Origin of the sequence: Puniceibacterium confluentis (assembly GCF_007923445.1) — a bacterium.
GTDB lineage: Bacteria > Pseudomonadota > Alphaproteobacteria > Rhodobacterales > Rhodobacteraceae > Puniceibacterium > Puniceibacterium confluentis.
Genome location: NZ_VOJI01000014.1, coordinates 1 through 113,018 on the forward strand (window position 1 = coordinate 1; position 113,018 = coordinate 113,018).

109 protein-coding genes and 2 tRNA genes (1 of these 111 running past the window's edge) are annotated in these 113,018 nt (G+C 63.4%); 50 read left to right on the forward strand and 61 right to left on the reverse strand.

The window, feature by feature from the left end; all coding sequences use genetic code 11:
- Positions 1 to 287: 287 nt before the first annotated feature.
- From FOY53_RS15645 to FOY53_RS15685, 9 genes are all read left to right on the forward strand, one after another.
- The gene (locus tag FOY53_RS15645; RefSeq protein ID WP_146590540.1) at positions 288 to 1,685 is read left to right on the forward strand and encodes a hypothetical protein; all 1,398 of its coding nucleotides are present in this window, start codon (positions 288 to 290) and stop codon (positions 1,683 to 1,685) included.
- Positions 1,669 to 2,334 (forward strand): HAD family hydrolase, encoded by a 666-nt coding sequence (locus FOY53_RS15650; RefSeq protein WP_146590542.1) that lies wholly within the window; start codon positions 1,669 to 1,671, stop codon positions 2,332 to 2,334. The genes FOY53_RS15645 and FOY53_RS15650 overlap by 17 nt, the downstream gene beginning before the upstream one ends.
- A 15-nt stretch (positions 2,335 to 2,349) precedes the next feature.
- Positions 2,350 to 3,306 carry a sugar-binding transcriptional regulator gene (locus FOY53_RS15655; RefSeq protein ID WP_246107432.1) on the forward strand — a complete coding sequence of 319 codons (957 nt, stop codon included), beginning with the start codon at positions 2,350 to 2,352 and terminating at the stop codon, positions 3,304 to 3,306.
- Positions 3,307 to 3,463: 157 nt separating this feature from the next.
- On the forward strand, positions 3,464 to 4,768 hold the full coding sequence (locus tag FOY53_RS15660) for an ABC transporter substrate-binding protein (protein ID WP_372836332.1): 1,305 nt from the start codon (positions 3,464 to 3,466) through the stop codon (positions 4,766 to 4,768).
- A 132-nt stretch (positions 4,769 to 4,900) separates the two neighbouring features.
- Positions 4,901 to 5,773, forward strand: coding sequence for a carbohydrate ABC transporter permease (locus tag FOY53_RS15665; protein ID WP_146590546.1), 873 nt, complete (start codon positions 4,901 to 4,903; stop codon positions 5,771 to 5,773).
- 106 nt (positions 5,774 to 5,879) lie between these two features.
- Positions 5,880 to 6,710, forward strand: coding sequence for a carbohydrate ABC transporter permease (locus FOY53_RS15670; RefSeq protein ID WP_146590549.1), 831 nt, complete (start codon positions 5,880 to 5,882; stop codon positions 6,708 to 6,710).
- A 12-nt stretch (positions 6,711 to 6,722) separates the two neighbouring features.
- On the forward strand, positions 6,723 to 7,727 hold the full coding sequence (locus tag FOY53_RS15675) for an ABC transporter ATP-binding protein (RefSeq protein WP_146590551.1): 1,005 nt from the start codon (positions 6,723 to 6,725) through the stop codon (positions 7,725 to 7,727).
- Positions 7,724 to 8,497, forward strand: a complete 774-nt coding sequence (locus FOY53_RS15680) for an L-iditol 2-dehydrogenase (RefSeq protein ID WP_146590553.1) — start codon at positions 7,724 to 7,726, stop codon at positions 8,495 to 8,497. Before FOY53_RS15675 ends, FOY53_RS15680 begins: the two co-directional genes overlap by 4 nt.
- Positions 8,497 to 9,972 carry a mannitol dehydrogenase family protein gene (locus FOY53_RS15685; RefSeq protein WP_146590555.1) on the forward strand — a complete coding sequence of 492 codons (1,476 nt, stop codon included), beginning with the start codon at positions 8,497 to 8,499 and terminating at the stop codon, positions 9,970 to 9,972. Before FOY53_RS15680 ends, FOY53_RS15685 begins: the two co-directional genes overlap by 1 nt.
- Positions 9,973 to 10,011: 39 nt before the next feature.
- On the opposite strand, the gene xylB is transcribed toward FOY53_RS15685, so the two are convergent.
- The 12 genes from xylB to FOY53_RS15745 all read right to left on the reverse strand — a co-directional run bounded on the left by xylB (position 10,012) and on the right by FOY53_RS15745 (position 23,181).
- The gene (xylB, locus tag FOY53_RS15690) at positions 10,012 to 11,469 is read right to left on the reverse strand and encodes a xylulokinase (RefSeq protein ID WP_146590557.1); all 1,458 of its coding nucleotides are present in this window, start codon (positions 11,467 to 11,469) and stop codon (positions 10,012 to 10,014) included.
- A 105-nt stretch (positions 11,470 to 11,574) separates the two neighbouring features.
- The gene (locus FOY53_RS15695) at positions 11,575 to 12,645 is read right to left on the reverse strand and encodes a lipocalin-like domain-containing protein (RefSeq protein ID WP_146590559.1); all 1,071 of its coding nucleotides are present in this window, start codon (positions 12,643 to 12,645) and stop codon (positions 11,575 to 11,577) included.
- Positions 12,635 to 15,031, reverse strand: coding sequence for an FtsX-like permease family protein (locus tag FOY53_RS15700; RefSeq protein WP_146590561.1), 2,397 nt, complete (start codon positions 15,029 to 15,031; stop codon positions 12,635 to 12,637). The genes FOY53_RS15695 and FOY53_RS15700 overlap by 11 nt, the downstream gene beginning before the upstream one ends.
- Positions 15,019 to 15,672, reverse strand: a complete 654-nt coding sequence (locus tag FOY53_RS15705) for an ABC transporter ATP-binding protein (protein WP_246107433.1) — start codon at positions 15,670 to 15,672, stop codon at positions 15,019 to 15,021. The genes FOY53_RS15700 and FOY53_RS15705 overlap by 13 nt, the downstream gene beginning before the upstream one ends.
- Before the next feature lie 237 nt (positions 15,673 to 15,909).
- Positions 15,910 to 17,157 carry a flavin-dependent oxidoreductase gene (locus FOY53_RS15710; protein ID WP_146590563.1) on the reverse strand — a complete coding sequence of 416 codons (1,248 nt, stop codon included), beginning with the start codon at positions 17,155 to 17,157 and terminating at the stop codon, positions 15,910 to 15,912.
- 3 nt (positions 17,158 to 17,160) lie between these two features.
- Positions 17,161 to 17,616: a cupin domain-containing protein gene (locus FOY53_RS15715; protein ID WP_372836691.1), complete on the reverse strand. Its 456-nt coding sequence runs from the start codon at positions 17,614 to 17,616 to the stop codon at positions 17,161 to 17,163.
- Between the two features lie 22 nt (positions 17,617 to 17,638).
- Positions 17,639 to 18,325 (reverse strand): ABC transporter ATP-binding protein, encoded by a 687-nt coding sequence (locus FOY53_RS15720; protein WP_146590565.1) that lies wholly within the window; start codon positions 18,323 to 18,325, stop codon positions 17,639 to 17,641.
- A complete protein-coding gene (locus FOY53_RS15725) occupies positions 18,325 to 19,074 on the reverse strand; it encodes an ABC transporter ATP-binding protein (protein ID WP_146590567.1) in 750 nt (249 codons plus the stop codon). The genes FOY53_RS15720 and FOY53_RS15725 overlap by 1 nt, the downstream gene beginning before the upstream one ends.
- A complete protein-coding gene (locus FOY53_RS15730) occupies positions 19,071 to 20,054 on the reverse strand; it encodes a branched-chain amino acid ABC transporter permease (protein ID WP_146590569.1) in 984 nt (327 codons plus the stop codon). The genes FOY53_RS15725 and FOY53_RS15730 overlap by 4 nt, the downstream gene beginning before the upstream one ends.
- The gene (locus FOY53_RS15735) at positions 20,051 to 20,971 is read right to left on the reverse strand and encodes a branched-chain amino acid ABC transporter permease (RefSeq protein ID WP_146590571.1); all 921 of its coding nucleotides are present in this window, start codon (positions 20,969 to 20,971) and stop codon (positions 20,051 to 20,053) included. Before FOY53_RS15735 ends, FOY53_RS15730 begins: the two co-directional genes overlap by 4 nt.
- 29 nt (positions 20,972 to 21,000) lie before the next feature.
- Positions 21,001 to 22,185 carry an ABC transporter substrate-binding protein gene (locus FOY53_RS15740; RefSeq protein WP_146590573.1) on the reverse strand — a complete coding sequence of 395 codons (1,185 nt, stop codon included), beginning with the start codon at positions 22,183 to 22,185 and terminating at the stop codon, positions 21,001 to 21,003.
- A 165-nt stretch (positions 22,186 to 22,350) separates the two neighbouring features.
- Positions 22,351 to 23,181, reverse strand: coding sequence for a hormone-sensitive lipase (locus FOY53_RS15745; RefSeq protein WP_146590575.1), 831 nt, complete (start codon positions 23,179 to 23,181; stop codon positions 22,351 to 22,353).
- A 266-nt stretch (positions 23,182 to 23,447) separates the two neighbouring features.
- Here FOY53_RS15745 and FOY53_RS15750 point away from each other — a divergent pair, with 266 nt between their 5' ends.
- From FOY53_RS15750 to FOY53_RS15800, 11 genes are all read left to right on the forward strand, one after another.
- Positions 23,448 to 25,736: a bifunctional salicylyl-CoA 5-hydroxylase/oxidoreductase gene (locus FOY53_RS15750; RefSeq protein WP_146590577.1), complete on the forward strand. Its 2,289-nt coding sequence runs from the start codon at positions 23,448 to 23,450 to the stop codon at positions 25,734 to 25,736.
- Positions 25,733 to 26,476: an SDR family NAD(P)-dependent oxidoreductase gene (locus FOY53_RS15755; protein ID WP_146590579.1), complete on the forward strand. Its 744-nt coding sequence runs from the start codon at positions 25,733 to 25,735 to the stop codon at positions 26,474 to 26,476. The genes FOY53_RS15750 and FOY53_RS15755 overlap by 4 nt, the downstream gene beginning before the upstream one ends.
- Entirely contained in the window at positions 26,473 to 26,943 is a 471-nt protein-coding gene (locus FOY53_RS15760) for a MarR family winged helix-turn-helix transcriptional regulator (RefSeq protein WP_146590581.1), read from the forward strand. The genes FOY53_RS15755 and FOY53_RS15760 overlap by 4 nt, the downstream gene beginning before the upstream one ends.
- Entirely contained in the window at positions 26,940 to 27,740 is an 801-nt protein-coding gene (locus FOY53_RS15765) for an enoyl-CoA hydratase family protein (RefSeq protein WP_146590583.1), read from the forward strand. The genes FOY53_RS15760 and FOY53_RS15765 overlap by 4 nt, the downstream gene beginning before the upstream one ends.
- Before the next feature lie 54 nt (positions 27,741 to 27,794).
- Positions 27,795 to 28,955 carry an acyl-CoA dehydrogenase family protein gene (locus tag FOY53_RS15770; protein WP_146590585.1) on the forward strand — a complete coding sequence of 387 codons (1,161 nt, stop codon included), beginning with the start codon at positions 27,795 to 27,797 and terminating at the stop codon, positions 28,953 to 28,955.
- Positions 28,952 to 29,770: a tryptophan 2,3-dioxygenase gene (kynA, locus tag FOY53_RS15775; protein WP_146590588.1), complete on the forward strand. Its 819-nt coding sequence runs from the start codon at positions 28,952 to 28,954 to the stop codon at positions 29,768 to 29,770. Before FOY53_RS15770 ends, kynA begins: the two co-directional genes overlap by 4 nt.
- 87 nt (positions 29,771 to 29,857) lie before the next feature.
- Entirely contained in the window at positions 29,858 to 31,483 is a 1,626-nt protein-coding gene (locus tag FOY53_RS15780) for an AMP-binding protein (protein ID WP_146590590.1), read from the forward strand.
- A gap of 58 nt (positions 31,484 to 31,541) precedes the next feature.
- Positions 31,542 to 31,988 (forward strand): cupin domain-containing protein, encoded by a 447-nt coding sequence (locus FOY53_RS15785; protein WP_146590592.1) that lies wholly within the window; start codon positions 31,542 to 31,544, stop codon positions 31,986 to 31,988.
- A gap of 28 nt (positions 31,989 to 32,016) precedes the next feature.
- Positions 32,017 to 33,504 (forward strand): flavin-containing monooxygenase, encoded by a 1,488-nt coding sequence (locus FOY53_RS15790; protein ID WP_146590594.1) that lies wholly within the window; start codon positions 32,017 to 32,019, stop codon positions 33,502 to 33,504.
- Entirely contained in the window at positions 33,494 to 33,937 is a 444-nt protein-coding gene (locus FOY53_RS15795) for an acyl-CoA thioesterase (RefSeq protein WP_146590596.1), read from the forward strand. Before FOY53_RS15790 ends, FOY53_RS15795 begins: the two co-directional genes overlap by 11 nt.
- Positions 33,934 to 34,338: a RidA family protein gene (locus tag FOY53_RS15800; protein ID WP_146590598.1), complete on the forward strand. Its 405-nt coding sequence runs from the start codon at positions 33,934 to 33,936 to the stop codon at positions 34,336 to 34,338. Before FOY53_RS15795 ends, FOY53_RS15800 begins: the two co-directional genes overlap by 4 nt.
- A 14-nt stretch (positions 34,339 to 34,352) precedes the next feature.
- Here the strand turns inward: FOY53_RS15800 and FOY53_RS15805 are convergent, their stop codons facing one another.
- Positions 34,353 to 34,910: a hypothetical protein gene (locus tag FOY53_RS15805; RefSeq protein ID WP_246107434.1), complete on the reverse strand. Its 558-nt coding sequence runs from the start codon at positions 34,908 to 34,910 to the stop codon at positions 34,353 to 34,355.
- A gap of 520 nt (positions 34,911 to 35,430) precedes the next feature.
- Between FOY53_RS15805 and FOY53_RS15810 the strand changes: the two genes are divergently transcribed.
- Positions 35,431 to 37,389, forward strand: a complete 1,959-nt coding sequence (locus tag FOY53_RS15810; RefSeq protein WP_222435269.1) for a response regulator — start codon at positions 35,431 to 35,433, stop codon at positions 37,387 to 37,389.
- A 117-nt stretch (positions 37,390 to 37,506) separates the two neighbouring features.
- Here FOY53_RS15810 and FOY53_RS15815 read toward each other — a convergent pair.
- The 15 genes from FOY53_RS15815 to FOY53_RS15885 form a co-directional block, all read right to left on the reverse strand.
- Positions 37,507 to 37,583, reverse strand: a tRNA-Met gene (locus tag FOY53_RS15815).
- 88 nt (positions 37,584 to 37,671) lie between these two features.
- A complete protein-coding gene (locus tag FOY53_RS15820) occupies positions 37,672 to 38,979 on the reverse strand; it encodes a DUF8689 domain-containing protein (protein ID WP_146590604.1) in 1,308 nt (435 codons plus the stop codon).
- Positions 38,980 to 39,102: 123 nt separating this feature from the next.
- Positions 39,103 to 39,597 (reverse strand): prepilin peptidase, encoded by a 495-nt coding sequence (locus tag FOY53_RS15825; protein WP_146590606.1) that lies wholly within the window; start codon positions 39,595 to 39,597, stop codon positions 39,103 to 39,105.
- 10 nt (positions 39,598 to 39,607) lie between these two features.
- Complete coding sequence (locus FOY53_RS15830) at positions 39,608 to 40,471, reverse strand: tetratricopeptide repeat protein (protein ID WP_146590608.1); 864 nt, start codon at positions 40,469 to 40,471, stop codon at positions 39,608 to 39,610.
- Between the two features lie 29 nt (positions 40,472 to 40,500).
- A complete protein-coding gene (locus tag FOY53_RS15835; protein WP_146590610.1) occupies positions 40,501 to 41,061 on the reverse strand; it encodes a tetratricopeptide repeat protein in 561 nt (186 codons plus the stop codon).
- Between the two features lie 3 nt (positions 41,062 to 41,064).
- Entirely contained in the window at positions 41,065 to 42,042 is a 978-nt protein-coding gene (locus FOY53_RS15840) for a type II secretion system F family protein (protein WP_146590613.1), read from the reverse strand.
- A gap of 12 nt (positions 42,043 to 42,054) precedes the next feature.
- A complete protein-coding gene (locus FOY53_RS15845) occupies positions 42,055 to 43,020 on the reverse strand; it encodes a type II secretion system F family protein (RefSeq protein WP_146590615.1) in 966 nt (321 codons plus the stop codon).
- Positions 43,021 to 43,025: 5 nt separating this feature from the next.
- Positions 43,026 to 44,459 (reverse strand): TadA family conjugal transfer-associated ATPase, encoded by a 1,434-nt coding sequence (locus FOY53_RS15850; protein WP_146590617.1) that lies wholly within the window; start codon positions 44,457 to 44,459, stop codon positions 43,026 to 43,028.
- 12 nt (positions 44,460 to 44,471) lie between these two features.
- Positions 44,472 to 45,725 (reverse strand): CpaE/TadZ family protein, encoded by a 1,254-nt coding sequence (locus FOY53_RS15855; RefSeq protein ID WP_146590619.1) that lies wholly within the window; start codon positions 45,723 to 45,725, stop codon positions 44,472 to 44,474.
- 213 nt (positions 45,726 to 45,938) lie between these two features.
- Positions 45,939 to 46,574, reverse strand: a complete 636-nt coding sequence (locus FOY53_RS15860) for an OmpA family protein (protein WP_372835452.1) — start codon at positions 46,572 to 46,574, stop codon at positions 45,939 to 45,941.
- A gap of 49 nt (positions 46,575 to 46,623) precedes the next feature.
- A complete protein-coding gene (locus FOY53_RS15865) occupies positions 46,624 to 48,042 on the reverse strand; it encodes a type II and III secretion system protein family protein (RefSeq protein ID WP_146590763.1) in 1,419 nt (472 codons plus the stop codon).
- 203 nt (positions 48,043 to 48,245) lie between these two features.
- Positions 48,246 to 49,103 (reverse strand): Flp pilus assembly protein CpaB, encoded by an 858-nt coding sequence (cpaB, locus tag FOY53_RS15870; protein WP_146590623.1) that lies wholly within the window; start codon positions 49,101 to 49,103, stop codon positions 48,246 to 48,248.
- 266 nt (positions 49,104 to 49,369) lie between these two features.
- Positions 49,370 to 49,549, reverse strand: coding sequence for a hypothetical protein (locus tag FOY53_RS15875; protein ID WP_146590765.1), 180 nt, complete (start codon positions 49,547 to 49,549; stop codon positions 49,370 to 49,372).
- A gap of 97 nt (positions 49,550 to 49,646) precedes the next feature.
- Positions 49,647 to 49,826, reverse strand: a complete 180-nt coding sequence (locus tag FOY53_RS15880) for a Flp family type IVb pilin (protein WP_146590625.1) — start codon at positions 49,824 to 49,826, stop codon at positions 49,647 to 49,649.
- Positions 49,827 to 49,930: 104 nt separating this feature from the next.
- Entirely contained in the window at positions 49,931 to 50,110 is a 180-nt protein-coding gene (locus FOY53_RS15885) for a Flp family type IVb pilin (RefSeq protein ID WP_146590627.1), read from the reverse strand.
- Between the two features lie 353 nt (positions 50,111 to 50,463).
- On the opposite strand from FOY53_RS15885, the gene FOY53_RS15890 reads away from it, so the two are divergent.
- Positions 50,464 to 51,297 (forward strand): lytic transglycosylase domain-containing protein, encoded by an 834-nt coding sequence (locus FOY53_RS15890; RefSeq protein ID WP_146590629.1) that lies wholly within the window; start codon positions 50,464 to 50,466, stop codon positions 51,295 to 51,297.
- Here the strand turns inward: FOY53_RS15890 and FOY53_RS15895 are convergent.
- The 11 genes from FOY53_RS15895 to coxB all read right to left on the reverse strand — a co-directional run bounded on the left by FOY53_RS15895 (position 51,289) and on the right by coxB (position 61,421).
- The gene (locus FOY53_RS15895) at positions 51,289 to 52,710 is read right to left on the reverse strand and encodes an FAD-binding oxidoreductase (RefSeq protein ID WP_146590631.1); all 1,422 of its coding nucleotides are present in this window, start codon (positions 52,708 to 52,710) and stop codon (positions 51,289 to 51,291) included. The two genes, FOY53_RS15890 and FOY53_RS15895, sit on opposite strands and share 9 nt — an antisense overlap.
- 179 nt (positions 52,711 to 52,889) lie before the next feature.
- Complete coding sequence (locus FOY53_RS15900) at positions 52,890 to 53,717, reverse strand: MBL fold metallo-hydrolase (protein WP_146590633.1); 828 nt, start codon at positions 53,715 to 53,717, stop codon at positions 52,890 to 52,892.
- Positions 53,718 to 53,800: 83 nt separating this feature from the next.
- Positions 53,801 to 54,385, reverse strand: coding sequence for a GNAT family N-acetyltransferase (locus tag FOY53_RS15905; protein WP_146590635.1), 585 nt, complete (start codon positions 54,383 to 54,385; stop codon positions 53,801 to 53,803).
- On the reverse strand, positions 54,385 to 55,647 hold the full coding sequence (locus FOY53_RS15910; RefSeq protein ID WP_146590638.1) for a M16 family metallopeptidase: 1,263 nt from the start codon (positions 55,645 to 55,647) through the stop codon (positions 54,385 to 54,387). Before FOY53_RS15910 ends, FOY53_RS15905 begins: the two co-directional genes overlap by 1 nt.
- On the reverse strand, positions 55,644 to 57,032 hold the full coding sequence (gene thrC, locus FOY53_RS15915) for a threonine synthase (RefSeq protein WP_146590640.1): 1,389 nt from the start codon (positions 57,030 to 57,032) through the stop codon (positions 55,644 to 55,646). Before thrC ends, FOY53_RS15910 begins: the two co-directional genes overlap by 4 nt.
- Positions 57,029 to 57,709 (reverse strand): SURF1 family protein, encoded by a 681-nt coding sequence (locus FOY53_RS15920; protein ID WP_146590642.1) that lies wholly within the window; start codon positions 57,707 to 57,709, stop codon positions 57,029 to 57,031. The genes thrC and FOY53_RS15920 overlap by 4 nt, the downstream gene beginning before the upstream one ends.
- 199 nt (positions 57,710 to 57,908) lie before the next feature.
- A complete protein-coding gene (locus tag FOY53_RS15925; RefSeq protein WP_146590644.1) occupies positions 57,909 to 58,709 on the reverse strand; it encodes a cytochrome c oxidase subunit 3 in 801 nt (266 codons plus the stop codon).
- 25 nt (positions 58,710 to 58,734) lie between these two features.
- Entirely contained in the window at positions 58,735 to 59,319 is a 585-nt protein-coding gene (locus tag FOY53_RS15930; protein WP_146590646.1) for a cytochrome c oxidase assembly protein, read from the reverse strand.
- On the reverse strand, positions 59,319 to 59,492 hold the full coding sequence (locus tag FOY53_RS23155) for a cytochrome c oxidase system small membrane protein (protein WP_186766629.1): 174 nt from the start codon (positions 59,490 to 59,492) through the stop codon (positions 59,319 to 59,321). Before FOY53_RS23155 ends, FOY53_RS15930 begins: the two co-directional genes overlap by 1 nt.
- The gene (gene cyoE / locus FOY53_RS15935; protein ID WP_146590648.1) at positions 59,489 to 60,445 is read right to left on the reverse strand and encodes a heme o synthase; all 957 of its coding nucleotides are present in this window, start codon (positions 60,443 to 60,445) and stop codon (positions 59,489 to 59,491) included. The genes FOY53_RS23155 and cyoE overlap by 4 nt, the downstream gene beginning before the upstream one ends.
- Positions 60,446 to 60,530: 85 nt before the next feature.
- A complete protein-coding gene (gene coxB, locus FOY53_RS15940; protein WP_146590650.1) occupies positions 60,531 to 61,421 on the reverse strand; it encodes a cytochrome c oxidase subunit II in 891 nt (296 codons plus the stop codon).
- A 205-nt stretch (positions 61,422 to 61,626) separates the two neighbouring features.
- Between coxB and tldD the strand changes: the two genes are divergently transcribed.
- The 6 genes from tldD to FOY53_RS15970 all read left to right on the forward strand — a co-directional run bounded on the left by tldD (position 61,627) and on the right by FOY53_RS15970 (position 69,442).
- Entirely contained in the window at positions 61,627 to 63,048 is a 1,422-nt protein-coding gene (gene tldD / locus FOY53_RS15945) for a metalloprotease TldD (RefSeq protein ID WP_146590653.1), read from the forward strand.
- 128 nt (positions 63,049 to 63,176) lie between these two features.
- Positions 63,177 to 64,331 (forward strand): DNA-processing protein DprA, encoded by a 1,155-nt coding sequence (gene dprA / locus FOY53_RS15950; RefSeq protein WP_146590655.1) that lies wholly within the window; start codon positions 63,177 to 63,179, stop codon positions 64,329 to 64,331.
- 232 nt (positions 64,332 to 64,563) lie between these two features.
- Positions 64,564 to 67,299 carry a type I DNA topoisomerase gene (gene topA, locus FOY53_RS15955; RefSeq protein WP_146590657.1) on the forward strand — a complete coding sequence of 912 codons (2,736 nt, stop codon included), beginning with the start codon at positions 64,564 to 64,566 and terminating at the stop codon, positions 67,297 to 67,299.
- Between the two features lie 115 nt (positions 67,300 to 67,414).
- Positions 67,415 to 67,963: a L,D-transpeptidase gene (locus tag FOY53_RS15960; RefSeq protein ID WP_146590659.1), complete on the forward strand. Its 549-nt coding sequence runs from the start codon at positions 67,415 to 67,417 to the stop codon at positions 67,961 to 67,963.
- A 145-nt stretch (positions 67,964 to 68,108) separates the two neighbouring features.
- Positions 68,109 to 68,813 carry a CoA transferase subunit A gene (locus FOY53_RS15965; RefSeq protein ID WP_146590661.1) on the forward strand — a complete coding sequence of 235 codons (705 nt, stop codon included), beginning with the start codon at positions 68,109 to 68,111 and terminating at the stop codon, positions 68,811 to 68,813.
- Entirely contained in the window at positions 68,813 to 69,442 is a 630-nt protein-coding gene (locus tag FOY53_RS15970; RefSeq protein ID WP_146590663.1) for a CoA transferase subunit B, read from the forward strand. Before FOY53_RS15965 ends, FOY53_RS15970 begins: the two co-directional genes overlap by 1 nt.
- A gap of 403 nt (positions 69,443 to 69,845) precedes the next feature.
- Here FOY53_RS15970 and FOY53_RS15975 read toward each other — a convergent pair whose 3' ends face one another.
- A complete protein-coding gene (locus tag FOY53_RS15975) occupies positions 69,846 to 70,718 on the reverse strand; it encodes an S-methyl-5'-thioadenosine phosphorylase (protein ID WP_146590665.1) in 873 nt (290 codons plus the stop codon).
- Positions 70,719 to 70,980: 262 nt separating this feature from the next.
- Between FOY53_RS15975 and FOY53_RS15980 the strand changes: the two genes are divergently transcribed.
- Entirely contained in the window at positions 70,981 to 72,567 is a 1,587-nt protein-coding gene (locus FOY53_RS15980; RefSeq protein WP_372837334.1) for a SulP family inorganic anion transporter, read from the forward strand.
- A 62-nt stretch (positions 72,568 to 72,629) separates the two neighbouring features.
- On the opposite strand, the gene FOY53_RS15985 is transcribed toward FOY53_RS15980, so the two are convergent.
- Positions 72,630 to 73,238, reverse strand: coding sequence for a flavin reductase family protein (locus FOY53_RS15985; RefSeq protein WP_146590669.1), 609 nt, complete (start codon positions 73,236 to 73,238; stop codon positions 72,630 to 72,632).
- A 76-nt stretch (positions 73,239 to 73,314) separates the two neighbouring features.
- Here FOY53_RS15985 and FOY53_RS15990 point away from each other — a divergent pair, with 76 nt between their 5' ends.
- Positions 73,315 to 73,797: a GNAT family N-acetyltransferase gene (locus FOY53_RS15990; protein WP_146590671.1), complete on the forward strand. Its 483-nt coding sequence runs from the start codon at positions 73,315 to 73,317 to the stop codon at positions 73,795 to 73,797.
- 49 nt (positions 73,798 to 73,846) lie between these two features.
- A complete protein-coding gene (locus tag FOY53_RS15995) occupies positions 73,847 to 74,599 on the forward strand; it encodes an EcsC family protein (RefSeq protein ID WP_146590673.1) in 753 nt (250 codons plus the stop codon).
- Positions 74,600 to 74,854: 255 nt separating this feature from the next.
- On the opposite strand, the gene ptsP is transcribed toward FOY53_RS15995, so the two are convergent.
- From ptsP to FOY53_RS16035, 8 genes are all read right to left on the reverse strand, one after another.
- On the reverse strand, positions 74,855 to 77,092 hold the full coding sequence (gene ptsP, locus FOY53_RS16000) for a phosphoenolpyruvate--protein phosphotransferase (RefSeq protein WP_146590675.1): 2,238 nt from the start codon (positions 77,090 to 77,092) through the stop codon (positions 74,855 to 74,857).
- Between the two features lie 42 nt (positions 77,093 to 77,134).
- Positions 77,135 to 78,373, reverse strand: a complete 1,239-nt coding sequence (locus FOY53_RS16005) for an aspartate kinase (RefSeq protein ID WP_146590677.1) — start codon at positions 78,371 to 78,373, stop codon at positions 77,135 to 77,137.
- Between the two features lie 198 nt (positions 78,374 to 78,571).
- Positions 78,572 to 79,021 carry an SgcJ/EcaC family oxidoreductase gene (locus FOY53_RS16010; protein ID WP_146590679.1) on the reverse strand — a complete coding sequence of 150 codons (450 nt, stop codon included), beginning with the start codon at positions 79,019 to 79,021 and terminating at the stop codon, positions 78,572 to 78,574.
- Entirely contained in the window at positions 79,018 to 79,662 is a 645-nt protein-coding gene (locus FOY53_RS16015) for an SDR family NAD(P)-dependent oxidoreductase (RefSeq protein ID WP_146590681.1), read from the reverse strand. Before FOY53_RS16015 ends, FOY53_RS16010 begins: the two co-directional genes overlap by 4 nt.
- A 24-nt stretch (positions 79,663 to 79,686) precedes the next feature.
- Positions 79,687 to 80,109, reverse strand: coding sequence for a DUF1178 family protein (locus FOY53_RS16020; RefSeq protein ID WP_146590683.1), 423 nt, complete (start codon positions 80,107 to 80,109; stop codon positions 79,687 to 79,689).
- A gap of 186 nt (positions 80,110 to 80,295) precedes the next feature.
- Positions 80,296 to 81,519, reverse strand: coding sequence for a 3-deoxy-D-manno-octulosonic acid transferase (locus FOY53_RS16025; RefSeq protein ID WP_146590685.1), 1,224 nt, complete (start codon positions 81,517 to 81,519; stop codon positions 80,296 to 80,298).
- A gap of 4 nt (positions 81,520 to 81,523) precedes the next feature.
- Positions 81,524 to 82,657, reverse strand: a complete 1,134-nt coding sequence (locus tag FOY53_RS16030; protein WP_146590687.1) for a glycosyltransferase — start codon at positions 82,655 to 82,657, stop codon at positions 81,524 to 81,526.
- Between the two features lie 219 nt (positions 82,658 to 82,876).
- Positions 82,877 to 83,569, reverse strand: a complete 693-nt coding sequence (locus tag FOY53_RS16035) for a GntR family transcriptional regulator (protein ID WP_146590689.1) — start codon at positions 83,567 to 83,569, stop codon at positions 82,877 to 82,879.
- A gap of 184 nt (positions 83,570 to 83,753) precedes the next feature.
- On the opposite strand from FOY53_RS16035, the gene FOY53_RS16040 reads away from it, so the two are divergent.
- From FOY53_RS16040 to FOY53_RS16065, 6 genes are all read left to right on the forward strand, one after another.
- Positions 83,754 to 85,457, forward strand: a complete 1,704-nt coding sequence (locus FOY53_RS16040; protein WP_222435270.1) for a thiamine pyrophosphate-binding protein — start codon at positions 83,754 to 83,756, stop codon at positions 85,455 to 85,457.
- A 45-nt stretch (positions 85,458 to 85,502) separates the two neighbouring features.
- Positions 85,503 to 86,483, forward strand: coding sequence for a tripartite tricarboxylate transporter substrate binding protein (locus tag FOY53_RS16045; protein WP_146590691.1), 981 nt, complete (start codon positions 85,503 to 85,505; stop codon positions 86,481 to 86,483).
- Between the two features lie 109 nt (positions 86,484 to 86,592).
- On the forward strand, positions 86,593 to 87,093 hold the full coding sequence (locus tag FOY53_RS16050; RefSeq protein WP_146590693.1) for a tripartite tricarboxylate transporter TctB family protein: 501 nt from the start codon (positions 86,593 to 86,595) through the stop codon (positions 87,091 to 87,093).
- Between the two features lie 4 nt (positions 87,094 to 87,097).
- A complete protein-coding gene (locus FOY53_RS16055; protein WP_146590695.1) occupies positions 87,098 to 88,621 on the forward strand; it encodes a tripartite tricarboxylate transporter permease in 1,524 nt (507 codons plus the stop codon).
- Between the two features lie 8 nt (positions 88,622 to 88,629).
- Positions 88,630 to 89,478, forward strand: coding sequence for a VOC family protein (locus tag FOY53_RS16060; protein WP_186766631.1), 849 nt, complete (start codon positions 88,630 to 88,632; stop codon positions 89,476 to 89,478).
- 135 nt (positions 89,479 to 89,613) lie between these two features.
- Positions 89,614 to 90,210: an MOSC domain-containing protein gene (locus FOY53_RS16065; protein ID WP_146590699.1), complete on the forward strand. Its 597-nt coding sequence runs from the start codon at positions 89,614 to 89,616 to the stop codon at positions 90,208 to 90,210.
- Between the two features lie 39 nt (positions 90,211 to 90,249).
- Here FOY53_RS16065 and FOY53_RS16070 read toward each other — a convergent pair whose 3' ends face one another.
- From FOY53_RS16070 to FOY53_RS16100, 7 genes are all read right to left on the reverse strand, one after another.
- Positions 90,250 to 90,678: a PaaI family thioesterase gene (locus FOY53_RS16070; protein ID WP_146590701.1), complete on the reverse strand. Its 429-nt coding sequence runs from the start codon at positions 90,676 to 90,678 to the stop codon at positions 90,250 to 90,252.
- A 42-nt stretch (positions 90,679 to 90,720) separates the two neighbouring features.
- Entirely contained in the window at positions 90,721 to 91,380 is a 660-nt protein-coding gene (pdeM, locus tag FOY53_RS16075; protein WP_146590702.1) for a ligase-associated DNA damage response endonuclease PdeM, read from the reverse strand.
- Positions 91,381 to 91,448: 68 nt separating this feature from the next.
- Positions 91,449 to 93,875 (reverse strand): ligase-associated DNA damage response DEXH box helicase, encoded by a 2,427-nt coding sequence (locus FOY53_RS16080; protein WP_146590704.1) that lies wholly within the window; start codon positions 93,873 to 93,875, stop codon positions 91,449 to 91,451.
- 70 nt (positions 93,876 to 93,945) lie between these two features.
- A complete protein-coding gene (locus tag FOY53_RS16085) occupies positions 93,946 to 94,878 on the reverse strand; it encodes an aldo/keto reductase (protein ID WP_146590706.1) in 933 nt (310 codons plus the stop codon).
- Positions 94,879 to 95,074: 196 nt separating this feature from the next.
- Positions 95,075 to 95,160 (reverse strand) — tRNA-Leu (locus tag FOY53_RS16090).
- A gap of 130 nt (positions 95,161 to 95,290) precedes the next feature.
- A complete protein-coding gene (locus FOY53_RS16095; protein ID WP_146590708.1) occupies positions 95,291 to 95,836 on the reverse strand; it encodes a tetratricopeptide repeat protein in 546 nt (181 codons plus the stop codon).
- 82 nt (positions 95,837 to 95,918) lie between these two features.
- Positions 95,919 to 96,401, reverse strand: a complete 483-nt coding sequence (locus FOY53_RS16100) for an Lrp/AsnC family transcriptional regulator (protein WP_146590769.1) — start codon at positions 96,399 to 96,401, stop codon at positions 95,919 to 95,921.
- Between the two features lie 269 nt (positions 96,402 to 96,670).
- On the opposite strand from FOY53_RS16100, the gene FOY53_RS16105 reads away from it, so the two are divergent.
- Entirely contained in the window at positions 96,671 to 97,417 is a 747-nt protein-coding gene (locus FOY53_RS16105) for a rhomboid family intramembrane serine protease (RefSeq protein WP_146590710.1), read from the forward strand.
- On the forward strand, positions 97,414 to 97,782 hold the full coding sequence (locus FOY53_RS16110; protein ID WP_146590712.1) for a GFA family protein: 369 nt from the start codon (positions 97,414 to 97,416) through the stop codon (positions 97,780 to 97,782). Before FOY53_RS16105 ends, FOY53_RS16110 begins: the two co-directional genes overlap by 4 nt.
- Positions 97,783 to 97,847: 65 nt before the next feature.
- On the opposite strand, the gene FOY53_RS16115 is transcribed toward FOY53_RS16110, so the two are convergent.
- From FOY53_RS16115 to FOY53_RS16125, 3 genes are all read right to left on the reverse strand, one after another.
- Entirely contained in the window at positions 97,848 to 98,639 is a 792-nt protein-coding gene (locus FOY53_RS16115; RefSeq protein ID WP_146590714.1) for an inositol monophosphatase family protein, read from the reverse strand.
- A 175-nt stretch (positions 98,640 to 98,814) separates the two neighbouring features.
- Complete coding sequence (locus tag FOY53_RS16120) at positions 98,815 to 99,147, reverse strand: hypothetical protein (protein WP_146590717.1); 333 nt, start codon at positions 99,145 to 99,147, stop codon at positions 98,815 to 98,817.
- 496 nt (positions 99,148 to 99,643) lie between these two features.
- Positions 99,644 to 100,240, reverse strand: coding sequence for an outer membrane protein (locus tag FOY53_RS16125; protein ID WP_146590719.1), 597 nt, complete (start codon positions 100,238 to 100,240; stop codon positions 99,644 to 99,646).
- A 633-nt stretch (positions 100,241 to 100,873) separates the two neighbouring features.
- On the opposite strand from FOY53_RS16125, the gene FOY53_RS23160 reads away from it, so the two are divergent.
- The 3 genes from FOY53_RS23160 to FOY53_RS16135 all read left to right on the forward strand — a co-directional run bounded on the left by FOY53_RS23160 (position 100,874) and on the right by FOY53_RS16135 (position 102,907).
- Complete coding sequence (locus FOY53_RS23160; RefSeq protein WP_186766632.1) at positions 100,874 to 101,020, forward strand: hypothetical protein; 147 nt, start codon at positions 100,874 to 100,876, stop codon at positions 101,018 to 101,020.
- Positions 101,021 to 101,111: 91 nt separating this feature from the next.
- Positions 101,112 to 102,164: a GSCFA domain-containing protein gene (locus FOY53_RS16130; RefSeq protein WP_146590721.1), complete on the forward strand. Its 1,053-nt coding sequence runs from the start codon at positions 101,112 to 101,114 to the stop codon at positions 102,162 to 102,164.
- Positions 102,165 to 102,214: 50 nt separating this feature from the next.
- Positions 102,215 to 102,907, forward strand: a complete 693-nt coding sequence (locus FOY53_RS16135; protein WP_146590723.1) for a hypothetical protein — start codon at positions 102,215 to 102,217, stop codon at positions 102,905 to 102,907.
- A gap of 113 nt (positions 102,908 to 103,020) precedes the next feature.
- On the opposite strand, the gene FOY53_RS16140 is transcribed toward FOY53_RS16135, so the two are convergent.
- Both FOY53_RS16140 and FOY53_RS16145 read right to left on the reverse strand, forming a co-directional pair.
- Positions 103,021 to 103,605, reverse strand: coding sequence for a hypothetical protein (locus tag FOY53_RS16140; RefSeq protein WP_146590725.1), 585 nt, complete (start codon positions 103,603 to 103,605; stop codon positions 103,021 to 103,023).
- Positions 103,606 to 103,935: 330 nt separating this feature from the next.
- Positions 103,936 to 104,523, reverse strand: a complete 588-nt coding sequence (locus tag FOY53_RS16145) for a hypothetical protein (protein WP_146590727.1) — start codon at positions 104,521 to 104,523, stop codon at positions 103,936 to 103,938.
- Between the two features lie 262 nt (positions 104,524 to 104,785).
- Here FOY53_RS16145 and secE point away from each other — a divergent pair, with 262 nt between their 5' ends.
- The 8 genes from secE to rpoC all read left to right on the forward strand — a co-directional run.
- Complete coding sequence (secE, locus tag FOY53_RS16150) at positions 104,786 to 104,983, forward strand: preprotein translocase subunit SecE (protein WP_146590729.1); 198 nt, start codon at positions 104,786 to 104,788, stop codon at positions 104,981 to 104,983.
- A gap of 236 nt (positions 104,984 to 105,219) precedes the next feature.
- The gene (nusG, locus tag FOY53_RS16155; RefSeq protein WP_146590732.1) at positions 105,220 to 105,756 is read left to right on the forward strand and encodes a transcription termination/antitermination protein NusG; all 537 of its coding nucleotides are present in this window, start codon (positions 105,220 to 105,222) and stop codon (positions 105,754 to 105,756) included.
- Between the two features lie 126 nt (positions 105,757 to 105,882).
- Positions 105,883 to 106,332: a 50S ribosomal protein L11 gene (gene rplK, locus FOY53_RS16160; protein WP_146590734.1), complete on the forward strand. Its 450-nt coding sequence runs from the start codon at positions 105,883 to 105,885 to the stop codon at positions 106,330 to 106,332.
- A gap of 1 nt (position 106,333) precedes the next feature.
- Positions 106,334 to 107,032: a 50S ribosomal protein L1 gene (gene rplA, locus FOY53_RS16165; RefSeq protein ID WP_146590736.1), complete on the forward strand. Its 699-nt coding sequence runs from the start codon at positions 106,334 to 106,336 to the stop codon at positions 107,030 to 107,032.
- 258 nt (positions 107,033 to 107,290) lie between these two features.
- On the forward strand, positions 107,291 to 107,806 hold the full coding sequence (rplJ, locus tag FOY53_RS16170) for a 50S ribosomal protein L10 (protein WP_146590738.1): 516 nt from the start codon (positions 107,291 to 107,293) through the stop codon (positions 107,804 to 107,806).
- 71 nt (positions 107,807 to 107,877) lie between these two features.
- Positions 107,878 to 108,258: a 50S ribosomal protein L7/L12 gene (gene rplL, locus FOY53_RS16175; RefSeq protein WP_146590740.1), complete on the forward strand. Its 381-nt coding sequence runs from the start codon at positions 107,878 to 107,880 to the stop codon at positions 108,256 to 108,258.
- A 249-nt stretch (positions 108,259 to 108,507) separates the two neighbouring features.
- Positions 108,508 to 112,644: a DNA-directed RNA polymerase subunit beta gene (gene rpoB / locus FOY53_RS16180; protein ID WP_146590742.1), complete on the forward strand. Its 4,137-nt coding sequence runs from the start codon at positions 108,508 to 108,510 to the stop codon at positions 112,642 to 112,644.
- Between the two features lie 97 nt (positions 112,645 to 112,741).
- A protein-coding gene (gene rpoC, locus FOY53_RS16185; RefSeq protein WP_146590745.1) for a DNA-directed RNA polymerase subunit beta' crosses the window boundary here: on the forward strand, positions 112,742 to 113,018 show its 5' end (the start). 3,971 nt of this gene lie beyond the right edge of the window; only the first 277 of its 4,248 coding nucleotides appear in the window; the start codon lies at positions 112,742 to 112,744; the stop codon falls past the right edge of the window.

Genomic DNA, 113,018 nt, shown 5'->3' on the forward strand with positions numbered 1-113,018 from the left:
AAACGGTTTCAGGCGCTCGATTTGCGCCTCGGTCAGCCAGTAAGGATTGCTCATGGATCAAGTCTCCTTGCGGAGCCAGAATCACGACATCAGACTGAAATCAATGGGTCTGGAGCCTAACAGGTTCGCTGCTCATAAGCCGTCCAACAGAGGATGCTCATTCACGATGCAACCTGTCGTTAGGTGAATCCTGCCAAGCCGCAGAAATCCATAGGCCCTGATCCTAAGCCCTTGCATGTCTCGGGGCGGGCTTGCAGACATGGGCGACACTTCTGGGAAGACGGTTGATGCTCAAAGGACAATTGGCTGATCGCATTGTCGGGCTATTGCTCGTGGTGATCACGATCCTCGTTGTATGTCGTGAGTGGGGAATTGCGAGCTGGCCCGGGGCGCTCAAACCCTATCTCGTCCTTTTGGTGATCGGCTATTTCACGGTTCAGGTGCGCCCGTCACGCCAGGCCTTTGTCGCGGTGGCTGCGGCCCTGACGTTCGCATTGGCGGCGACGCAGGACAGCTGGCAGGCGACAACGTTGAAGGCGCTGGAATCCGCAGGCTTCATCGCAGCTTTCTTTGCGGCCCTGTCGACCCTGCGGAACGTGGCGCAGACCTCTTGGGGCATCCAGAAGGCGGGGCGATTTCTGTCAGAGCAACCGCCGGGTCGGCGCTATGCGGCGCTGACACTGGGCGGGCAGGGGTTTGCGCTCTTGCTGAATTACGGGGCGATCCAGCTGTTGGGGGCGCTGGCCATGGCCAATGCGAACGCCGAGCCAAACGCTGAAATCCGCGGCCATCGGGTGCGCCGGATGCTTCTGGCGATCCAGCGCGGGTTCGTCTCGACATTGCCCTGGTCGCCGTTGTCCTTTGCCGTCGCCATTTCCACCACGGTGGTGCCCGGCACGTCCTGGGCGCAGGCGGTGGTTCCCGGACTGATGACCTCGGTGCTGGTGGCCGGAATCGGCTGGGGGCTGGACAGCCTGTTCAAGCCCAGGCTGTCCGGACCACGTCCGCAGCGGGTGCAACCGACCGGCAGTTGGGCGTCGATGACGCCGCTGCTGGTTCTGCTCGCTTTGCTGGTGAGCAGCGTGACCACGCTGTATCTTTTGACAAATGTGCGGGTGATCGGGCTGGTCGCGGTGATCGTTCCGGTGATCGCTCTGGGGTGGCTGGTCATCCAGAATCGCGGCTCCGGCGGGGTCGGGGCGGTTGCGGCTCGGGTGCGAGGCTATGTCTTCACGGAACTGCCGGGTTACCGGTCGGAACTGACCCTGCTGATGATGGCCGGATACATCGGCACAGTCGGTTCGGCGCTTCTCGTGCCGCTGGTCGCGCGGGCGGGGCTGGATGTGGCGGTGCTGCCGACCTGGCTGATCCTGGTGTCGTTCGTCTGGATCATTCCCCTGGCAGGACAGTTCGGCATGAACCCCATTCTGGCCGTCACGCTGCTGGCGCCGCTGATACCCGAGGCGGCGACGCTGGGGGTCGAGCCGGTGGCGCTGGTGGTGGCCATCACTGCGGGGTGGGCGCTGAGCGGGGCCAGTTCGCCCTATACCGCGACGACGCTGCTGATCGGTTCGTTTGCCGGCATCAGCGCGCTGCGCGTCGGGCTGGTCTGGAACGGCGCTTACACGCTGATTTGCGCCACGGCGCTTTCCCTCTGGGTGGTGGTTTATGCTTATTTCTTCTGACATCGACCTGGTGATCTTTGACTGCGACGGGGTCCTGGTCGACAGCGAACTGCTCAGTGCCGAGGTGCTGATTGCGGAACTGGCACCGCTCGGAATCCACCTGGATCGCGCCTACATCCGCAAACATTTTCTCGGCCGCAGCTTTCCCACGGTTGCCCGCGCGCTGAGTGCGGAATACCACACCGAGTTGCCCGCAGGGTTCGAGGCGGGATACCGGGCGGCGCTTCTGGAACGGTTCGAAACCGAGCTGCATCCGACGCCGGGGGTGGAGTCCGTGCTGTCCCGTCTGCGGTGTCTTGCCTGCGTCGCGACAAGCTCGAGTCCGCCCAGAGCGCAGCGTTCACTGCAGGTCACCAACCTGGACAGACACTTTGGCGCGAATGTGTTCACCGCTTCGCAGGTCGCCAACGGAAAACCGGCCCCCGATCTTTTTCTCTTTGCGGCCAACAGGATGCAGGTATCGCCAGAGCGGGTTCTGGTGATCGAAGACAGCCGCCCGGGCATGGCCGCCGGGCTCGCGGCGGGGATGCAGGTGCTGCGCTACACCGGGGGTGCGCACCTTGCCGGACATGTCGCCGACCCACGCGAAACCGTCTCTTGTTTTGACAGTTGGACGAAATTCCCGCAAAACCTCCTTTCACCTGACTAGGAAGGAGAGGTCGAAGTGACCCTGGGACGCATCACGCCGGAAACCACTCGTCTGGACGAAGCGGCGCGGGCAGGGTGGCTCTACTACGTTGCGGGCAACACCCAGGACGAGATCGCGCGCAAGCTGGGCGTGTCGCGCCAGTCGGCGCAGCGACTTGTGTCCCTGGCGATGTCGGAACGGCTGGTCAAGGTGCGCATCGACCACCCGATCGCCGCCTGCATGGACCTGAGCCTGGCACTGACGGCACGCTACGGCCTGCGGTCCTGCGAGGTCGTGCCGTCGGACCCTGACGCGCCGGAACTGCTCACCGGGGTGGCGATTGCCGCCGCGACCGAAATCGAGCGGCGGCTCAAATTGCCGGATCCGCAGATCATCGCCCTGGGCACCGGGCGCGCGCTCAGAGCCTGCGTCGAGCAGATGCCGCGGATGTCCTGCCCGCAGCACCGGATCGTTTCGCTGCTGGGCAACATGATGGCCGACGGGTCGGCGACGCCCTACAATGCGACCATCGGGATGGCCGACCGGGTGGGCGCGCGGCATTACCCGTACCCTCTGCCGGTCCTGGCCCGCGACCCCGAAGAGTTGCGCCTGCTGCAGGGGCAAGAGGCGGTGCGGCACACACTCGAGCTGTGCAGCCGTGCGGACCTGACCCTTGTGGGCATCGGCAACATGGGACGTTCGGCGCCGCTTTATGTCGATGGGTTCATTTCAGAGACCGAGATGGAGATCCTGGAGGCGGCTGGCGCCACGGGCGAGATCACCAGCTGGATCTACGACGCCAACGGCGTGCCCATCGACACCGAGTTCAACAGCCGTGTCGCCAGCGCGCCGCTGCCCGAGGCCAGGGGCCGGGATGTCGTGGCAATCGCTGTGGGTCACGCCAAGGTGGCGGCGATCCGTGGGGCCATGGCCGGTGGCCTGATCAATGGTCTGATCACCAACGAGTCGACCGCCGCAGCCCTGCTGGACTGAAAATCCTAAAATTTAGTTTCGTTCTATCAGGCGTTTGCCTGAATCTTTCGCGTTGCGCGAACGTAACTCTTGACAGACTCACTCTGTTAAGCGAACATTTGCCCACGCGTTAAGCATTTGCCCAGAGGGGCAATAGGGAGGAAATATGACAATTCGAATGAGCACCCTTTTGGGTGCAACAGCTTTGTGCGCCGTTGCTGGTCTGGCCAGCGCCCAGGACACCACCATCACAATCGCCACCGTGAACAACGGCGACATGATCCGGATGCAGGGCCTGACGGATGATTTCAAATCCAAGAACCCCGGCATCGAGGTCGAGTGGGTGACGCTGGAAGAGAACGTGCTGCGCCAGCGTGTGACAACCGACGTTGCCACCAAGGGCGGTCAGTACGATGTCATGACCATCGGCACCTACGAAGTCCCGATCTGGGGCAAGCAGGGCTGGCTGGTGTCGCTCAACGATCTGCCTGCCGAGTGGGACGCCGACGACATCCTGCCCGCGATCCGTGGCGGTCTGACAGTTGACGACGAGCTTTATGCCGCGCCGTTCTACGGCGAATCCTCGATGGTGATGTATCGCACCGACCTGATGGAGAAGGCCGGTCTGGAAATGCCCGAGGCGCCCACCTGGGACTTCATCAAAGAAGCCGCGGCAGCAATGACCGACAAGGATGGCGAGATCTACGGCATCTGCCTGCGCGGCAAGGCCGGCTGGGGCGAGAACATGGCCTTCCTCACCGCGATGTCCAACTCTTACGGCGCCCGCTGGTTCGACGAAAACTGGCAGCCGCAGTTTGACAGCGACGCATGGAAGTCGACCCTGACCGACTATCTCGACCTGATGAACAACTACGGCCCTCCGGGCTCGTCCAGCAACGGTTTCAACGAAAACCTGTCGCTGTTCCAGACCGGCAAGTGCGGCATGTGGATCGACGCGACGGTTGCGGCCTCGTTTGTGACCAACCCGACGGATTCCTCCGTGGCGGACAAGGTCGGCTTTGCGCTGGCACCCGACAACGGACTGGGCAAGCGCGGCAACTGGCTCTGGGCATGGTCGCTGGGCATTCCGGCAGGCACCCAGAAAGAAGAGGCTGCCAAGAAGTTCGTCGCATGGGCAACTTCCAAGGACTATCTCGCTCTGGTCGCAGAGAACGAAGGCTGGGCCAACGTGCCTCCGGGCACCCGTACCTCGCTGTATGAGAACCCCGAGTATCAGAAGGTGCCCTTCGCGCAGATGACGCTCGAGTCGATCAATGCGGCCGATCCGACCAACCCGACCGTGGACCCCGTTCCCTATACCGGTGTCCAGTTCGTCGCGATCCCGGAATTCCAGGGGATTGCAACGGCCGTCGGTCAGCAGTTCTCGGCCGCTCTGGCCGGTCAGATGTCAGCCGAGGACGCGCTCGCTGCGGCCCAGACGCTGGCCACGCGTGAAATGTCCCGCGCCGGTTACATCAAATAAGAACCTCCCAGGGTGGGGCCGACTCCCTTCGGCCCTGCCCACTTTACGACCGCGTTTTGAGTCCCGATCGATCCTGCCGCAGCGGGAGCCGGTCTCCACTCCGCCCCCATTCCCCATTTCAGGAGCGCTCCGATGTCTACCCAGCATTCCCGATCCGCCGCGCGTATCATGATTTCGCCGTCGGTCCTTCTGCTTCTGGCGTGGATGATCATCCCGCTTTCCCTGACGCTGTATTTCTCGTTCCTGCGCTACAATCTGCTGATGCCAGGGGCCAACCCCTTTGTCGGCTTTGAGAACTACAGCTATTTCCTCACCGATCCGGCGTTCTTTTCCGCCCTGACCAACACTCTGCTGCTGGTCGGTGGCGTCCTGATCATCACCATCGTCGGCGGCGTGCTGCTGGCACTGTTGCTGGACCAGCCGATGTTCGGACAGGGCATCGTGCGCATTCTGGTGATCGCGCCGTTCTTTGTCATGCCCACGGTTTCGGCGCTGGTCTGGAAAAACATGTTCATGAACCCGGTCAACGGCCTGTTCGCCTTTGCCGCCAAGGCGGTGGGATTGCAGCCCTTTGACTTTCTCGCACATGCGCCGCTGGCCTCGATCATCCTGATCGTCAGCTGGCAGTGGTTGCCATTTGCGACGCTGATCCTGCTCACCGCGATGCAATCGCTGGACTCCGAACGGCTTGAGGCGGCGGAGATGGATGGCGCCGGACCCTTCGCACGGTTCTTTTACATGGTCGTGCCGCACCTTTCCCGCGCCATCACCGTGGTGATCCTGATCCAGACGATTTTCCTGCTGTCGGTCTTTGCCGAAATCCTCGTCACGACCAACGGCGGCCCGGGCACCTCGTCGACCAACCTCACCTACCTCGTCTATGCCCAGTCGCTGCTGAACTTTGATGTGGGTGGCGGGTCCGCCGGGGGTGTTGTCGCCATCATTCTCGCCAACATCGTTGCGATCTTCCTGATGCGGATGATCGGCAAGAACCTGGACGCGTGATCATGACCCTGACATTGGCCCTGATCCTGACCACGGCACTGAGTTTCGCCCTGGTCGGTACACGCCCCGCAATCTGCTCCGTTCGCTCCCATAAGGAGACTTTCTGATGGCCCGCGCAGTCACCACCAACCGCAAGATCACCATGACGGTGATCGCCTGGAGCATCGGCTTCCTGATCTTCTTCCCGATCCTCTGGACCATTCTCACCAGCTTCAAGACCGAGGCCGAGGCGATCGCATCGCCCCCCAGCTTCATGTTCTTCAACTGGACGACCGAGAACTACGGCGTCGTGATGGAGCGGTCGAACTACTTCCGCTTCTTCATGAACTCGGTGGTGATTTCGGTCGGCTCGACGGTGATTGGCCTGATCATCGCGGTCCCTGCCGCCTGGTCGATGGCCTTTGTGCCCGGCAAGCGCACCAAGGACGTGCTGATGTGGATGCTCTCCACCAAGATGCTGCCGCCCGTCGGCGTGCTGATCCCGATCTATCTGATCTTCAAGAATGTCGGACTGCTGGACACCCGCACCGGCCTCGTGATCGTGCTGACGCTGATCAACCTGCCGATCATCATCTGGATGCTGTACACCTACTTCAAGGAAATCCCGGTCGATATCCTTGAAGCGGCCCGGATGGACGGTGCTTCGCTGCGCAATGAAATCATCTATGTGCTGACCCCGATGGCGGTGCCGGGCATCGCGTCGACCATGCTTCTGAACATCATCCTCGCCTGGAACGAAGCGTTCTGGACGCTGAACCTCACAGCGGCAAACGCCGCGCCGCTCACCGCCTTCATCGCCAGCTATTCCAGCCCCGAAGGCCTGTTCTACGCCAAACTCAGCGCTGCCAGCACAATGGCCATCGCGCCGATCCTCATCATGGGCTGGTTCTCGCAGAAACAGCTTGTCCGTGGCCTCACCTTCGGCGCAGTCAAATAAGGAACCGATATTATGGGACGTATTACTCTCGAAAAGGTGGCCAAGCGCTTCGGCGAAGTTGAAGTCATCCCGCCGCTGGACCTGACCATCGAAGATGGCGAGTTCGTGGTCTTTGTCGGCCCCTCGGGCTGCGGAAAATCCACCCTGCTGCGCCTGATCGCCGGTCTGGAAGACGTGAGCGGTGGCCAGATCCGCATTGATGGGCAGGACGCAACCGCACTCAGCCCGGCCAAGCGCGGCCTCGCCATGGTGTTCCAGAGCTACGCACTGTATCCGCACATGTCGGTTCGCAAGAACATCGCCTTTCCGCTCAAGATGGCGGGAATGCCCGAGGACGAGCAGAAGCGGCGCATCGACAACGCCGCCAAGATCCTCAACCTCACCGACTACATCGACCGTCGCCCCGGGCAGCTCTCGGGTGGTCAGCGTCAGCGTGTCGCCATCGGCCGCGCCATTGTCCGTGAACCGGCGGCCTTCCTGTTTGACGAGCCGCTGTCCAACCTCGACGCGGCGCTGCGCGTCGGCATGCGGCTGGAAATCACCGAACTGCACTCGCGGCTCAAGACCACGATGATCTATGTCACGCACGACCAGGTCGAGGCGATGACCATGGCCGACAAGATCGTCGTGCTGCGCGCCGGTCACATCGAACAGGTCGGCAGCCCGCTCGAACTTTACCACAAGCCGCGCAACGCCTTTGTCGCCGGCTTTATCGGGTCGCCCAAAATGAACCTGATCTCGGGGGCCGAGGCATCCAAACATGGCTGCAAGACCATCGGTATCCGGCCCGAGCATATCGGTGTCTCCGCCACTGACGGTCTCTGGAAGGGCCGCGTCGGCGTCTCCGAGCATCTGGGATCGGACACCTTCTTTTATGTGCACGACACCGGTCTGGTCGACGACATCACCGTCCGCGTGTCGGGCGAAGTCGCCCTCAAGGCCGGCGATACGGTGTATCTCACTCCGGAAGCCGACAAGCTCCACCGTTTCGACGACGCCGGTCTGCGCCTCGCATGAAACGCCTTGCCGGAAAATCAGCCCTGATCACCGGTTCGGCCCGCGGCATCGGTCGCGGCTTTGCCGAAGCCTATATCCGCGAGGGCGCCACCGTCGCCATCGCGGATATCAACCTCGAGGCTGCCACAACCACCGCCGGGGAACTGGGTGATGCGGCCTATGCGGTGCAGCTGGATGTCAGCCGCCAGGACAGCATTGATGCCGCCATCAATACCGTGGTCGGTCAGGCGGGCAAGCTGGACATCCTGATCAACAATGCCGCGCTTTTCGATGCCTCCGAGACCGTGGACATCACCCGCGCCAGCTATGACAGGCTCTACGCGGTAAACGTCGCGGGCACGCTGTTCACCATGCAGGCCGCCGCGCGGCAGATGATCGCTCAGGGCCACGGCGGCAAGATCATCAACATGGCCTCGCAGGCCGGACGCCGCGGCGAAAGTCTGGTGCTGGTCTATTGCTCGACCAAGGCGGCGGTGATTTCGATGACACAATCCGCAGGGCTGAACCTGATCAAACATGGCATCAACGTCAATGCCATCGCGCCCGGCGTGGTCGACGGCGATCACTGGGTGCACGTGGATTCGCTGTTCGCGAAACTCGAAGGCAAGAAACCCGGCGAAAAACGCGCCGAAGTGGCGGCGGGTGTGCCCGCGGGCCGTTTTGCCACCCCGGATGACCTGACCGGCATGGCGGTTTTCCTCGCTTCAAAAGATTCCGATTACATCGTGTCGCAGACGTACAACGTCGACGGCGGACAATGGATGAGCTGATGGCCAAACACCTGAATTCCGCGCTTCTGAGCGCACTGCCAGAGGGCGTTGCCGCTCCGGCGTATGACCGTTCGGCACTGCGCCCCGGTATCCTGCACGTCGGGGTGGGAAACTTCCACCGCGCCCATATGGCGGTCTATCTCGACCGGCTGTTCGCCCTGGGGAAAAGCCATGACTGGGCGCTGGTCGGCGCCGGCGTGCGCCCGGGCGATGCGGCGATGCGCGACCGACTGGCGGCGCAGGACTGGCTGACGACCGTGATCGAACTGGACCCGAACGGACTTTCGGCTCAGGTCACCGGTGCCATGATCGACTTTGTCGAGGTCGACGCCGACAAGACCATCGCCCGCATGACCGATGAAGACATCCGCATCGTCTCGCTCACCATCACCGAGGGCGGGTATTACGTGAACGCCAGCACCGGCGGTTTTGACGCCGAGCACCCAGACATGGCGGCCGACGCCGCCAGCCCGGATGCGCCGAAAAGCGTGTTTGGCATGATCATCAAGGCACTGCGGCTGCGCCGCGATGCCGGGCGCGCACCGTTCACCGTGATGTCCTGCGACAACCTGCCGGAAAACGGCCATGTCGCCAAGCAGACCGTTACCGGCCTTGCCCGGCTGTCGGATCCGGCCCTTGCCGACTGGATCGCGTCCAGTGTCGCCTTTCCGAACTCGATGGTCGACTGCATCACGCCGGCCACGTCGGACCGCGAACGCGACATGGTCAGAGACACTTTCGGCATCATCGACACAGCCCCGGTGGTGTGCGAGCCGTTCCGGCAGTGGGTGCTGGAAGACACCTTTCCGCAGGGACGCCCGGAGCTGGAACAGGTCGGTGCCGAATTCGTGGCGAACGTCGCGCCTTACGAACTGATGAAACTGCGCATCCTCAACGGCGGCCATGCGGCCATCGCCTATCCCTCGGCACTGCTCGGACATCATTTCGTGCATGACGCCATGGCCGACCCCCGCATCCGGAACTGGCTCAGTGCCATCGAGACGCGGGAATTTGTCCCCTCGCTGGAACCGATCCCGGGGGTCAGCTTCAAGGCGTACTTCGACAAGATCCTCGAACGGTTCTCAAATCCCAGAATTGGCGATACGGTGCAGCGGCTGTGTTTTGACGGCACCAACCGCCAGCCAAAGTTTGTGCTGCCGATCCTGTCCGAAGCGCTGGAGCGCGACACCGCGTTTCAGGGCATTGCGCTCGAAGTGGCGCTCTGGTGCCGCTATTGCGCCGGGACCGACGACGCCGGGCAACCGATGCTGGTCAATGATGACAACGCAGAAACCCTGACGCGGTTGGCACTGGAGGCGAAAGAAACGCCGTCGGCCTTCCTCACCAACAAGGCGGTGTTCGGTGACCTGGCGGAGTCGGATGTGTTCCAGTCGGCGTTTGCCGCCTGGCTTGACCATCTGTGGACCGACGGCGTGGAAAGCACCCTGCAGGCCTATGTAAACCAGACGGGGTGAGAGCCCGGGCGCGGTGCTGCCCCGCCAGGGGCGCACTTCTCAGCGTGCCAGGTCGCGCATCGGTTGCAATGCGGTGTAAAGTGCACGGTAGGCCGTCAGGCGCGCGACATGTCTGCCGGCGTCCCGCGGTGCAAACTCTGCCGTGATCTCTGGTCGGCGGCCGATGTCGCTGACCCGCGCCGCCCCGGCCGCCACGGCGGCAAGCCGTGCTGCGCCCAGTGCCGGGCCGACGGCGGAATCCTCGCCCCGGTGCAGGGGGCGTTCGATCACATCCGCGATTGTCTGCAACAACAGGTCACTCTTGCTGCCGCCGCCAATGGCAAGAAGGGGCGCCGGAACCGTCGTAACCGCGGCAATGGCATCCCGGGCATCGGCAAAACTGTACGCGATGGCGTCGATGATCGCCCGCATCATGGCCCCGCGTCCGGTGTCGTTTTCCAGACCGTAAAACGCGCCGCGGATGCGGGAATCGCCGTGCGGCGTACGCTCGCCGGTCAGATAGGGCAGGAACAGCGGAATCCGGTCCGGATCGGCTTCCGCGGCCTCGGACAGCAGGCTGGCAACCGACAACCCGGTCATCTCGGAAAACCAGCCCATGGGCCGCGCCCCGTTCAGCATCGCAGCCATCTGGAACCATTGGCCCGGGATGCAATGGGCAAAGGAATGGATGCCCCTGTCGGGCGCTGCACGGTAGGTGCCGGTGGTGACAAACAGCTGCCCGGATGTGCCAAGCGAGACAAAACCGGCGCCGTCCGCCACCGCTCCGACGGCAATGGCACCGGCGGCGGCATCTCCGCCGCCCGCAGCGATGGGGATCCCCTCGGGCAGGCCCAGAAGCCGCGCCGCCTGACCGGTCAGATGGCCCGCGATCTCGGAGCCCTCGCAGACCCGTGGCAACCAGGCGGGGTCGGTGGCCGTTGCCGCGCAGAGTTCCGGTGACCAGCGGCGCGCGGCCTGATCAAACCACCAGGTGCCGGCCGCGTCGCAGGGATCGGTGACAAGGTCGCCATGCAGCTGCAGACCGATGTAATCCTTGGGCAGCAGGACGTGGCGGATTCGGGCGTAGGTCCCGGGTTCATTTGTCTTGAGCCACAGGATCTTGGGCGCGGTAAAGCCCACCATCGGGCGCACGCCGGCCCGCTCGGCAAGGCCGGTGGCGTCCTGCATCAGCGTGGCGCATTCGGCGTCGCTGCGTCCGTCGTTCCACAGGATCGCCGGGCGGATCACCTGACGGTCGGCGTCCAGCAGCACCGCCCCGTGCATTTGTCCCGACAGGCCAATACCCCGCAGCGCCCTGCGGGCGGCCGGGCGGATCTCGAGCACTTCCGCCACCGCCTGACGCACCGCAATCCACCAGTCTTCGGGGTTCTGTTCGCTGAACCCGGCACGCGGATGGGAGATCTCAAGCGGTGCCGAGGCCGAGGCCAGCGGCAGCAGGTCTTCATCCGTCAGGCTGACCTTGACGCCCGAGGTTCCGATATCAATGCCGATGAACATATGCTGCCCTCTTCTCGTTCGCGCCGCACTCTAGTCGCTGGCGGTGTGGGGGCAATCCACAAGTGGTCAGGGTTCGGGGCACCGCGCACGCAGCCATGACTGCGTTCACTGATACCCCGTCATCTCGAGGTATCCGCGGCCGCTGTGGCTGCCCTCAAAGCGGATCGGACCTTCCCAGTAGGCGAAGGCCGTGCCCATCCAGGCCTGCGGATTCAGCGGCGTGGTCTCGATCGTGACGCCGCGCGCAGGCAGCGCCACGCGCCATCGTACCGGCACCCGCCGTCCGGCGACCTCGGCCACCTCCAGCGGTTCGAGCGTCAATGCGCCGTCGCCATAGGCCGTCGCCGCGCCCTCGGCGGAAATCCAGGTGGCGGATGTGAAATGTGTCCCGGACCCGTCGCGCAGGCCGAATCCCATCAGCCGCGTGCCGTCGTCGAATTGCAGCGACAGCCAGTCCCATCCGTCCTGATCCGCCGCCAGTGGCTGCGACGACCATTCCCGGTCAAGCCAGGCCTGGCCGGTCACCGCAACCGCGCCTTCGGGCAGCGTCAGTGTTCCGCTGACCCGGTAGAAAGGTTGCGAATAGTAATGGCTTGCCTCTCCGGTCGGCGATTTCACCGAAAAGCCCTGCTCCCCCTGAAGCACCAGCGGGCCGTCCGCATTCAGACTCAGATCATAGTGAAAATCGGCGCCCCGCGCGTGCAGTTCGATGGCGTCCAGTGGATCACCCGCGTCCGCAACGCTGCGCAGCGCCCAGTCGTCGATCCACGCTTCGAACGGCGCAGCGCTGACACCCGCCTGACCGATGCCACCGCGTGCCAGCTTTTCCGCATAGCGGTGGCTTCGGGCCGAGGTCAGCGCCGCGTGGCCCATCCAGAGTTGCGGTGTCTGCCAGCCGGTGCCCGCCTCGGGCGACAGGGCCGAGCGGAACAGCGTCCATTGCACGCCGTATTCCTGTCCGTCCGCACCTGTCAACGTTGCGGTCACGTACCACCATTCGATGCGGAATTCGGGGTGAGGGCCATGATCCAGAGGAAAAGTGAAGGTCTTGTCCGGGTCCGGCAAGGCAAAGCCGTCGGACCCGGTGCCGAGCCCGGCAAAGCCCTGCGCGCTGACAATCGAGGCGATGCACAGCCAGGCAACCGAAAAGCTCAAGGTGCAGACCCTAGCGATCATTTGCAAACACCCGCAGCAGGTGACCGCCGGGCATCGCCAGCAGCCGCCAGACCGGCCAGACACTGGCCAGCAACGCCGCCGTCAGCGCCCAGAATCCCAGCCACAGCCAGCCACCGGGAAACACCATCATCGGCAGGCGCCAGCCAAAGGCCTGCACGTTCACCACCGCCAGCAGCACCCAGGCCAGCGCCAGGCCGACAGGCACGGCCAGGGCCCAGGTCAGGGCTGCCAAAAGCGCCGTCCGTGCCAGCTCTGTCAGAGCGATCCGTCGCGGCGCCACCCCCATCGCCCAGACCGGCGCCACCTGTGGCAGACGCAGCGCCGACAGTGTCAGCAGGCTGGTCAGCAGGGCAAAACCCGCAACCCCAAGGGTCAGCACGTTCAGCGCGCCGGTCACGACAAAGGTCTGGTCAAAGATCCGCAGGGACGCGGCCTTGACCGCGCCTTGGTCGCGCAGGGCGTCCGCGGGCAGGTCGAAGCGTTGCCTCAGCTCGGCGATCATCCCGGGCACCGCTGCCGGGGCAAGCCGCACCGCAAAGCGCAACTGTGGCTGGTCCGGGTAGCGCGCGGCCAGTGCATCCATGCCGACGATCAGCTGCGCCGACGGATTGCCGTAATCGGAATAGATGCCGACGACCGGAACGGTCCAGCCATCCCCCAGCGCGAGCGGATCGCCCAGCGCCAGCCTGTCCCGCCGTGCCATCTGTTCGTTGACCAACACGCCGTTGCCTGCCGCCAGACTGTCCCATGCATCCGTCCGCGACGACAGAAGCGGCCAGTTCTCGCGGTAGGTGGCATGGTCCACCACGCCGTAGATCTGCGCGGGGGCGCCCCGCAGCGTGACCGGAACCGACCAGTTCGGCAGCACCGCATCACTGCGGGACGCGAGGTAGCCGGTGACTGCGGCGGCCTCCTCCGCGGTGCGGGTGGTCAGGTAAAGCTCGGGCGCCAGTCGCTGGTCCAGCCAGCCTACAAAGGTGGTGCGAAAGGATCCGACCATCGTGCCGACGCCGACATTGGCCGCCAGGGCCAGCAGCAGGGCCATCAGGGCCAGGGACAGGGCCGGAACCTGTTGACGGGCATCGGCAAGCAGCCATTCTGCCATCGGGCCGCGCGCGAACCGCGCCGCGCCGCGCAACAGCGCCAGCAGCAGCATGGGCAGCGCCAGCGCCGAACCGACCAGCAGGGCGGCGAGGCAGGCAAATCCGGCCATCAGCGACCCCCCCCACAATGCCAGCCCCGCCGCAGCAAACAGCAGGCAGAGGGCGGCTGCGGTCTGCACCCGGATCGCCCGGGCCGAGGCCATGGCCCAGGCCCGTGGCTGCGCCGGGGCCAGCAGCGGCATCCGCGCCACCCGCCACAGCGCCTGCGCACCCGCTGCGGCCGCCCCGAGCAGCGTGATCACCAGCGCCGAGGCCGCCCAGAAGGGATCAAAGCTCAGCGTGCCGGACACCTGTGCGCCGTATAACCCGCGCAGGGTGCCGGCGACCCCTGGCAGCAGCGCCGCGGCGATGCCGTACCCCAGGGCCATCCCGACCACCGCCGCAACCAGCGCGATTGCAGCCAGTTCGGCCGCAAGCAGCAGCATCAGCCGGCGCAGACTGACCCCCAGTGCCCGCAGGGTCCGGACCGCGGCGCGCCGCTGTTCGAAGGCAAGCCCTATGGCCGACTGCACGATGAACAACCCGACCGCGAAGGACAGCAGGCCAAAGGCGGTGAGGTTGAGGTGAAAGCTGTCGGTCAGCTGGGCCAGCGACGACGTATCGTCAGGTGTGACACGGTCAAGGGCGGTGAGACTCTCCAGCGGTGCCAAGCCCGACGGCTGGCTCCGCGCAATCAGAAGGTGGCTGATCCGGTCGGTGCGCAACAGTCGCTGCGCGACGCCGATGTCGGTGATCGCTGTTCCCGGCGGCACATCAGCGGACAGGCGCAGCGGCGGCAGATCCGCCCCCTTGAGCTCGGCCGCCGTTTCCGGGGCAACCAGCAGGACGCCGTCTCGGACAAACGCGGCCAGTGCGTCCGCGTCGCCGGCAAGCGGGGCCAGCGCGGGCTGTGGCGGCGCGCTCAGCGGGTCGATGCCGACAATCCGCAACCCCGGCAGCAGCCGCCCCTCGACCACCGGGCTCAGATCCCAGCCAGCGCGCCGCAACGCCACGTATTGCTGCAGGGTGACGCCGCCGGGGGTCTGCAGGCGATCGAGCTGGTCCTGCCCCATCAGCGCCGCGGCACGTCCGTAGCTGGCCCGGGCCTCGGCGTTGATTGCCTGCACGCCGGACCACAATGCCGTCGCCAGAGCCAGCCCCAGCACCAGGGTCACCAGTTGCACCGGGTGGCGGCGCCAATGCGACCAGAGCGCCTGGAACACCGCCGCGTTCACCGCAGGCATCCTTCCTGCAGATGGACCACCCGGCTCAGACGGGCAGCAAGCCGGGGCGAGTGGGTGACCATCAGCAGGGCCGAGCGGCTGCGCGCCACACCGTCCAGCAGCAGCTCCAGTACCGCGTCCGCCGTCGCTTCGTCCAGGTTGCCGGTGGGTTCGTCCGCCAGCACCAGCTCGGGGCGGACTGCCAGCGCGCGACCGATGGCCACCCGCTGTTGCTGCCCGCCCGAAAGCTGTTCGGGGTAGCGGTCCAGCAGCGTCGACAGCCCCAGGCGCGCCGTGATTTCGCCCTGCCAGTCGGGATCGAGAACCCCGGCCAGCCGCGCCTGAAACTTGAGGTTCTGCACCACGGTCAGAGACGGGATCAGGTTGAGCTGCTGGAAGATCACGCTGACCTGGCGCCGCCGCACCCGGGCGCGGCCCGCTTCGTCCAGGTTGTGCAGGGGGGCGCCTTGCAGGGTGATGGTCCCGCTGTCCGGCACGTCAAGACACCCCAGCAGGTGCAGCAAGGTGCTTTTGCCGGAGCCGCTTTCCCCGGTCAGGGCGACACTTTCGCCGGCGGCCACATCGACCGACACCCCGCGCAGCACCTGAAGCGGGCCTTCGGAGGTGATGAAGCTTTTGGTCAGATCGCGGGCAGACAGCACCTGTGGTCCTTTCAGATGTCTTACCCCGATACCTAGCAGGCTTTGCACGGTCTTAAACCCCGGTGCCACACCCCCGGTGTCACGCCGGGTTTCGCGCAGATGTCGGCCATTGCAACTCCGCCGCCAGCCCGCGGGTGGTCGATTGCCGGATCTCCGGTCGCCGCAGTCCCGGGGTGCGGCGGGGCCGCCCCCGCAGGGGGCCGCCCGCGCGTGTGCCGGATCGGGTGCGCGCGCCGGTCAGCCGGACTTGCGCCGGCTTTCGACTTTGGAAAAACCCGCCATGCTGGCATAGCCGCCGACAATCCTCTGCCGCGCCTCGAGGCTCAGGACATCGTCGATCCGGTCGAACCCGGCGGGGGCCAGTTTCTCCACAGCGTCGATCACACGTTCCGGGCCGCCCAGCCGGTTGGTGCGCACCACCTCTGCCGTCTTGGGCAGCCGGTCCTTTTCATAGGCCCAAAGGGCGGCACGCGGGTGTTCGCCCCGTGCCAGAGCATCGGCGATGCAGCGCGCGTCCAGAATGGCCTGGCTCGCGCCGTTCGAGCCCACGGGATACATCGGATGCGCCGCATCCCCCAACAGGGTCACGCGGCCAAAGGTCCAGCGGGGCAGGGGGTCGCGGTCGGCCATCGGGTATTCAAAGATCGCCGGTGTGGCCCGCACCAGACCCTCGATGTCCATGCCGGGCACGCTGAAGCGTCTGGCATGCGGCAGCACCGTGGCGAGTGGCACCTGTCGCGACCAGTTGTCCGGCGGCGGTCCCGAGACGGCGGGATCCTTGATACGGATGTTCACCACCCAGTTGGTCAGCTGTTTGCCGTCCCTGGCGGGCGCAATGGGGTAGAGCACGAATTTGCCGCCGAGCCCGCCACCGATGGCCATGCTTTCGCCGTCAAGCCAGACCGGCCACTCCGCCGCGCCGCGCCACATGGCCACGCCCTGCCAGCTGGGCGCGCCTTCGTCCGGGTAGAATGTCTTGCGACCCTGGGAATGGATGCCGTCGGCACAGATCAGCACATCGCCGCGCGCGGTCAGCCCGGCGCCGCCTTCGACCGAGTCGGTGAAATGCGCGGTCACACCGCCTTCGTCCTGCACAAAGCCGGCCAGCCTGCGCCCGGTCAGCACCGCCTCGGGACCGATACGGTCTGTCACCGCGTCATAGATCAGCTTTTGCAGGCGCCCGCGATGAATCGAGAATTGCGGCACTTCATGCCCGGCATAGGTGCCGCGCAACTCGGACCAGACCTCTTGCCCCTGCCTGGTGAGGTACGACAGCTTGCGGGTCCGCACGCCGACGCGGTCCAGCGCGGGCAGCAGGCCCAGCGCCTCGAGTTCGCGGATGGCATGGGGCAGCACGTTGATGCCGACCCCGACCTCGCGCACGTCGCGCGCGGCCTCGAACAGTTGCACGGCAATGCCGCGCTGGTGCAGCATCAGTGCTGTCACCAGACCGCCGATACCGGCGCCTGCGATCAGGACCTTCATGGCTTACGCCTCCTCTGGCGGGGGCAGGAAATCGACCTCGTGCTGAGCCGAAATTGCGACGACATCCGCCGGGTTTGCCTTGGGGCCCAGATTGTGCAGCGCCCAGAACAGATCATACAGGCGCCGGGACGGAGCGACCCAGAACAGACACTTGATCGTCGTCTCGGTCTTGTTGAAGATCCCGTGCGGGATGCCCATCGGCAGGCGGATCAGATCGCCGGGTTCGGCGTAGGCCTCGACGCCATTGAGCAGCAGATCGAACCGGCCTTCGAGCACGTAGATGAATTCGTCCTGATGCGGGTGGATATGCGGCGGCACAAAGGTGCCTTGGGGCAGGGTCGCATGCCAGGACAAGGAGCTTTCGGAATGCTGCTTGGGCACATAGGTCTGCCCGAGGATGTTCCAGCTGATATCCTCCAATCCGGAACCGGCCTTGGTCACTCCTGGGATCATCTTCATCATCTTTGTCCTTTGCATTACGTCAGACGTGCAGAAAGCGGTCCTTGACCTCGGGCGTTGCCAGGATCTCGGGCGTGCTGCCCTGCCACACCACACGGCCCTTTTCGATCACCACATGGCGGTCGGCGAATCTGGTCAGTGCATCGACGTTCTTGTCGATCACCAATATCGCTTCGCCTTCGGACTTGAGTCGCGTGAGGCAGGCCCAGATATCGGCACGGATCAGCGGCGCCAGACCTTCGGTTGCCTCGTCCAGCACCACCAGTTGCGGGTTGGTCATCAGCGCGCGGCCGATGGCCAGCATCTGCTGCTCGCCGCCCGACAGCTGGTTGCCCATGTTGCGCCTGCGTTCTTTCAGCCGCGGGAACAGGTCATAGATCCGCTCGAGGGTCCATTTGCCCCTGGTCGCAGTGGCCTGCAGGTTCTCCTGCACGCTCAGTGTCGGAAAGATCTGCCGCCCCTCGGGCACCAGCCCCAGACCGGCCCCCGCCACCAGATGTGGCGCCGCGCCGGTCAGATCCCTGCCGTCGATCCTGACGGTGCCGCCGGTGGGCCGCAGCAGGCCAAATATCGAGCGGATCGTCGTCGTCTTGCCCATGCCGTTGCGGCCCAGCAGGGTCACGACTTCGCCGCGCGCGACAGTCAGGTCCACACCGAACAGGATGCGGCTTTCGCCATAGGCGGCTTCCAGTCCAGAAACTTCCAGCATCAGGCCGCCTCCTCGTCACCCAGATAGGCCGCGCGCACCTTGGGGTCGTTGCGGATCACCTCCGGGCTGCCCGAGGCGATGATCTCGCCATAGACCAGCACCGAAATCCGGTCGGCAAGGGCAAACACCGCCTCCATGTCATGTTCAATCAGCACGGTCGCATACCGTCCCTTGAGCGCGCGCAATCGCTGCACAAAGGCCTCTGCCTCTTCGCCGCCTGTCCCGGCGAGTGGTTCGTCCAGCAGCAATACCTTGGGCTGGGTCGCCAGTGCGATCGCCAGCTCCAGCCGACGATGTTCGCCGTGTGACAGCGCCGAGGCGCGCAGCCCGGCGCGATCCTCGAGCCCGGCATCGGCCAATGCGGCCATCGCGGCATCGTTCAGCGCCGCCTCTTGCGCCACCGGCGCAAAGAACCGGTAGGACGAGCCCGAGCGCGCCTGCACCGCAATCGCAACATTCTCAAGCACGCTGAAGCGCGGCAGGATCGAGGTGATCTGGAACGAGCGCGCCAGTCCCAGGCGCACCCGCTCGGCCATCGAGCGCCGGGTGATATCGCGCCCTTCCAGCGACACGGAACCGGAATCCGGCGCGTTCTGCCCCGAAAGCTGGCCGATCAGCGTGGTCTTGCCCGCGCCGTTGGGGCCGATGATGGCGTGCAACTCGCCGGGTGCGACATCCAGCGAGACATTGCGGGTCACCTCGAGCGCGCCGTAGTTCTTGCAGAGGTTGCGGACGGACAGCAGGCTCATTTCCGGGCCCCCTTCAGACGTTCCAGCGCACCGGTGATGCCATGCGGCGAATACAGCACCATCAGGATCAGGAAGACCCCGAAAAGCAGCCGCCAGTGTTCGGTCAGCATGGCCAGCCAGTCTTCGAGCAGCAGCGCGACAACCGCGCCGCCGATGGCGCCGGTCAGATTGCCGATCCCGCCCAGCACCACCATCACGATCAACTCACCCGAGCGGTGCCAGGACATGAAGGCAGGCGAGACGAACTCGGCCTGATTGGCGAGGATCACGCCGGCAACAGAGGTCATGCAGCCGGAAATCACAAAGGCAGTCAGCTGGTAGCGGAAGGGGGAAAGGCCAATCGCCTCCATCCGCACCGGGTTTTCGCGGGTGCCGATCAGGACACGGCCAAAACGCGATCCGACAATGCGCGTCGCCACGGCGAACAAAGCGATCAGCAACGCGAGTGCGACATAGAACATCACCAGATCGCTTTCCAGCGCGTCCCGGCCGAACAGCGTCGAGCGGGACTGCAACGGCGTGCCGTCATCGCCGCCGTAGGCCGAGAGCGAGACAAAGAAGAAATAGGCCATTTGCCCGAAGGCGAGGGTGATCATGATGAAATACACCCCCCGCGTGCGCAGCGAAATCGCCCCGGTGATAGCGGCAAACACCGCCGACAGCAGGACGGCAAAGAGGATGTGCACCAGCAGATCCGTCACGCCATAGCTGTTCAGGATCGCCACGGCATAGGCACCAAACCCGAGGTAGGCGGCGTGACCGAAGCTGACCATTGCGCCGTAGCCCAGGATCAGGTCCAGCGCCATCGCCGCGATGGCATAGGCGAGGATCCGGGTGCCGATCAGCATCAGGAACGGGTCGTCCGTCAGGGCGGCGATCAGCGGGAGCGCGGCGAAACCGGCAAAGATCAGCAGCGCCAGCCAGATACGGGCCGACATCAGCACCGGGCGGCGCGTCGCGGACTGAACGAACGCGCTCATGACGTGCGCTGCCCGAACAGGCCCTGCGGGCGGGCGAACAGGATCACGGCCATCAGGATATAGACCAGCATCGGGGCCAGCATCCTCCCGGTCTGGCCTGCGGCCGCCGGCTCCATCACCGAACGCAACACGATCGGGCCGAAGGTGCGGCCCAGCGTATCCACCACGGCGACCAGCAGCGCGCCGAGAAAGGCGCCGCGGATCGACCCGATGCCACCGATCACCACGACCACGAATGTCAGGATCAGCACGCTTTCGCCCATGCCGGTATCGACAGACAGGATCGGCGCCACGATCGCCCCGGCAAAACAGGCCAGCAGCGCGCCAAGGGCGAAGACCAGCGAAAACAGCTTGCCGATGTCGACGCCCAGGGCCGACACCATCTCGCGGTTGCTGGCCCCGGCGCGCAGCAGCATGCCGATGCGCGTGTGGTTGACCACGACGTAAAGCCCGGCGGCGACCGCCAGTCCCGCCGCGATGATCGCAAGGCGGTAGACGGGGTATTGCAGCGGCCCGATCAGCGGGATCGACCCGTTGAGCAGCTCGGGCATCGGCACCGACAGCGGCGAGGTGCCCCAGAGCATCTTGACCCCCTCATTGACGATCATCACCAGACCGAAGGTCGCCAGCACCTGATCGAGGTGCGAGCGGGCATATAGGGGCCGGATCACCAGCCTTTCGATCACCAGGCCGACGACCAGAGCGGCGGGCAGCATCAGCAGCAGCCCGGCCCAGAAGCTGCCGGTGAGGGCGGCAAAGGTGGCGATCAGATAGGCCCCGATCATGTACAGCACGCCATGGGCCAGATTGATCACATCCATGATCCCGAACACCAGCGTTAGACCCGCAGCGATGAGGAACAGCAGAACCCCCAGCTGCGCGCCGTTCAGAAGTTGCAGGATGAACAGGTTTGTCATGCGTCTCTCCGGCCCAAAGCTTCGTCAGATCACATCGGGCACTGATCGGCGTAGTTGTCCTTGTAATCGTCAAAGATCTTTTCGACGATCGCGGTCTGGAACTTGCCGTCGTCACGCTTTTCCGCCTTGACCAGATAGAAGTCCTGGATCGGGAAGTTGTTTTTGCCAAAGCTGAAATCGCCGCGCGGGCTGTCGAATTCGGCCTTGTGCAGTGCGGCCCTGAGGGCGGCCCGGTCGCTGAGGTCTCCGCCCACGGCACGCACCGCGGAATCGATCAGCTGTGCGGCGTCATAGGCCTGCATCGCGTAGGTGCCCGGCACCGCGTCATAGGCGGCAAGGTAGCCATCGACAAAGGCCTTGTTGGCCGCGTTGTCCATATCCGGCGCCCAGTTCGCACCACCCATGAGGCCAAGCGCGGCATCCTGCGTCGCGGGCAGGGTGGTTTCATCGACGGTAAAGGCCGACAGGAACGGGATCGAGGTCAGCCCGGCCTGGCTGTACTGCTTCACCAGGTTGACGCCCATGCCGCCGGGCATGAAGGTGAACAGCGCATCGGGCTGGAACGCCGCGATCTGTGCCAGTTCCGAACTGAAGTCCAGCTGCCCGAGTTCGGTGAACACCTCGCCCGCGACTCCGCCGGTGTAGGAATGCTTGAACCCGTTCAGGCTGTCCTTGCCGGCCTGATAGTTCGGCGCCATCAGAAAGACGTTCTGGTAGCCCTGCTTTTCGGCGTATGCCCCCATGACTTCGTGGTTCTGGTCATTCTGGTACGAGGTGACAAAGAAATTCTCGTTGCACTCGGCGCCGGCATAGCTCGATGTGCCGGCATTGGTCGAAATCAGGATGGTCCCGGTCTCGGTCACCGGCTTGTGGATCGCGCCGAGGATGTTGGAAAAGATCGGCCCGACGACAAAGTCGACCTGATCGCGGGCCACCAGTTCGCGCGCCTTGTCGGCGGCCAGATCGGGACGCTGTTCGTCATCGACGATGATGATCTCGGTCGGCATGCCGCCGACTTCCTTGATCTGGTTGACCGCCAGCATGAACCCGTCGCGCGCCTGAGAGCCCAGGGCCGCGGCCGGGCCGGACAGGGTGTAGACAAGGCCGATTTTCAGCACGCCGTCGCTGGCCGAGGGCAGCTCTTGCGCCCCGGCAGGCAGGGTGGTCGAAAGGACGGCAAAGGTTGATGCCAGCAGTTTGGTTCTGGTCGTCATGGTGATACTCCCGTTGTTATTGCGCCCCGCCGCCCGGTTGTTCGAGTCGGCATGTTTTGAGTGCAAATATTTTGTGTGTAGATATTTAAGGCTTGAAGATTACCGCAGGTCAAGCGAGTCGTTTTGGCGAATTCCTTTTTCCCGTTCTGCGTTTAGGTGAACGCCTCATTCCTCATCAGGATCGCGCAGGGCTGCCCGCGTCAAGGGTGAACGCCTGTCCGCCAGTCCGTCAATCACGTTGAAGTGGTGGCGATCCGGCTGCACGACCGCATGGGTGTCGCAGCCCAGCCCGTGCCAGATATTGGCAAGCAGTGCCGACTGGCGCAGGAACTCCTGTCGCTCGGCGCCGCCGACCCAGGTGGTCAGGCGGATGCCTTTCAGCGGACGCTGTAGCGCGGGGCTGCCTGCCGTGGCTGAAACCATATCCATCCGCAGCATGTCGTTGCGCTGGGTCATCAGTAGGGGCCGCAGGTCATGCAGGCCGGAAATCGACACCACGTGGCGCAGCCTCGTCCGTGTCGCGGCTGCCAGCGGCGTCCCTTCGCACATCATCGCCGTCACCAGATGGCCGCCCGCCGAATGGCCCGACAACACGATCGGTCCGGCCACCGCGCCGGCCACATGGTCGATGGCGGCGCCGATCTGCGCGGTGATCTCTGCGATGCTCACATCCGGGCACAGATCGTAGCTCGGGATCGCCACCGCCCAGCCGCTGTCCACCGCGCCCTGCGCCAGATGTGACCAGTAGGATTTGTCGAGCGCGACCCAATAGCCGCCGTGTACAAAGACCAGCACACCTTTCGGCGTTCCTTCGGGCAGGAACAGATCGTATCTGGACCGGTCAGAATCACCGTATGCGATGTCCAGCCGGTTGCGGCCTGCGATGCGGAAACTGTGTGCAGGGGCCACCCAGAGCCCGGGCCAGTCGGATCCGTTCGGAATGTTGCGCCCATTCTCATAGGCGTTGTCCCAGTCGGTCACTGCAAATCCAGTCATCGGTTTTCCCTTTCGGTTCCGCACGATGCCGCGCACCTGGCGCGCACCTATTCAGCCCGGGGCCCCGTGTCCGACAGGCCTGTCGACGCCTCGCACTGATCGGCGAGAGGCACAGGACGTCAGCAGAAACGGGTTCGGCTGAGTCGACGCTAGGCAGAACAAAAAAGTATTTCAAGCTCAAAACATTTTTGCTTGAAATAAAATTTTTCCGCGCCTAGCCTTCGAGTCAGGGCGGCGGAACTGTCGCCGAAATCAGGGGGAATGCCATGCGTGTCGCATGTCTTGGCGGAGGGCCTGCCGGGCTTTATTTCGCGATATCGCTCAAGCTGCGTCAGCCGGAGACCGAGGTGGTTCTGTTCGAGCGCAACCGCGCCGACGATACCTTTGGCTGGGGTGTGGTGCTGTCGGACGAGACCCTGGACAACCTCGCGCGCAACGACCCCGTGAGTGCCGCGACCATTCGTGAACACTTTGCCTACTGGGATGACGTCGCGCTGGTGCATCAGGGGCAGAAGGTGGTGTCGACCGGGCATGGATTCTGCGGCATCGGGCGCAAGCGTCTGCTGATGATCCTGCAGGATCGCGCCCGTGCGCTGGGCGTCGACCTGCGGTTTTCGACCGAGGTCGGGCCCGCCTCCGAATTCATGGCGGACTACGATGTGGTGGTCGCCTGTGACGGTCTGAATTCCCGCACCCGCCAGGCCTTTGAGGGCGCGTTCAAGCCCGATGTCGACCTGCGCGCCTGCCAGTTTGTCTGGCTCGGCACCCGTCAGAAGTTCGACGATGCCTTCACCTTCATCTTCGAGAACACCGACAAGGGCTGGGTCTGGGCGCATGCCTACCAGTTCGACGCTGACACCGCGACTTTCATCGTGGAATGCTCGCAAAAGACATTTGATGCCTACGGTTTCGCCGGGATGTCGCAGCAGGACAGCATCTCGGTCTGCGAGAACATCTTCAGGGACCACCTTGGCGGCCATCCGCTGATGACCAATGCCAACCATATCCGTGGGTCCGCCTGGATCCGTTTTCCGCGCGTTCTGTGCCAGAGATGGAGCCACGAGAATGTGGTGCTGCTGGGGGATGCCGCGGCCACGGCGCATTTCTCGATCGGCTCGGGCACCAAGCTGGCGCTGGAATCCGCCATCGCGCTGGCCGAAAACCTGAGCACCCAGCCAAACGTGGCCCAGGCGTTCAAATCCTACGAAGATCAGCGCCAGCTGGAAGTGCTGCGCCTGCAGTCCGCCGCGCGCAACTCGGTCGAATGGTTCGAGGATGTCGAGCGCTACCTCGACCTTGACCCGGTGCAGCTGAACTATTCCCTGCTGACCCGTTCGCAGCGGATCAGCCACGAGAACCTGCGCGCCCGTGATCCCGAATGGCTCGGCTCTGCCGAACGCTGGTTCCAGCAGCAGGCAGGGACGGCGGTCAACGGTCCGGCCCGCGCACCGATGTTTGCGCCCTTCGCCCTGCGCGACATGACGTTGAAAAATCGCGTCGTCGTCTCGCCGATGGCGCAGTACAAGGCGGTTGATGGCTGCCCGACCGACTGGCACCTGATCCACTACGGCGAACGCGCCAAGGGCGGCGCCGGGCTGATCTACACCGAAATGACCTGTGTTTCGCCCACCGGGCGCATCACTCCGGGGTGCCCCGGCCTGTATGCGCCGGACCACGAAGCGGCGTGGAAACGGCTGGTGGATTTTGTCCATGCCGAAACCGAGGCAAAGATCTGCTGCCAGATCGGCCATTCCGGGCGCAAGGGATCGACGCGCATCGGCTGGGAAGGCATGGATCAAAAGCTGGAGTCCGGCAACTGGCCGCTGATCTCGGCCTCTGCCCTGCCGTGGTCGGGCGAAAACGACACCCCACGGGCGATGACCCGTACCGACATGGACGCGGTGACGGCCGAATTCGTGGCGGCGGCAAAGATGGCGGACCGCGCCGGATTCGATATGATCGAACTGCACGCTGCGCACGGCTACCTCATCTCGTCTTTCATTTCGCCGCTGTCCAACATCCGCGACGACGCCTATGGCGGCAGCCTGGAAAACCGCATGCGTTATCCGCTCGAGGTGTTTGCCGCCATGCGCGCGGTCTGGCCCGGGGGCAAGCCGATGTCGGTGCGCATTTCTGCCACGGACTGGTCCGACCGGGGCATCTCGCCCGAAGACTCGGTCGGCATTGCACGGATGTTCGCCGCTGCCGGGGCGGATATTGTCGATGTCTCTGCCGGACAGACCAGCACCGAGGCACAGCCGGTCTACGGGCGCATGTTCCAGACGCCGTTCTCGGACCGCATCCGCAACGAGACCGGCATCCCGACCATGGCCGTCGGCAACATCTTCGAGGCGGATCACGTGAACTCGATCCTGATGGCTGGGCGGGCCGACCTCGTCTGTCTCGCACGCCCGCATCTCTCCGACCCCTACTGGTTGCTGCATGCAGCCACCGCGCTGGGGGATCGTGCCGAAACATGGCCGCTGCCCTATCTGCCCGGACGCGATCAGATCTGGCGGCTGGCCGATCGTGACGCCGAGGTGGCCCGCGCATGAGTATGTCCGGCAAACATGTGGTGATCAGCGGCGGCGGTTCCGGCGTGGGGGCCGACATGGCACAGCGCTTTGCCGCCGAAGGCGCGCGGGTCACGATTCTGGGGCGAACGGAGTCGACGCTTGCGGCGCAGGGCCTGCCCTACCAGGTCTGTGACGTGACCGACGCCGGGGCGGTCGCGGGTGCCTTTGCCGCCGCCCGTGCCGCGCACGGTCCCGTCGAGGTGGCAATTGCCAATGCCGGCGCCGCAGTGAGCAAGCCCTTTGCAAAGATGTCGGCGCAGGATCTGGATGCCATGCTGGCGGTCAACGTGACCGGAGTGTTCAACGTCTGGCAGGCGGCGCTGGCGGATATGACTGCGGCCGGGTGGGGGCGCATGATCGCCGTCGCCTCGACCGCCGGACTGAAGGGCTATCCCTATGTCGCCGGCTATGTCGCCGCCAAACACGCCGTCGTCGGACTGACCCGGGCGTTGGCACTGGACCTTGCGAAAACCGGCATCACGGTGAATGCGCTTTGCCCGGGGTTCATCGACACGCCGATGCTGCAACAGTCGGTGCGCAACATTGTCGACAAGACCGGCAAAAGCGCCGCCGAGGCGGTCGCCGATCTGACCCGGGGCAATCCGCAGAAGCGGCTGATCCAGACGGACGAGGTCGCGGGCAGCGCGCTCTGGCTGTGTTCGGAGGCGGCGCGGTCGGTCAATGGTCACGCGCTGGCGCTGTCGGGGGGCGAGATATGAGCGTGACGCCAAAGCCTGCCACCGGCACCGACACCTCCAAGGCGCGGCTGCGGCTCTGGCTGCGGATGCTGAAAAGCGCCCGCGGGGTCGAAGCCGAACTGCGCGAGCGGCTGCGCACCGAATTTTCCTCGACGCTGCCCCGGTTCGACGTGATGGCGGCGCTCGAGCGTTACGAGAACGGTCTGAAGATGTCGGCCCTGTCCGGGGTGCTGCGGGTGTCGAACGGCAATGTCACCGGCATTGTCGACCGGCTGGCCGAGGATGGACTTGTGGTGCGGGTGCAGGTGCCCGGTGACCGCCGGGCCACATTGGTCCGGCTGACCCGCAAGGGCCAGCAGGAATTTGCCCGCCAGGCGGCTGCACACGAGTTGTGGATCGACGAATTGCTAAGTGATTTCGGCGCCGAAGAGGCCACGCAACTGGCCGCGCGCTTTGAGGCGGTGACACACCGCGAGGAGGGTCAATGAGAACCGACGTTCAGCACTTTTGCTGCAGCGTGACCGGGGGCATCGCAGAGGTCACGCTTGATCGCCCCGAGCGCAAGAATCCCCTGACCTTCGAGAGTTACGCCGAGTTGCGCGACTGGTTCCGGGATCTGGCCTATGACGACTCGGTCAAGGTTGTCGTCTTTGGCGCGAACGGCGGCAATTTCAGCTCTGGCGGCGATGTGCACGATATCATCGGTCCGCTGACCCGGATGAACATGAAGGAGCTGCTGGCCTTTACCCGGATGACCGGCGACCTCGTCAAGGCGATGCTGACTTGCGGCAAACCGGTGATCGCGGCGGTGGACGGCGTCTGCGTCGGTGCCGGGGCGATCATCGCCATGGCGAGCGACCTGCGGCTGGCGACCCCGGCGGCGAAGACGGCGTTCCTGTTCACGCGGGTCGGCCTGGCCGGCTGCGACATGGGCGCCTGCGCGATCCTGCCACGGATCATCGGCCAGGGGCGGGCGGCAGAGTTGCTGTATTCCGGCCGGTCGATGTCGGCGGAGGAGGGCGAGCGGTGGGGATTCTTCAACCGTCTCGTGGCGGCGGACAGTCTGCGGGACGAGGCGATGGCGCTGGCGCAGCAGATCGCGTCGGGGCCGAACTTTGCCCATATGATGACCAAGACGATGCTGATGCAGGAGTGGTCGATGGGTCTGGAACAGGCGATCGAGGCTGAGGCGCAGGCACAGGCAATCTGTATGCAGACCACCGATTTCACCCGGGCCTATGAGGCGTTTGTCGCCAAACAGCGCCCGGTGTTCGAGGGAGACTGACAATGTCCGCGTCGGAAGTGAGTATTTTTGAAGAGAAGAAACCGGGGGCCGCACATGTCGGATAAGTCGTTCCTCGACTGGCCGTTTCTGGAACCGAGGCACCGGGATTGGGCTTTGGCGCTTGACGAATGGGCCGGTGCGGCACTGACCGCTATTGATCACAGCGACACCGACGCGGCCTGCCGGGACCTGGTGCGGGCGCTGGGCGCGGATGGCTGGCTGTTGCCAACCGCAGTGGACCCCGAGGACGTGCAGCCGCTGGAGGTGCGGAGTCTGTGCCTGGCGCGCGAAACGCTGGCCCGGCACGACGGGCTGGCGGATTTTGCCTTTGCCATGCAGGGACTGGGCACCGGGGCCTTGTCGCTGTTCGGCACGGCGCAGCAGCAGCGCGCATGGTTGCCGCTCACCCGGACCGGACAGGCGATCGCCGCCTTCGCACTGACCGAGCCGCAGTCGGGGTCGGATGTCGCCAATGCGACGATGACGGCGGTGCGGGACGGGTCGGATTATGTGCTCGACGGCGAGAAGACCTGGATTTCGAATGGCGGCATCGCCGATGTCTACACCGTCTTTGCCCGCACCGGCGAGGCGCCGGGGGCAAAGGGGCTGTCCGCCTTTGTGGTGTCGGCCGACACGCCGGGGTTGCAGGTGGCCGAGCGGCTCGAGACGATCGCGCCGCATCCGCTGGCACGGTTGCGGTTCGATGGCTGCCGGGTGCCGGTGTCGGCGATGATCGGTGAGCCGGGGCAGGGATTTCGCATTGCCATGTCGGTGCTGGACGTGTTCCGCACCACGGTGGCGGCGGCGGCACTGGGATTTTCCCGCCGCGCGCTGGAGGAGTCGCTGGCGCGGGTGCAGGCCCGTCGCGTCCAGGGCGCGCCGCTGGCGGACTTGCAGATGGTGCAGGCGCATCTGGCGGAAATGGCACTGCGGGTCGATGCCAGCGCCTTGCTGGTGTACCGCGCCGCCTGGGCCAAGGACATGGGGGCGCCACGGGTGACGCGCGAGGCGGCGATGGCCAAGCTGTTCGCCACCGACGAGGCGCAGAAGGTGATCGACGCCGCGGTTCAGCTGCACGGCGGCGACGGGGTGCGCGCCGGTTCCGTTGTGGAGCGACTGTACCGGGATATCCGGGCTTTGCGGATCTACGAAGGAGCGTCGGACGTGCAGAAGGTGATCATCGCGCGCGCCACCCTGGCGGAGTTCGGCGGATGAGTGACCCAGGCGCCGAGACCGACTTTTCGCGTCAGATGTCCTATGGCGACTACCTTGGGCTGGACCGGTTGCTGAGCGCGCAGCATCCGCTGTCTGAGGCGCCTGACGAGTTGCTGTTCATCATCCAGCACCAGACTTCGGAGCTGTGGATGAAGCTGATGTTGTCGGAACTGGATGCGGCGCGGCGGGCGATTGCGGCGGACCGTCTGTCCGAGGCGTTCAAGATGCTGGCCCGGGTCAGCCGGATCATGGAGCAGCTGAACGCGGCCTGGGACGTTCTGCGCACGATGACGCCCAGCGATTACACCACGTTCCGCGACCGGTTGGGGCGGTCCTCGGGATTCCAGTCGCTGCAATACCGGCTGGTGGAGTTTGCGCTTGGCAACCGCAACCTCGCGATGCTCAAGCCCCACGCCCATGACATCGACGCTACCGGGCGGCTCAGGGAGGAGCTGGGGCGGCTGAGCCTGTATCAGGAGGTGCTGGCCTATGCCGCGCGGCAGGGCTGGGACCTGCCTGCAGCGCTGGTCGGTGAACCGTCAGTGGCGCCGCACCAGGACATCCCGGAGGTCACGGCGCTCTGGGGCGCGGTCTACCGCGACACCAGCACCCACTGGACACTGTATGAACTGGCGGAAAAGCTGGTGGATCTCGAGGATTATTTCCGCCGCTGGCGGTTCAACCATGTCACCACTGTCGAACGGGTGATCGGCTTCAAACGCGGGACCGGCGGGACCGGCGGGGTCGATTACCTCAAGAAAATGCTCGCGGTCGAGCTGTTCCCCGAACTCTGGCACGTCCGCACCGATCTTTGACCCGGCACACCGGAAAGGAGTCACGACCATGACTGATCTTGCGCAAATCCCCCTGACGGGCAAGGCCGGGTGCGCCGGGGGGCGGACATGAGCACGCTTGGACCCTCGGCACATGTCGACAGCTTCACCCGGGACAACCTGCCGCCGCCCGGGATGTGGCCGGACTTTGTGCTCGATGGCTTTGACTACCCCGAGCGGTTGAATGCCGGGGTGGAACTGACCGACGCCATGGTTGCCAAGGGCTTTGGCGATCACACCGCGCTGATCGGCAACGGGCGCAGGCGCACCTACAAGGAACTGGCCGACTGGACCAACCGGCTGGCGCATGTGCTGGTCGAGGATCTCGGCGTCCGTCCGGGCAATCGCGTGCTGATCCGATCCGCCAACAACCCGGCGATGGTGGCCTGCTGGCTGGCGGCGACCAAGGCGGGGGCGGTGGTGGTCAACACCATGCCGATGCTGCGCGCGGGCGAGTTGGGCGCCATTGTCGACAAGGCCGAGATCAGCCATGCCCTGTGTGACACCCGGCTGATGGACGAGCTGGCGGCCTGCGCCAAGACCAGCAAGTTCCTGAGATCCGTGGTCGGCTTTGACGGCACGTCGAACCATGACGCCGAGCTGGACCGGCTGGCGCTGGAGAAATCGGTGCTGTTTGACGCGGTGCCGACAGGGCGGGACGATGTGGCGCTGCTGGGGTTCACCTCGGGGACCACCGGCACCCCCAAGGCGACGATGCATTTCCACCGCGACCTGATGATCATCGCCGACGGCTACGCCCGCGAGGTGCTGGCGGTCACCCCCGAGGATGTCTTTGTCGGCTCGCCTCCGCTGGCCTTTACCTTTGGCCTTGGCGGGCTGGCACTGTTCCCGCTGCGCTTTGGTGCGGCGGCGACGCTGCTGGAAAATGCCTCGCCGCCGAACATGATCGAGATCATCCAGAAGTATAAGGCGACGATCTGCTTTACCGCGCCGACCGCCTACCGAGTGATGTTGCAGGCGATGGAAGAAGGTGCCGATCTCTCGAGCCTGCGCGCTGCGGTGTCGGCCGGGGAAACCCTGCCCGCGCCGATCTACGAGGCGTGGATGGCACAGACCGGCAAGCCGATGCTCGACGGGATCGGCGCCACCGAGATGCTGCATATCTTTGTGACCAACCGGTTTGACGATCACCGCCCGGCCTGCACCGGCAAGCCGGTCACCGGCTACGAGGCCAAGGTGATTGGCGAGGACGGACAGGAGGTGCCGCGCGGCACGGTCGGGCGGCTGGCGGTGCGCGGGCCGACCGGGTGCCGCTATCTCGCCGATGACCGCCAAAAGGGCTATGTGCTGGATGGCTGGAACATCACCGGCGATGCCTTCGTGATGGACGATGACGGCTATCTGCACTTTGCCGCCCGCAACGACGACATGATCGTGTCGTCGGGTTACAATATCGCCGGTCCCGAAGTCGAGGCGGCGCTGTTGGCCCATTCCGCGGTGTCGGAGTGTGCGGTGATCGGGGTGCCGGACGCAGCCCGCGGCATGATCGTCGAGGCGCATATCGTGCTGGCCGAGGGGCAGGCGCCGGATGCGGCGACAGTCAAGATGTTGCAGGACCATGTGAAGGCGACGATCGCGCCCTTCAAATATCCCCGTTCCGTGAAATTCTGCACGGCCCTGCCGAAAACCCAGACCGGCAAGATCCAGCGCTTTGCCCTGAAACCCAAGGGGTGACGCGCCCCGCACCGACCGGATGCCGCCGGCATCCATAACCCCAGCAAGGAGACCTGAAATGACTGCCAACCCCGGAGTGACCCCTGCCGCCGATGCCCTCGAAGGCACCGCCTGGAATGTGGTCGGGCATATCTACACGCCCAAGCTGCACACGGCCAATGCCATGATCTGGCACGCCGAAATCCCCGATGGCACCTTTGTGCCGCCGCATATCCACCCGACCCAGGACGAATGGATAACCATGCTGACCGGCACTCTTGAGGTCGAATTCGGAGCTGATGTGCACAAGGCCGGTCCGGGCGACACGGTGCGGATGCCGATGGGCATCGCGCACGGCATCTTCAACCGGTCGGGGCAGACGGCGACCTGTGTGTTCGGCGTGGCGCCGTCGCGCAAGATCTTTGATCTGTTCGGGGCGCTGGATGGCGTGACGGACCCGGCCGAACTGGTGCGGATCTCGGCAGAGCACGAGGTCGACTTCCTGCCGCCGCCCGACGCCGCCTGAGGCCCCCCAACAGTATGGAGTGATCAAAATGGTAAAGCGCAAGAAGGTCGCCGTCATCGGCGGCGGTATCAGCGGGCTGGCTGCGGCCAAGGCTTTTGACGAAAAGGGCCACAGGGTCGTGGGGTTTGAACGCAGCCATGATTTTGGCGGCGTATGGGAGCTGTCCCGCTCTTATCCGGGGGTGCAGACGCAGTCACCCAAGGATCTGTACCGCTTTACCGATCTTCCCATGCCGGCAGACTACCCGGAATGGCCCAAGGGCGCGCAGGTGCATGCCTACCTGCATGCCTACGCCGCCAAGCATCAGCTCGGGCGGCTGTTCCGGATGAACGCCCGCATCGTCACCATGGAGCGGCGTGCCGACGGGGCGCCGGGCTGGACGCTGACCATCGAGGAGGCCGGGCAGCAGCGGCGCGAGGATTTCGATTTCGTCGCGCTGTGTACCGGGCAGTTTTCCGACAAGAACATGCTGAGTTTTCCGGGGCAGGCGGCGTTCGAGGCCGGCGGCGGAACTGTCATGCACTCTTCGGATTACACCGACCCGGAAATCGCGCAGGGCCGGGACGTGGTGGTGTTGGGCGGGTCGAAGTCGGCCACCGATCTTGCAGTGAATGCCGCACAGAACGGCGCCAGATCGGTCACGCTGGTCTATCGCGAAAACGTCTGGCGCATCCCGTACTTTGTCGGCGGCATCAATTTCAAGCGCTTGCTGTACATGCGCGCGCAGGAACAGCAGTTCAACACCTGGGGCAAGTCCCCGGTGCAGCGTGTCGTCGCGGCACTGCTCAAACCGCTGGTCTGGGCCAACTTCCGTGGGCTCGAGACGCTGCTCAAAGCGCAGCTGGGGCTGAAGAAATGGGACATGGTGCCGGACGCGCCGATCGAAAAGACGGTCTCGTGTTCGGTTCCCATCGTCACGCCGGGGCTGTTCGAGGGGTTCCGGGACGGAACCATTCGCCCGGTGCGCGGGACGTTTGACCACTACGGGCCGGGCCACGTGGTGCTGAGCACCGGCGAGACGATACCCTGCGACGTGGCCGCTCTGGCCGTGGGCTGGAAACTGGGGGTGCCGGTGATCCCCGATGCCTACCGGCAGCGGCTTGTCGATCCCGACGGTCAGTATCGGGTCTACCGGCTGGCAGTGAATCCGGATCTGCCCGATATGGGGTTTGTCGGCTTCAATTCCAGCTTTTGCACCGTGTTGTCCGCCGAGATGATCGCCAACTGGCTGGTACGCTATGCGGACGGGCAATTGGCGCAGCAGCCGTCCGAGGCCGAAATGCGCGCCAATATCGACATGATGCTGGCCTGGAAACGCACCGAACGCCCGGCGGCGCAGGTCTATGGCGGGCTGTGTTCCGCGCCGTTCCATTTCAGGCATTTCGACGAATTGCTGGCCGACATCGGCGCGGGCGTGCGCAAACGCGACAACCCGCTGGCCGAACAGTTCAGTTACCCGGACGCAGACAGCTATGGACGCTACCTCGCCTCGGCACCGCAGTATCATGCAGGCTGAGCGCGTGCCGGGGGCCGGGCAGGGGCGGGCATTCCATTTTGCCCAGAAGGTACTGTTCAAACACTGTGATCCTGCGGGCATCGTCTTTTATCCGCGTTACTTCGAGATGATCAACGATTGTGTCGAGGCGTTCTTTGACGAGGCTCTGGACTGGCCGTTCGAGACCATCCACACCACCGGCGCAATTCCCACGGCCGAGATTTCGGCAACCTTCCGGCGGGTGTCGCGCCACGGCGATCATCTGGACTTTGCCCTGGCACATGCCGTTCCGGGGCGCACGTCGCTGGGGCTTGTCTTTACTGTCACCTGCGGCGATGAGCTGCGCTTCGAAGCCCGCTCGACGATCGTGAACGTCGACACTGTGGGCAAACCCCTGCCTTGGCCGGATGCCCTGCGTGCCCGGCTGACATCTGACACCGGAGACACCCGATGACACACCGCATCATTCACCCCGATGGCTGGAAACCCGCCAAGGGTTACGCCAACGGCATGCTGGGAGCGGATGGCACGCTGTATGTCGGCGGGCAGATCGGCTGGACCGGCGACCAGGTTTTCGAGGCCCGGGACTTCATCGGCCAGATGGAACAGGCATTGCGAAACATCCTTGCCGTTGTCGAGACAGCGGGCGGACGGGCCGATGACATCCTGCGGCTGACCTGGTTCGTGACGGACAAGCGGACGTACCTCGCGCATCAGTCCGAGATCGGGGCCGTCTATCGCCGCGTTCTGGGGCGACACTTTCCGGCCATGACCATGGTGGTCGTCTCGGCGCTGGTCGAGGACGAGGCCCTGCTCGAGATTGAGGCTACAGCCTTCATCGGGCCCGGAACCTAGGCGCTGCGGCGGCGCTACAGCGGCGCCGGGTTCAGGCCCGCGCGGCGTTCGCGCTTGTAGTCCCAAACCTCTTGTCGCGGGCGCCACTTGTAGGCGCTGTCGTCGCGCGGCGCGCCCCAGTAAAGTGCGCCGCCAAACCGCCAGGGGTCGAGTATCAGACCGTCGAACATGCCGTCGCCGCGGGCGCTGATCACGACCGAACTGTGTTCGATGCGAAAGGTTGCGTCTGCATTTGCGATCGACTGGTGCAGCGCGAGCGTGTCAAAGTCCTCCTGCATCAGGCGCGCCTCCATGTCATGGGCCCAGTGCCAGCACAGGCCACGCGGGCGCAGTCCCGCGTTGACCTTCATGTTATGCACAATGGCCGAATCCGTGACATTGTACGCCACGGCCAGCTGCCGGGGGTACTGCACGGCCACGCGGGCGGCCCGCGCTGCCTCGGCCGGATCGACCTGCGGGCCAAGTGCAAGGATAGCCTGTGTCAGTTCGATGATCTTGACGTCATCCGGGGTGGCGCGCATCTCGGGGGAGGTTGCGCAACCGCCGAGTGCAATGGCTGCCAGCAGAGACATGAGACAGGCGATGTTTCTGAAAATCATGCAAGCTTTCGGGTCTGAAAGTTGATGCGCGGAGGGCATCGGGCGGGTCCAAACGCCAGTTTATGAAAGATTGCTCTGGATGAAAAGTGCGCCGATGACTGGCGCCCGATGGGGCGCAAATACTTGCCAACTCCAGCCGGTGAATTGGAAAAGGATTTTCCAGCCAGGCTTTACCTGAATTAAATACATGTCTAGATTGAATACAGAATTCTCTAATCTACTGATGATTTTTTATTTGGGCAGTAGGTGTCGCCCCAATCGCGGGCAATTCCGTCTGGCGCCAAATGTGTTTGGTTTTTCTGACTGTGCTCGGATGCCGGGAGATTGGAAATGAACGGTTCCGGCGTCGTAACAGGGGACCATTTCACAGCCTGCGTGTCCCCCTGGAGGCGTGGGAATGTTTGAGGCTCCCAAGCCGATACCTCTGCCGCCGAGTTCCCAAGACCACCGGGTCGCGATCCGCTTCCGCAGGTACGGCCTGTGGCTGGCCTGGTTGAGTATTGCTGCTGGCAGCGTGACGCTGATCCTGGGATGGGCTTTCGGCATTCCCCTGTTCGTCCGGATTGTCGATGGATACCCGGCGATGGTGCCGGAAACGGCGATGGCGGTTCTGTTTGGCGGCTGTGGCGTCGTGCTGAGTTATGCCTATGGCTTGTGTTGGGCCAAGGTGATCTGTGGTCTGTTGATTCTCGCGCTGGTCAGCGTCGAAAACCTTCTGCGTCCCTTCGAACCCGTTGACTTCAGGCAGGACCGCATGTCGATCGCCACCAGCCTGGCCAATGTCCTTCTGGCAGCGACACTGCTGACCCGCAGCCTGCCCGACAGCCGGTCCGGGCTGTGGGCTGTCAGCTTTGCCACGCTTGGGCTGAGTGTGGTGGCGATTCCGGTGCTGGGCTTCATCTTCAATGCCCAAGCGCTGTTGGCCAATGCGCTGTACTCGGACATGTCTTTGCAGACAGCCGTTTCGTTGTTTGCGCTGTTTATGTCGTTGCTGATGATCGAACCCAAGGTCGGCTGGATCGGTGTTCTGGCCGCACCCGAGCGCGGCAGTGAAATGGCCCGCAAGATCCTGCCGGTGATCGTGCTTGGGCCGGTGGTTCTGTGCGGTCTGGCGCTGTTCGCCGCCCGGCACGAAATCCTGACGCCGGATCTGCGGGCTGCGGTTCTGACATTTGCGATGATTTTCACCACCGTGGCGGCGGCACTCCATTTTGCCGATCTGATAAACATGTCCGAGCGGCGGGCGCATCTGGCAAACGCGATGCTGCGCGACAGCGAACGTGCCCGGCAGGAGACGGAACTGGCCGTTGTGCGGGCGCAAAAGGTAGAGGCGCTGGGCAATCTCGTGGGCGGGGTCGCGCATGACTTCAACAACACGCTGACGGTCATTCTGGGCAACCTCGAACTGATGCAGGAAGACGCCGACAACGGCCGGCAAACGCCCTATGTGAAAGAGGCGATCACGGCGTCCAGGCAGGCCGCAGAGCTGACACGGCAACTGCTGGCCTACGGACGCACGTCGCGTCCGGAACCTTCGCTCTGCGACCTGGGTGGCGTGATTCAGGCGGCACTGACCATGTTCGGGCGCATCTGCCCGGCGAATATTTCCCTGTTGACGGACCTTGCCTCGGATCACGCGGTGGTCGAGGTCGATGCGGCGAACATGCAGCAGGCCCTGCTGAACATTCTGATCAACGCCCGCGACGCCCAGCCGGATGGCGGCGAAATTCTCGTATCCACCGAAATTTCCCGGTATTCCCGCGCGACGGTCCAGGGCTTCAGCGACAACGAGACATTGCCGGACGGCACCTATGTCACCGTCTCTGTGCGCGACCGCGGTCCGGGCATTTCGCCGGAAATCCTGGCCCGCGCGACGGAACCGTATTTCACCACGAAACAGGTCGGCGCCGGTTCCGGTCTGGGGCTTTCGGTGGTCTCCGGCTTCTGCCGTCAGTCCGGCGGCGGGTTGATGCTGGCCTCTGAACCCGGGCAGGGCGCGCGGGTGTCCATGGTGTTTCCGTTACAGCGCGGCACTGTCGTGAAACCGACCGGAGCACCGGAGTCGGCGCGGGCGGATGACATCACGCGCCGAGACATCCTGATCGTCGATGACGAGGTGCAGGTGACCAGGGTGCTCGCCCGGCAGCTGTTGCTCGACGGACATCGGGTGCGGGTCGCGCCGAACGCCGAACAGGCGCTGGCGATGTTGGCGGCGGAACCGCTGCCGGACCTGGTACTTTCGGATCTGGTGATGCCGGGGAATGTGCAGGGCGACGCTTTGGCGCGGATCATCGCGGACCGGCACCCATCGGTGCGGGTGATTGTCATGTCGGGGTACGAATCAGCCCGCCGTCGCGGCCAGATGGACGCGACCGGTGACATGCCATTCCTTCAGAAACCCATTGACCGCACCCAGCTGCGCGCCGCCGTGAGCGCGGCATTTTCCCGGTAAAAAGCACAGCCGACCAAAGAGTCCCGGGGGCCACATCCGGTTCGGACCACGCGCGCACGTACAGGGATAAGAGCCAGCGACTGCCTCTGAACCGGGAACTGAAAAGCGGGGGGGTAATGGTGGCGTGGGGGAGACTTGAACTCCCGACCTATCGATTATGAGTCGATCGCTCTAACCAACTGAGCTACCGCGCCGTACCGTGCGGCTGGGTACGAAAGCTGGCGGGCGTCGTCAAGCGGAAATTCGGGGGCCGGGTCATTGCGTCTGACCCGGCGCGCCACGTCACTTCACGATTGCTTCGTCTTTCACGAACATGTTGGCCCAGGCCCGGTCGATGAGTTCCGGCGACATCTTGTAGGGCATGCCTTCGAAATCGCACACAGCGATCATCTGGTCTATCAGGAACACTGGCTGATAATTCGCGTAGACATTCTTGATCGTCGGATATTTGTTCTTGAGCAGATGCACGAGCGAGGCCTCGTCCAGCTGCATGTTCTTCTTGCGTGCCACCATGGCGAAGATCTTGAGAAAGTCCTCCTGGCCCGGGCCGTCGATTTTGATCTTGAAGAAGATCCGGCGCAGAGCGGCGTTGTCGAAGATCTCGTTCGGGTGGAAGTTGGTGGAAAAGATCACCAGCGTGTCGAAGGGCACCTCGAACTTCTCACCCGACTGCAGGGACAGGATATCCTTGCTTTCTTCCAGCGGCACAATCCAGCGGTTGACCAGTTTCTGCGGCGGTTCGGCCTGACGGCCAAGGTCGTCGACGATGAAGATGCCGCCGGTGGATTTCAATTGCAGCGGGGCCTGATAGGTCCGGGCGGTCGGGTTGTAGACCAGATCAAGCATGTTCAGCGACAGTTCGCCCCCGGTGATCACCGTCGGACGCTGACAGATGACGTAGCGGGAATCAAAGCGGTTGGTCCGGCGCAGTTTGGTCGGGTCGTCGATCTGTTCCTCGGCCGAGGAATGCACGATAGGGTCGTAGACGGTGATGACCTGACCGGAATACTCGATGGCGCGCGGAACATAGATCTTGTCACCCATCGCGTCACGGATGCCGTTCGAGATCGAGGATTTGCCGTTGCCGGGGGGGCCGTACATCAGGATCGAGCGGCCCGATCCGACGGCGGGTCCGAGATTGGACAACAGGTCGGGCGGCAGAATCAGATGACCCATCGCACCGGTCAGCTGCTCGCGGGTGATGTGGATATTCTTGATGGACTGACGTTTGACCTGCTCGCCATAGACGTGCAGCGGCACAGGCATGGCGCCAAAGTATTCCGACTGCGCCAGCGCATCCAGCGCCCGTGCCTTGCCCGAATCCGTCAGCTGGTACGACATCTCGTTGCCGGCAGAGGCGCTGAGCGTGCCCATTGCCTCGAGCAGTGACTGACTGCGGGCAAGGTCGATCAATTCCTGGGTGATCGGAATCGGCAAACAGATGGCGCGGGCCAGGTCCGTCACCACGTTGGTGTTCTTTCGGAACAACGTCTTGAGCACAATATCGCGCATCATGACACTGGGCAGTTGGACGTCCTCCAGCCGCTTGGGCGGTGGCGGGGCCATGACCGAGGAAGCTTGCATATTCATGGAATTGACCTGTCTTTGTTCGCTGGCAGGAAACACTGATTTTGTGGCAGGTTTTGGGCCGGGTCGAGACGCTTGCGCGGCAGGCGGCTCTGGCTCCTGGCGATCAGACAGTCGACGCGGCGGTCAGCTGCCGAGAAAAATCGCCAGCAGCAGGTAAAGCGCCAGAGTGCCGCCAAGGGCCAGGCCCATCGGAAACTTTGATCCCGACGTCCAGCTTTTCCAGTCCGGCGCGAGGCGGCGCAGGCCGGTGCCCCTGGCGATGCGATGCGCCACAAACGCCGCCAGAAGGTTTGCGGTGAACAGGGCAAGGAGCAGCCGCAGATCCGGTACAGCGACCAGCGGCGCGGCGGCGGCCATGAACTTGGCATCGCCCGCGCCCATCACCCCGCCTGCGTTCAACAGGATGCCGACAAGCAGCATCACCACAAGGTGCACATAGCGCCAGAGGTACACATCCATCGGCAATGCGATCAGCCCCACCACCGCAAATACCGCGAACAGGGCGACGACCGCATGGTTGCGGATGCGCATCTCGCTCAGGTCGGTGTAGCAGACATAGAGGCAGAGCGGCACCACCAGGGGCGCAAACCACAATGCGGCTGAACGGGTCAGGTCCATCTCTGCCGCCTCAGTTGGCGACGCCGGTTTCCAGTGCCGCGAGACTGCGTGTCGCGGCCTCGAAATACTGCGGATGGGTGTCGATGGCATCGCGGAACAGTGTCTTGCCGGTTTCGACGTCACCGCGTTTCACGGCAGACAGACCCAGAGTGTGCAACAGCTGCGCGCGCTCGATCTGGCTCATCGGGATGACCGGCAGGACATAGTTGCCCTGCGCGCCACGGGCCAGGACAAGGTTGTTCTTGGCTGTGAACATTTCCGGATCCTGGCGCAGGGTCTGGGTGAACAGACGCTCTGCCTCGGACAGGTCGCCGCGGGTCAACTTGGAAAAACCCCAGTTGTTCATCACCGAGGCGGGCTTGGTCGTCAGGCCCACGGCGGTCTCGTAAAAGCTGTCGGCCTTCTTCCAGTCCTGATTGCTGTCGGCGATCATCGCTTCAAGCCGGTAGCGTTTGAAGGTCTCGTGTGTCGGGGGAATGGTGTTCAGCGTGGTTTCGGCCTCTTTCCACTGACCGGCGCGGATCTGGGCATCGGCCAGTTCGACCGCATCGTCATTTCCGGCTTCGGGATGCGCCGTGACCTTCTTCCAGGCGCCCACCCCTTCGGCGCTGCGCTGGGCGCGGATCAGCGATGTCGCAAGGCCGCGCTGGAGTTCAAGTTTTTCAGGGTCGGTGGCAATGGCGCGCTGGAAATAGGACACGCCTTCGTTCGGGTCCGAGACGGTCAGCATCACGTCATTCAGATTGCTTTCGTCCACCACATTGAGATTTTTCATCGCTTTGGCGGCTTCGCGGCTCTTGTCGTAATTGCCACCGCAGGCAGAAAGCGTCACAAACCCTGCGATGCAGAGGGAAACAAGGATGGGGTGGCGCATTTGTTGCGTCCTTTACTGCTCTTGCCTCGTCATGGTGTCGGCCGGATCAGGTAGCTCCCGCTGCCGCGCCGCACCAGTTTATAATCTTGCTCATCCGCCTCACTATAAAGCGAATTATCCATTTTTGCGAGCGCCAAGCGCAAATTATCGCGGATTGAGTCACTTTCGCCATTGTCCAGCGCGTAGGCCTTGCGAAAGATCTCGGTCGCCTCGGGGATTTTGCCGGCCTCCATCAGGACCACGCCCAGGTTGTTCCAGGCCTCGGGCCATTCGGGGTCTTTCTCGACCGACTGGCGCAACAGCTTTTCGGCCTGACCCAGGCGCCCCAATGCGAGGTTCACGCTGCCCAGAGCGCTGAGCACCTCGCCGGTCAGTCCCTGCTCTGCCGCAGCGCGGTGAAACGCATCCAGCGCGAGATCATATTCCCCCGCCTCCATCAGCCGGTGCCCGACCAGCAGACCGTCCACAGGGTCGGCCCGGGTGTCGAGGCCGGGGGCAAAGGGGTTGTCAGGCAACGGCTTCTGGCCGCCCGGGGAACAGGCGGCCAGAACGGCGGTGGCGAGCACGCATCCCCATAGGGTCAGACGCATGTGTTACTTTCCGATATTGCCCATCTCCGTGATGCCCACCGCAGATGGGCCGACCAGAATGATCAGCAGCGGCGGCACCGTCAGCATCATAGTGGTCAAAGTCATCTTTGTCGGCAACTGGTTTGCCTTTTCTTCGGCCCGCATCACGCGTTTGTCGCGCATCTCGTCCGCATACACCCGCAGCGCATCGGATATCGAGGTGCCGAAAGTCTGCGACTGGCTGAGAACGGTGACAAAGGACGACACATCCTGCACGCCGCAACGTTCGGACATGTCGGACAGAACCAGCGATTTGTCCTTGCCCGCCTTCATTTCATGGCTGACGATCTCGAATTCGTCCGCGAGGCTCGGGTACGAGGCATAAAGTTCCTTGGAGACGCGGACAATGGCCTGATCCATGGACTGGCCGGCCTCGACGCAGACCAGCATCATGTCGAGCGCGTCCGGAAAACCCGAGGTGATCTCTTCCTTGCGGGCCTCGACCCGGCGGGTGATCCAGTATTTCGGGGCCATGTAACCGACAATGCCGGGCCCGAGAATATACATCAGAACCTGTTGCATGTCGGCCTGTTCCTTGCCGATGAACAGCAGGAAGTAGGCGGTTCCGGCGATCAGCAGCCCGATGCCCAGGGTGAACTGCGCAAAGTAGAAATAACGCACCGCATCCTTGGTGCGATAGCCCGCCTGCAGCAGCTTCATGCGCACCGCGCCCAGATCCTCTTCGTTCTGGGGCTCAAGAAACTGTGCGTACTTGTTGAGTTTTTCGTTGCGGCTCTTGTCGCGCAGCACCGCCTTGGTCTCGGCTTCAAGCTTTTCGCGGCCGGTTTTCTTGAGCTTGTCCATCGGGTCAGGCTTCTGCATCAGCAGCACCGGGATGGTGGCAAGGATCAGCACCAGCGCCAGGCCGGCAACCACCATAAGGGGCCCGGCCGGGCCAAGAAGCCCCACGATCATCTGGTTGAGATTGGAGAAAATTTCCATGTGCCTGGCCCCTCAGACTTTGATGTTGACGAGGATGCGCATCACGAAAAGATTCAGCGCGAGGAAGATTCCGACGATGAAACAGGCCGGAATGAACCAGGGATGGTCCAGCACGTCGTCATAGTAGTGTGGATCCGTGACCTGGATCACAATCAGCGCACCCACCGGGAAACCCGAGAGGAACTTGCCGGACCACTGCGCCTCGGCGGTGATCGCCTTGACCCGGCGGAACAGGCGGAAGCGGGCGCGGATCACCTTGGCCAGACCTTCAAGGATCTCGGCCAGGTTGCCGCCGGACTGCTGCTGGATCGCCACGGCCACAGCCAGAAAGCGCAGATCCTGCATGTCCAGACGTTCGGCCATGTGCTTGAGGGCCTCGCCGATGTCACGGCCATAGGTGGATTCGTCAGCGATGATGCCGAATTCCGTGGCCAGCGGATCCTGGATTTCCTTGGAAACAATGGAAATGGCGGACGAGAACGGATGCCCGACGCGCAGGCTGCGCACCATGAGTTCGACGGCATCGGGCAGCTGCTCTTCGATCATCGACAGGCGTTTCTTGGCCTTCGAGTTGACCCACATGTACACGCCGCCAACGCCCATGACGACACCCATGAGAAGGCGTACCGGCATTGTCGCCTCGGTGCCGATGGTCAGCCCGAGAAAGGCCACGACGCTGACCACGGCCATGATCATCATCAGCTGCTTGGGCGTAAAGGCAATGGCGGCTTTCTGGGCGCGGTCGGCCAGCATGGAATAGAGCGGCACCGAGCGCGAACGCATGTGCTGGTCCATTTCCTTGCGCAGCTTCGCCAGCACCTCGTCGCGGCGGGTGCCCTTGTCCAGCATTTGCAGGCGCCGGTTGACTTTGCTGTTCAGACTGATCGACTTGCCAAAGACGACGAGATACAGCCCTTCGACGATCACCAGCACGCCGATGAATATCGCGCCGTAAATGATTGGTTCTGCGGTCAGCATGATGTTTATCCCCGTCCCATCGGTTCGTAGATCGAGGCCGGTACGTCATAGCCCCACATCTTGAACCGTTCGGAATAATGGCTTCTCACCCCGGTTGCGGTGAAATGGCCGATGATCTTGTTTTCGGGGGTCAGTCCGACCCGCTGGTAGCGAAACAGTTCCTGCATCGAGATGACTTCGCCTTCCATCCCGGTGATTTCGGTGATGGAGGTCATGCGGCGCGAACCATCCTGCAGGCGGCTGGCCTGCACGATGAGGTTCACAGCCGAGGAGATCTGCGACCGCATCGCCTTGAGCGGCATTTCGATGCCGGCCATGGCGATCATGTTTTCCAGACGGGAGACGCCGTCGCGGGCAGAGTTGGCGTGGATGGTGGTCATCGACCCATCGTGACCGGTGTTCATCGCCTGCAACATGTCGATGACTTCCTCGCCACGGGTTTCGCCGACGATGATGCGATCCGGTCGCATGCGCAGAGCGTTCTTGAGGCAGTCGCGCGGCGTGACCGCGCCTTTGCCCTCGACGTTGGCGGGGCGGCTTTCCATCCGGCCCACATGGGTCTGCTGAAGCTGAAGTTCGGCAGTGTCTTCGATGGTCAGAATGCGTTCCGCGTCATCGATAAACGAACTGAGCGCGTTGAGCGTCGTCGTCTTGCCCGAACCCGTACCGCCCGAGACGATGATGTTCAGGCGACAGGCAACGGCGGCCTGCAGGTAAACGGCCATCTCTTCGGTAAAGGCGCCGAACTGGACCAGGTCGTCAATGCCGAGCTTGTCCTTCTTGAACTTGCGGATCGACACCAGCGAGCCGTCGACGGCGATCGGCGGCACCATGGCGTTGAAACGCGATCCATCCTGAAGGCGGGCGTCGACATAGGGGTTGGATTCATCGACCCGACGGCCGACGGCCGACACGATCTTGTCGATGATCCGCATCAGGTGCTTTTCATCCTTGAAGGTGACATCCGACAGGGTCAGCTTGCCCGAACGTTCGATGAAAATCTGGTGCGGGCCGTTGACCAGAATGTCCGAAACCGTGTCATCCTTGAGCAGGGTCTCAAGCGGGCCGAGGCCTTTGACTTCGTCATACAGCTCCTGGTTCAGGGTCTGGCGTTCGTCCCGGTTCAGCACCAGGCCCTTTTCCTGAAGGGTTTCGGCGGCGATGGAATTGATCTCTTCGCGCAGGTCCTTTTCCGTCGCCGTATCGAGAGCGGCGAGGTTCAGGTTGTCGAGCAGGGCGCGGTGCAGCTCGACCTTGATGTCGCCCAGACGTTCCTTGCGCTTCTTGTCCTTGTCGCCCGAGGCCACCTCGCCGGGGCGGGATGGCATCGGTTTGCGCATCGAAACCTTGGCCGCTTCAACCGACTGGGTTTGCGGCGCTTCTTTTACAACCGGGGCGGGCACTGGGGTGCCGGTGGTCTTTTTGTAGCGCGAAAACATGGGTCAGATCCTTCAGGCGGCTTCGGCATCGGACCGGCCGATGTCGTGCAGTGATTGGGCCAGTTTGGCGATGTCCTTGCGCAGCGGGTTCTTGGCGGCGTGGCTGGCCAGCGGAATGCCGTGATCACAGGCCTCGGTCACCGCGCGACCGCCATCTGCAAGGTGCAGGTCAATTGAAATTCCAAGGCTTTCCGCCATCCTCTTGGCGCGGCTCTTGCCTTGCAGATCGGTAAACTTCGGACCGCGGTTCAGCACGAACCGGACCTTGTCAAAGGGCAGATCTTCGGATTGCAGCGCCCGCTTGAGGCGGATCACATTCTGCGCCGAGCGCATGTCCAGTTCGATCACCGCAAAATAGACCTGTGCCGCGTTCAGGATGGTTTCGGACCACTGTACAAAGCTGGGCGGCATGTCGATCACGACAAAGTCGAAATGTTCGCGGGCGATGTTGATGATCTTCTGGATCTCGTCCGGGCCGAGCAAATCCAGCGGCAGAATATCGGCGGGTGAGGTCAGAACGTGCAGCTTTTCCTCAAAGACGGAAAGCGCCTGGCCAAAACTGTCGCCATCCATGTTCTCGACATTGGAAAGAAGCTCGACCACGGCGTCGCGGCGCTCCAGGTCAAGATAGGTCGCGACCGAGCCGAATTGCAGCCCGAGATCGAGCAGGCAGACCCGGGGCGGTTTGGTCTTGCCGGTATTCACCAGTTCCCATGCCAGATTGACGGCCAGCGTGCTCCCGCCGGCGCCGCCTGCCATGCTTTGCACCGCGATGATCACGCCGTCGCCGCCGCCGCGCAGCTTGACGCCCGATGTATCGGCCGCAACCGTCCCGGCGTCCGCCGTTGTCGGCCCCGCCGGGCGGCGCAGACGCAGAACCGCGCCGTTCAGCTCGCCTTCGGGGAGGGGGTAGGGGACAAATTCGTCCGCGCCGCTGCGCAGCAACTGGTGCAGGGATGCCGGAGTCACATCTTCGGCGATCAGGATCACCTTGACTCCGCGGGACTTGGCCGCGGTGATGATCGCCGTCAGCTGGCTCAGATCGTCTTCATCCACTTCATCAACCGCCAGAGCGATGAATTCCAGTGTGTCGGCGTCGTCCTGACTGAGAAAGGCCTGAGCTTCGTCGAATCCCAGATCGCCCCAGCTTTCACCGAGTATCGATTCCATGTCTTCGATCAGAAGGTCAAAGTTCTGTACGTCCCGACTGACCGTGCATGCCTTGATCGGAGCCGGATCAGTGGATGGGGTATTCGAACCAGTCATGCGTCGCGTCCTTTGCTTTACAGGCTCCGGAACGTACGGGTGCGTGATTTCTTCACCGCCCTACCGGTCACCTTTGGAACTGGCGGTCGACTCGCGTCAGTGCCACCGTCCCATTGGTTGGTAAATTGTCAGTCAAAGGCGGCAACATTGGGGCCAAAAAATCGTAATTGTACGGTATTTCGTGACGATCACGGCGTCGCGAGCGGATTAGGCCTAGTTTCCGACGCTAAGTTCCGTGACCGCGCTGCCGGTGAGCCCGGTCGGGGCCTGGGCGCTGCGCACATAGTCGCGATAGATGATTTCGGCGTATTTGCCGTCAAGAACCATCCGGTTGCCCGCGACGAATCCCGAAACCTCGGTCACGGTGCGGCGATTGCGCCGTTCCTTGCCTTCGGTCACGATCAGCGGCTGTGTTTCGCCAAAGGAAACAACCGCCTCGAGACGCGAAGTGCTGATTCCCTGGCTCGCCAGATAGCGGACCACCGCCTGGGCACGTTTCAGGCCAAGGCTCTTGTTGTAGCTGTTGGAACCGACCGCGTCGGTATGGCCGTAGACGCGGAACCGCACCTCGGGGAACTGCCGGATCCAGTTTGCCTGCTCGCGCAGGGTGTCATGGGCGCCGGCATCCAGAACCGAGCTGTTGAAGGCAAAGTTGACGGTTGTCAGGACTTCGCTGGCAAAGCGCTGGGACAGATCGTAGGTATACTGCTTTTCGCCGTTCATGATCAGCGTGTTGTTCATGGTGGCGTTGCCGAAGTTGCCAGTGTCGATCAGGGCGCCTGCTTCTCGGTTGAAGGCCGAGTAAACGGGGTCACTTCCGGCTCCAGCGCACCCCATGAGGGTGGCCATGCAGCCGAGTGTCGCGGAAATCTTGATATACATGTGCCCCCGCATCCCCTCAGTCCATCACATAGCCATAAGAGCCGTTGAAATCCTGCTTGGCAACCTCGCCGGCGCCACCGCGCGTGGGTTTGCGGCTGTCGCTTGCCACGCGGCCAAACAGGAAGAGATCTTTTTCCGTGGGTGGCCGCACACGGTCCGTGGGCAGGGCCAGGGCCTCGCCGCGGGTCGGGGTCACCAGGTGTGGCGTCACGATCACCACCAGTTCGGACTGCTCGCGCTCATATTCGGCGCTGCGGAACAGGGCGCCCAGTACCGGGATGTCGCCCAGCCATGGCACCTGTGCATTCAGGTCGCGGAAGTCGTCCTGCAGAAGTCCGGCGATGGCAAAGCTTTCGCCATCGCGCAGTTCGACGGTGGTCGAGGTCTCGCGCCGCTTGAAGCCGTCGACCCGGATATTCTCGAGGTCGATGCCGTTGCCGGTGTCGATGGATGAGACCGCAGCCTTGAGTTCAAGGTTGATCAGGTCACCGTCGACAACCCGCGGGATGAAGTTCAGCTCGACACCGAACGGTTTGAATTCGATGGTGATCTGCCCACCTTCCTGCGCCACGGGCACAGGGTATTCGCCGCCGGCGAGAAACTTGGCTTCCTGGCCGGAAAGGGCGGTCAGATTGGGCTCGGCCAACGTGCGGACGACACCCTTGTTTTCGAGCGCTTCCAGAAGGATGCCCACTTCAACCCCGCCGGCGTCAAAGCCGAACAGGGCCGCACCTAGCGTTCCGGCCTTGGTCGTCACGCCGCCAGACAGCGAGTTGTCGCCATCAAGGAAGGTACCGGATTTGGATTTCAGCCCGAGATTGCCGCCGTTCAGATCCCCGGCCACGCTGAGCGATGTGCGCAGCGTCTTGGCGACGGTCCGCTGCATCTCGGCAAAGCGCACCTTGAGCATGACCTGCTGCACGCCGCCAACACCCATCAGGTTCGACACCCGTTCCGGGGCATAGCGTTCTGCGAGATCCAGGGCACGTTGCAGTTTCTGCGTGCTCGACACCGTGCCCGACAGCACGATGCCGTCGTTTGCGGTGCGCACTTCGATGGTTTCGCCCGGCAGGATCTGCCGCAGGCGTTCCTTGAATTCGGTGACATCCGGTGCGACCCGGACATCGACGTTGGTGATCAGTCGCCCGGTGTCGTCAAGGATGGTGAGGGTGGTGGTGCCCGGAGCTTTGCCCAGGACATAGATGGATCGGTCTGACAGGGCCGACACGTCGGCAATTGCCGGGTTGGCCACACTGAGTTCTGCAAAGGGCGAGTCACTTTCCACGACCACGGCTCGGTTCATGGGCACGTTCAGGGTGGATTCCCTGCCGGACTGGACAACCCGCAAGGTTTCGGCCTGCGCAGTCTGCGCAATCGGAACAATGCTGAGTGTCAGCCCCAAAAGGGCTGCCGCAATAAATCGATCATATTTCATGTGACCTGCCCTTTCGATCACGCCTCTGTCGCGGATCTTGTTGCCCGCATTTTCCAAACTCTGCGTCACTTTGGGTTTTTTTGCAAGAATCAAAGGGTTCCCGGACGGGACTTCTGTGGATAAACCGCAACAATCGAATTTTCACCCAGCCGCAAAATAGGGTGCCGACCCGGCACCCTATGTCACAAGACACTGATAAGATGTCAGTTTGTGCAGGGAATCGGGATTTCGACAACCTCGGCACCGCGGCGTGTCCGAATGGTACAAACCTGTGCCACTTCTGCCTCTGCCTTCATTTCCGTGGGTGTTATGCCCAGAAGCGAACGCTGGTCAACCTCGTCAGCCTGCGCCACGGTGTCGTCTGTTGCCCCCATCAGGGACAGTGACAGGCGGCCTGTCGACTGGGCCTGGGCAAGGCCGGCAACCTGCTGAGGGCTGGCCGCAACGGTGACGGTGCGGGCAATCGTCGCGTCCGAGCCGTTGGCGTTGGCCTGCTGGTCGATGGCGATGAGCTGCACGCCGGTTTCGATCAGCTTGGTCACGTCACCCTGTGGCAGGTTCATATCCCGACCGGGCGCACGGCCGGTCCAGTACACGTCAACCCGGTCGCCCGGACGCAGAAACCCCGACACGCCGCTGGCCACGTCAACCTTGATCGCAAAGGCGCGCTGCCCGCGTTCAAGCCGCGAGGTAAGACCGGCGTCGCCGCCCGGCTCGCTGACCTTCACCGCCATGATGGCCTCGTTCTTTTCGATCTGACGCACCGCGACGCGGGGTTTTTCACCCTCGACCATCAGCGGGGTCTCTTCATCAAAGTAGGTCTCGGGAAGCGATTCTTTCGGCCAGGGGGCCAGGCGGACATCTTCCGGGGCAAGCGTTTCGCCATAGGCGACGGCCCGTGTGGCAATGTAGATCTTGGCTGTCGGAACCGCATCGTCAGACTTGGCGCGTTCCTGTTCCAGCGCGTTCTGATAGGCGCCGATGTAATTCTGAGCCATATAGACGGCAAAACCTGCAAGCCCCAGGCCGGCCATCAGCACAAGTCCAAATACGAGTCTCATGTCGTTATCCTTTACGTCTCTGGGATTGCGGCACCGGAACCACAGGCGGGGTCGGGACCATTTCCATTGCAAGCCAGAATAAAGACGGTTTGTGTCCAAATCGGGTCATTGACCGGGTTCTTGTTGGGCAATGTGCGGGATTTGGAAACAGGCGCGGTGATCATCGCCCACGGCCCGAGGAACGCCGGTGAGGGGCAAAGGAAAAAGGCCAGGCCCTTTTTGGGCACGGCCTTTGGCAGAAATATATTGTCCGAACACGTTTTGCGTCAGAAATCGTTCTGGAGTGCCACTGCACCTCCTGCCGCTTCCATCAACGCGAAAGAAGCGTCTTCCACCGTGAAGAAAGCCACGGCAGACATGCCGACCACTGCGGCGGTGATAACGACCCAGTCCACGCTGACCGCGCCCTGTTCGTCGTAACAGAAGTTTTTCAACAATGAGAGCATCATTAACCCTTTCTGCTCTTTGAGGTGGGCTAATCTCCCAAGCCGGACTACGCGGGGGCGCAAAGTCGGCTTGGGAAAAATGCTGGATGAAAACGTCTTAGAAGTCGTTTTCGAGAGCCACGGCACCGCCGGCAGCGGTGATCAGGCCGGTCGCGTTTGTCTCGATGGTGGTGTAGGCGGCGATGGCCAGGCCAACAACGGCGGCGGTCAGGACGACCCAGTCGACCGTTACTGCGCCGTCTTCGTCATTGCGAAAGGATTTGATGAAGTTGATCATGTGAAAGCTCCGGTATGCCCTTCCGGGCGAGGGGGGGGGACCGATGCGGCAGGTCAGGCCCACGCATCGGTCATCAGGCTTTTGCGGAAATCCGCGACGGCTTCTTAGAAGTCGTTTTCGAGAGCCACGGCACCACCGGCAGCGGTGATCAGCGCGGTCGCGTTTGTCTCGATGGTGGTGTAGGCGGCGATGGCCAGGCCAACAACGGCGGCGGTCAGAACGACCCAGTCGACTGTTACTGCGCCGTCTTCGTCGTTGCGGAAGTTTTTGATGAAGTTGATCATTGGGGTCTCTCCGTGGGTTTGCTTTGCTCTCGTTCGACCGATCCGGGGTCTGTGCGGGTGTCTCTCTCACAGCCCGCTTCCGTCTCGGTATGTGCTGATATAGCCGTCTGATTGGGGCAGCATTTTGACTTGAATGGAGCGTTGTTGCGGTTTAACCAAGATCGGTCCGAAAATTACCTAAATTATTGAATGTTAACGATTTAAAATTTTTCGAGGCATTCATCTTTCGGAATTTGTGGCGATTGTGGCGCTTGTTGTGGCCACATTCGTTCCGAATTCGCACCAATATTGGTGTTTTTGCGGGTTCTGTGCGACAGTTGCGAAAAACAAACCAGAGGCAGACAGAGCAACCGATGCAGATTCCGCGTCTTTGCGCGGCCCTTGTGGTCGTGACCCTCGCCGTACCGCTGTACGCCGAGACCCCGCCGCCCTTTGTGGATTTTTCGGCAAAGTTCGTGAAACCCCCGAAGGCGGGCACGAAACGGCGCATCACGGTTCAGATCGCACCACAGCCCGCACGCCCCAAGCCCGTGGCGGTGGCCGCTGCTGCCGCTGCCGTTGCGCCACTGGCACCGGCGGGGCGCAGTACCGGCACCGGCCGCTATGGCTGGTTCTGGGACAGTGTGTCACCGGCCCTGGCGGCCAGCGGGCCGGGGCGGCTCGAACCGGCACTTATCCGGCTGGGCAATCCGCCCGCAGGCGCTGGGGTTGCAGCCCCGCGTCTGCAGGACCTTGCTAACATCGCCCGTGCGCACGGGCGCGACATCCTGCTGTCTACCGTGGGCACCAAGGTGTCCCCGGCGCTGGTGCTGGCGGTTATGGCCGTTGAATCCGGTGGCCGCGTTGATGCAGTCAGTTCGGCCGGAGCGCAGGGTCTGATGCAGCTGATGCCCGCAACGGCCAGCCGGTTCGGGGTTTCGGACAGCCTCAACGCGACGCAGAACATCAAGGGCGGCGTTGCCTTCCTGGAGTTGCTGATGAACAAGTTCGACGGCGATCCCATTCTGGTGCTCGCCGGGTACAACGCCGGCGAAAACTCGATCGGTCAGAACAACGGCGTGCCGCCCTATGCCGAAACCCGCGACTATGTCCCCAAGGTGTTGTCGGCGTTCCAGGCCGCCAAGGGTCTGTGCCAGACACAGCCGCAACTGATTTCGGACGGCTGCGTCTTTGTGGCGTCACGCTAGGCGCAGCACCGCACCGGGATTCATGATGCCTGCCGGATCCAGCGCCGCCTTGATCGCCCGCATCGCGCCCAGCTTGACCGGATCGCCGTAACGTTCCAGGTCACCGACCTTGAGCCGGCCGATACCGTGTTCGGCGCTGACCGAGCCTCCCATTTCGTGGCAGAGATCGTGCAGCGCACGTTTGATCGCATCGCGCTGGGGGTCGTGATCCGCCCGGCTGCGCCCGGCCACCGGAAAGATGTTGTAATGCAGGTTGCCATCGCCGAGATGGCCAAAGCAGTTGATCCGGAAGGCGCCGAGGGCGCCGATCACCTCGTAGCCCCTGGCGATGAAGTCCGGCAGGGCGCCCAGCGGTACAGAGATATCATGGCTCGAGACCGCCCCGATCATCCGGTTGGCTTCGGGGATACGTTCGCGCACCGACCAGAACTCCTGGGCCTGTGCCTCGGACTGGGCAATGACGCCGTCGCTGACAAGGCCAGCTTCGAGCGCCTCTGCAAACAGGGTCTCCAGTGCCTCTGCCGGGTCCAGACCGCGGGCAAGACCGACATCAATCAGCACCATCCACTCGGGCTTGTCGGCAAAGGGCTGGCGCACGTCGGGCACTTTTTCGGCCAGAAACTCCAGCCCCATCCGGTTCATGATCTCGAAGGCCGAGATCGCTTCGCCCATCTGGCTGCGCGCCATGGACAGCAGTGTCAGCGCCGCTGCCGGGCTTTCCACAACCATCAACGCGGTGCCGTGGCCTGCCGGAACAGGCGAGAGTTTCAGGGCTGCCGCGGTGATGACGCCCAGTGTGCCTTCGGCCCCGACCAGAAGATGGCGCAGGTCGTAGCCCGTGTTGTCCTTGCGCAGCCGTTTCAGCCCGTTCCAGATCTGTCCGTCCGGCAGCACCGCTTCCAGCCCCAGAACCAGGTCGCGTGCGTTGCCGTAGCGCAGCACATTGACCCCGCCGGCATTGGTGCCCAGCACCCCCCCGATCCGCGCGGAGCCTTCGGCGGCCAGGGACAACGGGAACAGCCGGTCGACATTGGCGGCGGCCGCCTGAACATCGGCCAGGATCGCCCCGGCCTCGGCGATCAGGACGCTTTCCTCGGCATAGACGCCCCGGATCGCATTCATGCGCTCAAGCGACAGGATGAGCGGCTCGACCATCTCGGCCGGGGCAATCTGCCCGCCGACAAGCCCGGTGCCACCCCCATACGGCACGATTCCGACACCGGCGGCGGCACAGGCCCGGACAATGGTTGCGACCTCCTGTGCGGTCCGGGGCAGGGCGAGATGACGTGCCGTCCCCGTCCAGCGACCGCGCGGTTCTTCCAGATACCGCGGTTCTGTCGGGCGCAAGGTGCCGTCCGGCAGCTGCGCCGCAAGGGTCGCGACAAAGGCGTCATCAACGGGGGCGAGGGGCATCGGCATCTCCTGTGGGCGAGGTTTGCCCAAGGACTTACCGCGCCTTGCACCGGAACCAAAGAGGGTAAGCCGGACATTCGGACAGGGAGCTGACCGGCATGGTGTGACTGCACCTCTTTCCGGCAATTGTCGTTCCCGGACGAGGTTTTGCGGCCTGGTCTGTCGATGGCGGGCGGCCGTCAGCCGGGGTCGCGCAGCCATTGCGGTTGCAAGACCACCACCGTCGGGCGCGGCGGCAAGTCACGCAGCGAGACCTCAAGACTGCTGTCCGGACGGCGGTCTATGGCAAAGACGTCCGAAACGCCGGAAAGGAAGGTCTCGAGTGTGGAGTCGGAAAACCAGTGCATGGGGATCACCACACTTGATTTGAGCCGCGCGACCACGCCCATCATTGCCGCCAGCTCCATGGTATAGCCGCCGTCAACCGGCACCATCACCACGTCAAGCCGCCCGAGCGCGGCGAACTGCTGATCGTTGGGCACGTGATGCAGGTGGCCAAGATGGCCGATGCACAGGCCTTCGACCTCGAAGACAAAGATCGAATTGCCCTTGTCCTCGCGCCCGCCGAACTGCGACCGGATGTCGGTCGAGACGTTGCGCACCAGCATTTCGCCCAGATCCAGATGATGCTCGATGCCTTCTCCGAACGGACCCCAACCGGGCAGGGCATGGGGGATGGCGGGGTCGGGGTTTGCCGTCCAATGGGTGTCATGGGCATGATTCATCGTCACGACATCGGGGATCAGCGTGGTATTGCCGATAAAGCCGGTGAAATCGGTGACCGCATTCAGGCCGCCGGCTGTCTGGATCAGGAACGACGCATGGGCAATGTAACTGATGCGCACCGAATAGTCCGGCACCGGATCGTGAAAGCCGGCCTTCTGGACATACTCCAGACCCGGAGCGGCATCCGCGATGGCAATGCAATGGCTGGGCCGACGCACCTGTTGTGCGTGCAGGACCGTGGCGCTGAGCGCAAGAGCGAGCGTGAGGACAGTCCGGATCATCAGAGATACCTCCTGTTGCCCAAGATTAGCGTCCGCTCAAAAGTGCGCAAGGGACTCGGACGCTGCGCGGCGGTCCGCGCAGGCTAACCGACCTGTGTGCGCCCGCGCCGGTCAGTGCGCAGCGCGGCATAGAGCACATGGGTGCGCCAGCGGCCGTTGATCTGAAGATAGCTCTGGGCGACACCTTCGTACTTGAAGCCGGACCGCTCGAGCAAACCGCGGGAGGCGACGTTCTCGGGCAGGCATGCGGCCTCGATCCGGCTGAGGTCCAGTCGTTCATAGGCATGGTGGACGATGGCCCCGATTGCCTCGGCCATATAACCCTGCCGGGCAAAATTCTGGCCGATCCAGTAACCCAGCGTACCGGCCTGCGCCGGGCCGCGCCGAAGATTGTCGAGGGTGATCGCGCCCAGAAGCGCATTGTCGTCCCGCCGGTAGAGGAACAGCGGAACGGCGGTGCCATTGGCAATCGAGCGGTTCGCCCAGTAGACCCGGTTGGTAAACGCCTTGCGGCTCAGGTGGTCCTCTGCCCAGCTCGGCTCCCACGGTGCAAGGAACGGTTCACTGGCGCGGCGCAGCGCGGTCCAGCCGTTGAAGTCGGCATGGTGTGGCGGGCGCAACGTCAGACGCTCGGTCTCGATCCGCAGTTTGCGCCGCACCAAAAGCATCAGGCAGCCCGACGGGCCTGCAGTTCGGCAAGGCTGGGCGCTTTGGCGACGGGGCCGTAAAGCGCCAGCGCCGCCGGCGCGGTGCTCACCAGCGTTTCGGCAAAGGCTTTGACGTCGCCGGTGGTGACCGAGTCGATCCGGGCCACGGTGTCCTCGATCGGCGGCACTTCGCCCCAGATCTGGATCATCCGGGCAAGCCGTTCCGCCCGGCTCGACGGGCTCTCAAGCCCCATGAGAAGACCGGCTTTCATCTGTGCCCGGGCCCGCGCGACCTCTTCCGGGGTCATGTCGCTGGCGGCCCGCTTCATCTCGTCGATGGTGATATTCGCCAGATCACCGATTTCTTCGCCGCTGGTACCGGCATAGATCGTGGTCATGCCGGTGTCATCATAAGCGCCGGACTGGGCAAAGATCGTGTAGCACAGACCGCGCTTTTCGCGCACTTCCTGGAACAGGCGGCTCGACATGCCGCCACCCAGCGCAATCGAATAGATCTGACCGGTGTAAAATCCCTGATCGCGGTACCCGGGGCTTTCAAACGCGAGGGCAAAATGTGCCTGCTCGAGCTTTTTCTGGCGCCGCGCCTCGCCGCCTGCAAACAGCGCGGTGTCGGCACGGGCAGCCTGCCGCGGTTCCATATGCGAAAACAGCTTTTCCGCCTGCTTCACCAGCGTGTCGTGATCCACCGCGCCCGCGGCGGACAGGATCATCTGGTCCGGGCCGTAATGCTCTTTGACAAAACCCGCCAGATCGTCGCGCGAGAATGCATTCACATTTGCCGCCTCGCCCAGGATCGTGCGGCCGATGGGCTGATCCGGATAGGCCTTTTCCTGCAACCAGTCAAAGATCACGTCGTCGGGGGTGTCCAGCGCCTGTCCGATTTCCTGAAGGATGACATGACGCTCGGTCTCGATCTCCTTGGGGTCAAACACCGGATTCATCAGGATGTCCGCGATCACGTCCAGTCCCAGGCTCACATCTGCGGCCAGAACCCGGGCGTAATAGGCCGTCACCTCGCGCGAGGTATAGGCGTTGATATACCCGCCCACATCCTCGATCGCCTCGGCGATCTGCAGCGCGCTGCGGGTCTGCGTGCCCTTGAACGCCATATGTTCGAGAAAATGCGCAATGCCGTTCTGTTCGGGACGTTCATGCCGCCCGCCCGCGGTGACCCAAATGCCGATCGAGGACGACTGAAGCCCCGGCATGTGTTCTGTGACGATCCGAAAGCCGTTTGAAAGAGTGGTGAGTTGCACGGTCACGAGGGGATGCGCTCCTGAATCAGGGTTTTAAGGGCAGCGAGGTCGTTGGGCGCGCGGGTGACACGCTCGGGCCGCTCATACAGGTCTGCCATGCGCTGGGGAAGGGGGGGGCGAATGCCGCTGGCCTTCTCGACCGCGTCGGGGAATTTGGCCGGATGGGCGGTGGCCAGGGTGATCATCGGCACCGCCGGGTCCCGCTGCGCCTCGGCCACGTGGACCCCGACCGCAGAGTGCGGGCACAGCAACTCGCCCATGCCGGCCTGAGCGGCACGGATGGTGGCGAGTGTTTCGTCCTCGCTCGCGCGCCCGGAATCGAAATGCTCACGCAGGGCCTGCAAGGCCCCCTGGCTGACAGTGAACCCGCCCGCCTTGAGTTCCGCCATCAACTGGCCAACCGCATTTCCATCGCGCCCGTAGGCGTCAAAAAGCGCCCGCTCGAAGTTCGAGCTGACCTGAATGTCCATCGACGGACTGATCGAAGGGGTGACGGTGTCGGTCACATAGCCACCGCTCGACAGACAGCGGTGCAGGATATCGTTCTGGTTTGTCGCCACCACCAGCCGGTCGATGGGCAGGCCCATGCGCTTGGCGATATAGCCGGCGAAGATGTCACCGAAGTTGCCGGTCGGCACGGTAAAGCTGACCCGTCGGTCGGGTGCGCCAAGGCTGACGGCGGACGAGAAGTAATAGACCACCTGCGCCAGAACCCGGGCCCAGTTGATGCTGTTGACACCGGCCAGGCGCACGCCATCGCGGAACTCGAAGTCGTTGAACATGTCCTTCAGCCGTGCCTGGCAGTCGTCGAAATGTCCGTCCATGGCGATGGCATGGACATTCGATTCCACCGGCGTGGTCATCTGCCGACGCTGCACTTCGGACACCCGGCCGTGCGGGTAGAGGATGAAGACATCCACCGCATCAAGCCCGCGAAAGGCTTCGATGGCCGCCGATCCCGTGTCCCCCGAGGTAGCGCCAACAATCGTCACCCGCTCGCCGCGCCGGGTCAGCGCCTCTTCGAACAGCTGTCCGATCAGCTGCATGGCAAAATCCTTGAAGGCCAGCGTCGGCCCGTGGAACAGCTCCAGCAGGAAATGCCCCGGCGCCAGCTGTACCAGCGGCGCGCGGGCGCCATGACCGAACCCGGCATAGGCCTTGGCGATCAGATCAGCAAAGACCTCGTCTGTGAAACCGTCGCCGATGAAGGGCCGCATCACGCGGAATGCCACTTCTTCATACGATTGCCCGTGCAGCGCCCGGATGTCGGCGGCGGACATCTGCGGCACGGAGTCGGGGACATACAACCCCCCGTCGCGGGCCAGACCGCTCAGCATCGCCTCTTCAAAGCTCAGGGCCGGGGCCTGGCCCCGGGTCGAGATATACTTCATCGCTCGTCTTTCTGTGGATGGCGCGGCCGCTGGATGTAGAACAGTGTCATGACCAGCCAGATAACCGCCAGCGAAAACCAGGTGAGTGCATATTGCAGGTGATCGTTGGGGATGCCGCTGATGCTCACCGGCAAGGGGGACAGGCCGGGCTCGGGGGGATCAATGGCGCGGGCAATGATCAACAGCGGCTCGGTGTCCAGGACCCCGGCCATCTGTGCAATGTCCCGGGCGAACCAGATGTTGCCGGCAACGTCGTTTTGTGGGGTCGCGGAATTGCGGTCATCCGGCCAGTGCAGGTTGCCCGTCACCGCGACCGTTCCGCCGGGACGCTGGACGCGGGCCTCTTCGACCGGGACAAAGCCGCGGTCCAGCAGCACCCGGCGCCCGCCGGTGACAAAGGGCGAAATGACACGGTATCCGGCGCCGACCTGCTTGCGCGACACCAGTACATGCACTTCCCGTGGCAGGATTTCTCCGCTCAGCTCGACCGGCTGGTAGGTATCCGTCGCCGGGTTGCCGATGGCGGGCAGCGGCAGGGCCGCGCCGCTGATCCTGTCCTCGATTTCAGCCAGAATGCCCTGCTTCCACGCCAGACGCTGCAACTGCCACTGTCCGAGCCCCAGCAGAAGGGCGGTGCCGATCAGGCCGAACAGCAACGGGGCAATCACACGCTTCACGAGATATCGGACCTTTCGAACAGGAAACTGGTGACGCTTTTGCCCGCGTTGCCCGCCATCTTCAACCGCAATACCGCCTCTTCCCGGGGCGATCCCGCTGCTTCTCCGGGGAACAAGTATCCCGGGGTCCGGGGCAGAGCCCCGAAATGCGAAACGCCCGCAACCAGCGGGCGTTTGCATCTAGAACGCGTCGTCGGCCTCAGCCGCCCCAGACATAGACTGCGGCGAAGAGGAACAGCCAGACCACGTCGACGAAATGCCAGTACCAGGCCGCGGCTTCGAAACCGACATGCTTTTCAGGGGTAAAGTGGCCCTTCATCAGACGCAGCAGGCAGATGAACAGGAAGATCGTCCCGATGATCACATGCGCGCCATGAAAGCCGGTCGCCATGAAGAAGTTGGCGCCGTAGATATTGCCGGAAAAGCCGAAGGCCGCGTGGCTGTATTCATAAGCCTGGAAGACGCTGAACAGCACGCCCAGAAGAATCGCGATGATCAGGCCCCATTTCATGTCCTTGCGGTTGTTTTCGTGCACCAGCGCATGGTGCGCCCAGGTGGCCGCCGCGCCCGAGCACAGCAGGATCAGCGTGTTGATCAGCGGCAGGTGCCAGGCGTCAAAGGTTTCGATCCCCACCGGCGGCCAGACACCGTCGATCGCCGGGCTGTCCGGTCCCATCGGGTACATGGCGTGTTTGAAGAAAGACCAGAACCAGGCGAAAAAGAACATCACCTCGGACATGATGAACAGGATGAAGCCGTACTTCAGGCCGATCCGGACAACCGGTGTATGATCACCCACCTGGCTTTCGGTCACAACTTCGGACCACCATCCGAACATGGTGTAGAGCACCGCGATCAGGCCGATCAGGAACATCCACGGGCCGTGGTCGTGGAACATCAGCACAGCCCCAAAGAGCATGACAAAGCCGCCGGCCGCGCCGATCAGCGGCCAGGCGGACGGGCTCAGAATGTGATAGTCGTGGTTTTTTGCATGCGCCATAAGGGTTCCCTCGTTGTGGAAGGCGTTAGTTTACGCTTGTTGTTTGGGTCTGATCTGCGTCCCAGGACGCCTGGACATCTTCGGGCAGGTCAATCTGGTAAAAGGTATACGACAGGGTGATGTTGTGGACGTACTTCGCATCGCGGTCATTCACAATCTCCGGATCAATGAAGAAGCTGACCGGCATCTGCACCCGCTCTCCCGGCATCAGCACCTGCTCGGTGAAGCAGAAACACTGGACCTTGTTGAAATAGCCGCCTGCTTCGTAGGGGGTGACATTGTAGCTGGCCTGTCCCGCGACCGGACGATCGGTCGGGTTGTAGGCTTCGTAGAACGCCATGCCGTCTTCGCCGATCTTCAGGTCCATCGTGCGGACCACGGGTTTGAATTCCCAGGGCATGCCGCTGTCGACCGTGGCGTCAAAGCGCACCGTCACCCTGCGGTCGAGCACGGTGTCGCTGCCGGAGTCCGCGACCTGGGTGACGCCGCCAAAGCCCGTCACGCTGCAGAACCAGTTGTAGAACGGCACGGACGCCCAGGCGAGCGCGCCCATCGTGACCACAACACCCACAAGCGTGGTGACGGTTCTGGTTTTGGGTTCCATCGCCATCACTGGCTCGCCTCGGTGGCGGTGGGCGCGCGGGTCGGTTCGTAGTCGCCGCGCGATACCTTGACGACGGTCAGGCCGAAGATGATCGCGATGAAGGCGCCCAGCGTCAGGCCCAGCCCAAGATTGCGTCCAAAGCGGCGGTTGTGGATCTCGTGCTGGCGGTTCAGGCTCATGCCCAGCCTCCCAGGCCAAAGCCTGACAGCACCGCTTCGATCAGGATCGCGCCGAAATGCGCGAACAGGTACAGCAGCGACAGCTTGAAGAATTTGCGCTCGGCGCGGAAGTTGTCGACTTCGCAGATCTCTTCGTCACGGCGCCAGATGTCATAGGCCCCTTTGACGAACAACGCGTTCAGCACCAGCGCAACCGACAGGTAAACCGGTCCTCCGGCCGAGGTGAAGGCCATGGCGATGGCCAGCGCCGCCAGCAACAGGGTGTAGACAAGGATATGATTCCGGGTCACGCGACGGCCGTGGGTCACGGTCAGCATCGGGACACCGGCATGATCGTAGTCCTTGCGCATGAACAGCGCCAGCGCCCAGAAATGCGGCGGAGTCCACATGAAGGTCAGGCAGAACATCAGCACCGAGTCGACGCTGATGCCGCCGGTCGCCACCGCCCAGCCGATCATCGGCGGAAAGGCCCCCGCCGCGCCGCCGATCACGATGTTCTGCGGGGTCCAGCGTTTGAGCCACATGGTGTAGATCACGACGTAGAAAAAGATGGTAAAGGCCAGAAGTCCGGCGGCAAACCAGTTCGACGCCAGGCCCAGGAACACGACGGAAAAGCCCGAAAGCGCCAGGCCAAAACCCAGTGCCTCGTCGCGAGTCACCTTGCCCGCAGGGATCGGGCGGCGCTTGGTTCGGGTCATGACCGCGTCGATATCCGCATCCCACCACATGTTCAGCGCTCCCGAGGCGCCGCCGCCGACAGCGATGAACAGAATGGCGCAGAAGGCCACAAACGGATGCACGGCAACCGGAGCCGCCAGCAGACCCACCGCGGCGGTGAACACCACAAGCGTCATGACCCGAGGCTTGAGCAGAGCGAAATAATCGCCGAACTGCGCCTCGTTCTCGTAACCCTTGCCTGCAAACTCCGGGCCGGTGATGCTCGCATCGCTCATGCGGTTGTGTCCTTGCTGGTCGTGTCCGGGGCAGCCCCCGGAGGAGGGGCGGCAGGGCGCCCGCTGGCACCCTGCCGAAGATCGCCTAGTTGGCCAGAGCCACGTCGTAACCGTCCGTGGTCGGGGTGCCGGCATATTCCTCGATCGCGCCTGCCAGCCAGGCATCATAGGCCTCCTGGCTCACCACCTTGACTGTGATCGGCATATAGGCGTGGCTTTGACCGCAGAGCTCCGAGCACTGGCCGAAGTAGACGCCTTCCTTTTCCGGCTTGAACCACAGCTCTGCCAGGCGGCCGGGCACTGCGTCCTGCTTTACCCCGAAGGCCGGGATCGTCCACGAGTGGATGACGTCGCCGCCGGTCAGCTGCACGACGATTGTCTTGCCCACGGGCACGACAACCGCGGTGTCGGTGGCCAGCAGCCATTCATCCTTGGAATAGCCCGCGTCGATCAGCTGCTGCTCGACCTCGGCGTTCAGACGGTTGTCGCCGCCGGTTGCCGGCGCGCCGATCATGTAGCTGTCAAAGGCAAAGTCGCTGTCGACGTATTCGTAACCCCAGTACCACTGGTAGCCGGTCGCCTTGATGGTGATGTCAGCCGTCGGAATTTCCTGCTGTTTGAACAGCACCGGCAGCGAGAAGGCGCCGATGAACACCAGGATCACGATCGGCACGATGGTCCAGGCGATCTCGATCGGCGTGTGGTGCGTGAAGCCTGCGGGCGTCGGGTTCGATTTCCGGTTGTAGCGGATGGTGCAGTAGGCCAGCAGGCCGGTGACAAAGATCACGATGGCGATCATGATGATGTTCACCATGCCGTCCAGCCAGTGAATGTCGCGCGCCAGTTCCGTGACCGCAGGCTGGAACCCCATCAGGCCGTCCTTGGGCTGGCCGACAATCTCAAGCCCGTCCTGAGCCAGTGCCGGTCCGGCGGTGAGGGCAGCGGCAAGTCCCGCCAGCATCGTTTTAAGTCGCATATGTCACCCTGATCGGTTGTGTGTCTTCATCTGTCGCGGGCGGGGCGCGTAGGCCGGTCATACCGAACGGTTCGGCGCACCCCATTGTGTTGTCGATGCTTAAAACCATATTCTGACCTGTAGATAAAGAATGTTGCTTGCGGCAAACGGACGCTTTCCTGGGCGTGACCCGATTGCCCGGGCGCGCCCCAGACAGGATTGCCCGATGACAGACGCCCCATTTCGCCCGTTCGAAACCGCACTTGACCAGCAGAACACGCTGTCTCTGCTGCGCAATGCGCTGTCCGGCGCTGACGACGGAGAGCTGTTTCTCGAGCGCAGCCGCTCGGAAGTGCTGATGTTCGACGATGGTCGCATCAAGACCGCGAGCTACGATGCCTCGGAAGGATTCGGCCTGCGGGCCGTGCGCGGCGAGGTGGCAGGCTACGCCCATTCGACCGATATCAGCGAATCTGCGATTCTGCGTGCCGCTGAAACCGCGCGTCTGGCGGTGGGCGACGGTGGCGGAACACTGGCCGACACTCCGCAGCGGACCAACACCACCCTTTACACGGATGCCGATCCGATCGCCGGCCATGCCTTTCCGGTCAAGGTCGAGACGCTGCGCGCGATCGACGCCTTTGCCCGCGATCTGGACCCGAAAGTGGTCCAGGTGTCCGCCACCATCGCGGCGTCGTTGCAGGAGGTGGCGATTCTGCGCGCCGACGGCTCGCTTGTCACCGACACCCGGCCGATGACGCGCATCAATGTGTCGGTCATTGTCGAGGATCAGGGGCGGCGTGAATCCGGCACTGCCGGCGGTGGCGGACGGGTGTTGCTGGACGGGTTGCTGGACCCGGCGGACTGGCAGGCCAAGGCGCGCGAAGCGTTGCGGATCGCGTTGGTGAACCTGCGTGCCGAATCGGCGCCGGCAGGGGTGATGGACATCGTGCTTGGCCCCGGCTGGCCCGGCATCCTGCTGCACGAGGCGGTGGGCCACGGTCTCGAGGGCGATTTCAACCGCAAGGGCAGTTCGGCCTTTGCCGGCCTGATGGGCCAGCAGGTGGCGTCACGCGGCGTGACCGTGCTGGATGATGGCACGATTCCCGACCGGCGCGGCTCGATCACGGTGGACGACGAGGGCACGCCCTCGGCCAGGAACGTGCTGATCGAGGACGGGATCCTCGTGGGTTACATGCAGGACCGTCAGAACGCGCGGCTGATGGGGGTCGGCCCCACAGGCAACGGAAGACGTCAAAGCTATGCCCATACGCCGATGCCGCGGATGACCAACACCTACATGCTGGGCGGCGAGACAGACCCGCAGGATATCGTCGCTGATCTGAAGGACGGGATCTATGCGGTCGGATTCGGCGGCGGGCAGGTCGACATCACCAACGGCAAGTTCGTATTCTCCTGCACCGAGGCGTACCGGGTAAAGAACGGCAAGGTCGGCGCCCCGGTCAAGGGCGCCACGCTGATCGGCGACGGGGCCACCGCGCTGATGCAGATCCGCGCCCTGGGCAACGACATGGCGTTGGATCCCGGCATGGGCAATTGCGGCAAGCAGGGGCAGTGGGTGCCGGTCGGGGTCGGCCAGCCGACGGTGATGATCGGCGGCCTGACCGTCGGGGGCGCGCAGGGGTGAGCCGCGCGCGGCATCCCGGATTTCCTGCGGGTTCGGCCCGGTGCGGAAATATCCAAAGGGCATCGCCGTCTTTCATCCTGCGTTAACCAATCGCGCGGTATCAAGGCTCAGCAAGCGACGGAGCCAGGATGACCGAGGAAACCTTTCCTTCCACTCACCCCCTACTCCCACCCACCTCGGAAGAAGATCGGCTGTCCTGGCTTCGTCTCTTGCGCTCTCGCCGGGTCGGCATCTCGACCTTCTACCGGCTGATGGCGGATCATGGCTCGGCCCAGGCCGCGCTTGATGCACTGCCCGGGATCGCCGCCGATGCAGGTGTCACCAATTACAGCATTTGCCCGGAGGGCGTGGTGCATGCCGAACTCAAGGCTGCACGCCATGCCCGGGCGCGACTGATCTGCCGCGGAGAGCCGGTGTATCCGGCGGCGCTGTGCGATCTGGACGATGCGCCGCCGATGCTGTGGTCGGTGGGCGATGCGGCTGTTCTGAACAAGCCGGTTGTCGCTCTGGTCGGCGCACGCAATGCCTCGTCGCTCGGCATCCGCATGGCCAAGGCGCTGGCCCAGGGATTGGGTGAAGAAGGCTATGTTGTAGTCTCTGGCCTCGCCCGCGGCATCGACACCGTGGCACACCTCGCCTGTCTTGCAACCGGCACCATTGCGGTCATGGCTGGCGGGGTCGACGTCATCTATCCGTCCGAGAACACCAAACTCGGAGAGGACATCATTGCCACCGGCGGGTTGCGCGTCAGTGAGCAGCCAATCGCCACCCAGCCCCAGGCGCGGCACTTTCCCGCCCGCAACCGCATCATTTCCGGTCTTGCCCGGGCTGTGGTGGTGGTCGAGGCGGCAGGCAAGTCCGGTTCGCTCATCACCGCACGCTGTGCGCTGGATCAGGGTCGCGAGGTGATGGCCGTGCCGGGGCATCCCTTCGACGCCCGGGCGGCCGGATGCAACATGCTGCTGCGTGACGGCGCCACTCTGGTGCGCAGCGCGGCGGACGTGATCGAGGCGCTGCCGACGCTGAGCCGGCAAGAGTCTAAGCCGCTCCCTGATCTGCCATTGCCGCCGGAAGTGCCGCCCGTCGACCGGCGCAGCCTGCGCGACACCGCCATGCTGCACAGTCAGATCCTTGCCCGCCTCGGCCCGTCGCCGCTGGCCGAAGATCAGTTGATCCGCGATGTCGGCGCGTCCAGCAAGGATGTGTCGCCGGCCCTGACCGAGCTTGAACTGGACGGTCGGATACGTCGCCAGCCCGGCGGGCTGCTGTCGCGCGTTCCCTAGCCACGCGTCCTCGCCGGAGCATGACCCGTCGGGCCGAACGGTCCCGAAGCGCTTCGGCTCGATCACGGTGTCGTGCGATGCCGCAAACGCGGGGCAGGGCGCCCCGGGCGGAAACGTCACCGCATGTGACTGCCCCGGCGGCAAGCTGCCTCACATTGACAATTCCCGCTTGCACCCCACATGCTGCCCGGCCATACGAACCGCAGACTTATTCCCGAAAGGTGCGCATTTCATGCCCGTTGTCGTTGTCGAATCCCCGGCCAAAGCCAAGACAATCAACAAGTATCTGGGCTCTGATTACACCGTTCTAGCCTCGTACGGCCATGTGCGCGACCTGCCGGCCAAGGACGGTTCGGTCGACACCGACAACGGATTCGAGATGATCTGGGAGGTCGGAAACGACTCCAAGAAGCACATGAAGGCAATCGCCGACGCCCTCGCCAAGGACAATTCGCTGATACTGGCCACCGACCCGGATCGCGAAGGCGAGGCGATCAGCTGGCACCTCCAGGAGGCGCTGACCAAGCGCCGTTCGATCAAGAAGGATACCGCAGTCAGCAGGGTGACCTTCAACGCCATCACCAAGGCGGCCGTGACCGAAGCGATGAAGAATCCGCGCGAGATCGACGCGCCGCTGGTCGAGGCCTATCTCGCCCGCCGCGCGCTGGACTATCTTGTGGGGTTCAACCTCTCTCCGGTGCTCTGGCGCAAGCTGCCGGGCGCGCGCTCTGCCGGCCGGGTGCAGTCGGTCTGCCTGCGGCTGATCGTCGAGCGCGAGATGGAGATCGAGGCGTTCCGCAACCGTGAATACTGGTCGGTGAAGGCCCTGTTTGCCACGCCGCGCGGACAGGAATACGAGGCGCGTCTGACCGTTCTGGCGGGAAAGAAACTGGATCGCTACGATATCGAGAACCGCACTCAGGCCGAACTGGCGGTACAGGCCGTCACCTCGCGGGAGCTGACGGTCAGGTCGGTCGAGGCAAAGCCCGCCAGCCGCAACCCTTCGGCACCGTTCATGACCTCGACCCTGCAGCAGGAGGCGTCGCGCAAGTTCGGCATGGGGGCCAAGGTGTGCATGTCTGCCGCGCAGCGCCTGTATGAAGCCGGGCACATCACCTACATGCGGACCGACGGCATCGACATGGCCCCCGAAGCCGTGCAGGAGGCGCGCGCTGCGATCAAGGACCGCTACGGCGACAAATACGTCCCCTCCAGCCCGCGGATCTACAAGAACAAGGCCAAGAACGCGCAGGAAGCGCACGAATGTATCCGCCCCACCGACATGGCCAAGGACGCCGCCGCGCTAAAGCTGACGGACGCGGACCAGCGCAAGCTCTACGATCTGATCTGGAAGCGGACCCTGGCCTGCCAGATGGAGGGCGCGCGGCTTGAGCGCACCACCGTCGATATCGCCAGCCGCGATGGCCAGGTCGAGCTGCGCGCGACCGGTCAGGTGGTGCTGTTTGACGGTTTCCTCAAAGTCTATGAAGAAGGCCGCGACGATGTGGGCGACGAGGATGAAAACCGCCTGCCGCAGATCAGCCAGGGCGAGCCTGCCGCCTTTGCCAAGACCGGCCTGAAGGAACAGTACGCCAAGGCAACGACCAAGGACGACGACGTGGTCGAGGCCGACAAAAGCCCCTCGGCGGTGCTTTCGGACAATGCTGCGGTACTTGGGCTGCAAAGCTTTACCCAGCCGCCGCCGCGCTACACCGAAGCGACGCTGGTCAAGAAGATGGAAGAGCTGGGCATCGGGCGTCCGTCGACATACGCCTCTGTCATCAGCACGATTCAGGATCGCGAATACGTCCGCAAGGACAAGAACCGCCTGTTCCCCGAGGACAAGGGCCGTATCGTCACGATTTTTCTGCTGAACTTCTTCAAGCGCTATATCGAATACGACTTCACCGCCGCGCTGGAAAACGATCTCGACAATGTCAGCGCCGGCGAGGCCGATTACAAGGATGTGCTGGCGCGCTTCTGGAAGGATTTTTCGGTCGCGATCGCGGAGACGTCGGAACTGCGCATCACCGAGGTTCTGGACGTGCTCGACGACGCGCTGGCGCCGCAGCTTTATCCGGCGCGTGACGATGGGTCTGATCCGCGCAGCTGTCCGCTGTGCGGCGAGGGGCAGTTGCACCTCAAGACCTCGCGCTCGGGTGGCTTTGTCGGCTGTGGCCGCTATCCCGAATGCCGCTATACCCGGCCCATCGGCGGTGATGCGGCCGAAGCCAACGACAGGATTCTGGGCGAGGACGACGGGGATGAAATCTCGCTGCGCTCGGGTCGCTTTGGCCCCTATGTCCAGCGCGGCGAGGCGACCGAGGAAAACAAGAAGCCCAAGCGCGCCAGCCTGCCCAAGGGCTGGCAGGCCGATGAGATGACGCTGGAAAAGGCTCTGACCCTGCTGAGCCTGCCGCGTGCCATTGGCGAACACCCCGAAGGCGGCGGCATCAGTGCAAATTTCGGCCGCTTCGGCCCGTACCTCATGCACAAGGGCCCCGAAGACGCCAAACCTGTCTATGCCAATCTCAAGGATCCGGCGGATGTGTTCGAGATCGGCATGAACCGCGCGGTCGAACTGCTGGCGGAAAAACGCGCCAATCCCGGCGGTCGGGGCAGGGCGGCTGCCAAGGCGCTGAAGGAGTTGGGCGAACACCCCGAAGGCGGCGGCGCGGTCAACGTGATGGAAGGGCGCTATGGTCCCTATATCAAGTGGGAAAAGATCAACGCCACCCTGCCGAAAGAGACGGAACCGGCGGATGTGACGATGGAACAGGCGGTGGCGCTGATCGCCGAGCGCGCCGCCAAGTCGGGCAAGAAGGCACCGGGCAAGAAGGCTCCGGCCAAAAAGGCGGCGGCAAAGAAGCCCGCCGCCAAGAAAGCTGCGGCCAAAAGCACCACGACCAAGACCACGGCGGCCAAGAAGCCCGCAGCGAGGAAAGCGCCCGCGCAAAAGTCCGAGTGATGTCGGCCATGTGACCTTTGTGCCGATCACATCTAGATACAAGAATATGTGATTGGCAACTGCCCGGATATCGCCCCAGGTTCCGGCTCAGAAGAATTTCGCAGAAAGGCACTCCATGGCACATAAGTTCACCCGGCGAACCCTGATCGCGGGCGCTGCGGCTTCGTTGCTGCCGCTTCCGGCGCTGGCCACCGGCGTTGCGCGCAACAACATCTCAAGCTTTGCGCGCCAACACTGGCGCGACCATTTCGAAACGCTTGGGAAGGGCGCAATCGTTTGCGACACCACCAGCCGGGCGCTGCACTACTGGAATGCCGACGGCACGGATTACCGGATCTATCCGACCTCGGTGCCGAAGACAGAGGAGCTGACCAAGCGCGGGTACACCGAGATCGTGCGCAAAAAGGTCGGCCCGAGCTGGACGCCGACCGCCAGCCAGATGGAGCGCTTTCCCGACTGGAAACCGGTCGCCGGCGGCGCAGACGACAATCCCCTGGGAAGCCATGCGATGTATCTCGACTGGCCGGCATATCTCATTCACGGCACCCATGACACCCGCAAGATCGGGCGCCCTTCGTCGGACGGCTGCATCGGGCTCTACAACGAAAAGATCGCCGAGCTGTTCGCGATCACCGAAATCGGCACGCAGGTCCGGCTGATCTGACCCTGCGGGTCAGATGAACACAGACTGCGCGACGCTGCACGGCGCAATGCTGCCGTGCAGAAAAACCTTTCCGCCAAATGTGACGCTACGTTGACTTCTCTGGCCCTGCGCGCCACAAAACGCGCAATCAGTTGAGGAGTGTCCCATGAAGAAAGTCTACGGATCGGCGGCGGAGGCCCTGGACGGCCTGCTGTTCGACGGCATGTTCATCGCATCCGGGGGCTTTGGCCTTTGCGGTATCCCGGAATTGCTGCTGCAGGCCATCAAGGACGCGGGCACCAAGGATCTGACCTTTGCGTCGAACAATGCCGGCGTGGACGACTTCGGTATCGGCATCCTGCTGCAAACCCGGCAGGTCAAGAAGATGATCAGCTCCTACGTCGGTGAAAACGCCGAGTTCATGCGCCAGTATCTTTCCGGCGAGCTTGAGCTTGAATTCAATCCGCAGGGCACCCTGGCCGAGCGGATGCGGGCCGGCGGCTGCGGCATCCCGGGGTTCTACACCAAGACCGGCGTTGGCACCCAGATCGCCGAGGGCAAGGAACACAAGGATTTCAACGGCGAGACCTTCATCATGGAGACCGGTCTGTTTGCCGACCTCTCGATCGTCAAGGCGTGGAAGGCCGACACCACCGGCAACCTGATCTTCAACAAGACGGCGCGCAACTTCAACCCGCCCGCCGCCATGTGCGGCAAGGTTTGCGTGGTCGAGGTCGAGGAGATCGTGCAGCCCGGTGAACTCGACCCGGACAAGATCCACCTGCCCGGCGTCTATGTGCACCGCATCATTCAGGGCGATCACGAGAAGCGTATCGAGAAAGTCACAACACGTCAGAAGGAGCAGGCCTGATGCCCTGGGACCGCAACCAGATGGCCGCCCGCGCGGCACAGGAACTAGAAGACGGCACCTATGTGAACCTCGGCATCGGCATTCCGACGCTGGTCAGCAACTATATCCCCGACGGGGTAGAGGTGACGCTGCAGTCGGAAAACGGCATGCTGGGCATGGGGCCTTTCCCCTATGAGGGCGAAGAGGATCCGGACCTGATCAATGCCGGCAAGCAGACGATCACCGAACTGCCGCACACCGCCTATTTCGACAGCGCGACCTCGTTCGGCATGATTCGCGGCGGCAAGATCGCCATGGCGATCCTCGGCGCGATGGAAGTGGCGGAAAACGGTGATCTGGCCAACTGGATGATCCCCAAGAAACTGGTCAAGGGCATGGGCGGCGCGATGGATCTTGTCGCCGGTGTCCGCCGGGTCGTGGTGGTGATGGATCACACCAACAAGGCCGGGGAATCCAAACTGCTCAAGTCCTGCACCCTGCCGCTGACCGGAACCGGGGTGGTTGACCGGATCATCACCAATCTCGGGGTTCTGGATGTGGTCGAAGGCGGTCTGAAAATCGTCGAATGCGCTGACGGCGTGACCGAGGACGAGCTGCGCGCTGCCACCGAAGGCACCATCGTCAGCTGATTTCGCGATCGCGCGCGCAGCTGGCGGCGCCCGGGGCGTTCTGCCATGCAGCCGGACGGCGAGACGGCGGAACCGGTCTGTTCCATCGCCTCGCCGACGCCGTTTGTCGGGTATCGCACCGGTGCGCCAGGTGCGCGGGGCGAGGGGGGCAGGAGTTCGGACACCGATCGGGCGTGAGCCTGCGGCGGCGGCCAGGCGGTCAGGGGGCGCTGCCCCCGTCGCGGCGCGGCCGCGACTCCCCCGGAGTATTTTGAAAGAGAAGAAACCGGAGAAGTAACCGGGACGGGGGCGCCGGTCCGGACGCTGATGGGCACTGCTTTGTCAGGAGCAGGCAGCCTGTGGCGGCCTGGAGGCGTGGCCGCCACGGTGTGCAGCCTCCGGGCCTGACTGAGGGGCGGGTTTCTCAGAGCACGCGGCCTGCCACAGCGTCCAGCCGTGCCACAAGACGGGGATCGCGTTTGTCCGGCGCTGTCAGGATGGCGCCGTCAAGCGCATGATCGCAGCCCTCGGGGCAGGGCCGCCGGTTCGCGCCCAGACGTGCCGGAAGCCCGGCGACCAGCGACTGCGCCTTTAGCGCGTTGCCGGTCAGGATGCGGATGATCTCGGACAGGTCGACATTGCCGTGCTCGGGGTGCCAGCTGTCAAAGTCGGTCACCATCGCAATGCTGGCATAACACAATTCGGCTTCGCGGGCGAGTTTGGCCTCGGGCATGTTGGTCATGCCAATGACATCGGCTTGCCAGACATCCCGGTACATCCGCGATTCCGCGCGGGTGGAGAACTGCGGCCCTTCCATCGCCAGATAGGTGCCGCCGCTGTGCACGGTGATTCCCGCGTCCCGCGCCGCCGCGAGGCATGCGGTGCCGAGACGCGCGCAGACGGGATGGGCTACGGAGACATGCGCAACACAGCCGGTGCCGAAGAAGGATTTGTCCCGCGCGAAGGTTCGGTCGATGAATTGGTCGACAATGACAAAATCCCCCGGAGCCATGCCCTCGCGGAACGAGCCGCAGGCGGAGACCGCGATCACATCCGTTACCCCCAGTCGCTTGAGCGCATCGATGTTGGCGCGGTAGGGCACGGTCGAGGGGGCATGCACGTGGCCCCGGCCATGGCGGGGCAGGAACACCATCGGCACATCGTCCAGCATACCGGTCAGCAGCTGATCCGACGTCGGCCCCCAGGGGGTGTCCTGGGTGATCCACTCTGCGGCCTCCAGCCCGGGCATGGCATAAAGGCCCGAGCCGCCGATCACGCCGATCCTGGTCTGTGTCATCTCCGAGCTCCCGATGAATGGTGAGACCTGTGTGGCCTGCGGCGCGACCGGGTGCAACTCTGGCCTGTGGCGGCCTTTGCCATGGGGCGAGATTTTCCGTGTTTCTGCGCCGGATTGCGGTATGAGCAAGGCAGACGCCCGTGATGCGCCGCCTTCGGGTGGTCTTTCGCGCCGCAGTGCAGTATGTGCGCTGCCGAACCGACATCGAGGATCGCCGACCGTGCCCAGAACCATTCTGGCGAATTTCGCCAATCGCATCTCACTGCCCGAGCTCAACCTGCTACCCCCCGAGCGCCTGACGCCGGCGCGGCTGCGGATCGAGATCCTGTCGGGTCTGACCGTCGCTCTGGCCCTGGTGCCCGAAGCGGTGGCCTTTGCCTTTGTCGCCGGGGTGCATCCGCTGGTCGGGCTCTACGCGGCCTTTCTGGTCGGACTGATCACTGCGGTCATCGGCGGTCGGCCGGGGATGATCTCGGGGGCGACCGGGGCGCTGGCGGTGGTCATGGTGGCGCTGGTGGCACAGCACGGGGTGGAATACCTGTTCGCGACCGTGGTGCTGATGGGAATGTTGCAGATCTTTGCCGGCGTCATGCGCTGGGGCAAGTTCATCCGGCTGGTGCCACATCCGGTGATGCTGGGCTTTGTCAACGGGTTGGCGATCGTGATTTTCCTGGCGCAGATGTCGCAGTTCAAGGTGCCGGGGTCGATGGAGGCCTCCGGCCAGGGCGTCGCGGGCGGGGCATGGTTGTCGGGCCTGCCGCTGTACACGATGCTGGCGCTGGTGGCACTGACCATGGGCATCATCTGGGTGATGCCGAAGATCACACGGGTTGTGCCGGCGCCGCTGGCCGGGATCGGCATTGTCGCCGCACTGGTCATCGGGTTTGGCATTGACGTGCCGCGTGTGGGCGATCTGGCGTCGATCCAGGGCGGGCTACCATCGCTGCACATTCCGATGGTGCCGCTGACCTACGAGACGCTGCAAATCATCCTGCCGTATGCTGTCATTCTGGCGGCCATCGGCCTGATTGAATCGCTGCTGACACTGAACCTTGTGGGCGAGATGACCGGCACCCGGGGCGGGGCCAGCCAGGAGTGCATCGCACAGGGCATCGCCAACACCGTGACCGGGTTCTTCGGTGGCATGGGGGGCTGCGCGATGATTGGTCAGTCGATGATCAACGTGAAATCCGGGGGACGGACACGGGTCGCGGGCATCGCCGCCGCGCTGTTCCTGCTGAGCTTCATCCTGTTCGCATCGCCGATGATCGAGCTGATTCCGCTGGCGGCACTGGTCGGGGTGATGTTCATGGTGGTGATCGGCACCTTCGCCTGGAACTCGCTGACGATCCTGGCGCGGGTGCCAAAGACGGATGCCTTTGTGATCATCCTCGTGACCATCGTGACAGTCTACGAGGATCTGGCCGTCGCGGTGGTGGTCGGTGTCATTGTCTCGGCGCTGGCCTATGCCTGGAACAACGCGCGGCGCATCCACTCCAAGTCCTATCTGACACCCGAAGGTGCGCGGGTCTACCAGGTGCAGGGGCCGTTGTTCTTTGGGTCGGCCGAGGGCTTTGGCGAAATGTTCGATATCGAGAACGACCCCCAGACGGTGATCGTGGATTTTGCCGACAGCCGCGTGGTGGATCAGTCGGCGCTGCAGGCGATCGAAGCTCTGGCTGGCAAGTACGAGGCGCTGGGCAAGCGCATTCAGCTGCGCCATCTGAGCCGCGACTGTCACCGGCTGCTGAAGAAAGCCGGGCATCTGATGGTCGACAGCGATGATGACCCCGACTACGCACTGGCGGTCAACTACGGTGTGCGCACCGGCATTCTCGGCGGCCACTGACACAGCGATCCCCGCAGGGAAGCATGAGTTCTCCTGTTTCCCTGCGGCGGCTGTCGCCTGGATCAGCTCTGACCGGGCCGGTTGAGGGTGAAGGTGTCGCGGATCACCGCGTAATCCCGGTATCCGAGACGGCTGAGCGGGTTGAACTTGAGAATGTCGAACTGGCCGTCGACAAGGCAGTCGTCGCGCATGTGAACGCCGACGACCTCTCCGAACACCGCGAAATTCGCCTCGCCGGGCAGCTGCACGATCTGTGTCAGCTTGCACTCGAGATTGGCGGGTGCCTGCGAGACCCGGCTGCAGGCTATGGTGGTGCACTCGGCGCGGGCGATTCCGGCAAGTTCGAATTCGTCGGTCCCCTTGTCCCAGGCTCCCGAGCTTTGGTTCATCGCGTCGCGCATCGCATATTCCACGATGTTCACGCAGAACACGCCGGTTTCGCGGATGTTGGCGACACTGTCCTTGGTGTCACCCCGGTCCGGCTTGATCGAGGTTGACGAAAACATCACCTGCGGCGGCTCATAGGCGACGGCATTGAAAAACGAATACGGCGCCAGGTTTTCCGCCCCGTCCGATCCCCGGGTCGAGATCCAGCCGATGGGGCGTGGCGTGACGATGGCATTGAACGGATTGTGTGGCAGGCCGTGGCCGTCCGAGGGGCGATAGAACATGAATGGTTTTCTCCCGTTTGCCCAAGGCTTTGCCTCGTGATAGGCGGGTTCTGCGCTGAATGCACGAGGTCCGCCCCTGTTCGTCCTGAAAAAAGAAACACCTGAAGATTGGTGGGAGGTCGAAGCACTCTTCGATCTCTGTTTTGCACCGGGGCGCACGGCGCTGTCGTCCTATCGTCTGCGCGACGACATTCCGCCGGTGGCGGGGCTGGGGCGGATTGCGCGGGACGAAACCGGTATTCTCGGCGGGGCGATCCGGTACTGGCCGGTGCGGGTCGGCGCTGCCCCGGTGTTGCTGCTGGGTCCGGTTGCGGTGCACCCGACCGCCCAGGGCGAAGGTCTGGCCGCTGCAATGATCCGTGACAGCCTCGCGCAGGCGGCCGAGCACTGGGAACGGGTTCTGCTGGTGGGGGACCTGCCGTATTACGCACGGTTCGGGTTCTACCGACTTGTCGGCGTCGACATGCCACCGCCCACCAATCCGGACCGCATTCTTGGGTGTGACCTCGTCCCCGGGGCATGGGCGGGTGTTCGCGGGCCGGTGATGCGGGCTGCTTGAAACCTCTGCCGTCTGCCCCAATGTTAATCGGGGTAACAGGAGGCAGAAGATGACCGGCACGGATCTTGTCGCGCAACTGGACGTTGATCAGGAACTGGGCGCACTGGCGCGGCGGCACAAACGTGCCGGTGGCGTCGGCCTGCAGGTGCTGAACTTTGTCGGCGGGCAGGCCGAGAATCTGCTGGAACGGCTGCCCGACAAGGTGAAAGAGCGGCTCGAGGATGCCACAGCCCGGGCTCTGGCCATCGCAATGCGGGCAGCAAGCCAGTCGCGTGGCATGGTGCCGGACCAGAAGGGCTGGCTGAACACCGCGCTGACCACCGGCATGGGTGCAATGGGCGGTGCCGGAGGCCTGCCCACGGCGCTGGCCGAACTGCCGGTGACGACAACGGTGTTGCTGCGGGCGATTCAGGGCATCTCGGCGGAATACGGCTTTGACCCCGACGATCCCGAGATTCAGAAGGAATGCCTGCTGGTGTTCGGCTCGTCCGGGCCTCTGGCCGGAGACGATGGCGCGGACATGGCGTTCCTGTCGGCGCGGGTCAGTCTGACCGGGGCCACGGTGCACGGCCTGATTGCCCGTGTTGCGCCTCGGCTTGCCACGGTTATGGGGCAAAAGCTGGCCACCCAGACCGTGCCCGTCATCGGAGCCGTGGCCGGGGCGGCGACCAATTACGCCTACACCAGTTATTATCAGGAAATGGCGCATGTGCACTTTGGCTTGCGGCGCCTGTCCGAATCTTCTGGAAAATCGCGCGAGGCTCTGGTCGAGGGCCTTCGAGGCGCCGTGCAGGCCCTTTAGGCGCCCCGGACCGGTGGTGCGCGCCGTCAACAAGCGCCGGTAACCCGGAGTTAAGGTTAATCTGCTCAACTGCCGGAACCGGCGGGGCCAGCGAAGCAAGCCCCGTCCGGTGCCGTACCGCCTGAAACGTTGCCTGTGCGGATCCGTGGCAGACAACAGCACAAGGGTGGGGGGCGACGACGCCTGTGGCCTGCATGGAATGTGCGGGCCTGCCTGCCCGGTGCCAGAATGGCCCGGTGTCCAGATGTTCAGACCCTATGCCCGGTCGCTGAGGAATGCCATCACGGCCGGGCGCACCGACTGGTGCCCCTGATCTTTTGCCGTGGCGATCACAGACCGCAGTTCTTCCAGATTGGTGCGCATCAACAGATGCTTCACCGGGCCGATCGACGCCGGACGCATCGACAGCGTGCGCAGGCCGATGGCAGCCAGACAGACCGCTTCGATCGGACGGCCCGCATCCTCGCCGCAGAACGACAGATCGGTCTTCGTCTCGCGGCAGCGTTCGACAATGCCTTCCAGAAAGGTCAGGAAACTGACATTCAGCGTATCGTACCGTCGCCGCACCCGCTCGTTTTCGCGGTCGGCGGCAAAGAAGAACTGCTTGAGATCGTTGCCGCCGATGGACAGGAACTCGACCTCTTGAAAGAACTGGCGCGGTGCAAAGGCCAGGCTGGGCGTCTCGAGCATCGCGCCGACAGACAGCTTTGACGGAATCGGGTGCCCCAGAATTCGCTCGCGCTCGAGCGCCTTGTCCATTTCGGCGCGGGCTTGCCTGTATTCATCGTACTGCGCCACAAAGGGAAACATCACCGTCAGCGGACCGCCTTCGGCAGCGCGCAGCAATGCCTGCAACTGCATCCGCAGCACGCCCGGTTTGTCGAGTCCGACCCGGATCGCCCGCCAGCCGAGCGCCGGGTTGGGTTCATCGTTGGGCTTCATGTAGGGCAGCACCTTGTCCGACCCGATGTCGAGGGTGCGGAACACCACGCGGCGCCCCTTGGCCGAATCCAGCACCCGCCGGTAAAGACCTGCCAGCTCGGTGCGCCGGGGCATCTGGTTGCGCACCAGAAACTGCAGTTCGGTACGAAACAGGCCCACGCCCTCTGCGCCCGACGATTCCAGGCTGGGCAGATCCGCCATCAACCCGGCGTTCATGTGCAGTTCCACACGCGCGCCGCAGGCCGCCACACAGGGTATGTCGCGGATCGAGGCATAGCGCTCGAGCGCCTGCGCCTGCATCGCCATCTTGTCGCGGAAGGCGCTGACAACGGTGTCGTCGGGACGCAGGTGCACGATGCCCTGGTCCCCGTCGATCATCACATGATCACCGTTCAGTGCTTCGTTGGTGATCCGTCCGGCATGGACCACCAGCGGAATTGCCAGCGCCCGCGCGACAATCGCCGCATGTGAGCCGACCGAACCTTCTTCCAGCACGATGCCCTTGAGGCCGCGACCGTATTCCAGCAGCTCTCCGGGGCCGATATTGCGCGCGATCAGGATCGGATCGCTCGGCATGTCAGCACCTGTTTCCTTGCCCTGACCCGTGAGGATGCGCAGCAAACGGTTGCTGAGATCGTCAAGATCCTGCAACCGTTCACGCAGATAGGCATCGGTGACCTGGTTCATGCGCGCCCGGGCCGAGGACTGCTCTTTTTCCACCGCCGCTTCGGCAGACAGGCCGCGGGTGATGTCCTCTTCCATCCGCCGCATCCAGCCCTTTGAATTGGCAAACATGCGGTAGGCCTGCAGCACCTGCACCTGTTCGGGGTCCGCCGCACCGGCCAGCAACTCGTCGACACTGACCCGAAGGGTTTCCACCGCGGCGCACAGCCGTTCGTTTTCCCGCACCGGATCGTCGGTGACAAGGTTGGTCACGACCACCCGGGGTTCGTGCAGCCAGACATGACCTTCGGCCGTGCCTTCCTGCCCGGTCGTGCCGCGCAGCAGGGCGGGGCGTGTATGGCGGGCCGTCAGTGCCGCGCCCTCGCCGACGAAGGCGCCCAATTCGGTCATTTCGGCCAGGACCATGGCGACGACTTCCAGCGCATAGACTTCGTCGGCGGTGAACTCGCGGGCCTCTTTGGACTGTACCACCAGCACACCCAGCTTTTCACCCAGCCGCTGGATCGGCACCCCGAGGAACGAGGAATAAGCTTCTTCGCCGGTTTCCGGCATATAGCGGAACCCGCGCTGGGAGGGCGCATCGGCGGTGTTCATCAATTGTCCGGTGCGCGCAACGCGGCCCACCAGACCTTCGCCCAGCTTCATCCGGGTCTGGTGCACGGCTTCGGCCTTGAGGCCCTCGGAGGCACAGAGTTCAAGCGTCTCGTCGTCCCGGAACAGATAGATCGAGCACACTTCGGTGCCCATCGAATCCGCCGTCAGATGAGTGATCCGGTCCAGCCGTTCCTGGCCAGCGTGCTGCTCGGCCATGGTATCGCGCAGCCGCCCCAACAACTTGCGGCTTTCGCTCTCCGTGCGGTCGGCCATGCAGAAACCCCATTAACACAATGCCCGGGGCGCGCGTTGGCCTCAGGTGCTCTTTTCCAGTTCGAAGGCATCATGCAGGGACTGCACGGCAAGTTCCATGTATTTCCGGTCAATCAGAACGGAAATTTTTATCTCTGAGGTTGTAATGACCTTGATGTTGATCCCCTCTGAGGAGAGCACCTTGAACATCTTGGCCGCCACACCGGTGTGCGAGCGCATGCCAATGCCCACGACCGAAACCTTGGCGACGCCGGTATCGGCGACCAAGTCCATGAAATTGATGTCACCTTTGGCCTTGGCGTCGTCCAGTGCCTTCTGCGCCCGTTTGACCTGATCGGTGGGGCAGGAAAAGGTCATGTCCGTGCGACCCTCTTCCGAGATGTTCTGCACGATCATGTCGACATTCACACCTGCCTCGGAAAGCGGCGTGAAAATTGCCGCCGCGATGCCCGGACGGTCGGCGACCGACACCAGCGTCATTTTCGCCTCGTCGCGGGAATGGGCCACTCCGGCCACAACATTGCTTTCCATGATGTCCTCCTCGTCGCAGACCAGCGTCCCTGCCGTGTCCGACGGTTCCTCGAAACTGCTCAGCACTCGCAGCTTGACCTTGTAGCGCATCGCCAGTTCGACCGATCGCGTCTGCAGCACCTTGGCGCCCAAGCTGGCAAGTTCAAGCATTTCCTCGAACGCGATCCGGTCCATCTTGCGCGCGCGGTCACAGACCCGCGGATCGGTGGTATAGACCCCGTCCACATCCGTATAGATATCACAGCGCTCGGCCCCAAAGGCCGCGGCAAAAGCGACCGCAGTGGTGTCGGATCCGCCCCGGCCCAGCGTGGTGATGCGTCCCTCGGGGCTGATGCCCTGAAACCCCGCGACCACGGCCACCTGCATGCCTTCGCCGAATTTGCGGTTGATGTTGTCGGTGGGGATGTCTTCGATCCGTGCCGAGCTGTGCGCGCTGGTGGTTTTCAGAGGCACTTGCCAGCCCTGCCAGCTGCGTGCGGGCACGTCCATCTCCTGCAGGGTCAATGCCATAAGGCCGGCTGTCACGTTTTCGCCTGAACTCACCACCGCGTCGTATTCGCGCGCGTCAAAGAGCGGTGAGGTTTCATTGACCCAGCCGACCAGTTCGTTGGTCTTGCCGGACATGGCGCTGACGATGACGATCACGTCATAGCCCTTGGCCACTTCCAGGCCGACACGTTTGGCCGCCCGCCGGATCCGGTCGAGCGTTGCGACAGAGGTGCCGCCGAATTTCATCACGAGAACGGGCATGGGACTCTCCCGGGGTCACAATCGTCCCGTGCTTTACGCGTGGTGACGTAACAGCGCAAGAGGCTGCGGACCCCTCTGAGCATCCGTCCGTCACCCGTTGCCGGTGCATCCGGTCAAAAAGAGGTTCCTCCCCCACTGTCCGGGTCGCCCGGTGTCAAAGGTGCTGGAATTCCTGCAAGATACCAAAGAACGGCCCGGTCAATGCGGTCTGTAATCGGCGGGGCCGAACCCATCGGCGTTCAGGTGCGTCTCGGCGCCGGGCACCACATCTGTGTTCTGCGCCGAAACCGCGCACCATCCGGTACTGCGGCGTTCAAGTACAAAGCTCATCACCGTCTGCCGGTCCTTGGCACCTGCGCCCTCGGGCGTGCGTTGCCCTGTCAGGTGAAGCCGGCTGTGCACCACCGCATGATCGGCGCCCAGCCAGCGCACGGACACGGCGCCGACCCGCAGCCGTGTGTCGGCAAAAAACGATTTCAGCGCGTAGTCATGCGCCCGGGAAATATCTGCGCGACGTCGCCACCACAGCCCCACGACATTTACAAAATCGGCATCCTCGGCGAACAGCGCGCCGATCGCCGCGCCGTCCCGGCTGTGCCACGCCGCGGCGAAAGCCGCCGGAAAGTCCGCCGGGTCAGCCAGGCTCAAAACGGGTGCACCTGGCCGTCATAAGTTTCAAAGCAGCCGGTTGTGTCCAGATTCAGCGCGTCGAACCGCTGCACCAGACCTTCGGCGGACTGCGCGACCGAGATCGAGGCGCCGGCGCCGCCCATGTCGGTGCGCACCCAGCCCGGATGATAGATACCAACAGCGATGCCCGCCGGTTTCAGATCCTGCGCCAGATTGCGCCCGAGATTGAGCGCCGCCGCCTTTGACGCACGATAGATATAGCTGCCCCCCGGCGCGCGTTCGGACGAGGCCATCTGCGACGAAATGATCGCCACCTTCGGCATGGCTGCCAGCTTCAGGTTCGCCAGCAGCGCCTGCACGGTCAGAAAGACACCGGTCACGTTCACCGCGAACATGTCGGCCCACATCTGCGGGTCGTAGCCGGATTCAAGCGCCTGTCCCCTGTCCAGGTATTGCCCGGCATTGCAGATCAGCAGATCCAGTGGCGTGCCCGCAATTTCCCGGGCCAGCGCGTGGTGTGACGCGGGATCGGCGACATCGAGCGGCAGAAAACCCGCACCCTCACGCGAGGTGCCGAATACGTCGTCGCCCCGTGCCGCCAGCAATGTGTAGAGCGCGTGCCCAATCCCGCGGTTGGCACCGGTAATCAGCACTTTCATGAGCGGATCCTTTCGCCGGAAAAGTCAGTTGGTTTTGCGGACCGGAAAAAAAGGCAGCGGCGCAATCTTGATGCCGTCCTGGATCAGCTTTTTTGCCTCGTCGCGGCGTGCTTCGCCCCAGATCGGACGCTCGGGGGCGTCGCCGTCATGGATGGCGCGGGCTTCGCGGACAAAATCCTGCCCGACATAGTCCGAATTCTTTTCAAGGTGTTTGCGCAGGTTGCTCAAGGCCTGCTCTGCGGGCGAACGCGGCTTGCTCAGCGGACGCTCGGCAGTGGTGCCGGACGGGTTCACCCGCGGTGCCATGATCGCCTTTTCAACCGAGTCAGAGCCACAGACGGCACAGCTTATCAGTCTGCTTTTTCGCAGTTTTTCAAAGGCCTCTGCCGACTGAAACCACGAATCAAAGCGGTGGTCCTCGGCGCATTTCAGGCTGTACTGGATCATGCAAACGTCCCGTCTGACATACCATATAAAGATAAACATTCGGGCGCCGACTTCAAGAATGGCTTAACACGCGGACAGGCTTGCCGCGAAACTGGTTCCCATTTGTCCCAGTCCCGACAGGCAAATGACTGGAAAATGCGCAGTTGGCGGTGGCAGGGCGCGCGCTGTCGCATCCCCTGGCTGGGCTTAAGGCCCGCCCGGTATCAGGCGCAGGATCTGCACCATGAGGCCGTCCAGTCCCGCCTCTTGTCGCAGTGTGACCTGTGCCAGTTTCCCTTGCGCCAGCCGTCGCGCGGGGTCCGAAAGCGCTGTCAGTGCGGCGCCGAGACTGGCGGCGTCGGAAATTTCCTGCGCGGCCCCGGCGTCCTTCAGGGCGGCAAACGGCAGCCGAAAGTTGCGCACGTCCGGACCATGGATCAGAGCCGCGCCGAACACCGCCGGTTCGTATGGCGTGTGCCCGCCCCGGTCCGTCAATGTGCCACCGACAAAGACCACGTCGGCCAGCGCATACCACAGCGCCATTTCGCCCAGGGTGTCGGCCAGCAACACCTCTTGACCGCTTTGCCCGGCAGAGCGTCGGTCGAACGCCAGACCGGCGGCGCGCAGCAACCCCGCCACCGCCTCCGCGCGGTTCGGGTGCCGCAGTGCGAGGATCAATCGCAGACCGGGGCGTTGGACCCGCGCGATGAGATGAGCGGCAATGACAATTTCCTCTTCGCCCGCGTGCGTCGAGGCGGCGAGCCAGGTGTCGCCACGCGGATAGGCACGCCGCAGCGCTTCATCCGGCACCTGGTCGGTTGGCGGCGCGTAGAGAGACTTCAGGTCGACCACCGGCCCACAGGCTTCGGGGCGCAGGCCAAGATCCAGAAACCTGTCGCGCGATGCGCTATCCTGCGCCGAAAGGAAATCCACTGATCCCAGAATGTGCCGGGTCAGACGGCCGAGGCGGGCCCATCCACGCGCCGATCCGGGCGACATCCGCCCGCCCAGCACCAGGACCGGGCCAGGGCAGAGCAGGACACGGTTGGGCCAGATTTCTGACTCCATCGTCACATGCGCCACAACCTGCCAGCGCCGCAGCATTCGCCGAACCACCCAGGTCAGATCCAGCGGTGCAAGCAGGGCAGAGACACCGGGCAGATCCCAGCCCTGCGCAAGCGCCACCCCGGAGTCGGAATTGCAGGTGATCAGCAGGCGCAGATCCGGCCGCGCGGCCCTCAGTGCCAGGATCACCGGCCGGGCCGAGGCCAGCTCTCCGTTCGAGGCGGCGTGAAGCCAGAGATGCGGCGCCGCGTCGCTTGGGCCGACCCTGCCAAACCTCTGGCCGAGTGCAGACCAATTCCGTGCCAGCAAAAGCCCGCAGGTCTGCCAGGCCGCAAAGATCGAGATCAGGATCCGATAGACCAGCACGGCCTCAGCGCCCCAGCGTACGGCAAATCTGTGCTTCGAGTTTTTTCAAAAGCACGTCGTTGTCGAACCGCTCTTCGGCAACACGTCGGGCGCGGGCGGCCATCTCGTCGATGTTCCCTGAGGTCAAGGCCGACCCGATCGCACGGGTAAAGCCGTCGGCGTCGTGTTCAGCGACCAGATAGCCGGTCTGGCCTTCGTCGATCGCTTCGGGAATGCCGGCGTGGCGGGTGGAAACGGTGATGCAGCCGCAGGCCATCGCTTCTTGAATGGCTGTTGGCAGGCCTTCGGTGTTGCCATCTTCGGCAGTCACCGAATGCTGCAGGAAGAACTGCGCGCGCTGCAGCCTGTCGCGGACAAAGTCATGTTTTTGCGCACCGTGAAACGTCACGCGCCCGGCCACGCCCAATTCCGCCGCCAGAATTTGGGCGGAGTCCAACAGCGGCCCGTCGCCGATGAATTCCAGCCGGGCTTCGGTGCCGTCGGTGGCCTGGGCAAACGACCGCAGGGTGATCAGCGGCGCCTTCTTTTCGACAAAACGGCCCACGGCGAGGCAGGACAGGGGGGCTTTGGAGCCCGGGGCGAAGCGACGGACATCGACGCCGGACGGGATGACATGCGCATTGTCATGGCGCACACCGTGCCGGGCCAGATTGTCGAGCAGGAACTGGGACACCGAAAACACGCCGGCCAGTCGCGGCATCATCTTGCGGTAGGCCACCTGAATCCGCCGGGCGCGCAGCGCCTTGGAGGCATCCGTACCGCGATAATAGCTGAAGATCGGGATGCCGAGTTCGTTCGCCAGCGGCGCCAGGGCAAGCGCCTGGGTGCCGAATTCAGCCAGGATGACGTCGACCCGCTCGCGGCGCAGGAATTCTGCGAGGTCCCGCCTGGACCGACCGAACGGCAGTCGCGAGGTGGCGTGGCGCGCCCGGTTCCAAAGCGTCCAGAACGGCAGCGCGACCAGATCTGCCGCTCCCATCCGGGTGCGCCGCTCGAAGATCGGCTTGCCGTGTGCGTCCTCGCCGTTGAAGCGACCGCAGACCACCACGGTGTCGCCCCCGAACAGCAGCCCGATGTGGCGGTTGATAAAGGTCTCGCCCCCGACGTGGTAATCACTTGTCCCGATGGCTGCCCGCATCTGTCCGTCCTGTCTGTCCGCGTGACGCCTGCCTAGCGCGTTTCGGCTCCGGTTAGAAGCGTTGGCGTGGCGTCCGGGACGCGCCCGGTTCCCGGGACGGTCCGCCCTGGATCCGCAGCGGCATCTGTTTGGATTATCACCGCTGGCAACCTTGCCCCCGAGCCCGGCGTCGCCTGACATCGGGGACGCAAGGTTGGGGGGCGGGCAGTGGCGCGGGGGTCACCTGGCCTGCGGCACATAGATCAGAGAGAAGGCGCGTTTGACGTTGTTGGTGACCTCGTCCAGACGTTCCTCGATATGCACGCGCACCTGCCGGGACGCTTCGTCGCTGTCACGGGCGAGCATGGCGGTGACGATGCGTTCGTGTGTGCGGTTGTCCAGAGCCTTGCCACCTTGCTCTTCGCTCATCGCCTGCAGGTCGATCAGGCGGATATAGTGGATGCGCGCATTGATGTTTTCCAACAGCTTGAGCAGTTCGGCATTGCCCGAAAGCTGCGCAAGCCGCAGGTGGAAATCCTGGTCCTGCCGCACCAGTTCCACAGGGGAGGTGCCGGCCCGGTATGTCGCGCGCGCCGATCGGGCAAAGTGCTCAAGCTCGGCCAGCGCAGTGTCGCTGGCACGCTGGGTGGCGAGCCTCACCGCCTCGGATTCAATGGCGGCCCGGGCTTCGTACAGGTTGCGGATTTCCAGTGGATTCAGCGACCTGCAGAAAAAACCCTGACCGCTCTGGTAGGTGAGGAACCCCTCGGAGGCGAGCCGGTTCAGTGCCTCGCGCAATGGCGTGCGCGACACGTTCAGCCGGACCGACAGTTCACTTTCGTTGATTCGCTCATCCGGCTTGAAGTCGAACCGCGCGGCCATCTCTTTCACCTCGCGATAGATTCCGTCCGAACGGCTCGGGGGTTTGCGCATTTTTTCAAGCACCTTGCAGTTGTTCCCTCGCGGTTTTCCTTGGTCGCACCACCTTATGGCGTTTTTCCCGGGCAGGAAAGAAGTTGCAGACCAATCTGAATAATGATCTGTATACAGCATGAAACACATGATTGCGTTTCGGTGAGGTATCGCCTGACGCAGACACCGCAAGGGTAGAGCGCAGATGACAGGGCAGGTCGGCAACGGACAGAACGGCGCACAGGCGATGGTGCGGATGCTGGAGGCGCACGGCGTCAAACATATCTTTGGCCTGTGCGGTGACACGACGCTGCCGTTTTACGATGCAATGCGCGGCCTTGATCACGGCATGACCCATGTGCTGACCCGCGACGAACGCAGCGCCACCTACATGGCCGACGCCTATTCCCGGGTGACCGGCCGCGTGGGTGTGGCGGAAGGGCCGTCCGGCGGTGGCGCGACCTATATCCTGCCGGGGTTGATCGAAGCCTCGGAGAGTTCCTACGCGGTTCTTGGCATCACCACGGATGTCTCGGTCGCTTCTTATGGACGCTATCCTTTGACCGAAGTGGATCAGGAGGCGTTGATGCGCCCGCTGACCAAATGGAACACGGTGATCCGGCGCGCCGACCACATTCCACGCATGGTGCGGCAGGCGTTCCGGGCGATGACCACCGGCCGTTCGGGGGCGGCGCATCTGGGGCTGCCCTATGACATCCAGTATGACGCGGTGCCTGTATCCGACATCTGGGCCGATCCGGCGCTGTCCAGCTATCCAGCCTATCGCATGGGGCCCGATGACAGCGCAATCCGGGCTGCGGCCGACGCGATACTTTCGGCCAGGCAGCCGATCATCGTTTGCGGTGGCGGGGTGGTGATCGCGGGGGCGATGGACGAATTGGACCGGCTGGCGACACGGCTCGACATGCCGGTTGCGACCTCGATCTCCGGGCAGGGCTGTCTGGCGGAAACCCATCCCAACTGTGTCGGCGTTGTCGGCTCGAACGGCGGCACGGACGAAACCTGGGAGGCGATGGCGGGTGCCGATATGGTGATCTTCATGGGCTGTCGTGCCGGGTCCACCACCACGTCGCGGTGGGAAGCGCCGACGGCAGGCACCAGGGTGGTACAGTTTGACGTCGACCCGATGGTTCTTGGCGCGGTCTATCAGATCGAGGTCGGGGTCCCGGGGGATCTCAAGCTGTCCCTCGCCGCGCTGAACGCCGAACTCGACCGGCGCGGGCAGGGGGGCGCGACCTTTGGCGGCGCGGCGGCCGTGGCCGACATCCGCAAACGCAAGTTCGAGCGGTTTGCCGAACTGGCGGACAGCGCCGAAGCGCCGATCCGGCCAGAACGGATCATTGCCAGCCTGCAAAGGGTGCTGCCCGAGGATGCAACGGTGGTCTCGGACCCCGGCACTTCGTGCCCCTATTTTTCGGCCTATTACACCCTGCCGCGGAACGGGCGGCACTTTATCACCAACCGTGCGCACGGGGCGCTGGGCTACGCGCTCTCGGCTTCCTTGGGGGCGTGGTTCGGCCGACCCCAGTCAAAGATTGTCGCGCTGATGGGCGACGGCTCCTTCGGCTTCACGGTGGGAGAACTGGAAACCGTGACGCGGTGCCGCGCGCCCATCACCTATGTGGTGTTCTCGAATTCCAACTTCGGCTGGATCAAGGCCAGTCAGCACGACGACTGCGACCAGCGGTATTACAACGTCGAATTCAACCGCACCGATCAGGCGGCGGTGGCGGCGGCCTATGGGGTGAAATCCTGGCGGGTCGAGGACCCGGACACGCTCGAGTCCGTCCTGCGCGCCGCGATCAATCACGATGGCCCGACGCTGGTCGACATCATCTGCCAGCCGCTGGAAGAGGCGCGCGCGCCGGTCCGGCGCTGGATGGGCTGACCGGAGACAACCATAAAAAAGACAACCAACAAGGAGTTTACTTCCATGCCATTTCTCACCACCCTCAAGGCAGGAATTGTCGGCGCTGCGGTGCTGCTTCCGCTCGCGGCACAGGCGCAGGACTACCCCAAGCGCGACATCATGCACATCATGCCCTGGTCCGCAGGCGGCGGCACCGACACGGTGATGCGCAGTTTTCTGAACTTTGCCGAAGCGCCGCTGGGCGTCGGCATCAACACCCAGAACATCACCGGTGCGCAAAGCGGCGTCGGCACCATGCGCCTGATGCGGGCGCGTCCGGATGGCCATACCATCGGTTCTCTGACCTGGGACAGCGTGATCACCGTGCCGCAGTTCGATCTGGTGCCAGGCTATGACACGGCGAATCTGGCCTATATCGGTTCGGTCACCGTGCATCCCACGGCGCTGGTCGTGCGTACGGATTCGCCCTGGACCACGCTTGAAGAGTTCGTTGCGGCGGCCAAGGGCGCTCCGGGCACCCTGACCATATCCAATGTCGGGACCGGCGGCGTCTGGCACCTTCCGGCGCTTGATTTCGCTGATGCGGCCGGCATTGATGTCCGCCATGTGCCCTATCCCGACGGCTCCGGACCGCAGCGCGAGGCATTGCTGAACGGCGAGACGGACGCGGCGAGCCTGTCGGTTTCAGCGGCCTTTCCGGCGATCCAGTCGGGGGATCTGCGGGTTCTGGGCGTGATGGCCGAGGCGCGCAGCGCCGATGTTCCGGATGTGCCGACCTTCAAGGAGGCCGGGTATGACGTGGTCTGGGGCAGCTTTCGCCTGCTCGCGGCCCCCGCGGGCACAGCCGACTCCGAGATTGCAACTTTGGCAGCTGCCTTTGAACAGGTCTTTGCCAATGCCGAATTTCAGGAGCTTGCGGCCAAAACCGCGATGGGTCCGCAGTGGATGGGACCGGCGGAAACCACAGCCTATGTCGCCCGGTCGCAACAGCGCGCCTTTGGCCTGATCGACAGCCTGATCGAGCAGGGTCTGCTGGAGCAGTGACAGGGTGCATCGGGTGACGGGCGCATGTCCGCGCCCCTTGCCGTTGCCGACGGGAGCCTGCCGAAGTGTTCCGGGCCCCCGAACTCCGGCGTGAACTGGGGATAGCTTCATGGCGCAGCGTCGCTTCAATCTGCAGGCCGCCTTTGCGACCTTTCTGATCGTGCTGAACAGCATTTACGCAAGCCAGCTCGTGGAACTGGGACTGCCCTTCGCCAAGGGTGGCGAGCCGGGGCCGGCCTTTCTGCCGCTGGCGCTGTGCCTGTTTATCTATGTCGCCGGTCTGCGGATCCTGTTCGAGGCGCTGGTGTGCCCCGAAACCGAGGCGACGGCCGAACCGACCCCCGGAACTGTTCCCGGGCTGGCCCGGTTCGGGCCGGTTGCGGTGCTGGTGCTGACGGCGCTCTATCTCGTCGCGTTTCCCTGGACCGGGTATTTCATCAGCACGTTCTGTTACACCCTGCTGATCGCGCTGTTCTTCAATTTCGAATCCTCCGGCGACTTGCGGAATGCGGGCTGGAAATCGGCGGTGTCGGCGCTGGCGATCACCGGGTTCGGCTGGCTGTTCTTTGTCCAGCTGTTCGGACTTTTCCTGCCGGTCTGGGGAGGTTGAGGCGATGCTGACGGACCTCGCGGGCGGCTTTGTTGTCCTGTTTCAGCCGATGACCTTCCTGTTTCTGCTGGGCGGCTTTCTGCTGGGCCTGTTCTTTGGTGCAATCCCCGGTCTCACCGCGACACTGGCGATCGCCATCCTGCTGCCGTTCACTTTTGGCATGGAAGTCACGCAGGCGCTGGTCATGGTGATGGGCATCTACATGGCGGGCATCTATGCCGGCTCGATCACCGGCATTACCGTCAACATTCCCGGGGCACCCTCCGGCGTGATGACCAGCTACGAAGGCTATGCCATGATGCAGCGCGGCGAAGGGCCGCGCGCGCTGGGCCTGTCGGCCTTTGCATCACTTGTCGGCGGGCTGGTCGGGGCGGTGCTGCTGATGTTTCTGGCCGAGCCGATCAGCCGGGTCGCGCTGCTGTTCCAGACGCCAGACAAGTTCTCGCTGGTGCTGCTGGCGATCGTCACCGTCACCATCGTCAGCACCGGTTCGCTGTGGAAGGCGTCGATGGCGATGGCGATCGGCCTTGCGATCTCGACCGTGGGGATTGACCCGATGCTGCCGGTGGGGCGCTTTGACTTTGGCAGCTACTACATGATCGAGGGCATCACGCTGCTGCCTGCGGTGATCGGCCTGTTCGCGATCTGCGAATTGTTCGTGCAGGCCGCCACTCCCAGCAAACTCGCCTTTGGCGATGCGCCCGCGGCACACAGACGCCTGAGCCCGCGCGACTTTGTCCCCAGCGGCGCCGACCTGAAGGCGGTGGGCGCGGTCACCTACGCCAAGAGTTCGATTATCGGCGTGCTGATCGGGATGTTGCCGGGCGGTGGCGCGTCGATGGCATCGTTCATCGCCTACGCCGAGGCCAAGCGCGGATCGCGTCGCCCCGAAGGATTCGGCAAGGGGTCGATCGAAGGATTGTCGGCATCCGAAGCCGCAAACAACGCCATGTGCGGCGGCGCCATCGTACCGTTGCTGACCATCGGCATCCCCGGCGATGCCGTGACCGCCATCATTTTCGGCGTGTTCCTGATCCACGGCCTGGTGCCGGGGCCGGGGCTGCTTGCCAACAACTTTGACGTGGTCGCGCCGATGTTTGCCGCGCTGGTGGTGGCGTCGCTGTTGATCTTTGTCTCGGTGCTGATCTTCGGACCGCTGTACATGCGGCTTGCGCGGATAAACCGGGGCATCCTGTACGGGGTGATCGCCATGGTGTCTGTCGTCGGTGTCTACGCCTCGACCTATTCGATGTTCCAGATGTGGATGGCGCTGGCCATCGGCGCCTTTGCTTTCGGCTTTCGCCGCTTCGGGTATCCGCTGCTGCCGCTGCTGATGGGCATCATCCTCGGGCCGTATTTCGAAGAGTTTCTGCGCCGTTCGCTGATCGTGTCAGAAGGCAGTCCGCTGATATTTCTCACCCAGCCGTTCAGCCTGTTGTTTCTTGTGATGACGGCAGCGTTTGTCTGGCTGCTGCGTGTCCGGCCGTCGCGCCGCGCCCCCGTCCGCCGCGCCCCCAGCCAACCATGAGTCATCCGGTGACAGGCATAGATCACGTCCTGCTGATTGGCGGTGATCTGGACGGCGTCGCGGCGCAATACGCGCGTCTCGGCTTTGCCCTGTCGCCGCCCGGGCTGCATTCGGCGGCCAAGGGCACCGCCAACCACACCATCATGTTGCAGCACGACTACATCGAGCTGCTGGGCATCCTGCGGGACACCGAGCTGAACCGCCAGCGGCGCGCGGTGCTGGAACGCAGCGGGCCGGGGCTTCATGCCATTGCCTGCCGTGTCGCAGATGCCGAAGCGGCGGCGCGGGATCTGGCACACCTGGGAATCGCCACCGAATCCCTCAGCCATTTTGACCGTCCGGTACCGCTGGATGGCGGGGGCGTCGGTCGTGCGGCATTCTCGACCCTGAATTTCCGAACCGAAGATGTGCCCGTCGGCCTGCTCTTCATGTGTCAGCACAAGACGCCGGACACAGTCTGGTTGCCCGCACTCATGCGACACGCGAATTCGGCCATCGGCATCACCGCAGTAAAGGCTGTATCTGATGACCCTCAACCGGATGCCGCCCGCCTTGCGCGGCTCTTGGGGGTGGCGGCGGTGACCCGGGCTGACGGTGGGGCCATGATCGACACTGGCCGCAACTCGGCCAGTATCTGGATGCAGCGCCGGGAGCAGCTGGAACGACAGTATCCAGCGGCCTGGATTGATGCGACCCCGGGCGGCGGATATGCCGTGTTGCAGATAGGGGTGGCCCGAATGGACCTGGCGCTGTCCTGCCTGACGGCGGCGGAAGTCGCATCGTATCCCACGGTGCAGGGGCACGCGGTCGCGCCCGATCAGGCGGGGGGCGTGATCCTGGAGTTCGTCGCCAGCTGAGTCTCCGCGCCCCGGCGCCCCCGGTTGCCGCGACGGAATGGCCCTGTTTCACGGAATTTAAACGCCGGTTCACGGTGCTGCATTTGACTTGTCCGGTCGGGCAGGCAGTCTGTCCGGGCAGCTACGGAGAATACCATGCCCGCCCTCAAACCTACCGACTTCACCGCGACAATCCGTTGGCTGGGCCGTGTTCCGCCAACCGGAACCGAGATCCGGTCGGTCGCGACGGAGTCACTGGATCTGGGCTGGGACGGCGTAGAGGATGAACGCCACAGCGGGTTGACGCGGCCCTCGTGCAGCCGTCTGCTGAAGCAGCATCCGCGCGGAACCGAGATCCGCAATGTGCGGCAACTGTCGGTGGTGTCGTCCGAAGAGCTAGCCCAGATCGCCGATCGCATGGGGCTGGACGCGATTGCGCCGGAGTGGACCGGAGCGTCGATGGTAATCGACGGTATCCCGAATTTCTCGCATGTGCCGCCGTCCTCACGGTTGCAGGGGCCGGACGGTGTGACACTGGTGGTCGACATGCAGAACCGCCCCTGCCAGTTGCCAGCCCGCGAGATCGAGACAGAGCGCACAGGTTTCGGGAAACGGTTCAAGCCTGCGGCCGCTCAGCGGCGTGGTGTGACCGCCTGGGTCGAGCGGCCGGGCAGACTGGCTCTGGGCGACGGCCTGCGTCTGCATGTCCCTGATCAGCCGGTCTGGGCGCATATCGAAGCGGTTCTGTCCTAAACCGCGCGTCGCCCGCGGGCCGGAAACCGGGCCAGGGGCTCAGGCCGGAACAGGGACCATTGTGCCCTGCAGCAGCGCGATCAGCGTCTCGCTGCCGTTGGCGCGGGCAAAAACCTCGGAGGTGACAACGACCAGCCGCCGCCCGGGCTTCACCACCTTGCCGCGCGCGATCAGAAGCTCTCCGCGGGCCGGGGCCAGCAGGTTCACCTTGATCTCCGCGGTGACGACTTCGGTGGTGTCATCCAGCAGGGTCAGGGCGGCATAGCCGGCCGCGGAATCGCCGATCGAGAACGTGAGCCCGGCGTGGCCAAAGCCCTGCTGTTGCATGGTCCCCGGCAGAATGGGGGCATGGATCGTGACCGCGCCGGGCCGGATGTCTGCCAGTGTCGCGCCCAGCGTCGCCATCATCGTCTGGCGCGCAAAGCTGGTTTCGATCCGGCGGGTCAGGGTATCGTCGGGGATGTTCATTCCGGCAGCATGTGCACGGTGCCGGACGCGGCGCAAGGGGGACTAGCGCGGCATCGGAATGGCGCAGGGGCTGGGACCGGTCAGGATCGCCTGCGCGCCGGGGGCCATCAGCCTGGCGAGCGGGGCCGAGCGGGTGGTCAGGCCACCGGTGTAGGTGCCAAAGGCCGGCAGGATCAGGCGGGTCTGATCCAGCAGAAAACATGGCCGCGACAATTGGCGGCCGCGCAGCGACAACATCGCCTTGGGGTGATAATGCCCCGACACCTCGCCCTGTCCTGTCGCGGTGGCGATGTGGCGGAAGGTCAGCGGCCCCAGGGTCATCTGCGCCAGATGGGTGCCGCCGAGGCCAACCGGTCCCGGATCGTGGTTGCCCTCGATCCAGGTCCAGTCACGTCCGGCCTGCAGTCGCGAGATCCACAGCAATTCGGCCTCGGGCAGGGCGCCGCCGACCTCGGGGGAATCAAAGCTGTCACCCAGGCAGATCACCTGCCGCGCCCGGGTTCCGGTCAGGTCGTCTTCCAGCCGCAGCAGGGTTTCACGCGTCTCGTAGGGCGGCAGTTGCGCGCCGCCGAACCGCGAGGCGCGGGCCGACTTGCCAAAGTGCAGGTCCGAAACCACCAGCAGGTTCCGGTCGGGCCAGAACAATGCGCCGGAAGGCAGGGCGACAAGCTGGGTGCCCTGGAAGGGAAAGACATGCGACATGGCGGCACAAAACCGGAACACGGCGTCCGGCGCAAGTGCAAAGCGCGTTCAGGAGGGCAGGCGCCCGCCTATCGCCCGCCTGCGGCGTCGACCTGCGCCAGACCGCTTTCCTCCATCAGCCGCGCCACCTCGTCGGCAAGCAGCCGTTCATCGGCCGAGCCGCGCACCGGCACCCGCCCTGGTTCCAGGAACAGCGGTGCGGCCAGCGGCGAAACCCTGTCCAGCGTCACGTGGTCGATCCGCGAGCCGACCCGCGCCGCCATCTCGCGGATGCGGTCAAAGTCGACCAGTCCGCGCATCGCCTCTTCGCGGGTGATCTGCATCAGCAGGTGGTCGGGGTCATATTTCAGCAAGGTATCGTAGAGGATGTCCGAGGACATCGTTGCCTGTCGCCCGGATTTGCGCTGGCCGCCCAGGTTGCGCTCGATCAGCCCGGCGATGGTGGCGCTGGCGCGAAAGGTGCGTTTCATCACCGCGTTGCCCGCCAGCCATCCATCCAACCCCGCTTCCAGCGCCTCAAGGTCGAACAGCGGCACGGGATCGGTGACCGCATCCAGCCCCCAGATCAGCGTGGCATAGTCGGTGGCGACAAACCCCATCGGCGCCAGACCCATCTCCTCCATCCGCTTGGTCAGCAACAGGCCCAGCGTCTGCATCGCGTTGCGCCCGGCAAAGCCGTAGACCACCAGCTGTTGCCGTCCGTCGTGCGGAAAGCTCTCGATCAACAGCCGGCCCGGTTCCGGCAGGCGGCTGACGTCGCGCTGAAGGGCCAGCCACTGGGCGGTGTGGCCGGGCAGATCAGGCCAGCTGTCCTGCTGGAACATCGCGACGATGCGGGCCGAGAGCTGGGTCGAGGTGGCGAATTTGGTGCCCATGAAGGTGGCGATTTTCGGCTTTTTGCCAGGGTCGCGGCTGACCTCGACCACCAGGTCACGCAGGCCTTCATACCGCACGATCTGCCCGCCGATCAGAAAGGTGTCGCCCTTGCTGAGGCTTGCGGCAAAGCCTTCTTCGATCTCGCCCAGCGGCGCGCCGCCGCGCCCGCGCCAGCGCACCTTCAGCGTATCGGTGTCCTGGATCGTGCCGATGTTCTGCCGGATCCGCGCCGCCGAGCGCGGATCGCGCAGTTGCCAGAGCCCGTCGGGTCGTTGCAGCAGCCGTTGCCAGCGGTCATAGGCCCGCAGGGCATACCCGCCGGTGGCGCAGAATTGCAGGCAGTCGTCGAACCGGGCACGGGTCAGGGCGGCATAGGGCCCGGCGCTGGTCATCTCGCGGTACAGCAGATCGGCGTCAAACGGACCTGCACAGGCGGCAATCAGGATGTGCTGGCAAAGCACGTCACGCGGGCCGGGACCGCGCGGCTCACCGTCGAGGTCATGCGCCTTGACCGCGTCAAGCGCGGCAACACATTCCACCACCTCGAACCGGTTTGCGGGCACCAGAAGCGCCTTGGACGGGGCGTTGTAGCGGTGGTTGGCGCGGCCGATGCGCTGGACAAGACGTTTGACGTTCTTTGGCGCACCGATCTGGATCACGAGGTCGACATCGCCCCAGTCGATGCCAAGGTCGAGACTGCCGGTGCAGACGATGGCCCGCAGCTGGCCCGCCACCATCGCCGCCTCGACCTTTTGCCGCTGCATCCGGTCGAGTGAGCCGTGGTGGATGCCGATCGGCAGGGCGTCTTCGTTGGCCAGCCAGAGATTGTGAAAGAAGATTTCTGCCTGCGCGCGGGTGTTGTGAAAGATCAGCGTCGTGCGGTGGCGGCGCACCTGTTCCAGCACGGCCGGAATCGCATGGGCCGCCCCGCCTCCCGACCACGGCGGCGCCGCGTCCGTGACCAGCATCGAGATGTCGGGATCGGGTCCGGGATCGGCGGTCAGAATGGCACAGGGATCGGGATGGCGGGCCAGCAGCCGGGCAATGGCGGCGGGATCGTCGACGGTGGCCGACAACCCGACCCGGCGCAGCCCCGGACACAATGTCGACAGCCGCGCCAGCGCCAGCATCAGCTGGTCGCCGCGCTTCGAATCGGCAAGGGCATGAATTTCGTCCACCACCACCCGCTCTACCCCGGCAAAGGTTCGTGCCGCGTCCTCGTAAGAGGTCAGCAGCGCCAGGCTCTCGGGGGTGGTGAGCAGGATATGCGGCGGGTCGGCACGCTGGCGTCGCTTGACATGGGACGAGGTGTCACCGGTTCGATCCTCGATGCGGACCGCGAGGCCGGCCTCTTCGACCGGTATCCGCAGGTTGCGCTTGATATCCGCCGCCAGCGCCTTGAGCGGGCTGACATACACTGTGTGCAGACCCGGGGCGGGCGCCTCACCCAGTTCGACCAGCGTCGGCAAAAAGCCGGCCAGCGTCTTGCCACCGCCGGTCGGTGCGATCAGCAGCAAGGCAGGTTCGCGCGCCCGCTTCAGCATCTCTTGCTGGTGCGGGTGGATCGACCAGCCGCGGGTGTCGAACCAGCGCTGAAGCGAGGCGGGCAGGGGTGTCATGCCCCCTATCTAGCCGTCCGGCGGACGAAGGGAAGTGATCGTGACGTTGGTGCGCTGCCGCTGGGTCAGCTCACGCTTCTTCCAGACGGTCGGTTGCCGGCGGCGGCGTGGGGGCAAGCGCACAGAGGCGGGCATATAGCGCGTCGTCCAGAACATAGCGCATTGCGGCAAGAGACGGGGCAATCTGTTCCGGCGTGCGTCCAGACAGGATCGGCACCGGACCAGACACATGCCGCGCCACCCAGGCCACGGCCAGAGTGGCCGGATCTGTGCCGACCTCATGGGCCAGCGCGGTCAGCTCAGCGGCGGCCCGGTGCATGCTCTCGACTCCGTAGCGGCGGGCATAACGGTCGTCCTCGGTCAGGCGGCCGGTCCTGCCGTCGCCGTATTTCCCGGTCAGAAGTCCGCCCCCCAGCGGCGAATAGCACACCGGAAGGATACCTTCCGACGCGCACATCGGCAGGATCTCGACCTCGGCCTGACGTTTGACCAGATTGTACATCGGCTGGATCACGTCGATGCGGGTGTCTATTCGCTGTGCGACCGCCTGCGCCTTCATCACCTGCCAGGCGGCAAAGTTGGACACGCCGATATGACGGATCTTCTGCTGCCGCTGCAATTCGGCCAGCGTCTCAAACGTTTCATCCAGCGGCACCGTGCCGTCCCAGCGGTGCAGATACAGAAGATCAACCGTGTCCATGCCCAGACGGCGGCGGCTGGTGTCAAAGGTGTCGAGAATGTTGGCGCGGGAGGACCCGCCGGAATACCCGGCCTTGGTGGCAACAAAGAGCGTGTCCCGCACCGGACGGGCAAACTCGCCCAGCAGGGTTTCGGACGCACCGTCGGTATAGACATGGGCAGTGTCGAAATGGCGGATTCCCGCGGCAACGCATGTCTCAAACATCGCGCGGCTCTGCGCGGCATCGGCCCGCCCACCGAACTGCATGGTGCCAAAGGCAAATGGCGGAACGGCGGCGCCGCTGACGGTGGTGAGCTGGGTCATGTCATGCCTTGTGCAATCTGAGGCCTCGGGCGCCCCTGTCGGGAGTGTGCAGGCGGAGCGAGGAAAGTTTCAAGGTCTCCGCGTCAAAACGCGGCGCGGCGGCGGCGGCGCTGCGTCCCGTCTGAGGGGCTGGGACACTCCGCGTCGCCGCTCTGGGCTTGCCGGGATCATGCGGGCGGGCGGTGCAGGCAGGAGTTGGTGCGGGCGGTGGGACTCGAACCCACACGGGCATACGCCCCTCAGATTTTAAGTCTGGTATGTCTACCATTCCATCACGCCCGCAAAAGCATGGACATACCCAGACGGAGCGGCAGCCGACGCTGACACCCGGACCCTGAACATCCTGGCTCGCGTCCTCAGATGCCAGCAATCATCAGCCGCGACAAGCTTTGGTTTTGACAAAGGAGAGGGATCAGAGCTCCTGACCAGGAGCTTCGCGCAGCAGATGACGCTCGCTGATCCAGGGGTTCAGCGCCACCGCGCGCCGCAGCACAACCTGCGCCTCGTCGTCCCGGCCCAGTTCGATCAGCGTCAACGCCTTGCCCGCCAGCGCCGCGACGTGATCCGGTGACAGGGCAATCGCCTGATTGAGGTCCGGCAGCGCCGCGGCAAAATCGCGCCGCAGGAAGTTGACAAAGGCGCGCTGGTTGTACCCTTCGGCATACTCCGGACAATAGTCGACAAGGCGGTCGAACGCCCGAGTCGCCCGCAGGAAATCATATGCCCCGCGTGCACGCATGCCTTCGTCCAGCAGTGCCTGTGCGGGCTCGTCCGGTGCGTCGGCCCAGTATTCCCACATACGGTTCGAGATCTGACGGCCTGCCATCTCGTTCGGAGCGTCCCGCACCTCGTCCAGCAGTTGCGACAGGGCGATGCCGTGGTCCGGCGCAGGCGGACAACCGTCGCCCAGAACAGGCGTGGCAAGCGAGATCAGGCAGGAAACAAGCGCAAGTTTCATCCTGCAAGTCTGAACCACACGGCGTTTCGGTCAAGTCACATCTGCGGGACCGAGGTCACGCCGGGTGTCGCGCCCCCGGTCCTCAGACAGACGTGCCACCGGTCAAACCGGTCTCTTTCACAGCCTGCATGGCCACATAGGTCGAGGTCGAGGCGATATGGGGCAGGGTCGAAATGCGCTCTGCCAGCACCAGCCGGTAACTGCGCATGTCCGAGGTGCGCACCTTCAGCAGGTAGTCGAAGTTTCCGGCAATCAGATGTGCCTGTTCGATTTCCGGAATGCCGGCGACCGCGGCATTGAAGGCGGCCAGCGCGTCCTCTCGTGTGTCCGCCAGCCGCACTTCGACAAATGCGACATGGTCGAGACCCAGCCGCACCGGATCGAGGATGGCCTTGTATCCGCGGATGGCGCCAAGTTCCTCGAGCCGCCGCAACCGGGCCTGAGTGGGCGATTTCGAAAGGCCGATCCGCCGCGCCAGTTCAGTGATCGACACACGGCCGTCCTCGGCCAGCGTGGTGAGTATCGCCCGGTCAAACCGGTCGAGTTCAAGAGTGTCACCCTGCATCGTCATATTTCACCAATTCGGTCGATCCGGACAGGCTTTTGGCCAGAATTTGGACAATAAGGCTGCCACGGTAGCGACAGACTAACGCATTTTCCCGACGGCTTCCATGTCCGCCATCGCGTTCATGCCGTATTTTGACCGCCACCGCGGCTCTGTGACAGAATGGGAACGGGGCACGCGGCCCGGGGGCGCCCTGTGCGCGCAGTCCGTGCCCCCTGGACCGGCGCGCGGGGCTTGACGTGCCGCCGTAATACGCCAAGGTCCGGACCATGTTTCCGATCCGCGATCATAATCCCTCTGGCATCACGCCCTTTGTCACATATGCCCTGATCCTGGCAAATGTGGGGGTCTTCGTCAGTTATTATGCCCTGTTCGCAGACGAGCCCGCGTTGTTCAGATTTTACCATGACTGGGCCCTGATCCCGGCCAAGGTCAGCGAAAGCGGCAACCCGCTGGGTTTTGTGACCTCCATGTTTCTGCACGGCGGCATCATGCACCTGTTCGGCAACATGCTGTTTCTGTACGTATTTGGCGACAATATCGAAGAAGAGATGGGGCATTTCCGATTTGCCGGATTTTACCTTGTCTGCGGCATCGCTGCGGGCGTGGCGCAATATGTCATGGCCCCCTATTCGCCAGTGCCCACGGTGGGGGCGTCAGGGGCAATTGCCGGGGTCATGGGGGGGTATCTTCTGATGTTTCCCAGGGCGCGGGTGGATATCCTCTTCATCTTCATCGTGTTCTTCAAGATCCTGCCGATCCCGGCCTGGATTGTGCTTGCGGTCTGGTTCATCCTGCAACTGACCGGCGGCTTCGGAACGGTGACAGAGGGCGGCGGCGTGGCCTATTGGGCGCATGTCGGCGGCTTTGTGGCCGGTGTCGCCCTGACGCTGCCGCTCTGGCTGCGCCGGGGCGGTCCCGCATACTGGAGCCGAACCCATGGCCATCCGCCGCATCCCGAAGCCAGGTACAGCCTCAGTCAGTCCAGAATTCCCAAGGTGAGGAGCCGCCGATGACCGAAACCGTCAAAGTTACCTGCCATTGCGGCGCGGTCGAACTGCGCGTGACGCTGAGCGACGGGCTGAACACCGCGCGGCGTTGCGATTGTTCTTTTTGCCGACGGCGGGGCGGGCCGGCCGTGACCGCGCCGCTGGACGGGATCGAGATTGTCCGCGGCGCGGACAAACTGTCGCTGTATCAATGGGGCACGCGGACGGCGCAGCACTATTTCTGCGCGGTTTGCGGCATTTACACACATCACAGGCGCCGCTCTGATCCGAACCAATACGGCATCAACATGGGGGCAATCGAAGGCGTCAATCCGCGCGACCATGACCCCTTCCTGTGGGTGGACGGCGTGCACCACCCCTCGGACGCGTGAACGGCGACTTCTGCTGATCGCAACCGAGGGGAACACTGCGCCGGTGCGATCAGCACGGCACCGGCTCAGGCGCCGCGGATGATCCTGGCAAAATGATCGAACAACTGATTGTTGGCGCAGACCAACGCACCACTCGCCAGCGGATCCTGATCCTTGCGCACGCCCTCGAGCAAGGCGCCGGCCTCCTGTGCGATCAGCGTCCCTGCCGCGATATCCCACAGCTTCAGTTCGCGTTCCCAGTAGCCATCGTAGCGGCCCGCCGCCACATAGGCGAGGTCGAGCGCGGCGGCGCCCCAACGCCGCACACCGGCACATTCGGGCATCAGACGCGCCAGATCCTGCAACGTGGCGGGCAGGGTCTTTTTGGCGGCGAACGGCACACCGGTGGCAAACACCGCCTCGATCATCCGGCTGCGTCCGGAGACCCGCAGACGCTTGGAATCGTTCAGCCAGGCACCTGCACCTTTTTCCGCGTAGAACATTTCGTCCTTGGCCGGGTCGAACACCACACCGGAAACGATCTGGCCCTTGTGCTCCAGCGCGATCGAAATGCACCAGTGCGGCAGCCCGTGCAGGAAATTGGTGGTGCCGTCGAGCGGATCGACAACCCAGCGCCGGGTCGGGTCCTGCCCGGCGACCTCTTCGGATTCCTCGCCCAGCCAGCCATAGGTTGGCCGCGCGCCCATCAACTCGTCGCGCAGGATCTTTTCGGCGGCGTAGTCCGCCTTGCTCACAAAATCCCCCGCACCCTTCATCGAGACCTGAAGGTTCTCGACTTCGCGGAAATCCTTGACCAGCGAGCGGCCTGCCTTGCGGGCGGCCTTGATCATGATGTTGAGATTTGCGCTGCCCTGCATGTGCCCTTGGCTCCTGTTCGTGGTCAGGCCGCGCGTATACGCGGCCTCACCCCTCTTGCCAAGGGGCTGAGGTTACTCACCAGCCATTGCAGCGCTGATACACCCGGCCGGGAACCTCTGCCGGGGATGATCCGTGTCGGCGCGCAGGGGCAGATCCCCTGCCTGGCCCGGGAACTCAGCGGTAGATCACACCCTTTTCACCGATCGGCGCATAGGCCCGCGGGGCGTGATAGACTTTGCGCACCGGCGTGGGCTGCATCCGCTTGCCGCCGGCCCGGTTGATATAGGCGCCCGCCGTCGGCACGCCGCAACAGATCTGGCCGCCGACTGTGACGGGCTGCAGACCCGCCGGGCAGTAATTTGCCGAACTTGGAAAGGTGTGCACCAGCATGTTGGAATTGGGGTTATTGGTGCCGTCGCCCATGTACATGTCACCCCAGGCCAGGGCGGCGCCCGAACTGAGCATCAGGGCAGTGGCAGCAGCGGCAATGTATGTTGTGAAACGCATGAGGTCCCCCAGAATGATTTTAACAGTTCTGTCAGTATCTTGAGCGTAGCTGCGCCAATTCTCAAGTCAAACTTTGCAAATCGAAACAGTCTGTTCCCGGTTCCGGAACGCTGCCGCCCGTCGCTTGGGCGAGCAGGGTCGGATTGACAGGCGATTTCGGCAGGCCGGTGTGGTGCAAGTCGTCCCAACAAGAAACAGCCTGTATCGGTCCGCCCTTGCGCCCGGTCCGCCCCGGCGTCATCCCGGTTTTTGCCGACGTCAACAGATCCCTGGGGCCACTCGCTTCCCGGCGGTCCCCGGACAGTTTCACGGTCGAGCGCGCTTTCGGGTCGGGGAAGAGCCAATGTGCTGACGCGGCCGTTGGCGTTCAGGCCGACCTGCGGACTCCGGCAGGGTACGACCTGACCACGGTTTGCAGATCACGCTTCGGGCCAGGTCAGAACGCAAAACGCCCGGTCCAGAAAGGACCGGGCGCGTCGCCGTCAGAGCGCGGGGCTCAGAAGCGGTAGTTCAGCGAGATGTTCGCCGTGGTGGCGGACGCCTCAAATGCCTTGGCATCGAAGTCTTCGAACTTGTGGTACAGCACTTCGCCGCCGACCGACACGTTGCGCGCAACCATGGATTCGGCACCGATACCGGCAAAGTAACCGTTCGAATCGCCGAAGGCGTTGTCATCGGTGAAGGCCTTGGCGTAACCGGCCGTGCCGTACGCAAATGTCGATCCGAGATCGGCACCGGCCCGGCCGCCAACGCGCAGGATGCCGTCTACAGCGGTCGGTCCCAGATCAATGTTGGTGGCATCGTACTGCACACCGCCACCGACGACAAAGTTGCCGAGATCATAGTCGTAGTAGCTGCGCAGGCCGTACAGCGCGTCGCCGGCTTCGCGGTCCGGGTTGTCGGAATCGACCTTGCCGTAACCGAACTGGCCACCGAACGAAAATCCGGTCCAGTCGTGGCTTGCCACCGGGGCCTGGACGACAGCAGGTGCCATCGGAGCGGGCTCGGAATAGCCGATCTCGGGGCTGCCTGCAAAGGCGGGGAGGGCCAGCGTGCCCAACAGGGCGGCGGAGAGTGTGAGAGTGCGTTTCATCTACTCAGTCCTTCATTCTGCATTTTTCTGCATTTCAATCTCGTACCGGCTTGGGTGCCGGTGACCGAAAGCAAATGCGCCTTAACCGTTCACAGTTCCAGTCGCGGACGGTCACAGGATCGTGGATGCATTTCAGCCACGTGACCCATTTTTCTGCGGTGCATCCGGAACCGGCTGAATCTGGCTCAAAACCCTGTTTTCACGGTCGAGAAGTGTCACAATCCGGGTTCTGCGTTCACGCATGAGCGACCTTCTGCTGGTGCGGCTTTCAGATCTTTTTTGGCTTGCACAAACTGTCTGGGCAGTACGCGACCGCGCCGCGCCACAGACGCCTGTTTTTTCGGCCTGCAGACAGAGGCTCCTCAAAATACTTGGCACTGCAGCGGTGCGGCCGTCAGGCGAGCCGTTCGGCCCCGGCATGTTTCGGGTCGCGGGTATTTGGTGAAACGGAAAGTGGTAGGACTCTTCAAGAGCCGCCGCCCGTGGTGGAGCGGCCGCCTGTCTATCCGCGGCAACCGTTCCAAAAAAACGAACTCTGTCGGCAAAGCGAGCGCACCGGTCACGCCGCCTCCGACGCCTGCTGCACAGTGACCAGAACTGGCAGCACTGATCGAAGGGATTGTGGTCACGGCAATGGAGTCGATCCTTGCCCGGGAATCGGCCTGTGACCCGGCGTTTGGCGGCCGCGCCCTGAAATCGCCGACAATCATCGCGGACGGTGTCGTGCCGCAGGTGGACATCTCCTGTCCGGGCACCGAACTGTTCATCTACAGTGGGTGAAATTGGCTTGAATGCACCGGCGCGACGGGCCACCATCACGGCGATTGAAATCCCAGTCGTGGAATTTTGCGCTGAACTGTGCGGGGCTGTCTTGGAAAACTTCTATTCGAAACTTAAACAGCGGTCGTTCTGGCGATCGGGGGTCGTCGATGTCAGTCCTTTGGCACTGGCGGATATTTACAGCAAGAAATGGACCATCAATCCGGAGTGGGAAATTGGTACGGCGGGCAGCTGTTTTGCGCAGCACATTGCGCGGTACATGACGCAGAACGGATACAATGTTCTGGATGTGGAAACCGCGCCCAACGGTCTGAAGCCGGAAAGACGGCAGGCCTATGGCTATGCGCTGTATTCCGGGCGTTACGGGAACATCTACACCACGCGCCAGTTCCGGCAGTTGATCGAGGAAACCTTTGCGCCATCGCCGCAGGAAGTGCTGATCTGGGAAAAGGACGGCCGGTTCTACGATGCCCTCCGCCCGAATATCGAACCTTCGGGCTTTGCGACGGCCCAGGAAGTCGCCGATGCCCGTGCGTATCATCTGGAACGCCTGCGCATCCTGTTTTGCAATGTGGATATGTTTGTGTTCACCATGGGGCTGACCGAAGCCTGGGTGCATCAGCGCTCGGGACGGGTTGTGCCCATTGCCCCGGGGATCATTGCGGGCGGCGAAACGGCGCCGGATTACAGCTTTGTCAACTTCTCCTATCCGGACGTGGTGGCGGATTTTCAGGCTGCGATGGCCGTGCTCGAGGCCAACCGGTCCAAGCCGCTGCGCTATCTTCTCACCGTGTCGCCGGTGCCGCTGACGGCAACCGCGACGGGGGGGCACATACTGACCGCCTCCACCTATTCCAAGGCCGTGCTGCGGGCGGCCGCCGGGTTCCTGTCGGACAACAACGACAACATCGACTATTTTCCGAGTTACGAGATTGTCACCAACCCGGGCAACAGAGGAACCTTCTTTGCGGCGAATCTTCGGTCGGTCAGAAGCGAGGGCGTCGAGGTGGTGATGAAATCGTTTTTTGCACAACACCCGCCGGAAACGCCGCACCCCGGTCCTGCGTCGAAGCAGAAAAAAGCGGTTGTCAGCACTGAAGACGTGCAGTGTGAAGAGGCCCTGCTGGGAGCATTCGGCAAGTGAAACGTATTTGCATTTTTGGAAATTCGCATGTTGGCGCACTGAAAGAAGGCGTGGACTCGCTGAACAGGCAGGGCGCCCTGAACTCGGTCGATATCACGATCTTTGGCAGTCACCGGGATTCCCTGAAGGAATGTGTGGTCAGCGACGGCGTCATCACATCGGACAGCGACTTTGTGCGCACAAATTTCCGGTGGACGTCCAATGGTCAGGAAACGGTCAATGTCGCCGATTTTGATGAGATCTACGTGGTCGCGGGGCAGTCATTTTTCTTTGTGGCCCCCTTTCTGACGCGATCCCATCTGCCGCCGCTGAGCGATACTATCATCGAGGACATCATGACCCACCGCCTGGACGGCTGGGACATGCATCTGGCACGTGCCATCGCGGAGGCAAGCCCGCAGACACAGGTCACCCATCTGGGAGAGCCGTTCTTTTCGGACGAACACCCGCGCTCATTGAATTTTCTGAGAGAACATCGGCGCAAGGGCGGGCAAATGCCCGCGAGGCTTGACAAGGTTCAGGCGCAGCTGGACAGCAAGGCACAAGAGATCGAGACCGAAAATTTCCGGATCGCAAAGCCCCCGGAACAGGTGCTGGAGCCAAACAGGGTGTTCACCCGGCACGAGCTCTGCAAGGATTCAATCGGGTTGAACGAAGACCGGGACATCCCGCATCGAAGCGACGACTATTTCCACATGAACGTAAAGTATGGCGAGATGGTGATCCGGACTCTGGTGTTGTAAGCCGCACGGTGCGTGCTCTCGCGGAGAACCAGTGCTCACGTGAAAAGGGCCATCCGAAGATGACCCCTTCCGGTACGTGATCGGCCTTACGAGACGATCATGTTGGGTGGCGTTTACCGCACCATTGCTTCGAGCTTGCCCATGATCTCGGTGTCGCTGCCGCCGCCATAGACGACTGCCAGCGCACTGTTCAGCTGGGTCTCGGTCAGCGCATCAATCTTGACCTCGGGGAGGTAGCGCTGAAGCATCGCGCTTTCGGCTGCCGAAGCGGTGTTTGCAACGCCGACCGGCGTCGCGTCGGTGGTCAGCACGGAGGTTACCCGTGCTTCGATGTCCGACGGGCTCATCTCGCTCTGGATATAGGACATGGCGGTGTCGAGTTGCGCCTGCGTCACCATCGCGTAATCGACATCAGAGACATAGCGCTGGATCTCGCTTGCCTGTGCCTCGGTCGGCATGGCCACGGACGAATTCGTCATCTCCACGCCCAGCATCGCGCTCAGCTTGCCCATCTTGGCGCTGCGCGACTCCGACCCGGCAATCACCGCCATTGCTTCGGCGACTTCGCTGTCGCTCAAAGCCTCTGCATTGACGCCCGGCACATAGGATTCGATTTGTGTCACCTCTGCTTCGGTCGCGGCAAATGCAGCGGAAGACAGAGTGGCCGTCAGGGCGGTTGCAATCAGAAAGCGTTTCATAAGGTACTCCTCAAAGATTTTTCCGGTTACGGCAGTGTCGCCGTATTCGGTATGCAAACAGAACGGTCCTGGGGCAGAAACGTTCCCATGATTTCTGCGCTAACACATTGATGTGATTTAAAAAAATGTTTTCGTGATCGGAGGTCAGGGAACTTAGCTGTCGTCAGCGAAGTCCGGGAAACGGTCCGGAAAGTCGCCTGATAGTCGCGTGACAATTGCGCCTCGCCGACTGGTGTTTTCAAAAACGATCTCGATGTCGGGGTCCGCAAAGGCGATCAGGCCACCCGGAGGTGACCTGATCCCATAATTGGTTTTTGGCGGTGTGCGGACTCAGGAGTTGGTGAGAGCTTGAAGTTTGCCCTGAATTTCGCTCTCGCTGCCGCCGCTGTAGACAATCGCCATGGCAGCGTTCAGTTCAGCTTCGCTCATCTGGTCGACGGCCATGTCGGGGATGTAGCGCTGGAGGATCGCCATTTCGGCGGCGCTGGCGGTGTTGTTGGTCCCGACGGGAGTGGCATCGGACTGCAGGATGGTTTTCACCTTGCCTTCGATGTCGGAGGGGGATTCACCGCTGCCGATAACCAGCATTGCCGCGTCAATCTGCGCCTGGGTCAGCACCGAATAGTCCACGTCCGGCATGTAGCGTGCGATCTCGGTCTGCTGGGCTTCGGTAGGTACCGCTTCCACGGCCATTTCCATTCCGGCCGACAGGATCAGGTTCATTCTGTCCAGTTTCTGCGCCCGGGGCAGATCGCTGTTCAGCACTTCAAGGGACAGGGTCATCTGCTCTTCGGTCAGGGCCGTGGCGTCGACCGAGGGCAGGAAGGCTTCGATCTGGGCCTGCTCTGCGGAAGTCGCGGCAAATGCAGCGGTGGACAGGCTGGCGGTCAGGGCGGTGGCAATCAGAAAACGTTTCATTCTGGTTCTCCTTGGATCAGTTCGTTCCGCCACGGCGATGCGCCGTGGTTGGTGTGCAGCATCAACAAGCAAGCTGGAGATTCGTTCCCGATGCTGGCGAATAAGCAGATGACGGCGCAGCGAAAATCCGCCGTTTCGCCGTCCCTCAGCCCGTCATCGCGCGGTTTCCGACCGGCGTGCGGGCCGCCGCGGTGTGCGGCAACTCTTGAAACATCATGCGGCTGGGCGTATGTGGCGCAAAACCGCAATCAGAGAAGAGCGCATGGCCAGAACAAATCCGATCCAGTTCGTACAGCAGGTACGCACCGAAGTTGGCAAGGTTACCTGGCCGACGCGCCGCGAAGTTCTGCTGACCACCGTAATGGTCTTTATCATGGCCACCCTGACGGCGATCTTCTTTGCCGTCATAGACATTCTGATCCGCGAAGGATTGCAGACGGTGCTGAACCTCTTCGGCTAGGCTGTTGCGTCCTGGCGGGCCGGGTCGGCAGACTATGGCCGGAAATGGTGAAAAAGCGCCCGTCGGCCCTTGAATTCACGGGGCGTGGCGAGTAGTGGACACGACACCATCCGAAACGGGCGTGCAATGATTCGTGTTGCGCGCCGCTTTTATTTTCGCGTGGGTGCCTCCTGACAGGGCGGCAGACAGGCAAGACACCGTTTCAGATGCGGTGCAGGAACAAGGGTTGAGGCCAGATGGCGAAGCGGTGGTATTCGGTGAGCGTGCTCTCGAACTTCGAGAAGAAGATTGCCGAGCAGATCCGGACGGCGGTCGAGGAGCAGGAGCTTCAGGACCAGATCGAAGAGGTTCTGGTGCCGACTGAAGAGGTGATCGAGATTCGCCGCGGCAAGAAGGTCACAACCGAGCGGCGTTTCATGCCGGGGTATGTGCTGGTGCGGATGGAGATGTCGGATCGGGGCTACCACCTGATCAACTCGATCAACCGCGTCACCGGCTTTCTGGGGCCGCAGGGGCGGCCGATGCCGATGCGTGATTCCGAAGTGACCGCGATTTTGGGTCGTGTGCAGGAAGGCGAGGAAAGCCCGCGCACATTGATCCACTTCGAGATCGGCGAGAAGGTCAAGGTCAACGACGGCCCGTTCGAGGATTTCGACGGCATGGTCGAAGGTGTGGACGAAGACAATCAGCGTCTGCGCGTCGCGGTGTCGATCTTTGGCCGGGAAACCCCGGTCGAGCTGGAATTCACTCAGGTGACCAAACAGGGAGCCTGAGAGGAGGGCGCCCCCGGGCGCCGGAAGCGTGGGAGGCAAGGGCATCGCGATGCACCGCCGCACCACGGCAACGAAAAGGCCCGATCTGACGCGTCAGCGGGCTGTTGGACATGAAGGAGTAGCCAGATGGCAAAGAAGCTTGCTGGCAAGATGAAATTGCAGATCAAGGCCGGCCAGGCCAACCCGAGCCCGCCCGTGGGCCCGGCGCTGGGTCAGCGCGGCATCAACATCATGGAATTCTGCAAGGCGTTCAACGCCAAGACGCAGGAAATGGAGCCCGGTGCGCCGTGCCCGACCGTGATCACCTATTACCAGGACAAGTCCTTCACCATGGAAATCAAGACGCCGCCGGCGTCGTATTTCCTGAAGAAGGCCGCCGGCATGAAGCCCGTTGGCAAGCGCAATCGCCCCAAGGGTTCGCCCCTGCCGGGTCGCGAGACCGTTGCATCGGTGACTGTCGCGCAGGTGCGCGAGATTGCCGAAGCAAAGATGAAGGACCTGAGCGCGAACGACGTTGAGGCCGCCATGCAGATCATTCTGGGCTCTGCAAAGTCCATGGGCATCGAGGTTAAGTAAGATGGCTAAGTTTGGAAAACGTACCCGCGCCGCCCGTGAAGCCTTTGCCGGCAAAGAGGATATCTCTGTCGAAGAAGCCGTGAAGCTGATCAAGTCGAACTCGAACGTGAAGTTCGACGAGACAGTCGAGATCGCGATGAACCTTGGTGTCGACCCGCGCCACGCTGACCAGATGGTCCGCGGTGTGGTCGGCCTGCCCAACGGGACCGGCAAGACGGTCCGCGTCGCTGTTTTCGCCCGCGGCCCCAAAGCCGACGAAGCGACTGCTGCGGGCGCCGACATCGTCGGAGCCGAAGACCTGATGGAGACCATCCAGTCCGGCAAGATCGAGTTCGACCGTTGCATCGCAACGCCGGACATGATGCCGATCGTTGGTCGTCTGGGCAAGATCCTGGGCCCGCGCAACCTGATGCCGAACCCCAAGGTCGGCACCGTCACCATGGACGTCAAGGAGGCCGTCGAGGCAGCCAAGGGCGGCCAGGTGCAGTTCAAGGCCGAGAAGGCCGGTGTGGTGCATGCAGGCGTCGGCAAGGTGTCGTTCGACGAGGCCAAGCTGGTCGAGAACATCAAGGCATTCGTGTCCGCGGTGTCCAAGGCCAAGCCTGCCGGTGCAAAGGGCACCTACATGAAGCGCATCGCACTGAGCTCGACCATGGGTCCGGGCGTGACCGTGGATGTGGCGACCGCCAGCGCCGAATAAGAGATTGGTCCCGGGGCGCAAGCCTCGGGGCGAATAGCGGGGCCAGAGGATCGGCCCCGTTCTGTCCGAGACGGAGGGTTCCGGGGATATGCCCGGAATAATTCCTTCCCGAGATGGGAAACGAGACAAGATTTCCGCGAGGTCTTTGACCTTCGGGCGATCACGGCCTCGGGACCCTGAAAACGGACCCGACTGTCCCGCACCTCGACGCGGGATGTACATGAGCCGGGGGGAAACCCCCAAATTTGGAGTGAAACTGTGGATAGAGCCCAGAAAGAGAAAGTGGTCGAGGAACTCGGCCAGATCTTCGAAAGCTCTGGCGTCGTGGTGGTAGCACACTACGAGGGTCTCACGGTTGCCGAGATGCAGGATCTCCGGGGGCGCGCCCGCGCCAACCAGACATCCGTGCGTGTCGCCAAGAACAGGCTCGCCAAGATCGCCCTTGAGGGAAAGCCCTGCGCAAGCATTGCTGACTTCCTGACGGGCATGACCGTTCTGACCTATTCCGAGGACCCCGTGGCAGCAGCCAAGGTGGCCGAGGACTTCGCCAAGGGGAACCAAAAGTTCCAGATCCTTGGCGGCGCGATGGGTGAGAACGCTCTGGACCGGGCCGGTGTGGAATCCGTGTCGAAGATGCCGTCGCGCGAGGAGCTCATTGCTTCGATCGTTGGCTGTATCGGCGCACCCGCATCGAACATTGCCGGGGCCATTGGCGCACCTGCTTCGAATATCGCATCCATCCTGTCCACCATCGAGGACAAGGCGGCTGCGTAAGCAACCTATGGGATCATCGTGGGGTTGAAATCCCGACGTTGGAACACATTTAGATACGGAAAGAAGTCACAATGGCTGATCTGAAAGCACTTGCTGAGCAAATCGTGAACCTCACGCTGCTGGAAGCACAAGAACTGAAAACCATCCTGAAAGACGAATACGGCATCGAGCCCGCCGCTGGCGGCGCGGTTATGATGGCTGGTCCTGCTGGCGATGCCGGCGGTGCCGCTGCTGAAGAGCAGACCGAATTCGACGTCATCCTGAAGTCGGCTGGCGCGTCCAAGATCAACGTGATCAAGGAAGTCCGCGCAATCACCGGTCTGGGCCTGAAAGAAGCCAAGGACCTGGTCGAAGCTGGCGGCAAGGCTGTCAAAGAGCAGGTTTCCAAAGCCGAAGCCGACGAGATCAAGGGCAAGCTGGAAGCAGCTGGCGCCGAAGTCGAGCTCAAGTAATCTGCGCCGGGGCCTGCCCCGGAGCACTACCTGCACAGGCTGGATCCGGGCAACCCCGGGTCCAGCCGAGCCTGTCTCAGAGAACCCCTTCACGCCAAGGGGTTTTCTAAGGCGAGGTTCAAGGATCGGGAGGCGTCCGGTGGGACGGGCGCCATGAATGGATCGAAACTCTGCCGTCTCTGATGGATGTGCCGCTGTGGCCCGACAGCGCTGCGCGTTCGTTGAGAAACTGAAAAGGTGACACCTGACATGGCGCAAAGCTTCCTTGGCCAGAAACGTCTTCGCAAATATTTCGGCAAAATCCGCGAAGTCCTGGAAATGCCGAACCTGATCGAAGTTCAGAAATCCTCGTACGACCTGTTCCTGAAATCCGGCGACCAGCTCGCGCCCATGGACGGCGAGGGCATCAAGGGCGTGTTCCAGTCGGTGTTTCCGATCAAGGACTTCAACGAAACGTCTGTCCTGGAGTTTGTCAGCTACGAGCTCGAGAAACCCAAGTACGATGTCGAGGAATGCCAGCAGCGCGACATGACCTACGCGGCACCGCTGAAAGTGACGCTGCGTCTGATCGTGTTCGACATCGACGAGGACACAGGCGCCAAGTCCGTCAAGGACATCAAGGAACAGGACGTCTACATGGGCGACATGCCCCTGATGACGCCCAACGGCACCTTTGTCGTGAACGGCACCGAGCGGGTCATCGTTTCCCAGATGCACCGGTCGCCGGGCGTGTTCTTTGATCACGACAAGGGCAAGACCCACTCGTCGGGCAAGTTGCTGTTCGCCTGCCGGATCATTCCCTACCGCGGCTCCTGGCTCGATTTCGAATTCGACGCCAAGGACAACGTCTATGCCCGGATCGACCGTCGCCGCAAACTGCCGGTGACAACCCTGCTCTATGCCCTCGGCATGGATCAGGAGGCGATCATGGACGCCTATTTCAACACCGTGACCTTCACCGCCGAGCGCGGCAAGGGCTGGGTCACCAAGTTCTTCCCCGAGCGGGTGCGCGGCACACGTCCGGCGTTTGACTTGGTCGATGCGGATTCGGGCGAGATCCTGGCCGAGGCCGGAAAGAAGATCACCCCGCGTGCCGTCAAGCAGATCATCGACGATGGCAAGGTACAGAACCTGCTGGTGCCGTTCGACAACATTGTCGGCCGGTTTGTGTCCAAGGACATCATCAACGAGGAAACCGGCGCGATCTATGTCGAGGCCGGCGACGAGCTGACCTGGATCGTCGACAAGGACGGCGATGTCACCGGTGGCACGCTGAAAGAGCTGGTGGATGCCGGTGTGACCGAGATCCCGGTTCTCGACATCGACAACATCACCGTGGGCGCCTACATCCGCAGCACCATGGCGATGGACAAGAACCTGAACCGCGATTCGGCGTTGATGGACATCTATCGCGTCATGCGTCCGGGCGAGCCGCCCACCGTCGAAGCCGCATCGGCGCTGTTCGACACGCTGTTCTTTGACTCCGAGCGCTACGATCTTTCGGCCGTGGGCCGGGTCAAGATGAACATGCGCCTGGCTCTGGACAAGCCCGACACCCAGCGCACGCTGGACCGTGACGACATCGTCGCCTGCATCAAGGCGCTGGTCGACCTGCGCGACGGTCAGGGCGACATCGACGACATCGACCACCTCGGCAACCGCCGGGTGCGCTCGGTCGGCGAGCTGATGGAAAACCAGTACCGCGTCGGTCTGCTCCGCATGGAGCGCGCGATCAAGGAGCGCATGTCCTCGGTCGAGATCGACACGGTGATGCCGCAGGATCTGATCAACGCCAAGCCGGCCGCCGCGGCCGTGCGCGAATTCTTCGGCTCCTCGCAGCTGTCGCAGTTCATGGACCAGACCAACCCGCTGTCGGAAGTCACCCACAAACGCCGTCTCTCGGCGCTTGGGCCGGGTGGTCTGACGCGCGAGCGTGCGGGCTTTGAGGTCCGCGACGTGCACCCGACGCACTATGGCCGGATGTGCCCGATCGAGACGCCGGAAGGCCCGAACATCGGTCTGATCAACTCGCTGGCCACCTTTGCCCGCGTGAACAAGTACGGCTTCATCGAAACACCGTACCGCGTCGTCAAGAACTCGGTGGTGACCGACGAAGTGCACTACATGTCCGCGACAGAGGAAATGCGTCACACCGTGGCGCAGGCCAACGCCAACCTCGACGAGAACATGAAGTTCGTCAACGATCTGGTGTCGACCCGCAAGTCCGGGGATTACACCCTGTCGCCGAATGAACTGGTTGACCTGATCGACGTGTCGCCCAAGCAGTTGGTGTCGGTTGCGGCCTCGCTGATCCCGTTCCTGGAAAACGACGACGCCAACCGTGCTCTGATGGGCTCGAACATGCAGCGTCAGGCCGTTCCGACACTGCGCTCGGAGGCGCCGCTGGTCGGCACCGGCATCGAAGAGATCGTGGCGCGGGATTCCGGCGCGGCGATCATGGCCAAGCGCACCGGCGTCATCGACCAGGTCGATGCGATGCGGATCGTTGTGCGTGCCACGGATGATCTGGAGCCCGGCGATCCGGGGGTCGACATCTACCGCATGCGCAAGTTCCAGCGCTCGAACCAGAACACCTGCATCAACCAGCGTCCGCTGGTGAAGGTGGGCGATCAGGTGATCAAGGGCGAGGTCATCGCCGACGGTCCGTCGACCGACATGGGGGAACTGGCGCTCGGCAAGAACGTCATCGTCGCCTTCATGCCGTGGAACGGCTACAACTACGAAGACTCGATCCTGATTTCCGAGCGGATTTCGCGGGACGACGTGTTCACCTCTGTCCACATCGAGGAATTCGAAGTGGCGGCGCGCGACACCAAGCTCGGGCCGGAAGAGATCACCCGTGACATCCCCAACGTCGGCGAGGAAGCCCTGCGCAACCTCGACGAGGCGGGCATCGTCTATATCGGTGCCGACGTGGAGCCGGGCGATATCCTTGTGGGCAAGATCACCCCCAAGGGCGAGTCGCCGATGACACCGGAGGAGAAACTCCTGCGCGCCATCTTCGGTGAAAAGGCCTCGGACGTGCGCGACACCTCGCTGCGGGTGAAGCCGGGCGACTACGGCACGGTTGTCGAAGTGCGGGTGTTCAACCGCCACGGTGTGGAAAAGGACGAACGTGCGCTGCAGATCGAGCGGGAAGAGGTCGAGCGCCTTGCCCGTGACCGCGACGATGAACTCGCGATCCTGGACCGCAACATCTATGCGCGCCTCAAGACCATGATCCTCGGCAAGTTCGCGGTGAAGGGCCCCAAGGGCGTGCGCCCGAACGCCGAGATCACCGAGGAACTGTTGTCCTCGCTGACCCGTGGTCAGTGGTGGCAGCTGGCGCTCACCGACGAGGATGACGCCAAGATCGTCGAAGCCCTGAACGAGCAGTACGAGGCGCAGAAGCGCACCCTGGATGCCCGTTTCGAGGACAAGGTCGAGAAGGTTCGCCGTGGGGACGACCTGCCGCCGGGCGTGATGAAGATGGTCAAGGTTTTTGTTGCCGTGAAGCGCAAGCTGCAGCCGGGCGACAAGATGGCCGGCCGTCACGGCAACAAGGGTGTGATCTCGAAAGTGGTGCCGATGGAGGACATGCCATTCCTCGCGGACGGCACACCGGTCGATTTCTGTCTGAACCCGCTGGGCGTGCCGTCGCGCATGAACGTCGGTCAGATCCTCGAAACCCACATGGGCTGGGCCGCGCGCGGCCTGGGGCTCAAGATTGACGAGGCGCTGCAGGACTATCGGCGCACCGGCGACCTGACCCCGGTGCGGGAAGCGATGAAAATTGCCTATGGCGACGAAGTCTATGACGAAGGAATCGCCGGTATGGACGAGGATCTGCTGCTTGAGGCGGCCGGCAATGTCACCCGCGGCGTGCCGATCGCCACTCCGGTGTTTGACGGTGCAAAAGAGGCTGATGTGAACGATGCGCTGAAGCGCGCGGGTTTCGATACATCGGGTCAGTCGGTGCTGTTCGATGGCCGCTCGGGCGAGCAGTTCTCGCGCAAGGTGACGGTGGGTGTGAAATACCTGCTGAAACTGCACCACCTTGTGGACGACAAGATCCACGCGCGGTCCACAGGGCCGTACAGCCTGGTGACCCAGCAGCCGCTGGGTGGCAAGGCGCAGTTCGGTGGTCAGCGTTTCGGGGAGATGGAGGTCTGGGCTCTGGAAGCCTACGGCGCGGCCTACACCCTGCAGGAGATGCTGACAGTCAAGTCGGACGACGTCGCAGGCCGCACCAAGGTGTATGAATCGATCGTCAAGGGCGAAGACAACTTCGAGGCCGGTATTCCGGAATCGTTCAACGTGCTTGTGAAGGAGGTCCGGGGTCTGGGCCTCAACATGGAACTCCTGGATGCGGAAGAGGACGAGTGACGAAAATTTTCTGCTGAAAATTTTCTGAAGCGAGATTTTTCCTGCGAAAAATCTCGCCTCCGCTTCCCTCTTTCCACCCGATATTCGAGGTATCAAAATGAACCAGGAACTGACAAACAACCCGTTCAACCCGGTTGCCCCGGCCAAGACCTTTGACGAGATCAAGGTTTCCCTGGCCTCACCGGAACGGATCCTGTCGTGGTCCTTCGGCGAGATCAAAAAGCCAGAAACCATCAACTACCGCACGTTCAAACCCGAACGGGACGGCCTGTTCTGCGCGCGTATCTTTGGCCCGATCAAGGATTACGAATGCCTGTGCGGCAAATACAAGCGCATGAAGTATCGCGGCGTCGTCTGCGAAAAATGCGGCGTCG

What these genes read in the sequence shown, in the direction of transcription:
- FOY53_RS15860 (WP_372835452.1), bottom strand. Translation starts at nt 46,574, where the DNA reads ATGGCCACCCTCATGGGGTGCGCTGGAGCCGGAAGTGACCCCGTTTAC.
- FOY53_RS15960 (WP_146590659.1), top strand. Translation starts at nt 67,415, where the DNA reads ATGGCACATAAGTTCACCCGGCGAACCCTGATCGCGGGCGCTGCGGCT.
- FOY53_RS16085 (WP_146590706.1), bottom strand. Translation starts at nt 94,878, where the DNA reads ATGACCCAGCTCACCACCGTCAGCGGCGCCGCCGTTCCGCCATTTGCC.
- FOY53_RS16015 (WP_146590681.1), bottom strand. Translation starts at nt 79,662, where the DNA reads ATGAAAGTGCTGATTACCGGTGCCAACCGCGGGATTGGGCACGCGCTC.
- FOY53_RS15985 (WP_146590669.1), bottom strand. Translation starts at nt 73,238, where the DNA reads ATGTTCTATCGCCCCTCGGACGGCCACGGCCTGCCACACAATCCGTTC.
- rplL (WP_146590740.1), top strand. Translation starts at nt 107,878, where the DNA reads ATGGCTGATCTGAAAGCACTTGCTGAGCAAATCGTGAACCTCACGCTG.
- FOY53_RS16115 (WP_146590714.1), bottom strand. Translation starts at nt 98,639, where the DNA reads ATGCAGGGCAGCGCAAATCTCAACATCATGATCAAGGCCGCCCGCAAG.
- FOY53_RS15895 (WP_146590631.1), bottom strand. Translation starts at nt 52,710, where the DNA reads ATGCCCCTCGCCCCCGTTGATGACGCCTTTGTCGCGACCCTTGCGGCG.
- FOY53_RS15645 (WP_146590540.1), top strand. Translation starts at nt 288, where the DNA reads ATGCTCAAAGGACAATTGGCTGATCGCATTGTCGGGCTATTGCTCGTG.
- FOY53_RS15795 (WP_146590596.1), top strand. Translation starts at nt 33,494, where the DNA reads ATGCAGGCTGAGCGCGTGCCGGGGGCCGGGCAGGGGCGGGCATTCCAT.
- FOY53_RS15830 (WP_146590608.1), bottom strand. Translation starts at nt 40,471, where the DNA reads ATGCGCCACCCCATCCTTGTTTCCCTCTGCATCGCAGGGTTTGTGACG.
- FOY53_RS15765 (WP_146590583.1), top strand. Translation starts at nt 26,940, where the DNA reads ATGAGAACCGACGTTCAGCACTTTTGCTGCAGCGTGACCGGGGGCATC.
- pdeM (WP_146590702.1), bottom strand. Translation starts at nt 91,380, where the DNA reads ATGTCGCATGTCTTTCCCTTCCAGGGCACCCAGCTTGTCGCCCTGCCT.
- secE (WP_146590729.1), top strand. Translation starts at nt 104,786, where the DNA reads ATGGCCAGAACAAATCCGATCCAGTTCGTACAGCAGGTACGCACCGAA.
- FOY53_RS15970 (WP_146590663.1), top strand. Translation starts at nt 68,813, where the DNA reads ATGCCCTGGGACCGCAACCAGATGGCCGCCCGCGCGGCACAGGAACTA.
- FOY53_RS15850 (WP_146590617.1), bottom strand. Translation starts at nt 44,459, where the DNA reads ATGTTTTCGCGCTACAAAAAGACCACCGGCACCCCAGTGCCCGCCCCG.
- FOY53_RS16105 (WP_146590710.1), top strand. Translation starts at nt 96,671, where the DNA reads ATGTTTCCGATCCGCGATCATAATCCCTCTGGCATCACGCCCTTTGTC.
- FOY53_RS15790 (WP_146590594.1), top strand. Translation starts at nt 32,017, where the DNA reads ATGGTAAAGCGCAAGAAGGTCGCCGTCATCGGCGGCGGTATCAGCGGG.
- FOY53_RS15735 (WP_146590571.1), bottom strand. Translation starts at nt 20,971, where the DNA reads ATGACAAACCTGTTCATCCTGCAACTTCTGAACGGCGCGCAGCTGGGG.
- xylB (WP_146590557.1), bottom strand. Translation starts at nt 11,469, where the DNA reads ATGTTCATCGGCATTGATATCGGAACCTCGGGCGTCAAGGTCAGCCTG.
- FOY53_RS16125 (WP_146590719.1), bottom strand. Translation starts at nt 100,240, where the DNA reads ATGAAACGCACTCTCACACTCTCCGCCGCCCTGTTGGGCACGCTGGCC.
- FOY53_RS15965 (WP_146590661.1), top strand. Translation starts at nt 68,109, where the DNA reads ATGAAGAAAGTCTACGGATCGGCGGCGGAGGCCCTGGACGGCCTGCTG.
- FOY53_RS16050 (WP_146590693.1), top strand. Translation starts at nt 86,593, where the DNA reads ATGGCGCAGCGTCGCTTCAATCTGCAGGCCGCCTTTGCGACCTTTCTG.
- FOY53_RS15650 (WP_146590542.1), top strand. Translation starts at nt 1,669, where the DNA reads ATGCTTATTTCTTCTGACATCGACCTGGTGATCTTTGACTGCGACGGG.
- FOY53_RS16120 (WP_146590717.1), bottom strand. Translation starts at nt 99,147, where the DNA reads ATGCGTTTCACAACATACATTGCCGCTGCTGCCACTGCCCTGATGCTC.
- FOY53_RS15785 (WP_146590592.1), top strand. Translation starts at nt 31,542, where the DNA reads ATGACTGCCAACCCCGGAGTGACCCCTGCCGCCGATGCCCTCGAAGGC.
- FOY53_RS16020 (WP_146590683.1), bottom strand. Translation starts at nt 80,109, where the DNA reads ATGATCCAGTACAGCCTGAAATGCGCCGAGGACCACCGCTTTGATTCG.
- topA (WP_146590657.1), top strand. Translation starts at nt 64,564, where the DNA reads ATGCCCGTTGTCGTTGTCGAATCCCCGGCCAAAGCCAAGACAATCAAC.
- FOY53_RS15825 (WP_146590606.1), bottom strand. Translation starts at nt 39,597, where the DNA reads ATGGACCTGACCCGTTCAGCCGCATTGTGGTTTGCGCCCCTGGTGGTG.
- FOY53_RS16065 (WP_146590699.1), top strand. Translation starts at nt 89,614, where the DNA reads ATGCCCGCCCTCAAACCTACCGACTTCACCGCGACAATCCGTTGGCTG.
- FOY53_RS15890 (WP_146590629.1), top strand. Translation starts at nt 50,464, where the DNA reads ATGCAGATTCCGCGTCTTTGCGCGGCCCTTGTGGTCGTGACCCTCGCC.
- FOY53_RS15665 (WP_146590546.1), top strand. Translation starts at nt 4,901, where the DNA reads ATGTCTACCCAGCATTCCCGATCCGCCGCGCGTATCATGATTTCGCCG.
- FOY53_RS23160 (WP_186766632.1), top strand. Translation starts at nt 100,874, where the DNA reads ATGGAGTCGATCCTTGCCCGGGAATCGGCCTGTGACCCGGCGTTTGGC.
- FOY53_RS15685 (WP_146590555.1), top strand. Translation starts at nt 8,497, where the DNA reads ATGGCCAAACACCTGAATTCCGCGCTTCTGAGCGCACTGCCAGAGGGC.
- FOY53_RS15875 (WP_146590765.1), bottom strand. Translation starts at nt 49,549, where the DNA reads ATGCTCTCATTGTTGAAAAACTTCTGTTACGACGAACAGGGCGCGGTC.
- FOY53_RS15755 (WP_146590579.1), top strand. Translation starts at nt 25,733, where the DNA reads ATGAGTATGTCCGGCAAACATGTGGTGATCAGCGGCGGCGGTTCCGGC.
- FOY53_RS16100 (WP_146590769.1), bottom strand. Translation starts at nt 96,401, where the DNA reads ATGCAGGGTGACACTCTTGAACTCGACCGGTTTGACCGGGCGATACTC.
- FOY53_RS15835 (WP_146590610.1), bottom strand. Translation starts at nt 41,061, where the DNA reads ATGCGTCTGACCCTATGGGGATGCGTGCTCGCCACCGCCGTTCTGGCC.
- FOY53_RS15805 (WP_246107434.1), bottom strand. Translation starts at nt 34,910, where the DNA reads ATGTCTCTGCTGGCAGCCATTGCACTCGGCGGTTGCGCAACCTCCCCC.
- rpoB (WP_146590742.1), top strand. Translation starts at nt 108,508, where the DNA reads ATGGCGCAAAGCTTCCTTGGCCAGAAACGTCTTCGCAAATATTTCGGC.
- FOY53_RS15695 (WP_146590559.1), bottom strand. Translation starts at nt 12,645, where the DNA reads ATGATCGCTAGGGTCTGCACCTTGAGCTTTTCGGTTGCCTGGCTGTGC.
- FOY53_RS15930 (WP_146590646.1), bottom strand. Translation starts at nt 59,319, where the DNA reads ATGGCGATGGAACCCAAAACCAGAACCGTCACCACGCTTGTGGGTGTT.
- coxB (WP_146590650.1), bottom strand. Translation starts at nt 61,421, where the DNA reads ATGCGACTTAAAACGATGCTGGCGGGACTTGCCGCTGCCCTCACCGCC.
- cpaB (WP_146590623.1), bottom strand. Translation starts at nt 49,103, where the DNA reads ATGAGACTCGTATTTGGACTTGTGCTGATGGCCGGCCTGGGGCTTGCA.
- FOY53_RS15760 (WP_146590581.1), top strand. Translation starts at nt 26,473, where the DNA reads ATGAGCGTGACGCCAAAGCCTGCCACCGGCACCGACACCTCCAAGGCG.
- FOY53_RS15700 (WP_146590561.1), bottom strand. Translation starts at nt 15,031, where the DNA reads ATGCCTGCGGTGAACGCGGCGGTGTTCCAGGCGCTCTGGTCGCATTGG.
- FOY53_RS15770 (WP_146590585.1), top strand. Translation starts at nt 27,795, where the DNA reads ATGTCGGATAAGTCGTTCCTCGACTGGCCGTTTCTGGAACCGAGGCAC.
- tldD (WP_146590653.1), top strand. Translation starts at nt 61,627, where the DNA reads ATGACAGACGCCCCATTTCGCCCGTTCGAAACCGCACTTGACCAGCAG.
- FOY53_RS16035 (WP_146590689.1), bottom strand. Translation starts at nt 83,569, where the DNA reads ATGCGCAAACCCCCGAGCCGTTCGGACGGAATCTATCGCGAGGTGAAA.
- FOY53_RS15710 (WP_146590563.1), bottom strand. Translation starts at nt 17,157, where the DNA reads ATGAAGGTCCTGATCGCAGGCGCCGGTATCGGCGGTCTGGTGACAGCA.
- FOY53_RS16045 (WP_146590691.1), top strand. Translation starts at nt 85,503, where the DNA reads ATGCCATTTCTCACCACCCTCAAGGCAGGAATTGTCGGCGCTGCGGTG.
- FOY53_RS15845 (WP_146590615.1), bottom strand. Translation starts at nt 43,020, where the DNA reads ATGCTGACCGCAGAACCAATCATTTACGGCGCGATATTCATCGGCGTG.
- dprA (WP_146590655.1), top strand. Translation starts at nt 63,177, where the DNA reads ATGACCGAGGAAACCTTTCCTTCCACTCACCCCCTACTCCCACCCACC.
- FOY53_RS15900 (WP_146590633.1), bottom strand. Translation starts at nt 53,717, where the DNA reads ATGATCCGGACTGTCCTCACGCTCGCTCTTGCGCTCAGCGCCACGGTC.
- FOY53_RS15750 (WP_146590577.1), top strand. Translation starts at nt 23,448, where the DNA reads ATGCGTGTCGCATGTCTTGGCGGAGGGCCTGCCGGGCTTTATTTCGCG.
- FOY53_RS16110 (WP_146590712.1), top strand. Translation starts at nt 97,414, where the DNA reads ATGACCGAAACCGTCAAAGTTACCTGCCATTGCGGCGCGGTCGAACTG.
- nusG (WP_146590732.1), top strand. Translation starts at nt 105,220, where the DNA reads ATGGCGAAGCGGTGGTATTCGGTGAGCGTGCTCTCGAACTTCGAGAAG.
- FOY53_RS16095 (WP_146590708.1), bottom strand. Translation starts at nt 95,836, where the DNA reads ATGAAACTTGCGCTTGTTTCCTGCCTGATCTCGCTTGCCACGCCTGTT.
- FOY53_RS16070 (WP_146590701.1), bottom strand. Translation starts at nt 90,678, where the DNA reads ATGAACATCCCCGACGATACCCTGACCCGCCGGATCGAAACCAGCTTT.
- FOY53_RS16140 (WP_146590725.1), bottom strand. Translation starts at nt 103,605, where the DNA reads ATGAAACGCTTTCTGATTGCAACCGCCCTGACGGCCACTCTGTCTTCC.
- FOY53_RS15880 (WP_146590625.1), bottom strand. Translation starts at nt 49,826, where the DNA reads ATGATCAACTTCATCAAATCCTTTCGCAATGACGAAGACGGCGCAGTA.
- FOY53_RS15840 (WP_146590613.1), bottom strand. Translation starts at nt 42,042, where the DNA reads ATGGAAATTTTCTCCAATCTCAACCAGATGATCGTGGGGCTTCTTGGC.
- kynA (WP_146590588.1), top strand. Translation starts at nt 28,952, where the DNA reads ATGAGTGACCCAGGCGCCGAGACCGACTTTTCGCGTCAGATGTCCTAT.
- FOY53_RS15800 (WP_146590598.1), top strand. Translation starts at nt 33,934, where the DNA reads ATGACACACCGCATCATTCACCCCGATGGCTGGAAACCCGCCAAGGGT.
- FOY53_RS15680 (WP_146590553.1), top strand. Translation starts at nt 7,724, where the DNA reads ATGAAACGCCTTGCCGGAAAATCAGCCCTGATCACCGGTTCGGCCCGC.
- FOY53_RS15995 (WP_146590673.1), top strand. Translation starts at nt 73,847, where the DNA reads ATGACCGGCACGGATCTTGTCGCGCAACTGGACGTTGATCAGGAACTG.
- FOY53_RS15730 (WP_146590569.1), bottom strand. Translation starts at nt 20,054, where the DNA reads ATGAGCGCGTTCGTTCAGTCCGCGACGCGCCGCCCGGTGCTGATGTCG.
- FOY53_RS15975 (WP_146590665.1), bottom strand. Translation starts at nt 70,718, where the DNA reads ATGACACAGACCAGGATCGGCGTGATCGGCGGCTCGGGCCTTTATGCC.
- FOY53_RS16030 (WP_146590687.1), bottom strand. Translation starts at nt 82,657, where the DNA reads ATGCGGGCAGCCATCGGGACAAGTGATTACCACGTCGGGGGCGAGACC.
- cyoE (WP_146590648.1), bottom strand. Translation starts at nt 60,445, where the DNA reads ATGAGCGATGCGAGCATCACCGGCCCGGAGTTTGCAGGCAAGGGTTAC.
- ptsP (WP_146590675.1), bottom strand. Translation starts at nt 77,092, where the DNA reads ATGGCCGACCGCACGGAGAGCGAAAGCCGCAAGTTGTTGGGGCGGCTG.
- FOY53_RS16145 (WP_146590727.1), bottom strand. Translation starts at nt 104,523, where the DNA reads ATGAAACGTTTTCTGATTGCCACCGCCCTGACCGCCAGCCTGTCCACC.
- FOY53_RS15885 (WP_146590627.1), bottom strand. Translation starts at nt 50,110, where the DNA reads ATGATCAACTTCATCAAAAACTTCCGCAACGACGAAGACGGCGCAGTA.
- FOY53_RS16080 (WP_146590704.1), bottom strand. Translation starts at nt 93,875, where the DNA reads ATGACACCCCTGCCCGCCTCGCTTCAGCGCTGGTTCGACACCCGCGGC.
- FOY53_RS15865 (WP_146590763.1), bottom strand. Translation starts at nt 48,042, where the DNA reads ATGAAATATGATCGATTTATTGCGGCAGCCCTTTTGGGGCTGACACTC.
- FOY53_RS15925 (WP_146590644.1), bottom strand. Translation starts at nt 58,709, where the DNA reads ATGGCGCATGCAAAAAACCACGACTATCACATTCTGAGCCCGTCCGCC.
- FOY53_RS15855 (WP_146590619.1), bottom strand. Translation starts at nt 45,725, where the DNA reads ATGACTGGTTCGAATACCCCATCCACTGATCCGGCTCCGATCAAGGCA.
- FOY53_RS15675 (WP_146590551.1), top strand. Translation starts at nt 6,723, where the DNA reads ATGGGACGTATTACTCTCGAAAAGGTGGCCAAGCGCTTCGGCGAAGTT.
- rplA (WP_146590736.1), top strand. Translation starts at nt 106,334, where the DNA reads ATGGCTAAGTTTGGAAAACGTACCCGCGCCGCCCGTGAAGCCTTTGCC.
- FOY53_RS23155 (WP_186766629.1), bottom strand. Translation starts at nt 59,492, where the DNA reads ATGAGCCTGAACCGCCAGCACGAGATCCACAACCGCCGCTTTGGACGC.
- FOY53_RS15660 (WP_372836332.1), top strand. Translation starts at nt 3,464, where the DNA reads ATGAGCACCCTTTTGGGTGCAACAGCTTTGTGCGCCGTTGCTGGTCTG.
- FOY53_RS15725 (WP_146590567.1), bottom strand. Translation starts at nt 19,074, where the DNA reads ATGAGCCTGCTGTCCGTCCGCAACCTCTGCAAGAACTACGGCGCGCTC.
- FOY53_RS15905 (WP_146590635.1), bottom strand. Translation starts at nt 54,385, where the DNA reads ATGCTTTTGGTGCGGCGCAAACTGCGGATCGAGACCGAGCGTCTGACG.
- FOY53_RS15715 (WP_372836691.1), bottom strand. Translation starts at nt 17,616, where the DNA reads ATGAAGATGATCCCAGGAGTGACCAAGGCCGGTTCCGGATTGGAGGAT.
- FOY53_RS16055 (WP_146590695.1), top strand. Translation starts at nt 87,098, where the DNA reads ATGCTGACGGACCTCGCGGGCGGCTTTGTTGTCCTGTTTCAGCCGATG.
- FOY53_RS15670 (WP_146590549.1), top strand. Translation starts at nt 5,880, where the DNA reads ATGGCCCGCGCAGTCACCACCAACCGCAAGATCACCATGACGGTGATC.
- FOY53_RS15740 (WP_146590573.1), bottom strand. Translation starts at nt 22,185, where the DNA reads ATGACGACCAGAACCAAACTGCTGGCATCAACCTTTGCCGTCCTTTCG.
- FOY53_RS16005 (WP_146590677.1), bottom strand. Translation starts at nt 78,373, where the DNA reads ATGCCCGTTCTCGTGATGAAATTCGGCGGCACCTCTGTCGCAACGCTC.
- FOY53_RS15745 (WP_146590575.1), bottom strand. Translation starts at nt 23,181, where the DNA reads ATGACTGGATTTGCAGTGACCGACTGGGACAACGCCTATGAGAATGGG.
- FOY53_RS16040 (WP_222435270.1), top strand. Translation starts at nt 83,754, where the DNA reads ATGACAGGGCAGGTCGGCAACGGACAGAACGGCGCACAGGCGATGGTG.
- FOY53_RS15720 (WP_146590565.1), bottom strand. Translation starts at nt 18,325, where the DNA reads ATGCTGGAAGTTTCTGGACTGGAAGCCGCCTATGGCGAAAGCCGCATC.
- thrC (WP_146590640.1), bottom strand. Translation starts at nt 57,032, where the DNA reads ATGAAGTATATCTCGACCCGGGGCCAGGCCCCGGCCCTGAGCTTTGAA.
- rplK (WP_146590734.1), top strand. Translation starts at nt 105,883, where the DNA reads ATGGCAAAGAAGCTTGCTGGCAAGATGAAATTGCAGATCAAGGCCGGC.
- FOY53_RS15820 (WP_146590604.1), bottom strand. Translation starts at nt 38,979, where the DNA reads ATGAATATGCAAGCTTCCTCGGTCATGGCCCCGCCACCGCCCAAGCGG.
- FOY53_RS15780 (WP_146590590.1), top strand. Translation starts at nt 29,858, where the DNA reads ATGAGCACGCTTGGACCCTCGGCACATGTCGACAGCTTCACCCGGGAC.